Source organism: Streptomyces sp. NPDC059582 (assembly GCF_042735715.1).
GTDB lineage: Bacteria > Actinomycetota > Actinomycetes > Streptomycetales > Streptomycetaceae > Streptomyces.
In genome coordinates, this window is sequence record NZ_JBHWCC010000003.1 from 1 (window position 1) to 112,088 (window position 112,088).

General features: G+C 72.2%; 103 protein-coding genes and 5 pseudogenes (1 of these 108 running past the window's edge). 49 read left to right on the plus strand and 59 right to left on the minus strand.

All coding sequences use genetic code 11. From position 1 onward, the window contains the following. Positions 1-113: 113 nt before the first annotated feature. Positions 114-548, minus strand: coding sequence for a protease inhibitor (locus tag ACFV0T_RS03585; RefSeq protein ID WP_385773997.1), 435 nt, complete (start codon positions 546-548; stop codon positions 114-116). Positions 549-872: 324 nt separating this feature from the next. On the opposite strand from ACFV0T_RS03585, the gene ACFV0T_RS03590 reads away from it, so the two are divergent. Both ACFV0T_RS03590 and ACFV0T_RS03595 read left to right on the plus strand, forming a co-directional pair. Continuing rightward, entirely contained in the window at positions 873-1,445 is a 573-nt protein-coding gene (locus tag ACFV0T_RS03590) for a hypothetical protein (protein ID WP_385773999.1), read from the plus strand. Between the two features lie 306 nt (positions 1,446-1,751). Further along, positions 1,752-2,921: a lactate 2-monooxygenase gene (locus tag ACFV0T_RS03595; RefSeq protein WP_385774001.1), complete on the plus strand. Its 1,170-nt coding sequence runs from the start codon at positions 1,752-1,754 to the stop codon at positions 2,919-2,921. A gap of 129 nt (positions 2,922-3,050) precedes the next feature. On the opposite strand, the gene ACFV0T_RS03600 is transcribed toward ACFV0T_RS03595, so the two are convergent. Further along, positions 3,051-3,962: a DUF3152 domain-containing protein gene (locus tag ACFV0T_RS03600; protein ID WP_385774003.1), complete on the minus strand. Its 912-nt coding sequence runs from the start codon at positions 3,960-3,962 to the stop codon at positions 3,051-3,053. Between the two features lie 187 nt (positions 3,963-4,149). Between ACFV0T_RS03600 and ACFV0T_RS03605 the strand changes: the two genes are divergently transcribed. The 3 genes from ACFV0T_RS03605 to ACFV0T_RS03615 all read left to right on the plus strand — a co-directional run bounded on the left by ACFV0T_RS03605 (position 4,150) and on the right by ACFV0T_RS03615 (position 7,072). Continuing rightward, positions 4,150-4,839 (plus strand): response regulator, encoded by a 690-nt coding sequence (locus tag ACFV0T_RS03605; RefSeq protein ID WP_385774005.1) that lies wholly within the window; start codon positions 4,150-4,152, stop codon positions 4,837-4,839. Further along, positions 4,836-6,431: a sensor histidine kinase gene (locus ACFV0T_RS03610; RefSeq protein ID WP_385774007.1), complete on the plus strand. Its 1,596-nt coding sequence runs from the start codon at positions 4,836-4,838 to the stop codon at positions 6,429-6,431. Before ACFV0T_RS03605 ends, ACFV0T_RS03610 begins: the two co-directional genes overlap by 4 nt. A 74-nt stretch (positions 6,432-6,505) precedes the next feature. Continuing rightward, a complete protein-coding gene (locus tag ACFV0T_RS03615; RefSeq protein ID WP_385774009.1) occupies positions 6,506-7,072 on the plus strand; it encodes a hypothetical protein in 567 nt (188 codons plus the stop codon). Positions 7,073-7,198: 126 nt separating this feature from the next. Here ACFV0T_RS03615 and ACFV0T_RS03620 read toward each other — a convergent pair whose 3' ends face one another. The 5 genes from ACFV0T_RS03620 to ACFV0T_RS03640 form a co-directional block, all read right to left on the minus strand. Next, positions 7,199-8,857, minus strand: a complete 1,659-nt coding sequence (locus tag ACFV0T_RS03620) for a ricin-type beta-trefoil lectin domain protein (RefSeq protein ID WP_385774011.1) — start codon at positions 8,855-8,857, stop codon at positions 7,199-7,201. 361 nt (positions 8,858-9,218) lie between these two features. After that, positions 9,219-9,596, minus strand: coding sequence for a toxin Doc (locus ACFV0T_RS03625; protein WP_385774013.1), 378 nt, complete (start codon positions 9,594-9,596; stop codon positions 9,219-9,221). A 3-nt stretch (positions 9,597-9,599) separates the two neighbouring features. After that, on the minus strand, positions 9,600-9,845 hold the full coding sequence (locus ACFV0T_RS03630; RefSeq protein ID WP_385774015.1) for a hypothetical protein: 246 nt from the start codon (positions 9,843-9,845) through the stop codon (positions 9,600-9,602). A gap of 125 nt (positions 9,846-9,970) precedes the next feature. Next, on the minus strand, positions 9,971-12,214 hold the full coding sequence (locus ACFV0T_RS03635) for a glycoside hydrolase family 9 protein (RefSeq protein ID WP_385774017.1): 2,244 nt from the start codon (positions 12,212-12,214) through the stop codon (positions 9,971-9,973). Positions 12,215-12,381: 167 nt separating this feature from the next. Further along, positions 12,382-15,471, minus strand: a complete 3,090-nt coding sequence (locus ACFV0T_RS03640; protein ID WP_385774019.1) for a glycoside hydrolase family 2 TIM barrel-domain containing protein — start codon at positions 15,469-15,471, stop codon at positions 12,382-12,384. A 332-nt stretch (positions 15,472-15,803) separates the two neighbouring features. Between ACFV0T_RS03640 and ACFV0T_RS03645 the strand changes: the two genes are divergently transcribed. Next, complete coding sequence (locus ACFV0T_RS03645) at positions 15,804-18,209, plus strand: SpoIIE family protein phosphatase (RefSeq protein ID WP_385774021.1); 2,406 nt, start codon at positions 15,804-15,806, stop codon at positions 18,207-18,209. 143 nt (positions 18,210-18,352) lie between these two features. Then, a complete protein-coding gene (locus ACFV0T_RS03650) occupies positions 18,353-19,000 on the plus strand; it encodes a DUF4232 domain-containing protein (protein ID WP_385774023.1) in 648 nt (215 codons plus the stop codon). 17 nt (positions 19,001-19,017) lie between these two features. Here the strand turns inward: ACFV0T_RS03650 and ACFV0T_RS03655 are convergent, their stop codons facing one another. After that, positions 19,018-20,967, minus strand: a complete 1,950-nt coding sequence (locus ACFV0T_RS03655) for a ricin-type beta-trefoil lectin domain protein (RefSeq protein WP_385774025.1) — start codon at positions 20,965-20,967, stop codon at positions 19,018-19,020. A 312-nt stretch (positions 20,968-21,279) separates the two neighbouring features. After that, positions 21,280-22,224: a helix-turn-helix domain-containing protein gene (locus ACFV0T_RS03660; protein ID WP_385774027.1), complete on the minus strand. Its 945-nt coding sequence runs from the start codon at positions 22,222-22,224 to the stop codon at positions 21,280-21,282. A gap of 129 nt (positions 22,225-22,353) precedes the next feature. Between ACFV0T_RS03660 and ACFV0T_RS03665 the strand changes: the two genes are divergently transcribed. Next, positions 22,354-23,148: a phytanoyl-CoA dioxygenase family protein gene (locus ACFV0T_RS03665; protein ID WP_385774521.1), complete on the plus strand. Its 795-nt coding sequence runs from the start codon at positions 22,354-22,356 to the stop codon at positions 23,146-23,148. Between the two features lie 23 nt (positions 23,149-23,171). On the opposite strand, the gene ACFV0T_RS03670 is transcribed toward ACFV0T_RS03665, so the two are convergent. Beyond that, positions 23,172-24,140 (minus strand): aldo/keto reductase, encoded by a 969-nt coding sequence (locus ACFV0T_RS03670; RefSeq protein ID WP_385774029.1) that lies wholly within the window; start codon positions 24,138-24,140, stop codon positions 23,172-23,174. 81 nt (positions 24,141-24,221) lie between these two features. Continuing rightward, the gene (locus tag ACFV0T_RS03675; RefSeq protein WP_385774031.1) at positions 24,222-25,064 is read right to left on the minus strand and encodes a methyltransferase domain-containing protein; all 843 of its coding nucleotides are present in this window, start codon (positions 25,062-25,064) and stop codon (positions 24,222-24,224) included. A gap of 19 nt (positions 25,065-25,083) precedes the next feature. Here ACFV0T_RS03675 and ACFV0T_RS03680 point away from each other — a divergent pair, with 19 nt between their 5' ends. After that, positions 25,084-25,473: a MerR family transcriptional regulator gene (locus ACFV0T_RS03680; RefSeq protein WP_385774033.1), complete on the plus strand. Its 390-nt coding sequence runs from the start codon at positions 25,084-25,086 to the stop codon at positions 25,471-25,473. Here ACFV0T_RS03680 and ACFV0T_RS03685 read toward each other — a convergent pair. The 3 genes from ACFV0T_RS03685 to ACFV0T_RS03695 all read right to left on the minus strand — a co-directional run bounded on the left by ACFV0T_RS03685 (position 25,470) and on the right by ACFV0T_RS03695 (position 27,800). After that, on the minus strand, positions 25,470-26,009 hold the full coding sequence (locus tag ACFV0T_RS03685) for a flavoprotein (protein ID WP_385774035.1): 540 nt from the start codon (positions 26,007-26,009) through the stop codon (positions 25,470-25,472). The genes ACFV0T_RS03680 and ACFV0T_RS03685 overlap by 4 nt on opposite strands. A gap of 378 nt (positions 26,010-26,387) precedes the next feature. Then, entirely contained in the window at positions 26,388-26,588 is a 201-nt protein-coding gene (locus ACFV0T_RS03690) for a ferredoxin (RefSeq protein ID WP_385774037.1), read from the minus strand. Between the two features lie 12 nt (positions 26,589-26,600). Next, positions 26,601-27,800, minus strand: a complete 1,200-nt coding sequence (locus tag ACFV0T_RS03695) for a cytochrome P450 (protein ID WP_385774039.1) — start codon at positions 27,798-27,800, stop codon at positions 26,601-26,603. 313 nt (positions 27,801-28,113) lie between these two features. Here ACFV0T_RS03695 and ACFV0T_RS03700 point away from each other — a divergent pair, with 313 nt between their 5' ends. Continuing rightward, entirely contained in the window at positions 28,114-28,746 is a 633-nt protein-coding gene (locus ACFV0T_RS03700) for a LysE/ArgO family amino acid transporter (RefSeq protein ID WP_385774041.1), read from the plus strand. A 105-nt stretch (positions 28,747-28,851) separates the two neighbouring features. Continuing rightward, entirely contained in the window at positions 28,852-29,301 is a 450-nt protein-coding gene (locus tag ACFV0T_RS03705; RefSeq protein WP_385774043.1) for a nitroreductase family deazaflavin-dependent oxidoreductase, read from the plus strand. Between the two features lie 56 nt (positions 29,302-29,357). Here ACFV0T_RS03705 and ACFV0T_RS03710 read toward each other — a convergent pair whose 3' ends face one another. Then, entirely contained in the window at positions 29,358-30,323 is a 966-nt protein-coding gene (locus ACFV0T_RS03710; RefSeq protein WP_385774045.1) for a cation diffusion facilitator family transporter, read from the minus strand. A 175-nt stretch (positions 30,324-30,498) separates the two neighbouring features. Between ACFV0T_RS03710 and ACFV0T_RS03715 the strand changes: the two genes are divergently transcribed. Next, positions 30,499-30,801 carry a DUF4235 domain-containing protein gene (locus ACFV0T_RS03715; RefSeq protein WP_385774047.1) on the plus strand — a complete coding sequence of 101 codons (303 nt, stop codon included), beginning with the start codon at positions 30,499-30,501 and terminating at the stop codon, positions 30,799-30,801. Positions 30,802-30,859: 58 nt separating this feature from the next. Here the strand turns inward: ACFV0T_RS03715 and ACFV0T_RS03720 are convergent, their stop codons facing one another. The 3 genes from ACFV0T_RS03720 to ACFV0T_RS03730 form a co-directional block, all read right to left on the minus strand. Beyond that, positions 30,860-31,252, minus strand: a complete 393-nt coding sequence (locus tag ACFV0T_RS03720) for a VOC family protein (protein WP_385774049.1) — start codon at positions 31,250-31,252, stop codon at positions 30,860-30,862. 78 nt (positions 31,253-31,330) lie between these two features. Beyond that, complete coding sequence (locus ACFV0T_RS03725; protein WP_385774051.1) at positions 31,331-31,795, minus strand: pyridoxamine 5'-phosphate oxidase family protein; 465 nt, start codon at positions 31,793-31,795, stop codon at positions 31,331-31,333. 63 nt (positions 31,796-31,858) lie between these two features. After that, a complete protein-coding gene (locus tag ACFV0T_RS03730; protein WP_385774053.1) occupies positions 31,859-32,578 on the minus strand; it encodes a TetR/AcrR family transcriptional regulator in 720 nt (239 codons plus the stop codon). 223 nt (positions 32,579-32,801) lie between these two features. Between ACFV0T_RS03730 and ACFV0T_RS03735 the strand changes: the two are divergent. The 3 genes and pseudogenes from ACFV0T_RS03735 to ACFV0T_RS03745 form a co-directional block, all read left to right on the plus strand. Then, positions 32,802-33,437 (plus strand): annotated as a pseudogene (locus tag ACFV0T_RS03735) (amino acid permease); the annotation flags it as partial. Positions 33,438-33,658: 221 nt separating this feature from the next. Beyond that, positions 33,659-34,021: a DUF1304 domain-containing protein gene (locus tag ACFV0T_RS03740; protein WP_385774055.1), complete on the plus strand. Its 363-nt coding sequence runs from the start codon at positions 33,659-33,661 to the stop codon at positions 34,019-34,021. Then, complete coding sequence (locus ACFV0T_RS03745) at positions 34,018-34,581, plus strand: TetR/AcrR family transcriptional regulator (protein WP_385774057.1); 564 nt, start codon at positions 34,018-34,020, stop codon at positions 34,579-34,581. The genes ACFV0T_RS03740 and ACFV0T_RS03745 overlap by 4 nt, the downstream gene beginning before the upstream one ends. Positions 34,582-34,585: 4 nt before the next feature. Here ACFV0T_RS03745 and ACFV0T_RS03750 read toward each other — a convergent pair whose 3' ends face one another. Further along, complete coding sequence (locus ACFV0T_RS03750; protein WP_385774059.1) at positions 34,586-35,440, minus strand: hypothetical protein; 855 nt, start codon at positions 35,438-35,440, stop codon at positions 34,586-34,588. Positions 35,441-35,509: 69 nt separating this feature from the next. Next, a complete protein-coding gene (locus ACFV0T_RS03755; RefSeq protein WP_385774061.1) occupies positions 35,510-36,457 on the minus strand; it encodes a GlxA family transcriptional regulator in 948 nt (315 codons plus the stop codon). 71 nt (positions 36,458-36,528) lie between these two features. Between ACFV0T_RS03755 and ACFV0T_RS03760 the strand changes: the two genes are divergently transcribed. Together ACFV0T_RS03760 and ACFV0T_RS03765 are read left to right on the plus strand one after the other, a co-directional pair. Then, on the plus strand, positions 36,529-37,479 hold the full coding sequence (locus ACFV0T_RS03760; RefSeq protein WP_385774063.1) for an NADP-dependent oxidoreductase: 951 nt from the start codon (positions 36,529-36,531) through the stop codon (positions 37,477-37,479). Between the two features lie 268 nt (positions 37,480-37,747). Next, positions 37,748-38,125: an anti-sigma factor antagonist gene (locus ACFV0T_RS03765; protein WP_385774065.1), complete on the plus strand. Its 378-nt coding sequence runs from the start codon at positions 37,748-37,750 to the stop codon at positions 38,123-38,125. Positions 38,126-38,176: 51 nt separating this feature from the next. On the opposite strand, the gene tuf is transcribed toward ACFV0T_RS03765, so the two are convergent. Both tuf and ACFV0T_RS03775 read right to left on the minus strand, forming a co-directional pair. Further along, complete coding sequence (gene tuf / locus ACFV0T_RS03770) at positions 38,177-39,370, minus strand: elongation factor Tu (RefSeq protein ID WP_385774067.1); 1,194 nt, start codon at positions 39,368-39,370, stop codon at positions 38,177-38,179. Positions 39,371-39,403: 33 nt separating this feature from the next. After that, a complete protein-coding gene (locus ACFV0T_RS03775; protein WP_385774069.1) occupies positions 39,404-40,357 on the minus strand; it encodes a ribose-phosphate diphosphokinase in 954 nt (317 codons plus the stop codon). A 173-nt stretch (positions 40,358-40,530) separates the two neighbouring features. Here ACFV0T_RS03775 and ACFV0T_RS03780 point away from each other — a divergent pair, with 173 nt between their 5' ends. From ACFV0T_RS03780 to ACFV0T_RS03790, 3 genes are all read left to right on the plus strand, one after another. Next, the gene (locus tag ACFV0T_RS03780; protein WP_385774071.1) at positions 40,531-41,193 is read left to right on the plus strand and encodes a DUF4230 domain-containing protein; all 663 of its coding nucleotides are present in this window, start codon (positions 40,531-40,533) and stop codon (positions 41,191-41,193) included. Between the two features lie 102 nt (positions 41,194-41,295). Then, positions 41,296-42,009, plus strand: a complete 714-nt coding sequence (locus tag ACFV0T_RS03785) for a VanZ family protein (RefSeq protein WP_385774073.1) — start codon at positions 41,296-41,298, stop codon at positions 42,007-42,009. A gap of 198 nt (positions 42,010-42,207) precedes the next feature. Beyond that, complete coding sequence (locus tag ACFV0T_RS03790) at positions 42,208-43,443, plus strand: ricin-type beta-trefoil lectin domain protein (protein ID WP_385774075.1); 1,236 nt, start codon at positions 42,208-42,210, stop codon at positions 43,441-43,443. Positions 43,444-43,455: 12 nt separating this feature from the next. Here the strand turns inward: ACFV0T_RS03790 and ACFV0T_RS03795 are convergent, their stop codons facing one another. Then, complete coding sequence (locus tag ACFV0T_RS03795) at positions 43,456-43,704, minus strand: hypothetical protein (RefSeq protein WP_385774077.1); 249 nt, start codon at positions 43,702-43,704, stop codon at positions 43,456-43,458. A gap of 172 nt (positions 43,705-43,876) precedes the next feature. Between ACFV0T_RS03795 and ACFV0T_RS03800 the strand changes: the two genes are divergently transcribed. Both ACFV0T_RS03800 and ACFV0T_RS03805 read left to right on the plus strand, forming a co-directional pair. Then, positions 43,877-44,935, plus strand: coding sequence for a PHP domain-containing protein (locus ACFV0T_RS03800; protein WP_385774079.1), 1,059 nt, complete (start codon positions 43,877-43,879; stop codon positions 44,933-44,935). A gap of 284 nt (positions 44,936-45,219) precedes the next feature. Further along, entirely contained in the window at positions 45,220-46,182 is a 963-nt protein-coding gene (locus tag ACFV0T_RS03805; RefSeq protein ID WP_385774081.1) for an SDR family NAD(P)-dependent oxidoreductase, read from the plus strand. Here the strand turns inward: ACFV0T_RS03805 and ACFV0T_RS03810 are convergent. Continuing rightward, positions 46,154-46,518 (minus strand): annotated as a pseudogene (locus ACFV0T_RS03810) (M15 family metallopeptidase); the annotation flags it as partial. The gene ACFV0T_RS03805 and the pseudogene ACFV0T_RS03810 overlap by 29 nt on opposite strands. Before the next feature lie 342 nt (positions 46,519-46,860). Here ACFV0T_RS03810 and ACFV0T_RS03815 point away from each other — a divergent pair. Further along, positions 46,861-47,913 (plus strand): NAD-dependent epimerase/dehydratase family protein, encoded by a 1,053-nt coding sequence (locus ACFV0T_RS03815; RefSeq protein ID WP_385774083.1) that lies wholly within the window; start codon positions 46,861-46,863, stop codon positions 47,911-47,913. A 357-nt stretch (positions 47,914-48,270) separates the two neighbouring features. Here ACFV0T_RS03815 and ACFV0T_RS03820 read toward each other — a convergent pair whose 3' ends face one another. From ACFV0T_RS03820 to ACFV0T_RS03830, 3 genes are all read right to left on the minus strand, one after another. Further along, entirely contained in the window at positions 48,271-49,563 is a 1,293-nt protein-coding gene (locus ACFV0T_RS03820; RefSeq protein WP_385774085.1) for an ROK family protein, read from the minus strand. A gap of 192 nt (positions 49,564-49,755) precedes the next feature. Then, positions 49,756-50,730, minus strand: coding sequence for a phosphotransferase family protein (locus ACFV0T_RS03825; protein WP_385774087.1), 975 nt, complete (start codon positions 50,728-50,730; stop codon positions 49,756-49,758). A 25-nt stretch (positions 50,731-50,755) separates the two neighbouring features. Next, complete coding sequence (locus ACFV0T_RS03830; RefSeq protein ID WP_385774552.1) at positions 50,756-50,908, minus strand: hypothetical protein; 153 nt, start codon at positions 50,906-50,908, stop codon at positions 50,756-50,758. On the opposite strand from ACFV0T_RS03830, the pseudogene ACFV0T_RS03835 reads away from it, so the two are divergent. Next, a pseudogene (locus tag ACFV0T_RS03835) lies at positions 50,865-51,050 on the plus strand (diguanylate cyclase); the annotation flags it as partial. The gene ACFV0T_RS03830 and the pseudogene ACFV0T_RS03835 sit on opposite strands and share 44 nt — an antisense overlap. Here ACFV0T_RS03835 and ACFV0T_RS03840 read toward each other — a convergent pair. Next, positions 50,990-51,904, minus strand: coding sequence for a DUF3626 domain-containing protein (locus tag ACFV0T_RS03840; RefSeq protein ID WP_385774089.1), 915 nt, complete (start codon positions 51,902-51,904; stop codon positions 50,990-50,992). The pseudogene ACFV0T_RS03835 and the gene ACFV0T_RS03840 overlap by 61 nt on opposite strands. 104 nt (positions 51,905-52,008) lie before the next feature. Between ACFV0T_RS03840 and ACFV0T_RS03845 the strand changes: the two genes are divergently transcribed. The 3 genes from ACFV0T_RS03845 to ACFV0T_RS03855 all read left to right on the plus strand — a co-directional run bounded on the left by ACFV0T_RS03845 (position 52,009) and on the right by ACFV0T_RS03855 (position 55,421). Next, on the plus strand, positions 52,009-52,503 hold the full coding sequence (locus ACFV0T_RS03845; protein ID WP_385774091.1) for an FBP domain-containing protein: 495 nt from the start codon (positions 52,009-52,011) through the stop codon (positions 52,501-52,503). A 194-nt stretch (positions 52,504-52,697) separates the two neighbouring features. Continuing rightward, positions 52,698-53,954: an aromatic acid exporter family protein gene (locus ACFV0T_RS03850; protein ID WP_385774093.1), complete on the plus strand. Its 1,257-nt coding sequence runs from the start codon at positions 52,698-52,700 to the stop codon at positions 53,952-53,954. A 210-nt stretch (positions 53,955-54,164) separates the two neighbouring features. After that, on the plus strand, positions 54,165-55,421 hold the full coding sequence (locus ACFV0T_RS03855; protein WP_385774095.1) for a lactonase family protein: 1,257 nt from the start codon (positions 54,165-54,167) through the stop codon (positions 55,419-55,421). Here ACFV0T_RS03855 and ACFV0T_RS03860 read toward each other — a convergent pair. Next, positions 55,389-56,114 (minus strand): DUF2470 domain-containing protein, encoded by a 726-nt coding sequence (locus tag ACFV0T_RS03860; protein WP_385774097.1) that lies wholly within the window; start codon positions 56,112-56,114, stop codon positions 55,389-55,391. The genes ACFV0T_RS03855 and ACFV0T_RS03860 overlap by 33 nt on opposite strands. An 87-nt stretch (positions 56,115-56,201) precedes the next feature. After that, positions 56,202-56,807, minus strand: a complete 606-nt coding sequence (locus ACFV0T_RS03865) for a TetR/AcrR family transcriptional regulator (RefSeq protein WP_385774099.1) — start codon at positions 56,805-56,807, stop codon at positions 56,202-56,204. Between the two features lie 116 nt (positions 56,808-56,923). Between ACFV0T_RS03865 and ACFV0T_RS03870 the strand changes: the two genes are divergently transcribed. Beyond that, positions 56,924-58,492 (plus strand): cytochrome P450, encoded by a 1,569-nt coding sequence (locus ACFV0T_RS03870; RefSeq protein ID WP_385774523.1) that lies wholly within the window; start codon positions 56,924-56,926, stop codon positions 58,490-58,492. Here ACFV0T_RS03870 and ACFV0T_RS03875 read toward each other — a convergent pair. Then, entirely contained in the window at positions 58,454-59,332 is an 879-nt protein-coding gene (locus ACFV0T_RS03875; RefSeq protein ID WP_385774101.1) for a pentapeptide repeat-containing protein, read from the minus strand. The two genes, ACFV0T_RS03870 and ACFV0T_RS03875, sit on opposite strands and share 39 nt — an antisense overlap. A 172-nt stretch (positions 59,333-59,504) precedes the next feature. Here ACFV0T_RS03875 and ACFV0T_RS03880 point away from each other — a divergent pair, with 172 nt between their 5' ends. Next, the gene (locus ACFV0T_RS03880; RefSeq protein ID WP_385774103.1) at positions 59,505-59,705 is read left to right on the plus strand and encodes a DUF5999 family protein; all 201 of its coding nucleotides are present in this window, start codon (positions 59,505-59,507) and stop codon (positions 59,703-59,705) included. Between the two features lie 127 nt (positions 59,706-59,832). Here ACFV0T_RS03880 and ACFV0T_RS03885 read toward each other — a convergent pair whose 3' ends face one another. After that, positions 59,833-60,801, minus strand: coding sequence for a GlxA family transcriptional regulator (locus ACFV0T_RS03885; RefSeq protein WP_385774105.1), 969 nt, complete (start codon positions 60,799-60,801; stop codon positions 59,833-59,835). Positions 60,802-60,939: 138 nt separating this feature from the next. Here ACFV0T_RS03885 and ACFV0T_RS03890 point away from each other — a divergent pair, with 138 nt between their 5' ends. Beyond that, the gene (locus tag ACFV0T_RS03890; protein WP_385774107.1) at positions 60,940-61,578 is read left to right on the plus strand and encodes an HD domain-containing protein; all 639 of its coding nucleotides are present in this window, start codon (positions 60,940-60,942) and stop codon (positions 61,576-61,578) included. 122 nt (positions 61,579-61,700) lie between these two features. After that, the gene (locus tag ACFV0T_RS03895) at positions 61,701-62,621 is read left to right on the plus strand and encodes an NADP-dependent oxidoreductase (protein WP_385774109.1); all 921 of its coding nucleotides are present in this window, start codon (positions 61,701-61,703) and stop codon (positions 62,619-62,621) included. 96 nt (positions 62,622-62,717) lie between these two features. On the opposite strand, the gene ACFV0T_RS03900 is transcribed toward ACFV0T_RS03895, so the two are convergent. The 7 genes from ACFV0T_RS03900 to ACFV0T_RS03930 form a co-directional block, all read right to left on the minus strand. Continuing rightward, on the minus strand, positions 62,718-64,019 hold the full coding sequence (locus ACFV0T_RS03900) for an alpha/beta fold hydrolase (RefSeq protein WP_385774111.1): 1,302 nt from the start codon (positions 64,017-64,019) through the stop codon (positions 62,718-62,720). 97 nt (positions 64,020-64,116) lie between these two features. Next, the gene (locus tag ACFV0T_RS03905; protein ID WP_385774113.1) at positions 64,117-65,148 is read right to left on the minus strand and encodes a LacI family DNA-binding transcriptional regulator; all 1,032 of its coding nucleotides are present in this window, start codon (positions 65,146-65,148) and stop codon (positions 64,117-64,119) included. Positions 65,149-65,271: 123 nt separating this feature from the next. Beyond that, a complete protein-coding gene (locus ACFV0T_RS03910; protein WP_385774115.1) occupies positions 65,272-65,592 on the minus strand; it encodes an L-rhamnose mutarotase in 321 nt (106 codons plus the stop codon). 49 nt (positions 65,593-65,641) lie between these two features. After that, entirely contained in the window at positions 65,642-66,724 is a 1,083-nt protein-coding gene (rhaS, locus tag ACFV0T_RS03915; RefSeq protein WP_385774117.1) for a rhamnose ABC transporter substrate-binding protein, read from the minus strand. Positions 66,725-66,782: 58 nt separating this feature from the next. Further along, complete coding sequence (locus tag ACFV0T_RS03920; RefSeq protein ID WP_385774119.1) at positions 66,783-67,775, minus strand: ABC transporter permease; 993 nt, start codon at positions 67,773-67,775, stop codon at positions 66,783-66,785. Next, entirely contained in the window at positions 67,768-68,808 is a 1,041-nt protein-coding gene (locus ACFV0T_RS03925; RefSeq protein WP_385774121.1) for an ABC transporter permease, read from the minus strand. Before ACFV0T_RS03925 ends, ACFV0T_RS03920 begins: the two co-directional genes overlap by 8 nt. Beyond that, the gene (locus ACFV0T_RS03930) at positions 68,805-70,322 is read right to left on the minus strand and encodes a sugar ABC transporter ATP-binding protein (RefSeq protein WP_385774123.1); all 1,518 of its coding nucleotides are present in this window, start codon (positions 70,320-70,322) and stop codon (positions 68,805-68,807) included. Before ACFV0T_RS03930 ends, ACFV0T_RS03925 begins: the two co-directional genes overlap by 4 nt. A 261-nt stretch (positions 70,323-70,583) precedes the next feature. Between ACFV0T_RS03930 and rhaI the strand changes: the two genes are divergently transcribed. From rhaI to ACFV0T_RS03965, 7 genes are all read left to right on the plus strand, one after another. Next, positions 70,584-71,744 (plus strand): L-rhamnose isomerase, encoded by a 1,161-nt coding sequence (gene rhaI, locus ACFV0T_RS03935; protein WP_385774125.1) that lies wholly within the window; start codon positions 70,584-70,586, stop codon positions 71,742-71,744. A gap of 111 nt (positions 71,745-71,855) precedes the next feature. Continuing rightward, positions 71,856-73,895: a bifunctional aldolase/short-chain dehydrogenase gene (locus ACFV0T_RS03940; RefSeq protein WP_385774127.1), complete on the plus strand. Its 2,040-nt coding sequence runs from the start codon at positions 71,856-71,858 to the stop codon at positions 73,893-73,895. Then, entirely contained in the window at positions 73,892-75,379 is a 1,488-nt protein-coding gene (locus ACFV0T_RS03945; RefSeq protein ID WP_385774129.1) for a rhamnulokinase family protein, read from the plus strand. Before ACFV0T_RS03940 ends, ACFV0T_RS03945 begins: the two co-directional genes overlap by 4 nt. Positions 75,380-75,452: 73 nt before the next feature. Continuing rightward, entirely contained in the window at positions 75,453-76,208 is a 756-nt protein-coding gene (locus ACFV0T_RS03950) for a (Fe-S)-binding protein (RefSeq protein ID WP_385774131.1), read from the plus strand. Further along, a complete protein-coding gene (locus ACFV0T_RS03955) occupies positions 76,205-77,683 on the plus strand; it encodes a LutB/LldF family L-lactate oxidation iron-sulfur protein (protein ID WP_385774133.1) in 1,479 nt (492 codons plus the stop codon). The genes ACFV0T_RS03950 and ACFV0T_RS03955 overlap by 4 nt, the downstream gene beginning before the upstream one ends. After that, entirely contained in the window at positions 77,680-78,327 is a 648-nt protein-coding gene (locus ACFV0T_RS03960) for a lactate utilization protein C (RefSeq protein ID WP_385774135.1), read from the plus strand. Before ACFV0T_RS03955 ends, ACFV0T_RS03960 begins: the two co-directional genes overlap by 4 nt. A gap of 22 nt (positions 78,328-78,349) precedes the next feature. Further along, a complete protein-coding gene (locus ACFV0T_RS03965; protein ID WP_385774137.1) occupies positions 78,350-79,504 on the plus strand; it encodes a betaine/proline/choline family ABC transporter ATP-binding protein in 1,155 nt (384 codons plus the stop codon). Between the two features lie 235 nt (positions 79,505-79,739). Here the strand turns inward: ACFV0T_RS03965 and ACFV0T_RS03970 are convergent, their stop codons facing one another. The 8 genes from ACFV0T_RS03970 to ACFV0T_RS04005 form a co-directional block, all read right to left on the minus strand. Beyond that, entirely contained in the window at positions 79,740-81,881 is a 2,142-nt protein-coding gene (locus ACFV0T_RS03970; protein WP_385774139.1) for an MMPL family transporter, read from the minus strand. 290 nt (positions 81,882-82,171) lie between these two features. Then, positions 82,172-83,014: a DUF4097 domain-containing protein gene (locus ACFV0T_RS03975; protein WP_385774141.1), complete on the minus strand. Its 843-nt coding sequence runs from the start codon at positions 83,012-83,014 to the stop codon at positions 82,172-82,174. A 76-nt stretch (positions 83,015-83,090) separates the two neighbouring features. Further along, positions 83,091-83,606, minus strand: coding sequence for a toxin-antitoxin system HicB family antitoxin (locus tag ACFV0T_RS03980; protein ID WP_385774142.1), 516 nt, complete (start codon positions 83,604-83,606; stop codon positions 83,091-83,093). Between the two features lie 193 nt (positions 83,607-83,799). Then, on the minus strand, positions 83,800-84,390 hold the full coding sequence (locus tag ACFV0T_RS03985) for a hypothetical protein (protein WP_385774144.1): 591 nt from the start codon (positions 84,388-84,390) through the stop codon (positions 83,800-83,802). A 110-nt stretch (positions 84,391-84,500) separates the two neighbouring features. Then, positions 84,501-85,451, minus strand: a complete 951-nt coding sequence (locus ACFV0T_RS03990; RefSeq protein ID WP_385774146.1) for an ABC transporter substrate-binding protein — start codon at positions 85,449-85,451, stop codon at positions 84,501-84,503. Then, the gene (locus tag ACFV0T_RS03995; RefSeq protein ID WP_385774148.1) at positions 85,448-86,119 is read right to left on the minus strand and encodes an ABC transporter permease; all 672 of its coding nucleotides are present in this window, start codon (positions 86,117-86,119) and stop codon (positions 85,448-85,450) included. The genes ACFV0T_RS03990 and ACFV0T_RS03995 overlap by 4 nt, the downstream gene beginning before the upstream one ends. After that, the gene (locus ACFV0T_RS04000; RefSeq protein WP_385774150.1) at positions 86,116-86,796 is read right to left on the minus strand and encodes an ABC transporter permease; all 681 of its coding nucleotides are present in this window, start codon (positions 86,794-86,796) and stop codon (positions 86,116-86,118) included. The genes ACFV0T_RS03995 and ACFV0T_RS04000 overlap by 4 nt, the downstream gene beginning before the upstream one ends. Before the next feature lie 100 nt (positions 86,797-86,896). Further along, on the minus strand, positions 86,897-87,466 hold the full coding sequence (locus tag ACFV0T_RS04005) for a TetR/AcrR family transcriptional regulator (protein ID WP_385774152.1): 570 nt from the start codon (positions 87,464-87,466) through the stop codon (positions 86,897-86,899). A 265-nt stretch (positions 87,467-87,731) separates the two neighbouring features. Here ACFV0T_RS04005 and ACFV0T_RS04010 point away from each other — a divergent pair, with 265 nt between their 5' ends. After that, on the plus strand, positions 87,732-88,589 hold the full coding sequence (locus ACFV0T_RS04010) for an AAA family ATPase (protein WP_385774154.1): 858 nt from the start codon (positions 87,732-87,734) through the stop codon (positions 88,587-88,589). Beyond that, positions 88,586-89,941, plus strand: coding sequence for a VWA domain-containing protein (locus ACFV0T_RS04015; RefSeq protein WP_385774156.1), 1,356 nt, complete (start codon positions 88,586-88,588; stop codon positions 89,939-89,941). The genes ACFV0T_RS04010 and ACFV0T_RS04015 overlap by 4 nt, the downstream gene beginning before the upstream one ends. Positions 89,942-89,995: 54 nt before the next feature. On the opposite strand, the gene ACFV0T_RS04020 is transcribed toward ACFV0T_RS04015, so the two are convergent. The 4 genes and pseudogenes from ACFV0T_RS04020 to ACFV0T_RS04035 form a co-directional block, all read right to left on the minus strand. Then, positions 89,996-90,973, minus strand: a complete 978-nt coding sequence (locus ACFV0T_RS04020; protein WP_385774158.1) for a pyridoxal-phosphate dependent enzyme — start codon at positions 90,971-90,973, stop codon at positions 89,996-89,998. Next, positions 90,970-91,689: a transcriptional regulator gene (locus tag ACFV0T_RS04025; protein WP_385774160.1), complete on the minus strand. Its 720-nt coding sequence runs from the start codon at positions 91,687-91,689 to the stop codon at positions 90,970-90,972. Before ACFV0T_RS04025 ends, ACFV0T_RS04020 begins: the two co-directional genes overlap by 4 nt. 115 nt (positions 91,690-91,804) lie before the next feature. After that, complete coding sequence (locus ACFV0T_RS04030) at positions 91,805-92,491, minus strand: HdeD family acid-resistance protein (RefSeq protein WP_385774162.1); 687 nt, start codon at positions 92,489-92,491, stop codon at positions 91,805-91,807. A 272-nt stretch (positions 92,492-92,763) separates the two neighbouring features. After that, positions 92,764-93,300: pseudogene (locus tag ACFV0T_RS04035) on the minus strand (hypothetical protein); the annotation flags it as partial. A 339-nt stretch (positions 93,301-93,639) separates the two neighbouring features. Here ACFV0T_RS04035 and ACFV0T_RS04040 point away from each other — a divergent pair. The 3 genes and pseudogenes from ACFV0T_RS04040 to ACFV0T_RS04050 form a co-directional block, all read left to right on the plus strand. Then, entirely contained in the window at positions 93,640-94,209 is a 570-nt protein-coding gene (locus tag ACFV0T_RS04040) for a GNAT family N-acetyltransferase (protein ID WP_385774164.1), read from the plus strand. A 366-nt stretch (positions 94,210-94,575) separates the two neighbouring features. Then, positions 94,576-95,337, plus strand: coding sequence for a YqjF family protein (locus ACFV0T_RS04045; protein WP_385774525.1), 762 nt, complete (start codon positions 94,576-94,578; stop codon positions 95,335-95,337). A gap of 234 nt (positions 95,338-95,571) precedes the next feature. Next, positions 95,572-96,209 (plus strand): annotated as a pseudogene (locus tag ACFV0T_RS04050) (hypothetical protein); the annotation flags it as partial. Positions 96,210-96,311: 102 nt separating this feature from the next. Here the strand turns inward: ACFV0T_RS04050 and ACFV0T_RS04055 are convergent. After that, positions 96,312-96,875, minus strand: coding sequence for a hemerythrin domain-containing protein (locus ACFV0T_RS04055; RefSeq protein ID WP_385774166.1), 564 nt, complete (start codon positions 96,873-96,875; stop codon positions 96,312-96,314). Positions 96,876-97,120: 245 nt separating this feature from the next. Further along, positions 97,121-97,648: a YbhB/YbcL family Raf kinase inhibitor-like protein gene (locus ACFV0T_RS04060; protein WP_385774168.1), complete on the minus strand. Its 528-nt coding sequence runs from the start codon at positions 97,646-97,648 to the stop codon at positions 97,121-97,123. A gap of 491 nt (positions 97,649-98,139) precedes the next feature. On the opposite strand from ACFV0T_RS04060, the gene ACFV0T_RS04065 reads away from it, so the two are divergent. Further along, positions 98,140-99,150: an NAD(P)-dependent alcohol dehydrogenase gene (locus ACFV0T_RS04065; protein ID WP_385774169.1), complete on the plus strand. Its 1,011-nt coding sequence runs from the start codon at positions 98,140-98,142 to the stop codon at positions 99,148-99,150. Positions 99,151-99,213: 63 nt separating this feature from the next. Here the strand turns inward: ACFV0T_RS04065 and ACFV0T_RS04070 are convergent, their stop codons facing one another. Continuing rightward, on the minus strand, positions 99,214-100,146 hold the full coding sequence (locus ACFV0T_RS04070; RefSeq protein ID WP_385774170.1) for a pirin family protein: 933 nt from the start codon (positions 100,144-100,146) through the stop codon (positions 99,214-99,216). A gap of 131 nt (positions 100,147-100,277) precedes the next feature. Here ACFV0T_RS04070 and ACFV0T_RS04075 point away from each other — a divergent pair, with 131 nt between their 5' ends. Beyond that, the gene (locus ACFV0T_RS04075; protein WP_385774171.1) at positions 100,278-100,760 is read left to right on the plus strand and encodes a carboxymuconolactone decarboxylase family protein; all 483 of its coding nucleotides are present in this window, start codon (positions 100,278-100,280) and stop codon (positions 100,758-100,760) included. Here ACFV0T_RS04075 and ACFV0T_RS04080 read toward each other — a convergent pair. Beyond that, on the minus strand, positions 100,726-100,965 hold the full coding sequence (locus ACFV0T_RS04080; protein ID WP_385774173.1) for a hypothetical protein: 240 nt from the start codon (positions 100,963-100,965) through the stop codon (positions 100,726-100,728). The two genes, ACFV0T_RS04075 and ACFV0T_RS04080, sit on opposite strands and share 35 nt — an antisense overlap. Positions 100,966-101,040: 75 nt before the next feature. Here ACFV0T_RS04080 and ACFV0T_RS04085 point away from each other — a divergent pair, with 75 nt between their 5' ends. Further along, a complete protein-coding gene (locus ACFV0T_RS04085; protein WP_385774174.1) occupies positions 101,041-101,901 on the plus strand; it encodes a LysR family transcriptional regulator in 861 nt (286 codons plus the stop codon). Between the two features lie 49 nt (positions 101,902-101,950). On the opposite strand, the gene ACFV0T_RS04090 is transcribed toward ACFV0T_RS04085, so the two are convergent. Further along, positions 101,951-103,141 carry an MFS transporter gene (locus tag ACFV0T_RS04090; RefSeq protein ID WP_385774527.1) on the minus strand — a complete coding sequence of 397 codons (1,191 nt, stop codon included), beginning with the start codon at positions 103,139-103,141 and terminating at the stop codon, positions 101,951-101,953. A gap of 531 nt (positions 103,142-103,672) precedes the next feature. Between ACFV0T_RS04090 and ACFV0T_RS04095 the strand changes: the two genes are divergently transcribed. After that, entirely contained in the window at positions 103,673-105,763 is a 2,091-nt protein-coding gene (locus tag ACFV0T_RS04095) for a SpoIIE family protein phosphatase (RefSeq protein ID WP_385774176.1), read from the plus strand. 143 nt (positions 105,764-105,906) lie between these two features. Here the strand turns inward: ACFV0T_RS04095 and ACFV0T_RS04100 are convergent, their stop codons facing one another. The 3 genes from ACFV0T_RS04100 to ACFV0T_RS04110 all read right to left on the minus strand — a co-directional run bounded on the left by ACFV0T_RS04100 (position 105,907) and on the right by ACFV0T_RS04110 (position 110,661). Then, positions 105,907-107,874 (minus strand): N-acetylmuramoyl-L-alanine amidase, encoded by a 1,968-nt coding sequence (locus ACFV0T_RS04100; protein ID WP_385774529.1) that lies wholly within the window; start codon positions 107,872-107,874, stop codon positions 105,907-105,909. Positions 107,875-108,048: 174 nt separating this feature from the next. Further along, positions 108,049-109,599 (minus strand): M1 family metallopeptidase, encoded by a 1,551-nt coding sequence (locus ACFV0T_RS04105; RefSeq protein WP_385774178.1) that lies wholly within the window; start codon positions 109,597-109,599, stop codon positions 108,049-108,051. Positions 109,600-109,695: 96 nt separating this feature from the next. Further along, a complete protein-coding gene (locus ACFV0T_RS04110; RefSeq protein WP_385774180.1) occupies positions 109,696-110,661 on the minus strand; it encodes a pirin family protein in 966 nt (321 codons plus the stop codon). A 157-nt stretch (positions 110,662-110,818) separates the two neighbouring features. Between ACFV0T_RS04110 and ACFV0T_RS04115 the strand changes: the two genes are divergently transcribed. Both ACFV0T_RS04115 and ACFV0T_RS04120 read left to right on the plus strand, forming a co-directional pair. After that, complete coding sequence (locus tag ACFV0T_RS04115; protein ID WP_385774182.1) at positions 110,819-111,439, plus strand: TetR/AcrR family transcriptional regulator; 621 nt, start codon at positions 110,819-110,821, stop codon at positions 111,437-111,439. After that, positions 111,436-112,088: the 5' portion of a hypothetical protein gene (locus ACFV0T_RS04120; protein ID WP_385774184.1), read on the plus strand. 91 nt of this gene lie beyond the right edge of the window; 653 of the gene's 744 nt are visible here — the first part of the coding sequence; its start codon is at positions 111,436-111,438; its stop codon lies beyond the right edge, outside the window. Before ACFV0T_RS04115 ends, ACFV0T_RS04120 begins: the two co-directional genes overlap by 4 nt.

Below are 112,088 nucleotides of genomic sequence, written 5' to 3' on the forward strand. Positions count from 1 at the left end.
ACTCCGCCCGGCCGGCCCCCGGTGCGAGATCGCACGGCTCCCGCGACTGGGGCTCGCACTCCCCACCTGCGGGCCGCTCGTATCGCTCACGGGGCCGTACGATCCCGGTCCATTCAGAACTCGAACACGCTGGTCCCGTAGGAGTTCTTCACGCACTCGTTGGCGAAGGTGCGCTCGTAGGAGACGCGCTTGCCCTGCCAGACGCCGTCCACCGTGACGACGACGGGGTGGTACTGCTTGGTGCACTGCACGTCGTCTCTACTCACCAGGGCGTCGAAGTCGCCTCCGGTGGACCGTAGTTCCGCGCAGGCCAGGGCGGCCGTGGGATGGGTGCCCGACGCCGTCGGGGCGCAGGTCAGAGTGACCGCCCGCGCCGGGCTCGAGACGGCGGCGCTCTCGCCGTGACCCATGGTGAGCACCAGGGCGGACGGGGCGTAGAGCGAGGTCGGGGTGGCGTCCTGGGCGGCCACGGAGGCCCCGGTGAGGGGTCCGCAGACGGCGGCGGCGGTAAGACCGATGGTTGCTGCCAGACGCGCGGTGTTCCGCATTGTGTGCATCCTTCCGCTCGATTCGAGGAGGTGCCGGCCGCGACCCGGTGGGTGCCACGGCGGCGAGCGCGAGTCTGCCGAGTCCGCCGCCGAAACACACATCCAACCCACAGGTTTCAGTAACATTGCGTATTGAATCAGTGGCGTGAAGTCACGGAATTCGAACGCGCCGACCGCGCAATCGCACGGCTCCCGCTCCGTCGAACTGGCCAGATGGCCTGATTCCACCCGCTCGTTAATCGTCCTGAAACATTCCGCTTCCGCTCTCGGCGGACTCCTTCGCAGCCCCTTGCGTTCATCTTTGAACGGAGTAATCGTCATTACATGATTACGACAGAGCAGCGGGAGAAGCTTCGCGGCTGGTTCGCCGGCCGTCTGCCCGACGATCTCTTCGAGGAGCTGACCGAGGTGACGGTCGACCGCGAGGAGATCACCGTGATCGGCCGGATACCCGAACCGGGGTTGACCGAGGACGCCCCGCCCGTCGAGCGGGAGGCCGCGGTACGCAGCCGGATCCAGGAGTTCCGCGAACGCACCCGCGAGGTCCGCATGGCGGTGGCGGGCGAGGCCGAGCACCGGTTCGGCCGCAAGGTCTCCTGGGGTGTGCGGTGCGGGGCGGAGCGCGCCCTGTTCACGCATGTCGCCGCGCCCGTGATGACCCGGCTGCGGCAGCCCGAGCGCGCGGTCCTCGACACCCTGATCGCCGGCGGGGTCGCCCGCAGCCGCAGCGACGCCCTGGCCTGGTGCGTACGCCTGGTCGAGCGCCACACCGACGACTGGCTCGCCGAACTGCGGGACTCCCTCGAACACGTCCAGCGGGTACGGGCGCAGGGACCGGACACCGAGCACGACGAGCACGACGAACACCGGGAGGACCACCGGGCCGACGAGGAGTGAGCGCGGCGACGGCCGTACCCGTTGTCGGACCCCTCCGCGACGTCGGTCCTGGTCGGACACAGCTGCTCCGGCCTACCCGTCCGTCGGCCGAGCGGATCGGCGACCGGCCGCGCCGGGTGGTGCGCAGCCTCGCCAACTCGCCCGCGTCCTGTACGAGTCGGCCGACGGCTCCTGGAGCACGGTCCGGCTCCTGGAGCACGGTCCGGCCTCTGAACCACGGTCCGGCCCCTGGCCTGCGGACGGGTCCGTACTCGCGAGTATGGTCGGCGTGCAGCGCATGCTCGACGACGAGAGGCGGACGTACGGATGGCGAAGCACTGGGCGGACTTCCAGTACGAGATCTATCTCAACGGGATGACGGGTGCGGTCCCCCGGCTGCCCACCGATCTGACCCGGCTGGAGGAGCTGACCGAGCAGCGGCTCGGCCCCGGCCCGGTCGGCTATGTGGCGGGCAGCGCGGGCGACGGCAGTACGGCCCGCGCCAACCGGGCGGCCCTGGCACGCCGCCGGATCGTGCCGCGCATGCTGCGGGACGTGCACGAGCGCGATCTGTCGGTGGAGATTCTGGGCCGCTCGCTGCCCGCGCCCCTCGCCCTGGCGCCGGTCGGCGTGCTGTCGATCATGCATCCGGACGCCGAGCCCGCCGCCGCCCGGGCCGCCGCCGCACAGGGCGTGCCGTACATCCTGTCCTCGGCGTCCAGCACACCCATGGAACAGGTCGCGGAGGCGATGGGCGACGCCGAGCGCTGGTTCCAGCTGTACTGGGCCAAGGACCGCGAGGTCACCCGGAGCTTCTTGAACCGGGCGAAAGCGGCCGGGTACACGGCGCTGTTCGTCACGCTGGACACCCCGCTGCTGGCCTGGCGGCCGCGCGACCTCGACCAGGCGTACCTGCCGTTCCTGCACGGCGTGGGCACCGCCAACTACTTCTCCGACCCGGCCTTCCGGGCGGGCTTGGCCAAGCCGGTGCACGAGGATCCGAACGCGGCGGTGATGCACTTCGTCGGCATGTTCGCTGACCCCGGCAAGACCTGGCCGGACCTGGCGTTCCTGCGCGAGAACTGGGACGGCCCGATCGTGCTGAAGGGCGTCCTGCACCCGGACGACGCCCGGCTCGCCGCCGACGCCGGCATGGACGGAGTCGTGGTGTCGAACCACGGCGGCCGGCAGGTGGCCGGTTCGGTGGCCGCGGCCGACGCGCTGCCCCGCGTCGCCGAGGCGGTCGGCGACCGGCTCACCGTCCTGTTCGACAGCGGCATCCGCACCGGCGACGACATCGTGAAGGCGCTCGCCCTCGGCGCGCGGGCCGTCCTGGTCGGTCGCCCCTACGCCTACGGGCTCGGCCTCGACGGCCAGTCCGGCGTCGAGCACGTGATCCGCTGTCTGCTCGCCGAACTGGACCTCACCCTCGCCCTGTCGGGGCACTCGCGCCCCGCCGACGTCGGCGCCGCGGACCTCGTCGAGGACACCGTGTGACCGCGGGCGGCGGGGCCCGGTGAGTCCTGTCCGGCCGATCGTGCCGCGGACCTGATCGGCCGGACAGGCCCTGGCGCGCGGCCGATGTCCCGGCGGCGCGGAACGTCGACGCTCTGCCGTGACGCCGGTTCACGGCACATGCGGCCCGGCGACGAGCTCACCGCTCCTGTCGTAGGGCCAGGCGTTGGCGACGCAGCCGTGCAGGCCCTTGATCTGCTGCATCATCACGGGGGCCGGTCGCCCGGGGCCCGCGCAGGTCATGTGGGGGTAGCCCAGGAAATGCCCCATCTCGTGGTTGATGATCAGCGCCCGGTAGTCATGGATCGAACCGTCGAACGTCGGTGAACCCTCGGCCCAGCGCCTGAGGTTGACCACCACCCCGCCGGGGATCTCGCAGTTGTACTCACCCTTGGTGTCCTGATGGATGCCCGCCCAGCACAGGGCGTCCGCCGTTCCCGGTGTCGCGATCCTCACCTTGAGGTCGTAGGACTGCCCCTCGCGCACCAGCTGGAAGGAACGGGCCCGGTCGTGGGTCCAGCCCCGGGGAGCGGCGAGTATCCCGGCTATCTCGTTCGCCGCCTGGGCCGGCGAGACGTCGAGCCCGGTCTCGACCTCCACCACGTAGCGGAGCGGACGCGGACCATGCCCCACCTTCGCGCCGTCGGTGCGCGCGGCGACGAACGTGCCGCTGCCGGTCGAGGGGATCTCGATCTCCGTCGGAGTCGGAGTCGGCGTGGGCGTCGGGGTGGGAGTGGAGGCCGGGGTGGGCGTGGGCGTGGTGTGCACCCTGCTCCGCGGGTGCGCCGCACCGCTCGACTCCTCTTTCCGCCCGCCGTCCAGGACGAACATCGCGGAGCCGAGCAGGCCGGCGGCCACCAGTGTGCCGATCAGCAGGCTCCGGCCCCGGCGGCGCGGGCGGCCCCGGCGGTGGGAGGTCCGGCGCCGGCCCTGGCGGGAGGACCGTTGTCGACGGCCACCGCGGCGCGGGGACTCGTCGCTGCCGGCGGGCGATGCGGATTCCCGCTCTCGTACCGATTGCATGGCAGCTCAGGCTGGCCGGGCCAGATGATGGCCCCTGGTTCGAATGGTCTCGAATCGATAACGCGTACTTCCGCCCCGGCCGGGGCGCCACTCGCACGCCCGCCCCCTTATGACCCTTCTGTAACAGCTCCCGAGCGGAGCCTTCGCTCAGGACGGGCACCGAACACGATCTGCCTACACTGTCGACGTGCCCCGAGTCCTGATTGTCGAAGACGACCCAGATGTCCGTAAGGCCGTCCAGTTGGCGCTCCGACATCAGGGGCACGAGGTCCACGCCGCCGGAACGGGTGAAGAGGGATTGGAACAGCTCCGCCCCTTCCGCCCGGACGTCGTCGTGCTCGACCTCATGCTGCCCGGCATCTCCGGCCTCGACGTCTGCCGGCGGATCAGGGATCGCGAGCAGGTTCCGATCATCATGGTGACCGCCAAGGGGGACGACATCGACGTGGTCGTCGGGCTGGAGGCCGGCGCGGACGACTACGTCGTCAAGCCCGTGCAGGCCCGGGTGCTCGACGCGCGAATACGGGCCGTGCTGCGCAGGCAGGACGCCCCGGTCCCGGACTCCGTCCGGCCGCGGCCGCAGGTGCACGGCGAGCTGGTCGTCGACCGCGCCGGGCTCCAGGTGACCCACCGTGGTGAACCCGTCGCGCTCGCCCCTTCCGAGCTTCGGCTGCTGCTGACCCTGTCGGCCTCGCCCGGCCAGGTGTTCAGCCGCCAGCAGCTGCTCGAAGCCGTCTGGGAGCACAGTTACCACGGCGACATACGGCTCGTGGACGCCTGCGTGAAACGACTGCGCGGCAAGCTCGGTGAGCTGGGCGGGGATACCCGCCACATCCAGACCGTACGCGGCTTCGGTTACCGCTTCGGTACGCCGTGAGCGGCCGGAGATCCCTGCGGACCCGAGCCGCCGGACGCGACCGCGAGGCCGCCGCGACCGGGCGGGGCCCCGGATCGGCGCGGTCACCGCGGAGGGCCCTGGCGCGGGTCCCGCTTCCGCTGCGGGGGCTGCGCTTCCGCCTGGTGGTGGCCTTCGCCCTGGTGGCTGTGGCCAGCGCCCTGAGCACCGGAGCCCTCGCCTTCCGGGAGGCCCGCACGGGCGTGTTGCAGCAGAGCCAGGATTCCGTCATCCGGCAGTTCCGGGCCGGCGTCGACGACGTGGCGCTCTACACTCCCCTGCCGCCGAGCCGGTCGCAGTTGCAGGCGGCGGTGAACCAGGTGCTCCAGGCCAACCCGTCACAAGGGTGGCGGGTCCTGGCCACCTACGGCAGCCTCCGCGCCTACGCGCCGAGTGCCGACTTCGACAAGGTGAGCCCGCAACTGCGCCGGTCCGTGCAGACCCGACGCGCCGCGGTGTTCCAGCGGGTGAACGCCGACGGGCATCCCTGTCTCGTCGTCGGGATGCCGGTCACGTACCTCGACGGCGAGGGGGCGGAGGCCAAGCTCTCCGGGCTCGTGATGTACCTGGTGGTGCCGCAGGACACCGAAGAGGCCTACGTCAAGGCGATGGTCAGTGCCATCGAGCACGCCACCCTGGTGGCGCTGGGCCTCGCCGTCGTCCTGGCGTTGCTGGCCGCGAGCGGCGTACTGCGACCCGTGCGGGCGTTGCGCGGGGCGACGCGCCGGATGGCCGAGGGGCACCTCGACGTCCGGCTGGCCGTCGACGGCTCCGACGAACTGGCCGACCTCTCACAGTCCTTCAACGACACGGCGGCCGCGCTGGAGCGGTCGGTCGCGGAACTGCGCCGCCTGGAGGCCCAGGCGCGCCGCTTCGTCGCGGACGTCTCCCACGAACTGCGGACACCGCTGGCGGCGATGTCGGCGGTCACCGACGTGCTGGACGAGAAGGCACCGCACCTGGGCCAGGAGACCGGCGACGCGCTGCGGCTCATCAGCGAGGGAACCAGTCGGCTCGGCGGGCTGGTGGAGGACCTGATGGAGATCTCCCGCTTCGACGCGGGCGCGGCCGAACTCAACCTGGACGAGATCGACTTGGCCGAGTCCGTACAGCGCACCCTCGCCTCGCGGGGGTGGCGGGACCGGGTGGAGACCCGCCTGCCCCGGCCCGGTGTGCTCCGTACGCGCGTGGATCCGCGCCGACTCGACGTCGTGGTCGCCAATCTGGTCGGCAACGCGCTGCGGCACGGGGCGCCGCCGGTACGGCTGACCCTGGACGTGCGGCAGGAGGGAGCGGACGTGGCCTGGGCCGTCATCGAGGTGACCGACAGCGGACCGGGGATCGCCGAGGAAGCCGTGCCGCATGTCTTCGAACGCTTCTACAAGGCGAGCACCTCGCGGACCAGAAGCGAGAGCAGCGGGCTGGGTCTGGCCATCACGGCGGAGAACGTGCGCCTGCATGGAGGACGTGTCCGTGCGGCGAACCTGCCCGGCGGCGGCGCGGTGTTCACGGTCGAACTCCCCCTGCGCCGTGACTCCGCGGCCGCCGACGACACCGTGGCGGGTGCCCGGTGAGGGGCCCACGCAGGGCGGGCCCACGCACGGCGGGCTCGCGCAAGGGAGGCTCGCGCACGGCGGGCTCGCGCACAGTGGCGCTGCTGGTCGGACTCACGGCCGCGCTCACGGCGGCGTCGTGCGGAGTCCCTCCGTCCGACGTCATCGAGGCCGGCGCCCCGGCGAGCGGGCCGGCCTCCCCCGAGCCCTCGGCCCCGGCCGCCGTCCCGTTCTATTTCCTGCGCAACGGTGATCTGAAGCCGTATCCGCGCAAGGTCGGCGACCCTGGGAACTTCGGAGCCGTCGTGAGCCTGCTGTTCGACGGACCGACCAGGGGCGAGGCCGTGACCGCGACCACCCGACTGCCCCGCCTGACGAAGGCACCGGATGTGACGCTCGGCGGCGACAACACCTTCTCCGTCCGGCTCCTCGAGGACGTCCCGCCCCTGAGCCACCTGGCCATGCTGCAGTTGGCGTGCACGGTGGCCCAGCTGTCGTACAACCCGGTGCCCGCGAACGCGGACCCGACCGGTGCCGGTGACTCCGCGGCTCCTGCCGACCCCGCGCTGCACAGCGCCGCACCCACGAGCGTCCGCGTGCTCGGCAACGGATGGACGATGACACAGTCGAACGACTCGTGTCCCAAGCCCCTCCAGCCGTAGGAGCCGCCCGTACGCAGCCGTCGCCGCCGACGGCGGTGACGGCGGTGAAGCCGCACGGCACCCGGCGCCCGGCCCCGGCCGACACGGGGACCGCGAGGCCGCCCGGCGTGGTACCGGACAGCGGACCTAGGCCGTCCGTTCCGAGAGCTCGACGGGTCGCGCGGTCGGGCCGTCGCTGCCGGTGATCGACAGCGAACCCGGGGCGGCCGAGGCCACATCGGTCAGCCAGCGCTGGCCGGCGGACCTGTCACGGGCCTTGACGACGAGGTCGGCGCCCGGGTTCTCGCCGGCCGTGGCGAGCGCGAGGGTCTCGTCCCAGCGGGGCAGCAACTCGCCCTGCACGGTGAGGTCGTAGCGCACGTCGTCACCCCGGGCGTCCTTCTCCCGCGCGCAGACCCCGAGGACGACGACACCGGCGTCCGCGCGCGAGTCCAGACACAGTGCCGGATCGGCGACGCTGCGCACCAGCCCGTCATTCTCGTACGCCCACTGCTGGGTCCAGGCCGAGGAGCACTGCGCGAGTTCGACGGCCGTCCCCGGCTGGGCCGCGCCGGCGAAGTCCAGGCACAGGTCGGCGGCGATGTTGCGCAGTCTGGTCTGCCGCTGCGCGGTGGGCAGTTGGGCGCTGCCCGGTGGGGCGGTGGAGACGGCGGGCGGCAGCGAGGAGTCGGCGCCGGGGGCCGTGCCCCGGCCGCCGCTGACGCTGGTGGAGGCGGCCGGGTCGACGCCGCCGTCGTCGCCCGTCCAGAGGCCGACGACCAGCAGGCTCGTCAGAACTCCGGCCGAGGCCAGACCGACGCCGGTGCGCAGCGCCCGGGGCGAGCGTCCCTCGTCCGGCGCCGCCCGCCGGGCCGGCACAGGGATGCGGGCCAGAATGCTCCGGCCGCCCGCGCGGCGCGAGCCTCCGCCACCGTGCCGGGCGGAGCCTCGGGTGCGGGCACCGGGCTGGGCGGAGCGTCCCGGGCGCGAGTCGACGTAACGGCGGGCGCCCCAGCCGAGCACCGCCTCGGCGAGCAGGGTTCCCAGGCCGCCCTCGAAGTGGCCGAGTTGTTCGGCGGCGGAACGGCAGTAGCGGCACTCCGACAGATGTTGCTGGACATCCGGCAGCAGGCCGCCGCCACGGCGCATGGGAACGTCGAGAAGCCGGTTGTAGAAACGGCATTCGTCGGTCGGCGCCAGTTCCCGGTGGGCGCGTACGCAGCCCTGGCGGAATTTCTCCTGAGCCTGCTCCAGCACGGCCGACGCGGTGTCGAGGTCCAGACCCAGCAGGCCCGCAGGGACGAAGACGGGCTCCGCCTCTACCTCGGTGTGCCAGAGCAGGCACTGCGCGTCCGGGGGAAGGGACTGGAACGCCCGCTGGGCCAGTTCGCGGTTCTCGGCCGTCATGGACTTGGCGGCGCGCATACCGCGCCCGCCGGCGGGTTTCTGCAACTCCGGCAGAACTACGGCTGTTCGGTCCGCCTCCGCCCAGTGCCGGACGGTGTCCCGCACGGTCACCAGCAGCCGGGGGCGCAGCGCGGTGGCCGGTTCGCCCAGGTTGAGCCGGTCGAAGACCTGGTGGAACGCGGCCCCGGTGACCATCGCGGCGATCTGCGCCGAGGAGGCCAGACAGATCGCCGCGTAGGCGTGCACCGGCTGCCAGTGCCGCGCCATGAGCAGCGCGGTCGACTGGGCGACCTCGGCGTCCGGGCCGCCCCTCATCCGGAGAGCGAGGGTCTCGTCGGACTCTCCGGGATCCCCGCCGGGCGGGGTAAAGGGCGGACGAGGAGGGTGGGGGGTGGGCACTGAACGGATTCCTTCCCACGCGCGCGTGAGCACACAGAATTTCATGTCACCGAAAGGGCCGCGGGATTGGCACGTACCTTTCGGGGCGGGTGCGAGGGAGGCGAATTCGCCGGACGCGTACCGGCCCCGGATCACCGAAGGGGTAATGCGGCCCGGCCATTGCGCCCCGCACGAGTGGTTCAGCTTTACACAACTCACTCGCACACAACAAGCCGCGAGAGCAACATGCGCTTCTTAGAAATTGCGTCAAATACGCTGCCCGCGCAGGGTCCTTGTGCGGGCTTTCGGGATTCCCCGCGCCCCGCCTGAATCCCCCGCGCCCCGGAGCGGCGCACCCCGCTCCGGGGCGCGGGTGGCGGCGTCAGATCTGCCAGGAACGCAGCCGGTCGGCCGCGCCGTAGACGTCCGCCTTACCGCTCATCAGGTCACGGGTGAGGTCGACGAGGGCGCCGTACGGCGGGTCGATGCCGACGCCGCTGACGAACATGTACGCCACCGCCGTCGCACAGGCGAAACGCGCGTTGGCCGTGGGCAGGGGCTTCAGCAGGGCGAGGGTGTGCAGCAGTGCGGCGGCGCGCCAGGCTGGATCGGAGTCGATCCCGAGGCGGGGCGGGTCGACACGATGCCGGGCGACGGCGGCCACCAGTGCGGAGAAGTCGTTGACGGTGGGCTGGTCGGGCAGGACTTCCTCATGGCGCTGGAGCAGCCAGGGCACATCGATATGGATGACGGGTGCCATCGCTCAGGCGGCCCGCCCCTCGCCCTTGACGGGCGGTTCGTCGTCCGGGAAGGCGGCCGCGAATTCCTCGGCGTGGGCCGAGAAGAACCGGCGGAACGCGTCCGCCCCCTCTTGCAGCGCCCGGTGCCGGGCTATGTCGGCCGCGGCGGCCTCGCGTACGAGCGCCTTCATCGACGTACCGCGCTCCTTGGCGATCTGCCGCAGATCCTCTAGCTCGCGGTCGCTGAACTCCACGTTGAGAGCTGGCATGCCACTCACGGTACCGCGCGGGTACTTTCTCGTAAATATGCGCAGGTCAGTGACGGTATCGAAGGGTACCGACAGGGTGCCGCGGGCGGCCCCGGTCCGGTGCCGGAGCGGGGCCGTCCGCGCGCTCATCCCTGATCGGCCACGAAGGACGCCATCCGGGCCAGTGCCGCGTTCCAGTTGATCGCGGTCTCGTTCGTCGACCAGGACTGGATGTCGTCGATGTAGCAGAACTGGCCGACGCACCCCTGGAGCCTGCTCTGCGCGTAGGGGTCCTGGATCCCGGAGTTGGGGCCCCCGGCGAGCGTGCCGGCGGGCGGATCCGGCAGGCTCGGGTCGAGTTCGTGGGCGTACCAGCGGCTGTGCTGCCGGTGGGAGCTGACCTCGCCGTAGCCGGTGACGTAGGAGATGTTCAGAGCGTTGCGGCCGAGCACGTAATCCATGCTCTGGACGGCGCCGTCGCGGTACCGGGCGGCGCCCGTGATGTCGTACGCGGCCGAGATCACCACGGCGTTGTTGAGGACCTGGTGACTGGAGCCCCAGTCGTAGACGTTGTCGGCGGGGGCGTAGGGCATGCCGTACGGCTGGGACGTCAGGGTGGCCAGATAGCGGTCCGCGCCCGTGACCACGGAGCGGCGCACCCGGTCGCGGCCCGGGAGCCGGCTCGGGACGGCCGCGAGGTCGAGGCGGCCCGCCGCCGCCGTGCGGCCCCAGTCGAAGCCGAGGCTGCCGAAGATGTCGGCGGTGTGCACCGGGGAGTTCAGGACGTACGTCTCGAACTGCCTTTCTCCGGTGGTGAGATACAGCTCGGCGGCGGCCCAGTAGAACTCGTCGCTCGCGTCGGAGTCGGGGTAGGCGCCGCCGCCGGTACCGTCGTTCGGGTCCGCGTAGCGGTCGGGGTGGGCCAGAGCCGCCGTCCAGGCCTTGCGGGCCGCGCCGAGGGCCTTCGCCGCGAACGCCCGGTCGTAGGGGCGGTACAGACGGGCCGCCTGTGCGGCCGTCGCCGCCAGGTTCAGGGTCGCCTGGGTGGACGGCGGATGCAGTTCACGCGGCTGCGGGTCGTCGCTCGGCAGCAGCGGCAGGCCCGTCCACTGCTGGTCGTGGATCTTGTGGTGGGCCATGCCGGCCAGCGGCTGCCCGTCCGGCACCTGCATGCGCAGCAGGAACTCCAGCTCCCAGCGGGCCTCGTCGAGGATGTCCGGCACATGGTTGCCGCTCTCGGGAACGGCGAGGGTGCCGTCCCCGAGCTTCGAGGGCCGGCCGGTGCGGGCGAGCAGGGAGCGTTCGTAGGTGCTCAGCAGCTCCCAGGTGGCGATGCCGCCGTTGACCACGTACTTGCCGTGGTCGCCGGCGTCGTACCAGCCGCCGGTGACGTCGCGCGTGTAGTCGCACACTCCGGGCTGACAGGGGACGTTCGCGTCACCCTGGTTGGGGGCGGCGTCCAGATGGCCGGCCGGTCGGCCGTAGCCCGGGCGGAGTCCGTCGCTGATCGCGATGCCGCTGCGCTGGGTGTAGTAGTACTTCACCGCGTCCAGCCGCAGTCGCTCGTAGGCGGCGGTGCCGATGTCGAAGGGACGGCTGGTCTCGCCGTCGGCGACCAGCGTGAAGCCGGTGCCCGGCCTGCGGTAGGCGCCGAAGTCGAGGGAGTGGACGTGCTGCCCGGAGGAGACGTCGGTGCCGCGCGGCGCGCTCCAGCCGTGGGCGACCGTGGTGCCCCCGGCGTTCTTCAGCTGCCAGGGCACTTTCGCGGTGGCGTCGGTGACCAGGGTGGCGTTCTTGGGTCCGGCGGGCAGATAGGCGACCTGGTTGACGCGGACGCGCGGTCCGGTGTCGGGCTCGTACACCTCCGGCGGGACGCCGCCCAGCAGGGACACGTCGTCCAGGCAGAACCGCCAGGCGTCCGCGCCGCCGCCGACCTGGAAGGCGACCTGGGCCCGGTCGGTGTCGACGGGCGAGGTGAAGGTGTAGCTGTAGGAGTCCCCCGAGGCGCTCGGCTGCGGGGTCGCTTCGTACCAGGTGTCGTAGGGCGCGTCCTGGAGTCCCACGATCGCCCGGGCGGCATGGCCCTCGGGTGCGGCGGACGCGGTGAAGGAGAAGCGGTACGACTCCCCCTTCACCAGGGTGACGTCGTTCTGGCCGACGGCGGTGTCCCAGGGGTCGGCGGTGCCACCCGGCACGTCCGCGCACAGCCGGCCGTCCAGGAGCGCCGGGGTGACGTCGGCGGTCGTCCACCAGGGGTCGGTGGTGGTGTCGAAGGCGCCGTTCCTGAGCTGCTCGACCTCGTCGGCCCCGGCCTGCTGGACGGGCAGCCCGGTGAGCGCCGCGCCCAGCAGCGCGGCCAGGGACAACAGGGCGGTTCTGCGTCGTTTCACGTCTGGGCTCCTCGGGGAGGTGCGGGCCGCGCTCCGGTGGGAGCGCTCCCAGATGCGGACGCACGCCATGTTTGTTGCAGACATGACACCCCGTCAACGGTCCGGACGGGAACCGGTCCGGACGACGGCCGGACGGGAACCGCTTCCCGTCCGGACCGCGGGCCCGGCTACGCCTCCAACTCGCTGATCCGCACGGCCCCTCGGACCTCGCCCGGGTGACCGCTCGTCAGCACCAACCGCAGCCGGGAGCCCCTCACCGCGTCGAAGGCGATCACCGTCGGGGTGTCCGAAGCGGTGGCCCAGTCGACGGACACCCCGGTGACCGGCGCGTAGCGGCGGCCGTTCCAGACCGTGACCTCGACCGACACGGGCAGGCTGTGCGTGCCGTCCACGGTGAAGGACACCGCCACCCGGTCGAAGCTCCTCGGCCGCCCCCAGTCCACCGTCACCCAGTCCCGCGCCCGCGCGCCGACGAAGGCGGGCAGCAGGGCGGTCGCCGCCTTCGCGAAGGCGTTGGACCAGCCAGTGGCGGGGTCGCCGTCCAGCATGGCGGCGGGAAGCGTGTCGGGACGGCCGGAGTAACCGGCGTCCGCGTGCGGCCAGGCAGGCGGAGCCGGTTGGTCGGGCGGGAACCGGGCGGCCGGGGTGGTCGTCGCCGACCGCGACGCGGTGGTCCGCACGGTCGCGGTGTCCGTGCGCAGGCCCCGCGCGCGTGCCGTCACCTGCAGCGCGCCCGCGCGGGTGCCGGAGCGCACGATGGCCAGGGCCTTGCCGTGGAAGGCGGTCCGGGTGGCGGACTGGTAGCGCTCGGCGCTCTCCTGGCGGCCGTTGTCGAGTCCGGCGAGCGAGCCGCCCTTCACCTCGAAGGCGATCAGGTCCTCGGCGTCGGGCACCACCACCCCGTGCGCGTCGACGATCTCCGCGGTCACGAAGACCAGCGAACGCCCGTCGGCGGACAGGGACTTGCGGTCCGCGGTGAGCCGTACCGCGTGCGGGGCGCCGGCCGTGCGCAGGACGTCGGTGGCGACCGTCCGGCCGCCGCCGTGCCGGGCCACCGCCTTCAGCTCGCCCGGCTCGTACGTCACCTTCCAGGTCAGATGGAGCTTGCCCGCGCTGCCGTTGGGGCTCGTGTAACTCCCCGGGTAGGGGCCGCCGGTGAAGGTCTTGTCGTCGCCGGTCGCCTCGGTGGTCTCCAGATAGCCACGTCCGTCGACGGTCGTCTTGGTGTCGAACGTCCGCGTGCCCAGGGACTTTCCGTTGAGGAACAGCTCGACGGTGTCGACGTTCGCGTAGGCCCACACCTCGACCGTGTCGCCCGGCTCGTGGTTCCACGTCGTCGGCAGCAGGTGCACCATCGGCTCGTCGGCCCACTGGCTGCGGAAGAGGTGGTACATGTCCTTCGGGAAGCCCGCCGTGTCGACCGCGCCGAAGAAGGACGCCTTCACCGGGAAGACGTCGTACGGGGTGGGTTCTCCGATGTAGTCGATGCCCGACCACAGGAACTGACCCGCGAACCACTTCCGGTCCCGGTCCTTCTTGTGCCCGTACTCGCCGCTCATCGTCCAGGAGGCGAGGTTGTTGTCGTAGGAGGAGGTCGCCCGCTGGCCGGGGGTGTGGTTCTCGCCGGTGTTGAGGTGCTCCGGCTCCTGGTAGGTGCCGCGCGTGGAGGTCTCGGACGACGACTCGGACTCGAAGAGGAAGAGATGCGGGTAGGCCGCGTGCAGGGCGTCCACGGACTGTGCGGTGTTGTAGTTGAGGCCGAGTCCGTCCAGCTTGGCCAGCATGAGGTCGGCGGCGGAGCCCTTCGCCGGCAGCCGCCGGTACTTGTCGGAGCCGATGACGAGCGGGCGGGTGTCGTCGGCGGCCCTGATCGCGCCGATGACGCGGTCAGCCATCGCGAGCCCGGCGGTGGAGGTGGAGTCGGGCACCTCGTTGCCGATGGACCACAGCACCACTGCGGGCGAGTTGCGGGCCGCGAGGACCATCTCGGTGGCGTCCCGTTCGCACCACTCGTCGAAGAAGCGGCCGTAGTCGTAGCGCGTCTTGCCGGTGCGCCAGCAGTCGAACGCCTCCACCATCATCACGATGCCCAGTTCCTCGCAGACCTGGATCATCTGCGGCGAGGGCGGGTTGTGGGAGGTACGGAAGGCGTTGACACCCATCGACTTCATGAGCGTCATCTGCCGGCGTACCGCGTCCACGCTGATCGCGGCGCCCAGCGCGCCGAGGTCGTGGTGCAGGTCGACACCCTTGATCTTGGCGTGGGTGCCGTTGAGGTGGAAGCCCTCGTCGGGATCGAAGCGGAAGGCGCGGATGCCGAAGGGGGTGCGGTAGGTGTCGGCCGGCTCGCCGCCGACGCGCAGTTCGGTCTCCAGCGTGTAGCGGCGGGGGGTGTCGAAGTCCCACGTCTTCGGGTCGGGGACGGTGAGTTCGTGGGTCTCGGTGGCCTCGTCGGTGACGGTGACCGTGCTGGACGCGCGGGCGACGGTGCGGCCGCCGGGAGCGACGATCCGCGAGACCACCTCGACGTCGGCCGCGGCGCCGGAGGCGTTGACCACGGAGGTCCGCACCCGTACGACGGCCCGCTCGGCGGTGACCTCGGGCGTGGTGACGTACGTGCCCCAGCGCGCCACGTGCACCGGTTCGGTGACGACCAGGCGGGCCTCGCGGTAGATGCCGCTGCCCGAGTACCAGCGGCTGCTGGGCAACTGGTTCTGGACCTTGACCGCGAGGACGTTCTCGGTCCTGCCGTCGGTGTGCACCAGGCCGGTCAGGTCGAGGGCGAAGCCCGTGTAGCCGTAGGGGTGGCGGCCGACCTCGGTGCCGTTGCAGTAGACGTGGGAGTCCATGTAGACGCCGTCGAACTCCACCGAGATCCGCCGGCCGGCGAGGGCCGGGGGCAGGGTGAAGGCGAGGCGGTACCAGCCGAGTCCGCCGGGGAAGAAGCCGGTGCCGCTGGTGGTGCCGTGCTCGGTGGTGGGGGTCTGCTCGATGCTCCAGTCATGGGGAACGGCTACCTCGCGCCACCCCGAGTCGTCGTGGCGGGGGTCGGCCGCGTCGGCGTACGCGCCGGTCGGGTCGGTGATCCCGTCCGCACTGACCAGCGCGAAGCGCCAGCCGTCGCGCAGGGCGAAGGTGCGGCGGCCGGAACCGGTCCCGGCCGCCTCGGCGGCCCGTGCCACCGAGGTGTCCAGCAGCGCTCCGGCGACCGGTGTGGCGGCCGAGGCCAGCAGTACGGATCTGCGAGTGACCGTCATGACGACTCTCCCTCATAGGGCCCAGAAGTACTCACAACTGATCGCGGACAAACAGAATCTGACGACGTGCCACACGGGCCCGTCAAGGGTCCGGAAGCGCTCTTCTGCACCGGGCGTCACGTGCGGGACGACGGACGGAATCACCTACGGGGTGCCGGCGGAGGGTGCCTACGGGGTGGCGGCCGGCCGCGTGCGCGGGACGACGGCCGGGCGTCCTCGCGACCGTCTCGCCGTCCGAGCGAGGTCACCGTCCACGCGGGACCCGGACGCACTACGCTGAGGGCTCAAGTGACCCGCTTGTCACTGTGAGTGTGCGCGATGGAGTGGCGAGGATGAGCCCGGACTACCCGTTCGACGATGCCGCGACGGCGCGGGCTGTCATCGCGGACGACGGCACGCTGTCCGATTGGAACGCGGGGGCCCGACGGCTGCTGGGCTGGGAGGCGGCCGAGGTCGTCGGACGGCCGGCCGCACGGCTGCTCGCCGACGGGGTCGCCGCCGCGGTGCCCGCCCAGGCCGAGAACCGTCGGCACGGCACGGTCGCGCTGCGCCACCGCGACGGCCGTACGGTCTCCGTCTGGCTGCTCGCCCACCACCGGCGACCACACGACGGCGGCCCCGACCACTGGCTCGTCGTCACCCCGCTGGAAGGCGGCGAACCCCCGGCGACGGACGATCCGCTGACCGCGGCGGCGCTGCTCCAGTCCCCGTGCGCCCTCTCGGTCTACGACGAGCGGCTGCGGCTGCGCCACCTCAACGACGCCATGGCCCGGGTGATCGGTCTGCCCGAGGAGCGCGTCCGGGGACTGCGGGTCGCCGAGATCGGTGGCCGGACCCAGAGCGCGGACCTGGAGGAGCACCTGCTGAAGGTGCTCGTCTCCGGGCGGCCGCTGGACGTCCAGACCTACACCCGCACCGGGGGCGAGGACCGGGCGCACGCCTGGCTGGCCCGGATCACCCCGGTCACCGACGGCGAGGGGCGGGTGCGGGGGGTGTGCCTGGCCGCCCACGACTTCACCGAGAACCACCTCGCCCGGGAACGGCTGCAACTCGTCAACGAGGCGAGCGTGCGCATCGGCACCACCCTCGACGTCACCCGGACCGCCCAGGAGTTGGCGGACGTCTGCGTCCCCGCCCTCGCCGACTTCGTCAGCGTCGACCTGCTGGACTCACCCGATCCCGGCGGTGAGCCGCCGGGTCCGCCGACCGCCCCGGTAGAGCTGCGCCGGGCCGCCCACCGGTCGGCGCACCCGGGCGACCCCGAGGCCGTGGTCGAGCCGGGGGACACCCAGTCCTACCCGGCCGGATCGCCCCAGGCCGACTGCCTGGTGGCCGGCCGCCCGATCGTCGCCTCGGTCCCGGACGGCGACCTGGACCAGTGGCTGACGTGGGACGCGGCGCGCCACAGACGGGTCGGGGAGTACGGCATCCACTCCACGATGTCCGTGCCGATCCAGGCCCGCGGCACGACCCTCGGCGTCGCGGTCCTCACCCGCTTCCTGCGCCCCGACCCCTTCACGCCCGACGACGTGCTGCTGGCCGAGGAGGTGACCGCACGGGCCGCCGTCTGTATCGACAACGCCCGCCGGTTCTCCCGCGAACGCGAGACGGCCCTCGCGCTGCAACGCAGCCTGCTCCCCCGGACCCTGCCGCGGACCGCGGCCGTGACAGCGGCCTCGCGCTATCTGCCGGCCACCCGGGCCGGGGTGGGCGGCGACTGGTTCGACGTGATCCCGCTGTCCGGGATGCGGGTCGCCATGGTCGTGGGTGACGTCATCGGCCACGGCATCCAGGCCTCGGCCACCATGGGCCGGCTGCGCACCGCCGTACGCACCCTCGCGGACATCGACCTGGCGCCCGACGAACTGCTCACCCACCTCGACGACCTGGTGGTACGGCTGTCCGCGGAGGCCGGTGGCGAGGGCAGCCCCGGTGAGGTCGGCGCCACCTGCCTGTACGCGGTGTACGACCCGGTCTCGCGGCGCTGCACGCTCGCCCGCGCCGGGCATCCCGCGCCGGTGGCGGTGCCGCCGGGCGGCCCGCCCCGGCAGGTCGACCTGCCCGAGGGTCCGCCGCTGGGCCTGGGCGGGCTGCCCTTCGAGTCGGCCGAGCTGTGCCTGGCCGAAGGCACCGTGCTGGCCTTCTACACGGACGGGCTGACCGAGTCCCGCGAGCGGGACACGGCGGCCGGCCGGCGACTGCTGGCCGCTGCCCTGGCGGCCCCCTCGGACTCCCTGGACGAGACCTGCGACCGCATCCTGCGCACGATGCTCCCGGCCGGCGGGGCCGCCGACGACGTGGCCCTGCTGCTGGCCCGCACCCAGGTGCTGCCCTCCTCCCAGGTCGCGTCCTGGGACGTCCCGGGCGACCCGGCGCTGGTCGCCGAGATCCGTAAACAGGCCGTCGAGCAGCTCGCCGCCTGGGAGTTGAGCGAGGCCGCGTTCACGACCGAGCTGGTGGTGAGCGAGCTGGTCACCAACGCCATCCGGTACGGCGCCCGTCCCATCCGACTGCGGCTGATCCATGACGCGACCACACTGATCTGCGAGGTCTCCGACACCAGTCACACGGCCCCGCACCTGCGGCGCGCGAAGACCTGGGACGAGGGCGGCCGGGGACTGCTGCTGGTCGCCCAGCTCACCCAGCGCTGGGGCAGCCGGCACACCTCCGACGGCAAGACGATCTGGGCGGAGCTGGCGCTGCACGACGGGGTGAGCTCCGGGGGCGACGGGCGGTGAACTCCAGGGGACGACGAGGAGTGAGATCCTGGTTGCGGCGAGCAATGAGGCGCCGGTTCGCGGCGAGGAGTTCGTTCGGGCCGATCCGGACGCATTCCTCCCGCCTGCCGCATCGGACGCGCACAAGAGGGAACTCGATGTACATGTCACAGTCGAAGAGCCCCTCCACCGCACTGCTGTGCGCGGTCGCGCTGCTGGGCCTGGCGACCGCCTGCGCCGACGGTGACGGCACGGCGGCCGCGGGGTCCACCCGGCCGACGACCGCCACGGCGAGCACCGCGCACCAGCAGACGACAACCACACGGAGCATGCCGCAGAGCACGCCGCAGGGCGCGACCGGCGGCCCCACGACCGCCGCCGCCGGCCGCGGCACCCGCTGTCACACCTCGGAACTGCGCGCCTCGGTCGGCCGCAACAACCCGGGAGCCGGGCAGGAGAACTTCCCGATCGTCCTCACGAACACCTCCTCGCGCACCTGCACGCTGTACGGCTTCCCCGGCGCCGCTTTCGTCGACGGCGCCGGACGGCAGGTCGGACCGGACCCGAAGCGCGAGTCCGGCTCCAGTCCCACGACCGTCACACTGGCGCCGGGCCGCAGCGCCTGGGCCGGGCTGACGTTCGCCAACCCGGAGGTCAGCGAGGCGAGCACGGCCACTCCGTCGTCGCTCATCGTCACTCCGCCGGACGAGCGGGACCAGCTCACCGTGCGCTGGACGGGCGGCAAGGTCCCGGTCGCGGGCACCGCGTCGTCGGTGTACCTGACGACGTTCAGCCCCGGCAGCGGCGCCTGACGGCTCCGCCCCGGCGGTCAGCGACGGCCGCCGCCGCTCCCGTTCCCATCGCCGTAGCCGCCGCCGTAGCCGCCGTAGTCGTACCCGCCGTATCCATAGCCGCCGTTGCCGTGTCCGCCGTTGCCGTATCCCTCGCCGTACCGGCCGTTCCCCGAGCAGGCGTACGGGTACAGCGCGCACGGGTCGGCGGTCGTGGCCGAACTCGTCGGCGCCGGCGTCGCGCGGGTCGCGGACGGCGCGGGCGCGGGGGTCTGGGCCTTCCTCGGGGTCGGCGTCGGCGAGGCGGCCCGCGGGGTGTCTGCGTCCCAGTTGACGGCCTCCATCTGCGGGTCGGGCTCGGAGGTGTCGATCACCCAGCGCTCGGCGGTGGTGTCGCCGCGGTTCTTCAGGACCAGGGCGCCGGAGCCGTCGGTGGCGGCGGGACTGAGGGCCAGGTTCTGGTTGGAGCGGGGCACCAGGGTGCCCTGGAGGGTGAAGTCGTAGCGGACGTTCCTGCCCCCCGGCTCGGACTCACCCGCGCACGGGGCGAGCCGCACCGAGTAGCCGAGGCGGGAGTCCAGGCACAGGCCGGGGGCCGCGACGCTGCGCAGCAGACCGTCGGACTCGTACGTCCACTGCTGGCCGGGCGCGGAGGAGCAGGTGGCGAGCTCGGCCTCGGCGCCCTCGACGGTCTTCCGGCCGGCGACGGCGATACAGAGCCCGGACTCTTCGTTGTGCAGCCGGCCGTGCAGGGGGTCCTGGGTCTCCTCCGCCGCGCCCACCCATGACGGGTCAGCGGTCGACGAACCGCTCGCGCCGGTGCCCTCGGCCCGGGCGGCACCGCCGGTGGCCTTGGTGTTCCCGTCCCCGGAGCCGAGCGCGGACCACAGGACCAGCGGGACGACGATCAGGCCGCTGACGGTGAGGACGGCGGCGGTGAGGTTGCGGCGGCGGGCGGCCCTGGCCCGCTGGGCCGACCGGCGGGAACCCCGACGCGGACCGGTACTGGTGCCTGCGCCCGTGTCTGTCCCGGCTCCCGTACTGGCACCGGTATGGGTGCCGGTGCCGGACCGCGGGGCCGTGAAGGGCTCCCCCGGGACGGCCGGGGTCCCGGGCGGGACGGCGGGGACGTCGGTGTCCTCGGTCGCCTCGGCGCCGGCCATCCGTGACTCGACGTAGGCACGGGCGCCCCAGCCGAGCACACCCTCGGCGAGGGCGAGGCCGAGTCCCACGTTGAACGTGGTCAGCTGGTCGGCCGTGTCGCGGCAGTGCCTGCACCGGTCCAGGTGGCGGCGCAGATCGGGGTCCACGTCGGCGCCGCCGCCGCGTCGGCAGGTCACGTCCAGCAGCCGGAGGTACTGCCGGCACTCCTGCTCGGGCGCGAGTTCCTGGTGGAGCTGGAGGCACTCCTCGCGCAACCGCTCGCGTCCCCGGCGCAGCGCGACGCTCGCGCCGTCCTCGTCCAGACCGAGCAGCGCGGCCGGTGCGGCCAGCGGCTCGGCCTCGACCTCGACGTGCCACAGCAGGCACCGGCCCGACTGGGGCAACCGCTGGAACGCCCGGGACAGCAGGCGTCGGCCGGCCGGCGGCAGCAGCCGGGCGGAGGCGCGGTCGCCGTCGTCGGACCCGGAGCGCAGGGCGGGGTGGAGCAGGTCGCGTCTGCCGTCGGTGTCCCACTCGGCGGCGATGCGGCGCACGGTGACGAGCAGGCGGGGCCGCCAAGCGGCGGTCGGCCCGTCGTGCCGCAGGGATTCGCCGAACAGCCTGGTGAATGCGGCGGTGGTGAGCATCCCCGCGGCCCGGACGCCGCTGGTGCACAGGCGGGCATATGCGAAGGCCGCTTCCCAGTGCCGGTCGAGCAGTTCACCGACGGGATGCGGCGCGGGTGACGCCCCCGTCCACCGCTTGAGCTCCGCGCTCAACTGCGCGTCCGTCGCATCGAACGGATGCGCGGGCCCCGGAGAATTCATCGGGCCTGCCTCGTTCACGGCTGCATTCCTCCCGGGGACACGCGGCATTAAGTCCGTACCAAGGGCTGGGGACTTCGCCGACAGAACGGCGGAGCCCTGCGGGGACAGCGTTCGGCACCTCGGACGTCCGCCGGTGGCAGCTCTTTCGGAGCGTGGGGGGTGGACGGGAGTGGCCTTGTGCGCACAGCTGAGCGAAATTCTTTGTCTGCACGCCAACAACGCACACCTTTGCACAGGCCGGGGAGACGGAACAAGTGATCCCGCGTTTTTGTGCATTGCGCATGCTCGGGCAGTAATTGACGAAATGTCAATCACGGCCGCTTAGCGGATTCACGCCCTCTGCACGTCCTCTTTCGGAGCGGAATTCGCGGCGCGCATTCCCGTCCGGTAGGCGCCGGGCGGGATGCCGTGACGTTCCCGGAACACCCGGTTGAAGTGGAAGGGACTGGCGAAGCCCGAGGCCATGGCCACGCGTTCCACGGACAGGTCGGTGCTCTCCAGCAGCCGGGCTGCATGACTCAGCCGCGCCTCGCGCAGTGCCCGCATGGGCGGCTGACCGAGTTGCCGGGTGAAAAGGTGCGCGAATCTCGACGGCGAGAGGGCCGCACCGCGCGCGAGCGAGCGCACCGTGTGCGGGTGTCCCGGGTCCGCGGCCATCGACTCCTGGGCCCGGGCCACGCGTTCGTCCACACCGGACGCGACTGCGGGGATACGCGCCGCACTGGTGGTGAGCAGGACGGTCTCCTCCAGCGAGCACAGGGCCAGTTCCCTGGCGGCGCCGCCGTACGCCACGGCGACCCGGTCGTCCGCCGACGCGGTGCCGGGCGGGGCGCCCGAGCCGGTCCAGCGGGCGTCGGCCAGCATGCGGGCGAACGCCGCCTCGACCCGGCCGTGCAGGACACCGGGGACGGGAGATACGACGTACATGCCGCCGGTGCCGTACGGGCGCAGCCACGGTGTCCAGGACGGCCGTGTCCGGCAGTGCGCCCACCAGAACCGCCAGTGCCCGGCGCCGGGCGCGACGCCGTAGCCGTGCCCGACCCCCGGCGCCAGCACCACCAGGTCCCCCGCTCCCGCCCGCGCCTCCGCCCCGCCCTGGCGCAGCCGGCCGTGGCCGCCCGTCGTCCAGGTGAACAGCCAGCTGTCGCAGCCGCTCGGCCGCTGGACCGCGTAGCCCGCGGGCTGGTCGAAGTGCCCGACCACCACCAGGCCGGGCGGCGGGTACGGATCGCCGGGCGCAGCGGTCCCGGACAAGGTGTCGGCGTTCACGGGCATCCTCCGTCGGGTCGCGTCCCCCTAGCGTGACGGCCAGGGAAGCCGACGAGCCGAGGAGACTCTGTGACAGCCACCGGAGAAGACGCCGTTCCAGCCGCCGGCGGCGGCCGGGCCCAGGCCGTTCCCCTCCTGACGGAGGCGGAGTTCGGCCGCTACCGAAAGGAGGGGTTCACCGTCCTGCGGGGGCTGTTCGGACACGCCGAGATCGACCGGCTGCGCGAGCGGTTCACGGCGCTGCACGCGGCCGGCCCGGTGCCGGGCCACTTCGAGCCCCGTCCTGCCGCGCCCGGCGGGGCGGCCGATCCGCTGCACGCCTACCCGCGGGTGATGCAGCCGCACGAGATCGACGCGACGTCGCTCGGCGTCCTCTTGGACACACGGCTGCGCACCGTGCTGGAGACGCTGCTGGGCGAGGAGGTGCTCGCCGCGCAGAGCATGTTCTACTTCAAGCCGCCGGGGGCTCGGGGGCAGGCTCTGCACCAGGACAACTTCTATCTGCGGGTGGAGCCGGGCACCTGTGTGGCGGCGTGGATCGCCTGCGACGCGATCGACCGGGACAACGGCGGTCTGGAGGTCGTGCCGGGCACGCACCGGATGGATCTGTTCTGCCCCGAGGAGGCGGACCGACGGGTGTCGTTCGCGCGGGAGTTCGTGCCGCCGCCGCCCGGACTGGCGGCCGTGCCGGTGGACATGGCGCCGGGCGACGTCCTGTTCTTCAACGGCAGCCTGGTGCACGGCTCGGGGCCCAACCACACCGCCGACCGGTTCCGCCGGTCGTTCATCGGGCACTACGTCGGCCGCTCGGCCGAGCGCGTCGGGAGCTACTACCGGACGCTGTCCATGTCCGGAGCACGGGTCCCGCTGCCGGAGAGCGAGGGCGCGGGTCCGTGCGGCACCGAGTTCGCGCCGCACGGACCGCACTGACCTCGCCCCGCCGGCGGCGGACGTCAGTGACCGGCGACGCGGTGCGGGGCGTAGGGCTCCTGGAGCGCCTCGATCTCCTTGTCGCTCAGCGCGAGTTCGACGGCGGCCACGGCGTCCTCGAGATGCCGCGGCTCGGCGGCACCGACGATGGGCGCGGCCACGGTGTCCTGGTGCAGCAGCCAGGCGAGGGCCACCTGGGCGCGCGGGACACCGCGTTCGGCGGCGATGCGGGTGACGGCCTCGACGACACCTCGGTCGCTCTCCAGGTACAGGGTGTCGCCGAAGCCGTCGGTCGCGCTGCGCCCGGTGACGGTGCCCCAGTCCCGGGTGAGGCGGCCACGGGCGAGCGGGCTCCAGGGCAGCACGCCGACGCCCTGGTCCGCGCAGAGGGGCAGCATCTCGCGCTCCTCCTCGCGGTAGAGGAGGTTGTAGTGGTTCTGCATGGAGACGAACTTGGTCCAGCCGTGCTTCTCGGCGGTGTACTGGGCCTTGGAGAACTGCCAGGCGTACATCGAACTCGCGCCGATGTAGCGGACCTTGCCCGCCTTCACCAGGTCGTGCAGGGCCTCCATCGTCTCCTCGACGGGAGTTTCCGGGTCCCAGCGGTGGATCTGGTAGAGGTCGACGTAGTCGGTGCCGAGACGGCCGAGGCTGTGGTCGATCTCGGTCATGATCGCCTTGCGGGACAGTCCGCCGCCGTTGGGCCCGGGGCGCATCCGGCCGTGCACCTTCGTCGCGAGCACGATGTCGTCGCGGCGGGCGAAGTCGCGCAGCGCCTTGCCGACGATCTCCTCGCTGGTGCCGTCGGAGTAGACGTTGGCGGTGTCGAAGAAGTTGATGCCGGCGTCCAGCGCCTGCCGGATGAGCGGGCGCGAGGCCTCCTCGTCGAGCGTCCACTCGTGTGTGCCGCGGTCGGGCAGCCCGTAGGTCATGCAGCCCAGACAGATCCGCGACACGTCCAGACCCGTCGAACCGAGCTTCACGTACTGCATTGCTGCTGCTCCTGCCTCCGTCGGGGGTACCGGAGGCGAGCCTACGTCGTCGGTGGCACGGCCCGGCGAGGGCTCGGCCGCTCACCCGGCCGGCGCGGTAGCGGCGGCCAGGAACATCGGCAGCGCCAGGAACAGCCGGTCGGCCTCCGCCCGCTCGCGCTGCCCGGCGATCCAGCGGTCCCGCTGCGCACCTGTGACGGCGCCGGCCGAGCGGGCCGCCCGCGCCAGTCCGGCGAGCAGGGGCAGGGCCGACGGTCCGGTGAACACCCCGGTGCGCACCTCGACCATGACCTCCCCGAAGCCTGCGTCCGGGAGCAGGTTGCGGTACCGGCGGGCGGTGCGCGGGCCGGTGACCAGGTCCGCGCGGGCGTGCACGAGGGTGCGGGTGAGGGCGGGTTCGTCGGAGTCGATGACGAGGGTGTCCCAGTCCTGGCCGAGGAGCACGATCCGGCCCCCCGGCGTGAGCACCCTGCGCGCCTCGGCCAACGCCCGCTCCGGGTGGGCCAGTTCGTGGAAGACTTTGTCGGCCCGGTACCCGTCCGTCCGGGCGTCCGGCAGCGGCAGTGCGTACGCCCCCGCGATCCGGAAGTCCGCCTCGGGCCACCGGCCACGGGCGACGGCGATGACCGCCTCGTTCGGGTCCACGCCCAGGGCCCGCACACCCCGGTCGGCGAGCTCCGCCACCGCCCGTCCGGAACCACAGCCCACGTCGACGACGGTCGCGCCCGCTGCGGAGCGCATCAAGTCGTAGGAGAGGGTGCGCAGTTCGGCGGCGCCGGGCATGCGATCGGCGGCATCGAGGCGGGCGACGAGGTCGTCCGCCGGGGAGGGGTGCCGGGTGGAGTCCGGCAAGCGGGAAGGGGGAAGGGGGAGGTGTTCGGTGCCCTTGGCCATGGACTCCAGGGTGGGACTTAATGTGGACATGAGGTCAAGCGAGCACCTGATGACCATCGGAACCCTCGCCGCGCGCTTCGGGCTTGCCCCGCACGTCCTGCGCCACTGGGAGACCTCGGGCCTGCTGACGCCCGCCCGCGACGCGGCCGGCCGCCGCCGCTACTCGGACTCCGACGCGACCCGGGTCGCCGTCATCCTGCGGGCCAAGGACGCGGGCCTCTCCCTGGACACCATCCGGTCCCTGACCGCCGCCGCCGATCCCGCCGAGCGCGGGGACATCCTGCGCGCCCAGGCCGAGGAGCTGCGCTCCCGGATCGCGGCCGCGCAGGAGTCCCTGGCGCTGCTCGAATGCGCTCTCGCCTGCGGTCACGACGACGTCACCCGGTGCGGCCACTTCCGGCGGGCGGTGGCGGAACGGATCCGTACGGCCGTCGGCTAAGGCGTGTCCCGGAGCAGGTCCAGCGCCCGCGTCCAGCCGAACTCCGCCCGCTCGCCGTCCGCCCCCGTCCCGCCGGCGTACGGGTCTCCGAAACGGACGCCCATCGCGCGCAGACGTATGAGGCTGTCCCCGTAGGCGGGATGGGCGACGAGGGCGTCGGACACGCTGGGCAGGACGGCGATCGGGACGCCCAGGCCGGTGGCCTCGCACAGGGTGGCCAGGGCGAGGGTGTCGGCGACACCGGCCGCCCACTTGTTGATGGTGTTGAAAGTCGCGGGCGCGACGATGACGGCGTCCGGGGGCGGCAGGGGCCGCGTTTCGCCGGGCCTGCGCCAGGCGGAGCGGATGGGCCGGCCCGTCCGGGTCTCGACGGCATCGGTGTCGAAGAAGCCGTTGCCGGCCGCCGTCGGCGTGGCGAACACGCCGACCGCCCAGTTCCGTTCCTGCGCGGCGGTGATCAGTTCGCCGACGTCGGTGGCGATCCCGGCGGCACAGACGACGACGTAGAGAAAGGGATTCCCGTCGAGTTCGGTCATCCGCGCAGATTACTGAACCGGGAAGGACAGCCCCCGTTCGGCTTCGGGGCGCGGTCCGAGGACGCGCCGGTCCTGTTCCCGGATCCGCACGTCGTCGATGCTCGCCTCGGGTCGGGTCATCAACCCGTGGCCGTCAACTGCGACGCGGACGCCGGGAGAAGGGCGCCATCTCTCCCCCCGGCGGCGGGTCAGGTCCGCGCCCACCAGCAGCCGTTCCACGGCTGCCTCGCCGGCCTCGTGGCCGACGCCGGTCCGGCCGCCTCGCCGACCGGACCGCTGCGCCCGCCGGCCGAGGGCGCGATGGTCACGGCGGGCATCACCGGCAGGCCGAACCCACCGCCGAGACCCGCGCGGCGGCCGGGCCGCTTCCGGCGGCGGTCAGTCCGCCGGGTCCGACAGGGTGATGGCGCCGACCGGGCAGGACTTGGCCGCCACCGTGACCATCGGGTCACCCCCGCCGTCCTCCCGGCCGGGAAGCAGCATGCTGTATCCGTCGTCGTCCTGGGTGAAGACGCCGGGAGCGGCCAGAGCGCACTGGCCCGCTCCGATACAGGCGTCCTTGTCGATGTCGATGTGCATGACCACAGCCTCTTACCAGGTCACGGGGAGTTCCAGCATCCCCTGGATCGTGTCGCCGGGTTTGAAGGGAATGTCCTCCGCCGGTGCGGCCAGGCGCAGGTCCGGCAGCCGTTCGAAGAGGGTGCGCAGAGCGATCTCCAGTTCGGCGCGGGCCAGGTTCTGGCCGAGGCACTGGTGGATGCCGAAGCCGAAGGCGACGTGGTGCCGGGCGGACCGCTCGAAGTCCAGCGTGTCGGGCTCGGGGTAGGCGCTCTCGTCGCGGTTGATGACGGAGGTGGAGAAGAGCACGCCGTCGCCGGCCCGGATCGTCGTGCCGTCCACGTCGATGTCCTCGACGGCCTGACGCTGCAGCCCGTCGGCGATGGACAGCATGCGCATCAGTTCCTCGACGGCGGTGGGCAGCAGCGCGGGGTCGGCGCGCAGCTCGGCCAGCCGTTCGGGGTGCCGCAGCAGGGTGAACGTACCGAGCGAGATCATGTTGGCGGTGGTCTCGTGTCCGGCGACCAGCAGGATGATCCCGAGGGAGATCAGTTCGTCGCGGTCCACCGAGCCGTCGCTCAGCTGCTGGTGGACCAGGTCGTCGAGCACACCGGGGCCGGGCGTCTCCTTCTGTTTGCGGTCGATCAGATCACCGAGGTACGACTCGAGCCGGCCGCGGGCGTCCAGCACGTCGGCGACCTCCGGGCCGCGCAGCAGCCGGCGCGACTGCGACTCGAAGAACTCGTGGTCGGCGTAGGGGACGCCGAGCAGCGCGCAGATCACCATCGACGGTACGGGCAGCGCGAAGGCGCCGACCAGTTCGGCAGGCGGCCCCTGCGCGATCATCGCGTCGAGCCGTTCGTCGACGATCCGCTGGATGTCGGGCCGCAGGGCGGCGGCGCGTTTGAGCGTGAAGCTGGGCACCAGCATCCGCCGCTGGGTGTGGTGCTCGGGGTCGTCGAGGCCGAGCAGGGCGGTCCTGCGGTCCCGGACGGCCGCGAAGCGCGGGTTGGTCATGGGGAAGCCGGGCCGGGTGCGGTCGGTCGACAGGCGCGGGTCGGCCAGCAGCGTGCGGGCCAGGCGGTGGCCGGTGACCAGCCAGACCTGGCGGCCGTCGTACAGGGTGACGCGGGCCAGTGGCCGGTCCGTGCGCAGCGGATCGTAGGCGGCCGGCGGGTGATAGGGGCAGCTCCGGTCCTGGGGGAAGGCGACGGGTGCCGAGAGTTCCGTCATGGGAGACCTCACAGACGAAGGGTGCGTCGTGCCGATCTTCATTAGATGCCCCAGGCATCTAAGGGACGACACCATGTTCGGCCAGATCGACGAATGGGGCAATCTGGCCGGAATGCACCGCTCCGTTCGATCGCTTCGGGGTCCGTGGCCACGGCCACCTCGAAATTCGGTTGCCGCGGGGGACTCACCACCCCCATTATCCCGCCATGCCTACGATCGCCGCCGCAGTGCCGCTCCCGACGCCCGCCGCCGTCCTTCCGGCGCGCGTCCAGCAGCAGCCCGGCGGCCCCCGGAGGCCCGACGCCGCCACGTCGTGACGGCCGCGCTCGTCGCGGGCCTGGTCGCGGGCTACGGCATCGCCGTACCCGTCGGCGCGGTCGCGACCTACCTCGTCTCCCTCACCGCCCGCACCTCGCTGCGCACCGGCGCCTGCGCCGCCCTCGGCGTGGCCAGCGCCGACGGGATCTACGCCCTGCTGGCCACGCTCGGCGGCGAGGCCCTGGCCGCCGCGCTGCGGCCGGCTCTGGTGCCCCTGCGCTGGGCCTCCGCGCTGGTGCTGGTCACCCTGGCGCTGCGGGGCGCGGCCACGGCCGTACGCCGCTACCGGGGCCATCGGCTCGCCACCCGCTCCGACCCGCCGCCCCCGGGTCCCGCCCGGGCCTATCTGGGGCTGCTCGGCATCACGCTGCTCAACCCCACCACCGTGATCTACTTCGCCGCGCTCGTCCTGGGCACCGGTACCGCGGGCACCGCGCGCCCACTGGAACAGGGTGTGTTCGTCCTGGCGGCCTTCGCCGCGTCCGCGAGCTGGCAGCTGCTGATCGCCGGGGGCGGCGCGCTGCTGGGCCGGGCGCTGACCGGACACCGGGGGCGGCTGGTGACGGCCCTCGCGTCCAGCGGGGTGATGACGGCACTGGCCGTACGGATGCTGATGTCACCGGGGTAGGGCTGATCTGCGCCGTCCACCGTGACCCAGGATGAATCCCGGGCGTTGCTGTGTTGAAGGACGGTGCGATCAGCCGTACGACACGACGACGATGGGACGAATGCCATGCCGCTCGAGGGCGAGTACGAACCCAGCCCGACGCAGTGGGTACGTGAACAGGTGGAACTGTACGAGAGCTCCAACGGCACCAAGGGGACCACTCTGCTGGACACGGGCCTGCCCGTGATCCTGCTGACGACCCGGGGTGCCAAGAGCGGCAAGATCCGCAAGACGCCGCTGATGCGCGTCGAGCACGACGGACGGTACGCCGCGGTCGCGTCGCTGGGCGGGGCGCCCAAGCACCCGGTCTGGTACTTCAACGTGCAGTCCGACCCCCATGTGGAGCTCCAGGACGGCCCGCTCAAGCAGGACATGACGGCCCGTGAGGTGACCGGCGCGGAGAAGGCCGAGTGGTGGAAGCGCGCCGTCGACGCCTTCCCCCAGTACGCCGACTACCAGCGGAAGACGGACCGGGAGATCCCGGTGTTCGTCCTCGAACCGGCCGGCGGGAACTGAGCGGATTCTCTTCCGGCCCGGGAGGCATGGACCGGCGTCCGCCGGGCACCCGAGCCTCAGGCCCCGCCGCGCTCCCCCGTCGCGGCGGGGCTTTCCCATGCCTCCTGCGCGTGCCGGTCGGTCACGTCGAGGAAGACCTCCCGCGCCTCCGGGAAGGTACGGCCGACGGACCGCTTGATGCGTACCGCGACCTCCTCGACCTCCTCGCTGTCCAGGCCAGGCGCCAGGTCGATGCGTGCGGCCACCAGGGTCGAGTCCAGGCCCGTCTTCATCGTGAACAGCGCCTCCACGCTGTCGATCTCGGGCTGTGCCGCCAGCAGCGCCCGGATCCTGCCGCGCAGTTCCGGGTCGGCGGCCTCCCCGATCAGTTGGTCGCGGGCCTCGCGGCCGAGCCCGAAGGCGATGACGACCAGCAGGACACCGATCGCGATCGAGGCGCCCGCCTCCCACGCCACCTGCCCGGTGACCATGTGCAGCGCCATGCCGATCATGGCCAGGGACACACCCAGCACGGCCGTGCCGTCCTCGGCGACGACCGTGCGCAGGGCCGGGTCGCGCAGCCCGGCCGAGCCGCCCTGGGCGCGCACCTGGTGCAGCGCCCGCAGCAGCGAGACACCTTCGGCGACGAAGGCCACACCGAGCACGACCAGGCCCGCCACATAGCCGCTGAACTTCTCCTCGGCCCCGTTCCTGAGCGCCTCGAAGCCCTGGAAGAAGGAGAAGCAGCCGCCCATCACGAAGATGCCGACGGCCGCGAGGAGCGACCAGAAGTACCGCTCCTTGCCGTATCCGAAGGGGTGCTGCCGGTCGGCGGGGCGGCGGCTGCGGCGCAGCGCGGCCAGGAGGAAGACCTCGTTCAGGCTGTCGGCCACCGAGTGCGCGGCCTCCGAAAGCAGCGCGGGCGAGCCCGCGAAGAGGCCGCCGACGGCCTTGGCGACCGCGATGACGAGGTTGGCGGTGAGCGCCACCAGCACGGTGACGCGCGTCTTTCGGTCTGTTTTCTGGGTCGTTGTCCCACTCACTCTCGCCGACTGCCCCGCCCGGTACGACTCATGCCGTGCCGTGGGCGGAAATCGGGGAAGACAGAAGGCGTTGCAAGCACAGGCGGTGCAAGCACAAGCAGGCAGGCAGTGCAGGCGGTGCGGGCCGCACAGGTGGCAGAGGCGGTCCCGGGCACACGGACGAAAAGGAGTTCCAGTGGCCAAGCAGAAAAAGAAGAAGCTGTCCCTCGTCTACCAGCCCCTCGGGCTGGTGTTGAGCTGGGCGGGCGGTGCGCTGGCGGCGGCCGCCTTCCGTCGGACCTGGCAGGCGGTGCGGCACGAGGACGACGCCCCGGACGCGTTGGACCGGGACCGCGGCTGGGGCGAGATACTGCTGGCCGCCGCGGTCCAGGGCGCCATCTTCGCGGTGGTCCGCAGCGCCGTGGACCGTACGGGGGCCAAGGCCATCGAACGCTCGACCGGTGTCTGGCCGGCGAAGGGGCACGGCGGCCGCGACTGACGAGGGCCGGCCCGCCCGCCCCCGTACGGCCGCGACCGACGGGGCCGGGCCGCCCCCGTCAGCCCTGCTTCGGTGCCATCGACGGCAGGATGCGCAGGGTGAAGGAGTGGCCGGCCGGATCGGCGTAGCCGCGCTCCTCGTACTCGGTCGGCGCGCTCTTCGTCTCCAGCGGGCGTCCGCCGAGTCCGACGACCCGGCGTTCCGCCTCGTCCAGGTCCTCGACCAGGAAGTCCAGGTGGACCTGGAGGGAGTTCTCGGGACGCGGCCAGCTCGGCGGGGTGGCGTTCGCGTCGCGGCGGAAGGCCAGCCGGATGCCGTCGGCCCCCCTGATCTCCACCAGGTTGGCGGTGACGTCGGTCTCCTCGGCCTCCAGCAGTTCCTTGTAGAACACCGCGAGCTTCTCGGGCTCGGCGCAGTCGAGCACCACGACGGCCGCGTTGACCAGTGCCATGTCTCCTCCACAGGGATCCCGGGCGTGGGACGTACGGCCCCGCGCCCTGTACCTTGCGGATATCCAGGCCCGGCGGATTCAGTCGGCCACCAGCCACTCCCCGTCGCGCATGAGGTCCCGCCCGTCGATCTCGTCCGCCGCCCGCCAGGCCTGTACGCGCTCCGGGCGGACCCGGAAGTACAGGTAGGGCGTGGCGATCCGGCGCGGGTCGAAGCCGGTCTTGCCCGCGAAGATCTCGGCGTCCTCCTCGGGCAGTTCCGCGGGCGGCACGGTGAGGACGGCGCCCTCGACGATCACCACGTCACGGGTGGGTCCGATGCCGAGCCGCGCCCGGCCCGTGGCCCGCAGGTTACGGCCGGTGGGGCTGGCCTCCGGGGTGGCCAGCAACAGGGTCGCGCCGTCCCAGAAGAAGGACAGCGGGACCAGGTACGGGACCCCGCCGGCCGCGTCGGCCGTGGCGACCCAGGCGTCCTCGTCGTGTTCCAGACGGTGCAGGGTGTCGAGTTTGCGCTGCTCGGCGGAGCGTGCGAGTGGTGGGGTCATCGTCGATGGCCTCCCGACGGGATGTCGTGCTTCGCTGACGGTCACACGTCTCCAGTGTGAGCGTCAGCCGCCCGGCCGCGAGGTGATCTCCGCGAGGCGCGCCGCCGCCGCGCGCAGCAGCAGGTCGAGGGCGGCCGGGTAGGAGCTGTGCCGCATGGTGGCCACCAGATGGCGGGCGGTGGCGGCGATGTGCGGGTGAGTGTCCGCGGGCAGCCGGGCGTACGTCGCCGCCCACACGGCCGTCTCCGCCTCGCGCGCGGCCTGCGGCAGCGCCCTGTTCGCGGAGTCGAGGGCGCCGAAGGCCAGGGTCTGGTCGACGAAGGCGTGGTAGATCCGTACCGCCTCCTCGTCGGGGAAGCCGGCCCCGCGCAGCACGCCGAGGACCGCCTCCACGGCCTGGATCTCGTGGACGCGCCCGGTCACCCGGTACGAACTCAGCACCGCCGCGCGCGGATGGGCGAGCGCCCCGGCGTGCATCCTCAGGCCCAGGTCACGCAGGTCCGCCCGCCAGTCGCCGGTGGGGCGCCAGGTGCGCAGGGTACGGCCGATGAGTTCGTCGGCGATGGCGAGCATCAGGTCGTCGGTGTGCCGGAAGTAGCGGTACAGGGAACTGGGGTCGGCGCCCAGGGCCCGGCCCAGGCGGCGCACCGAGAGGGCGTCGGCGCCGTGTTCCTCGATCAGCCTGAGGGCGGTCGCGACGATCAGCTCGGTGGACAGGACGACACCCTGTTTGGTGGGGCGGGTGCGGCGGCGGGCGTCAGGCGGGACGACACGGTCGGTCATGCGGGCCCTTCCTGGTCTGTGCGGGCGTCGCCGAGGACGCGTGGGCGTTCGTTGTTGGCGCGGGCACCTCTGGTCTGTGCGGGCGTCGCCGGGGACGCGTGGGCGTCCGTGGTGCGTCTGCGGGCACCTTATGACAACACCGTTGACCTGTTAAGTCCCCGGCCACTTTCATGTGCGTTCACCGGGGCCGACCAGGCCCCCCGGTGCGAGCGGAGTCCTGGCCATGAACGACAAGCCCTACGGTGCCGCCCCTCCCGCGCGGCCCGCGCTGCGCAAGTCCCTCGGTGTGCTGGACGGCGTCGCCATCGCCGCGTCCAGTACGGCGGCGACCACCAGCATCGGTATCGGCCTCGGCGTCACGGCCGGGGTGGTCGGCCTGCATCTGCCGGCGGTCATGCTGCTGGCGTTCGTACCGATCCTGGGCATCGCCGGGGCATACGCGCGGCTGAACCGGGTCGAGCCGAACGCGGGCAACGGCTATGTGTGGGTGGGGCGTTCACTGAACCCGTGGCTGGGCTTCCTGGTCGGCTGGGTGAACATCGTGGCCACGGTGGCGTTCCTCGGCTACACCACGGCGGTCACCGGGTCGGCGGTCCTCCGGTTGGTCGGGGAAGCCGGGGTGCACCGGGTGGGCGGGCTGACACTGGATCCGGGCTCGACGGCGCAGACCACCGCGGTCGGGATCGTGGTGCTGGCCGCGGTGACCGTGACCGCCGTCACCGGCGTCCGCACGGCGGCCCGGCTCCAGAGCGGGCTGCTGGTGTTCGAGTACGTGGTGCTGATCGGGTTCTGCGGCTACGGCATCGTCAACGGTCCGCACCCCTTCAGCCTGAGCTGGTTCGATCCCTTCGCCGGCCCGCCGGAGGCGATCGCGGAGACACGCGTGGCCCTGACGTACGTGGGGGGTGAGCTGGTGTACGCGGCGGACTAGAGCTCCCCGTGGAGGCCGCCACGCGGGCGCGTCGAACGGTCGCTTCCGGAGCGGGCACGCACCACGAGCCGGCGAGTGCCACTGCCACCCGGGGCATTTCCTGGACAGGTGTCCATGTACAGTGGACACCTGTCCAAGAAGGAGAAGGTATGGAAACCGTCGCGCAGGTGCTGGTCGGTCTCGTGGCCGTGCTGCACGCGTACATCCTCGTGTTGGAGATGTTCCTGTGGCAGAAGAAGCCCGGCCGGGGGCTGCACGGCTTCGACCCGGAGATGGCGCGCGCGACCGCGCCACTGGCCGCCAACCAGGGGCTCTACAACGGGTTCCTCGCGGCCGGCCTGGTGTGGGGTCTGGTCGCCGCGGATCCGACCGGCTACCGGGCCCAGGTCTTCTTCCTGTGCTGTGTCGTGGTCGCGGGCGTGTACGGCGCCGCGACGGCCAACCGCCGCATCCTGTTCGCACAGGCGCTGCCCGGTGCGCTCGCCCTGGCCGCGGTGTTGATCGCCCGGTGAACCGCACCGCACCCGAGGACCCGCGGGCCGCGCGCACCCGGGCGCGGCTGCGGGAGGCGCTGCTCGCGGAGTGCGCCCGGCGGCCGCTCGCGGAGGTCGGCGTGGCGGCGCTGGTGCGCCGGGCCGGGGTCGGCCGGGCCACCTTCTATGTGCACTACGCCGACCTGGAGGCACTCGCGGTCGACGCCTGCGCGGACGTCGTACGCGAGGCCGTGGAGGCGCTGCACGCCTGGCGGGGCCGGCCCGACCCGGTGCACGCGCCGCCCGCGCTGGCCGAGTTCTTCGCCTCGCTCACCCCGCACGCCGACCTCTACCGCGCTCTGTTGAGCCCGGGTGGCGGCGGCCCGCTCGGCCGGGTGCTCCACCGGGACCTGCGGGCCTACAGCCTCCGCGAGCGCGCCCTCGCGGGCGCGGCCGACGCGCCCCTGGTCGCCTCCGCCGTCGCGGCCACCTTCGCCGGGGTGCTGGGCGACTGGCTGCACGGGCTCCTCGAAGCCTCGGCCGCCGACATCGCCGACCAGGTCTGGCAGTTGCTGGTGGCCCTGCACGCGAGCCGGTGACCCGTCACCGGCAGCCCATGTCCGGCCGCACCAGGCGCCAGGCCTCCACGCCGTCGGAGGTGCGGACGTACGCCGTGGACGGGTCGTCGGTCAGCCACAACCGCCGGTCCTCGAAGCGGTATCCGGTGTCGTGCGCGTCGCGCGGGAGCCGGACGTCACCGTCGTACGCGGCGGTGAGCATGCCGGGTTCGAGCACCCCGTCGGGGTCGCGGGCGTAGAGCCGGCGCTCCTCGTCCCGGTTCAGTTCCAGGAAATGCGCCCGCTGCCAGTCGCAGTGTTCTTCCCCGGCGGAACTGCTCACCCGCGAGGTGGGCACCCGGTGACCGTCGCGGTCGGTCCAGATCTCGTACCCGTGGGAGTCGGTCCAGCTCGCCGGGAACTCGGCCGGGTCGCAGAACGCGGTGGTCTCCGGGCCCCAACCGGGCCGGTCCGCGCCGTCCTTCGCGACCACGACCGCGACCTTGGTCCGGCCGTCGACGTCGTACGAGAACAGCACGCGCCCCGCCTCCTCGCGCTCGACGCGGTACCCCGCACTCGGCACGCCGGGCTGCTCCATGCCGAAGTACGCCGCGAGCCCCTCCTCGGGCGTGTCCCCGCCGTCGCCCTCGCTCCAGGTCTCGCCCTGGCCACCGGCCGCGATCTCCCCGTCGCACTCCAGGGCGCGGCCCGCCGCCCCCGACTCGGCGAGCGCGGCGCGTGCGCCGGACTCCTCCGACGCCCGAGCGGGCACATGGAGCGGCCCGCCGTAGGGCGTGGCCGGGGGTGTGCCCTCGACGACCACGTTCTCACCGGTGCCACAGCCCACCGCCGTCAGCGCCGCCAGTACCGTCACCCACACCATCCCCGGCCCACCGCGCATGTCCGCTCCCGTTCCGCAGGTCCTCGCTCACGGTCCTCCGACGCGGCGACGGCCGGAAACGTTCGCCCGTCAGCGCACCGCCTGGAACGTACGCCGGTAGGCCTGCGGCGAGACACCGATCGCCGCGTGCAGGTGCTGGCGCAGGGACGCGCCGGTCGCGAAGCCGACCCGGCCCGCGATCTGGTCCACGGACAGGTCGCTGGACTCCAGCAGATGCCGGGCCCGGGCGACGCGCTGCTGGATCAGCCAGCGGCCCGGGCTCAGGCCCACCTCGTCGTGGAAGCGGCGGGCGAAGGTGCGCAGGCTCATCCGGGCGTGCGAGGCGAGGTCGGTGAGGGTGAGGGGGTCGTCGAGACGTTCGAGGGCCCAGGCGCGGGTGGCGGCCGTACCGGTGGAACCGGGCGACGGCACGGGCTGCTCGATGTACTGGGCCTGGCCGCCGTCCCGGAACGGCGGGACGACACAGCGCCGGGCGACGGTGTTGGCCAGTTCGCTGCCGTGGTCGCTGCGCACGAGGTGCAGGCAGATGTCGACGCCGGAGGCGGCTCCGGCCGAGGTCAGGATGCGGCCGTCCTCGACGAAGAGCACGTCGGGGTCCAGGCTCACGTGCGGGAACAGGCGCCGGAACGCGTCGGCCAGCTCCCAGTGCGTGGTCGCCTTCCGGCCGTCCAGGAGTCCGGCCGCGGCAAGCACGAAGGCGCCGGTGCAGATGGAGACGATGCGGGCGTCCGCACGGACGTACGCGAGGGCCGCGCCGATCTCGTCCGGGAGTTCGGCGGAGACCCAGGCGGGCGAGACGGGGGCGATCACCACCGTGTCGGCCGTGGCGAGCACCTCCGGCCCGTGCTCCACCGTGATCGTGAAGTCGGCGTCGGTGCGCACCGGACGTCCGTCGACGGTGCAGGTCAGCACCTCGTACCGGCCGTCCGCCGCGCCGAGGATCCGGCTGGGGATGCCCAGTTCGAAGGGATAGACGCCGTCGAGGGCCAGGATCACGACCCGTTCCACATGCTGCATGGCACGATCGTATCGAAGGTTGGCAATCGTGCCATGTTCTCGCCGGGCCTCCCCCGGCACGCTGGGACACCATGAACACTGTGAAGAACACGATGCGCGCTGTCGGCCAGGACGTCCTGGGCGGTCCCGAGGTCCTGAAGACCGTGGAGCTGGAGCGGCCCGAGCCGCGGCCCAACGAGATATTGGTGAGGGTCCGTGCCGCCGGGCTCAACCCGACCGACTGGAAGCACCGCGCCAACGGCGGCTTCCTCGGCAAGCCGCCGTTCGTCCTCGGCTGGGACGTCTCGGGCGTGGTGGAGGCCGTGGGGATCGGCGTCGCCCGGTTCGCACCCGGCGACGAGGTCTTCGGCATGCTGCCGTACCCGTTCGGCCACGGCTCGCACGCCGAGTACGTCGCCGCCCCGGCCCGCGCCTTCGCCCGCAAGCCCGCCGGGGTCGACCACACGCAGGCCGGCGCGCTGCCGCTGGTGTCGCTGACCGCCTGGCAGGCCCTGGTGGAGACGGCGGAGCTGCGGCCCGGACAGCGGGTCCTCGTCCACGCGGCGGCCGGCGGGGTCGGGCACGTGGCGGTGCAGATCGCCAAGGCGAAGGGCGCCCACGTCATCGGCACGGCCAGTGCCGGCAAGCACGCGTTCCTGCGGGAGCTCGGCGCCGACGAGGTGATCGACTACCGGGAGACCGACTTCACCGAGGCGGCGAAGGACGTCGACGTCGTGCTGGACACGATCGGCGGCGACCACTCCGTCCGGTCGCTGCGGGTGCTGCGCCCCGGCGGCATCGTGGTGTCGATCCTGCCCGTGGGCTCGCAGGACTTCTACGAGGAGGCCGAGCGGCTCGGCGTCCGGGCGGTGCGCATGCTCGTGGACGCGGACCGCACCGGACTCCAGGCGATCGCGGCGCTGGTCGAGGAGGGCAAGCTGCGCGCCACGATCGCCGGGACGTTCCCGCTGGCCGAGGCCGCGCAGGCGCACGCCCTCGGTGACACCGGGCGCACCACGGGGAAGCTCGTGCTGACCATGTGAGCGCGCGAGGGGTACGGAGCGAGGGGCCGGTGTCCGCGACCGGCCCCTCGCGCCGCTCGCAGCCCCGCGCCTCAGCCGTTCCTCAGCCGACTCTCAGCCGCTTCTCAGCCAATCGGTCCAGTTGGCTCAGATCTTGAAAGAAGTCGGCCGCAATTCGCAGACATATGTCAATCGAACATGCTCAAATTCACTCGTCCGAGGGTAACTTGCAGAGCGGGGAAGCGTTTTGGGGTCCCCGTCCCCGAAGCGGGTTGGAGGCGATGTCGTCGTGCGGAATCCGGCGCCACTCACCCGGCATCTGCGCGTTCACCGGGATCGGGGCCATACGGTCCTGGAGTTCCGCGGCGAGATCGACATCGCCGCCGCCGCGGAGATCGTCCCGCACCTCGACCACGCCACGTCCGGCCCCGAGCCGCGGATCGTGATCGACCTGCGGCGGGTCGAGTTCTTCGACTGCTCGGGCCTGCGCCTGCTCTACCGGGCCCGGCGCCGGGTCCTGGACCGCGACGGGCAGCTGCACCTGGTGTGCGCCCATCCGCTGACCCTGCGCGTCCTGCGGCTGACCGGACTGTCCCGGCTGCTGCCCCCGCGGCCCACGCTGGACGCGGCCCTGGGACAGCCCGAGGCCACGTCCGGCTCGTTATGACCTTCCCGCCCCTCCCGCCCCCCGACTTCCCCGCCGTTCCCGCCTTCCCCGCTACCTCAAGATCCTGGTGACCTGACCGGCCCCCACCGTCCGACCGCCCTCCCGGATGGCGAACTTCAGCCCCTCCTCCATGGCGATCGGCTGGATCAGCTCGACGTGCATCGTCGTGTTGTCGCCCGGCATGACCATCTCGGTGCCCGGCGGGAGGGTCACCACTCCTGTCACGTCGGTCGTGCGGAAGTAGAACTGCGGGCGGTAGTTCTGGAAGAACGGCGTGTGCCGTCCGCCCTCGTCCTTGGACAGGATGTACGCGCGCGCCTCGAACTCGGTGTGCGGGGTGACCGACCCCGGCCGGATCACGACCTGGCCGCGCTCGACCTCGTCCCGCTTCACCCCCCGCAGCAGCAGCCCGACGTTCTCCCCGGCCCGGCCCTCGTCCAGGAGCTTGCGGAACATCTCGACGCCGGTGACCGTCGTCCTCGTCTTCTGCTGGTGGATGCCGATGATCTCGACCTCGCTGTGCACCCGCAGCACGCCGCGCTCGATCCGGCCGGTGACGACCGTGCCGCGCCCGGTGATGGTGAAGACGTCCTCGATCGGCATCAGGAACGGCCGGTCGACGTCCCGTACCGGCTCGGGCACGAACTCGTCCACGGCGTCGAGGAGTTCGAGTACCGAAGCGGCCCACTGCGGGTCGCCCTCCAGGGCTCGGAGCGCCGACACCCGGACCACGGGGACGTCGTCGCCCGGGAACTCGTACTCGGTGAGCAGCTCGCGCACCTCCAGCTCGACGAGCTCCAGGATCTCCTCGTCGTCGACCATGTCCGTCTTGTTCAGGGCGACGACGACGTACGGCACCCCCACCTGCCGCGCCAGCAGCACATGCTCCTTGGTCTGCGGCATCGGCCCGTCCGTGGCGGCGACGACCAGGATCGCGCCGTCCATCTGTGCGGCACCGGTGATCATGTTCTTGATGTAGTCCGCGTGCCCCGGGCAGTCGACGTGCGCGTAGTGCCGACGGCCGGTCTGGTACTCGACATGCGCGATCGAGATCGTGATGCCGCGCTGGCGTTCCTCGGGCGCCTTGTCGATCTGGTCGAACGGCGTGTACGGGTTCAGGTCCGGGAACTTGTCGTGGAGCACCTTCGTGATCGCCGCCGTGAGTGTGGTCTTGCCGTGGTCGATGTGACCGATGGTGCCGATGTTCACGTGCGGTTTGGTCCGCTCGAACTTCGCCTTCGCCACCGCGTCCCCTCCCTCGGATCCGTCCCTTCCTGTCTATTCGGTTCGCGGCGCGTCGAACAGGGCGCTGACGGACTCACCGTTGTGAATACGGCGTACGGCCTCGGCGAGCGCCGGGGCGATGGAGAGGACCCGCAGCTTGTCGGTGTGCTCCTCGACGGGCACCGGCACGGTGTTCGTGCACACGATCTCCAGCACGTCGGGCTGCTCGCTGAGCCGTTTCAGCGCCCCGGCCGCGAACAGCCCGTGGGTGCAGGCGACCCGGATGGATCGTGGTCCCGCCTCCCGCAGCCGGTCCAGGAGTTCCAGCACCGTACTGCCCTTGGCGATCTCGTCGTCGAGGACGATGACGTCCCGCCCGGCGACCTCGCCGATCACCGCGCTGATGCTGACCCGGTCGTCCGCGAAACGCTGCTTGGCCCCCGCGGCCACCTGGGCGCCGAGCAGCCGCGCGAACGCGGCGGCCTCCTTGGCGTTGCCGAGGTCCGGGGAGACGACGGTGGTGCGCGTGTGGTCGTACCGCCGGAAGTGCGCCGCCAGTTCACGGCGGGCGTGCAGATGATCGACCGGGACCGAGAAGAAGCCGTGCACCTGCGGCGCGTGCAGGGTCATGGCGAGGACCCGGCCGGCGCCCGCGGCCACGAGCAGATCCGCGACGAGACGACCGCCGAGCGAGATCCGCGGCGCGTCCTTCTTGTCGGAGCGGGCGTAGGAGTAGTGGGGCATGACGACGGTGATCCGGCCGGCCGAGGCACCGCGGGCCGCGTCGCACATCAGCAGCAGCTCGACGAGGTGCTCCTGTACCGGCCGGACCAGCGGCTGGATCAGGAAGACGTCCCGTTCCCGGCAATTGGCCTGGAGCTGCACCTCCAGACAGTCGTTCGCGAACCGGCTGACCCTGGTGGGTCTGAGGGGTACGCCGAGCTGCGCGCAGACCTCCGCGGCCAGCTCGGGGTGGGCACTCCCGCTGAAGACGGCGATGTCTCGCACGATCCGCTCCTCGTCCGACCTGTCGGGCCCGCTCTCCCATGCTCCATCAGCGGTGACCTCGCCGCGAGCCGGACCACGGACGGGCCGCTGGACGGTCGAAATTGATCAATCAACCAGGCGGTCTGGCGCGGGCATTGAGGGGAATGCGCCTAGCAGAAAGGAGGACCGTCGACATGAAGACTTCCATCAGGCGCATTCCCAGGCGCATGCCCGGCTGGGCGAAGGTACTGACCGCGCTCGGGCTGGTGCTCGTGGTGCTGTTCGCCGGGATCCGGCTGGCCGTGCTGCCGGGGCTGAAGGACCTGTTCGGTACCGAGACCCAGGACCGCTCGGGTCCCGCACTGCTCAAGTCCATCCAGGACATGAGCCGTTACGACGCCGCCTCCGGCAACTTCCAGGTCGTCGTGGACCTGGAGAAGGACGCCAAGTACCTGCCCGACGCGCTCCACGGCACCCGCACCCTGTACGTCGGGGCGGGCACCGTGGAGGCGTACGTCGACCTCGGCAAGATGGGCGAGAACGACGTGACGGTCGACAAGGACCGTACGTCCGCCACGCTCCGGCTGCCCCACGCGCAACTCGGCAAGCCGGCCCTGGACCCCGACCGCTCCTACGCCGTCTCCAAGCAGCGCGGTCTCCTCGACCGGCTCGGCGACCTCTTCTCGGACAACCCGAACGGCGAACAGGCCGTGCAGAAGCTCGCGGTCCGGCACATCGGCGACGCGGCCAAGGACAGCGGGCTGACCACACGGGCCGAGACCAACACCACGGACATGCTCGAAGGGCTGCTGGGTTCCCTCGGCTTCAAGGAGGTGCACGTCTCCTACGGGACCTGAACGGCCGCCGATCACAGCGGGGGCCGAGCGGGCGCGGCATCGGCGGCCTGATCGCGGGTAAGCGCCCTACAACCGCCGGGACATTGAAGACTGGAGCACCGAATGGCCCGTACAGCCTCGAGATCCCGTACCGCCGCCTTCCTCTCCCGCACCGTGAGGCTCAGGCCGGCCCCCGCCGGACCGCAGCCTGCCGCCGCGCGCCGCGGTCCGTTCCGCCTCCGTGGCGGCGGTGCGAAGGACGGGTCCAAGGGCCCGGCGAAGACCGGGGCCAAGGCCAGGAGGACCGGGACCAAGACCAAGGCCAAGGCCAAGGGCAGCACCAGGCCCGCTTCGCAACCGGCTCGCGCCGAGCGCCGTCCGCTCCCCCTGCCGCTGCGGGTGCTGGCGATGCTGTGCGCCTTCGTGTTCATGGTGGCCTTCGCCGTGGTGCTGGCCAAGCTCACCCTCGAGCCCTCGCCCGCGTCGGTGGCGCTGACGCACACGAACCTGCATCCGGGCCGTTCCCTCAAGGCCTACCTGGACCAGCCCGCGCTGCGCGACGCCGTCAAACAGGTCGGCGGGAACGTGCTGCTCGGCGTCCCGTTCGGCGTCCTGGTGCCGGTCCTGGCCCCCCGGGCCCGAGGGCTGCTGCGGGTACTCCTGCTGACCGCGACCGTGATGCTGCTGGTGGAGTTCGCGCAGGGCGCGCTGATCACCGGGCGTGCCTTCGACATCGACGATGTCATCCTCAACACCGGCGGGGCGCTGGTGGGGTACCTGCTGTTGGGCAGGCGGCTGGGCCGGGCGGTGCACGCCCGCAAGCGGCGGCAGGAGTAGCCGCTCCCGGCGGCTCCGGATCGTCGTCGGCCGGCGGCTTGGGACAGCCGTCGGCCGGCGGCTCACCTCTCGACTACTGGTCCGTACCAAAGTATTGACGCTCCCTTAACTTACTTCTTAAATCAAGAGGCGACGCATCCACCCCCCACCTCAGTCGGCACGCCCGCCCCCCGGGTACGCCGTACGGAAGGGAGAGCCGTGGCCTCCCCACGCCTGCTCCGCAGCTGTCTCCTCGCCGCCCTGTCCGCCGTGCTCGCCGCGTCCGCCGCGATCGGTCCCGCGCAGGCGGACGCCCCGTCCGCCGCGAAGGCGGCGGCGGCCGTGACGTTCTCCGACTCCTTCGACGGGCCCGCCGGTGCGGCCGTCGACTCCTCGAAGTGGCAGATCGAGACCGGGGACAACGTCAACAACCACGAACGGCAGTACTACACCTCGGGCAACAAGAACGCGGCGCTGGACGGCCAGGGCCACCTGGTGATCACCGCCCGTCGCGAGAATCCGTCCAACTACCAGTGCTGGTACGGCACTTGCCAGTACACCTCGGCCCGGCTGAACACCTCCGGGAAGTTCACCGCGCAGTACGGTCACGTTGAGGCCCGGATGAAGATCCCGCGCGGGCAGGGCATGTGGCCGGCGTTCTGGATGCTGGGCACCCCGGTGAACTGGCCGGACTCGGGCGAGATCGACATCATGGAGAACGTCGGCTTCGAGCCGTCGACCGTCCACGGCACCATCCACGGTCCCGGCTACTCGGGCTCCGGCGGCATAGGCGCGGGCTACTCCCTGCCGAACGGGCAGGCCTTCGCCGACGCCTTCCACACCTTCGCCGTCGACTGGGCACCCGACTCGATCACCTGGACCGTGGACGGCAATGTCTACCAGCGGCGCACCCCCGCCGACCTGGGCGGCCGGACCTGGGTGTTCAACAAGCCGTTCTTCCTGATCCTCAACCTGGCGGTCGGCGGCTACTGGCCCGGCGACCCGGACGGCTCCACGGCGTTCCCGCAGCAGCTCGTCGTGGACTCGGTCTCGGTGACGACGGGCGACACGGCGACCGGCTCGGCGATCAGGGGGCTGGCCGGCAAGTGCGTGGACGTGGCCGCGGCGAACTCCGCCAACGGCACCCCCGTACAGCTCTACGACTGCAACGGCACCGCGGCCCAGCAGTGGACTGTCGGCTCCGACGGCACACTGCGGGCGCTCGGGAAGTGCCTGGACGTCACCGGCAACGGCACGGCGGACGGCACGGCGGTGCAGTTGTGGGACTGCACGGGCGGACCGAACCAGAAGTGGGCGGTCTCCGCGGCACACGACATCGTGAACCCACAGGCGAACAAGTGTCTGGACGTCACCGGCAACAACTCGGCCAACGGCACCCGGCTCCAGCTCTGGACCTGCACCGGCGGCGCCAACCAGAAGTGGACGGTCGGCTGACCCTGAGCCGCGCTAGTGGCGGCCCCAGTGGGGAGTCCAGGTGAACTTGTCCCCGCCGACCCAGCGGACCACCTCCGGATCGTCCAGGTCGTGGACGACGATGCCGAACGCGGCCGCAGCCGTGAGGACGTCGGTGATGGCCTTCGCCTCACCGACCACCTGGCCGTCGATCTCCACGATGCGGAACGGCGGCGTGCCCGGCTGGACCCCGAGCACCATGATCCGCGGATTGGACATATGTGGACATGAGACTTCGGTCATGTCTTAGAGCGTAGAACGCAACCGGCGGCCGCGAGTGGCGCGCGTCACCCACTGGGCCCATCGGGGCCGCCGGCTCCACCGCCCCGGACGGGCGGACACCCGGGGAACACCGGGTGTCCGCCCGTCGTGCGTCCCGGCTCCGGCTGGGCAACCCTGGATACAGGAGGTGGCGATGGATCCCGTGGCGGCACTGGACCGGATCGCCTTCCTGCTGGAGCGGTCCCAGGCGCCGACGTACCGCGTCCGCGCCTTCCGCACCGCCGCGCACGTGCTGGGGCGGCTGCCGGAGGCGGAGCTGCGCGAGCGGGCGGCGGCCGGGACGCTGGAGCGGCTCAAAGGCGTGGGGCCGAAGACCGCCCAGGTGGCGCGCGAGGCCCTGGACGGGCAGGTGCCCGGCTATCTGCGCACGGTGGAGGCCGAGGCCTCGGGCCCGCTCGCCGAGGGCGGTGAGCGGCTGCGGGCGCTGCTGCGCGGGGACTGCCATCTGCACTCGGACTGGTCGGACGGCGGCAGCCCGATCGAGGAGATGGGCCGGACGGCGGCCGCGCTCGGGCACGAGTGGGCGGTGCTGACCGACCACTCCCCCCGGCTGACGGTGGCGCGCGGGCTGTCGGCCGAGCGGCTGCGCGAGCAGTTGGCGGTGGTGGCCGAGCTCAACGAGACCTGGGCGCCGTTCCGGCTGCTGACGGGCATCGAGTGCGACATCCTCGACGACGGCACCCTCGACCAGGAGCCGGAGCTGCTGGAGCGGCTCGACGTGGTCGTCGTGTCCGTCCACTCCAAGCTGCGCATGGACGCCCGTTCGATGACCCGGCGCATGGTGGCCGCCGTCCGCGACCCGCACGCCGACATCCTCGGGCACTGCACGGGCCGGCTGCTCACCGGGCGGGGCCGGCCTGAGTCGGAGTTCGACGCGGACGAGGTCTTCGCCGCGTGTGCCGAGTCCGGCACGGCCGTGGAGATCAACAGCCGGCCGGAGCGACTCGACCCGCCCCGCCGCCTGCTGCGCCGCGCCGTGGCGGCGGGCGTGCTGTTCTCGATCGACACCGACGCCCACGCGCCCGGACAGCTGGACTGGCAGGTCCTCGGCTGCGCTCGGGCGGAGGAGTGCGGGGTGCCCGCCGGGCGCGTGGTCACCACCTGGTCCCTGGACGAGCTGCCGGCCTGGACGCGGCAGGGGCGTACGCCGTCCCGGGCGGCGCCCGTCCGACCCGGCTCCCGGGCGGGGTGACGCGGATCACCGCGCACGGCGGCCGGGCGGGGAACACCGCAGGGGGGCCGCCCGTTGAACAGGGCGTGGGTGTGGATGGGACAGTGTCCCCGGGCCTCACCTTTCGCCCACAGGGACGATCGTTCGGCTGAAGCCCTGTGGAGCCTTTCGCCGAGAGGCGACCGCCATCCGCGCCCACCGTTTGGCCGCCCCGACCGTGATTCCCCCGTCCGGTCGGGGCTTTCCTCTGTCGCCACCCCGTTTCCGCTTGACTTCGAGAGCACTCGAATTCGTAGCGTTCCGGCATGAGCACTGCACAGCACAAGATCGGTTCGGGCTTCGGCGCCGAGAGCACCGCCGACGACGTCCTCCAGGGCATCGACCTGAGCGGAAAGCTGGCCATCGTCACCGGCGGCTACTCGGGTCTCGGCCTGGAGACCACCCGCGCCCTGACGAAGGCGGGCGCCCAGGTGGTCGTCCCGGCCCGCCGTCCGGACACGGCCGGGCAGGCGCTGGCCGGGATCGACGGCGTCGAGCTGGACGAACTGGACCTCGGCGACCTGGAGAGCGTGCGCGGCTTCGCCGAGCGGTTCCTCGCCTCCGGCCGGACCGTGGACTTCGTCATCGACAGCGCCGGGATCATGGCCTGCCCGGAGACCCGGGTCGGGCCCGGCTGGGAGGCCCAGTTCGCGACCAACCACCTGGGGCACTTCGCGCTGGTGAACCGGCTGTGGCCGGCGATCGCCCCCGGCGGCGCCCGCGTCGTCTCCGTCTCCTCGCGCGGCCACCACTTCTCCGGCATCCGCTGGGACGACGTCCAGTGGCGCCAGGGCTACGACAAGTGGGAGGCGTACGGCCAGGCCAAGACGGCGAACGCGCTGTTCGCCGTGCACCTGGACAAGCTCGGCCGGGACGTCGGGGTACGGGCCTTCTCGCTCCACCCGGGCGGCATCATCACACCGCTCCAGCGCCACCTCCCCCGGCAGGAGATGGTGGAGCGCGGCTGGATCGACGAGGACGGCAACGTACTCAACCCCGAGGGCTTCAAGACCCCCGAGCAAGGCGCGGCCACCCAGGTGTGGGCCGCGACCTCGCCCCAGCTGAACGGCCTGGGCGGTCTGTATCTGGAGGACTGCGACGTCGCCGAGCCCGCCCCGGCGGACGGCGAGCGGATCGGGGTGAAGGAGTGGGCGACCGATCCCGAACTGGCCGCCCGCCTGTGGGAGTTCTCGGCCGAGCTCACCGGCGTGAACGCGTTCGCCGGCTAGGTACGGCCTTCTGGAGCTCGTCGGGTTGCCGCGGCCCGTACAGGGCGGCGGGCACCGTCGTCTCCAGGGCCCAGCAGCGGTCGCCGTACGACCAGTGCCACCACTCGGTGGGGTAGTTGACGAGGCCGGCCGCTCCCGGTGCCGTGCCAAGGACGGCTCGGTGGGCGCGGGCCCCGTCGGTGATGTGGCCGGCGCCGGTGCCGCAGGCGCCCGCGCTCTGCTCGGGGCCGGCGTCCATCTCCGTGCCCGGTCGAGTTCGCGGCCGTCGGCGTCGGCAAGCGTCCGGTCGGCGGCCGCGCCCGCGGTGTGCGGGGCGATCTCGGGCGCCGAGACATGAACTCCCACAGGTCCGCGTCGGGTTGCTCGGCGTGGGTGGCGAGGAGACCGTGGCCCGCGGTCGCGTGCAGCCTGAGCGCGCCGTTCGGCACCAGCTGCGCGGTACGGCGGCCGGGGGCCGGCGCGGCTGTTGAAATCGAACCCGCCCCACACGTCGTCCGACCGCCCGTGCCCGCGCCGGCCGAAGCCGACAGAGCGGGGCGTTCGGTGTGCCCTCCAGGTCTCCGGGCGGCGCGTGGCGCGTCGATCGCCCCGGACGTCATGCGGCCGCCCCCGTCGTGTGCGGGGCCGCGAGGGCCGGGTACTCGGTGATTCCCGCCCGCGCACAGGGAGGAGACCGAGGTGAGCAGCGAACCGGGCCGGAGAGTCGTCGTCACCGGCGCCACCGGCGATATCGGTACGAGCGTGGTACGTCTGCTGTCCGAGGATCCGCAGGTGGACTCGGTGCTGGGGCTGGCCCGCCGGATCCCGCGATGGTCGCCGCCGGGGGCGGACTGGGCCGCCGTGGACCTGGCGGTCGAGCGGCCCCGCCCGGTGAAGGAGTTCGAGGGGGCGGCCGCCGTGGTCCATCTGGCCTGGGCGTTCCGGCCGGCCCGCGATCCGGCGGTGACCTGGCGTACGAACGTGCTCGGCGGCATCCGGGTGTTCGAGGCGGTGGCCGCGGCCGGGGTGCCGGTGCTGGTGCACGCGTCGTCCGTGGGTGCGTACTCCCCGGGGCCGAAGGGACACGCGGTGGACGAGTCGTGGCCGACGCACGGCTGGCCGGACGCCGCGTACTGCCGGGAGAAGGCCTATCTGGAGCGGGTGCTGGACACCTTCGAGCGGGACCACCCCGAGGTACGGGTGGTCCGGATGCGGCCCGCGTTCCTCTTCCGCCGGGAGCCGGCGAGCACGCAGCGCCGCGTCCTCGGCGGCCGGTTCTTCCCCGGCCCCTCGGCCCGGCCCGATCTGCTGCCGTTCCTGCCCGCCGTGCCGGGGCTGCGGGTGCAGACCCTGCACCCGGACGACGCGGCCGAGGCGTACCGGCTGGCGGTGTCCCGCGAGGTCCGGGGGGCGTTCAACCTGGCGGCCGAACCGCCGGTCGACGCGGAACTCCTGGGCGAGATGTTCGGCGCCCGCCCGGTACGGCTGCCCCGCGGCGCGGCCCGCTCGGCGCTCGCCGCCGCCTGGGGGCTGCGGCTGCTGCCCGCCTCGCCCCATCTCTTCGACGCGGTCCTGCGCCTGCCCCTGCTGGACTGCACACGGGCCCACACCGAACTGGGCTGGCACCCGCGGCACACGTCGACCGAGATTCTGGAGGACTTCCTGCTCGGCCTGCGGCGCGACGAGGACGGCGGTCGGGGCGGGGACGAGGTCTGGCAGACGGAGCCGTTGCGGGGGCGCGCGGTGGGCTGACGGTGGAGTCACCGGGCTGCTGGGACGGACCGTCGACCAGCGGCTTCGACCCGGGACCCGGGACCCGGGACCCGGGGCCCTCCTCGCGGGCTTGAGTCGTAGGTCCGGGTCGCGAACTCTTCCGCGGGTCCGGATCCGGGTCCTGGATGCGGGTCGCGGGTCCGGCTCCGGGATACGGGCCGTAGGTCCGGTCCCGGATACGGGCCGTAGGTCCGGTCCCGGATACGGGCCGCAGGTCCGGGGCTTCGACTCGGGGCCCTCCTCGCCGATCCGGGGCCAGGTCCGAGTCGCGAACCTCCTCGCCGATCCGGGTCGCCGGTCCGACTTGCGCGTCCGGCTCGCGGGTCCGAGGGCGCGTCAGTGGGGAGCGCGTTCCTCCAGGGCCGTGCGCCAGGCCGGGGGCGGTCCCTCGGGTGTGGGCTCCGGGCGTCGGCCGCCGCGGGCGAAGAAGTCGGCGAGCGGCAGGATCGCGGCGCCGACGGTGACCGCGTCCGGGCCGAGCCGGCCCAGCTCCACGGTGACCTTCTCGGCGGGGTGGCGCAGGGCGTACGCGCCGGCGTGACGGCGTACGGCGGGCAGGAAGCGGGCGCCGAGCTGGAGACCGGCCCAGCCGCCGATGAGGATGCGCTCGGGCTGGAAGAGGTTGATCAGGTCGGACAGACCGGCGCCCAGGTACTCGGCGGTCTCCTCCAGGACGGCGAGGGCGACGGGATCGGCCGCGGCACCGCCCTCGGGCGGATAGGCGGCGGCCAGCATCGCGGTCAGCGCGGTCTCCTCGTCCACGTCCTGCGGGGGCTGTCCGCCCGCGTCGCTCCAGCGCTGGAGCAGCGACTCGGCACCCGCGTACGCCTCCAGGCAGCCGAGTGCCCCGCAGCGGCAGCGCCGCCCCCTGACCCGGACGGTGAGGTGGCCCCACTCCACGGCCCGGCCGTGTTCCACGTCGGCGGTGACGAGGCAGGCGCCGACGCCGGAGCCGAAGAGGACGACCACGGCGTTGTGGGCGCCGCGCCCGCCGCCGAACCACATCTCGGCCTGGCCGAGGGTCTTGGCCCCGTTGTCGATGAAGTACGGCACGGTGTCCGGGAGGAAGGTGCCGGCCCGCAGCAGCGCCTCCAGCGGGACCGCGTCCCAGCCGATGGTCTGCCCGTGCACGACGGCCCCGCGGTCCGGGGTGTGCTCGATGATGCCGGGGACGCCGATACCCACGCCGAGGAGCCGCTCGGGTGCGATGTCGGCGGCGGCGAGCACCTCGGCGATGCCGTCGCGGATGTGCCCGACGATCACCTCGACCTCGTATCGCTGATGCGCCAACGGGCGCTCCGCGCGGGCGAGTTCGGTGAGCGTCAGGTCGAACAGCTCGATACGTACCCGGGTCTCGCCGACGTCGACGCCGATCATGTGGCCGCTGTTGGGGGCGACGCGCAGCAGGGTGCGCGGGCGGCCGCCGTCGGAGTCGACGCTGCCGGCCTCCTCCAGCAGGCCGTCCGCGACCAGGTCGGCGACGACGTTGCTGACCGAGCCGGAGCTCAGTCCGGTGGCCGGGCCGAGCTCGAAGCGGCTGAGGGGCCCGTCGAAGTACAGCCGTTGCAGCACGACCGTGCGGTTGGCCCGCCTGAGGTCGCGCACCGTGCGCCCGTTCCGCCCCGCCATGTGGCTCCTTCCGAACCCTGCCCGGACCGTGTCCGGCACCCTGCCCGACCTGCAACATACCTCCGTGGGCGCACCGGGCGCACTTCTCCTGACCCTTAATTCACGTGACGAGCTAAGCAACGGACCTGGTGATCGCCTCAAGCTGGGGTCGGTTCCGCGTCACGTCAGGGTCAGGCCAGGGGCGGTTCCCGGTCACGTCCGGGTCAGATCCGTGATCTCCGCCAGGGCCCGGACGAGCTCGGGGGCGACCTCCTCCCGGACCCAGCGCTCGTGGCCCCCTTCGGCCGCCCGCGGGACCGTCTCGGTGATCATGATCAGGTAGAGGTAGGCACGGTAGAGGGCGAGGCGGAGGCGGGCCGGGGTGTCGAAGTCGGCCCGGCCGCCGGCTTCCCGGTAGCCCGCGAGGAACGGCTCGTCGTCCTCGATGTCCCCGAGCAGTGCCAGGGAGACGAAGTCGGCCAGGGGGTCGCCCCAGAACATGCGCTCCCCGTCCACGAGTCCGCCGATGCGCGGCACCCCGGCCGAGCGGTCCACGAGGATGTTGCCCCGCCACAGGTCGAAGTGGACGAGGCTCGGCACGGTGACCTCGGCCAGCGCCTCTCCCGCCGCCCGCGCGGTACGGGCCACCTCGTCGGCGGGGCGGGGCAGCCAGGACCGGTAGCGGCGGGCGTCGTCGAGGACCGCGTCGAACATCGCCGTGAACGCGCTCCGCCAGTCGGGGGCGAGCGGACCGAGGGCGCCGGACGGGTAACCGAAGCCGGGCCCGGTCACCCGGTGCAGGCGGGCCACCTGCCGCCCCAACTCCGCTCGCAGTGACCCCTGTTCGACGGGCGTCAGCGAGTCGTCCCAGGGGTCGCCCGGACAAGACGTCATCAGCAGATGACGTACGGCCGCGTCGCCACCGACCGCCAGCACGCGGGGCGCCGGCACCCGGGCCCGTGCGGCGGCACGGCAGAACTCCCCTTCAGAGAGCAGGAGTTCGCGTTCGTAGCGCAGGCCGGGGACGGTCGGCGCGACCTTCAGTACCAGGCGGTCGCCATCGGTGAGGCGGAGCTCCTCGACGGTGTTGTAGGTGCCGCCGCCGAGGGGGCGGAGGTGGGCGAGGCGGTCGGGCGGGACACCCGCCGACTCCAGTACGCGCCGGGCCCGTTCCCAGGAGTCCGCCACCGTGCGCCCGCCTCTCCCCCCGCGGTCAGCCTGCCGCGTACACGTCCTCGACGTACCGTCCGGCGGCGACCAGCCCGTCCAGCCACTGTACGGCGGCGGCCTCGCCGGCGCGCGGTCCCGGTACGGGGTACGGCGGGGGCGCGACCACGGCCCGGGCCGCCCGGGAGACCGGGCTCACCCCGGACGGCCTGACCTATCACCTGCGGCGCCTGTCGTCGCGCCGGGAGGCGGCGAACCGTACGGAACTGGTGGCCCGCGCCTATGCGCTGGGGGTGCTCGCGACCGGGGTGTGGCCGCCGGAGCCCGCCGCCGGGGAGTAGGCGGTGCCCGCTCCCTCGGGTGCGCCGAAGCGGGCGAGGGTGTGCCACACCTTCTTCAGGTCCTGGAGTTCGTGGCGGCCGGTGCGGGCGGCGTCGCCGATGACGCGCGGGTCGAGGCGGCGCCGCCCGGCGATACGGGCGCCCAGATCGGCGTACCGCTGTCCGCGGTAGTCGGCGTGGCGGTGCAGTTCGGGCACGGTGAGCCGGTAGCCGGGGTGCCACTCCAGCGGGCAGGGCAGCAGGCGGGCGGCGGCCTCGACGGGGGTGCCGCGGTAGCTCGCGTCCAGGACCAGTGCCTCGGTGTCCCGGGCGAGGTCGACGCCTCCGTGCACCTGCGCCTCGATGTAGTCGTCGAGGGCGTCCCGCCGGTCGGCCGCGGCGAGGGCGATCAGGGACATGCCGGCGGCGACCCCGAAGTCGGTCGGTTCGGCCGCGCTGTCGGGGTAGCAGAACGTGGTGCGGGCGAGCGTCGCCGCGGTCAGCCGGAAGTGCGCGGAGCCGAACCGCGGGGCGGCGCCGACCGTCTGGTCGCGGAAGTTCAGCGCGCCGTACACGGGCCGGTCGTGCGCGTCGGCATCGTCGTACGCGCCACCGAAGATACGACTCTCCCAGCGCCAGCGGTCGCCACCGGGATGCGCGGTCAGGCCGCCGTTGCCGGTGCCGGTGACGAACTGCGAGACGTAGGCTCCGTCCTCGGCCAGGGCCCGCAGGATGGGCCGACCACGGACGACGCGGTCCGGGTGGAAGTTCAGCGTGACGCGCGGGTGCGGTCCTACGGCCGGTCCGGCGGATCGGGCCGCGACATGGCGCAGCGCCGCTCGCGCCCGCGGTGACGCGAGGCCCTCGAATTCCACTGGCGTCCCTCCTTCGAAGCTGTTTACCCTAGGCTAAAACCTAGTACCCCTAGGTTCATGCGTCGGGACACCGTCGACGTCCCGCCACACCAGGAGGTCCCTCCATGAGATCACTCACCGAGCCGGAGATCCGCGACTCCTTCGTCAACTGTTCGAAAGGCGAGGCGAAGCGGCTGGCCGTGCCCCGGGATCTCGACCAACACCCGTGGGCCGACCTGGACTTCCTGGGCTGGCGAGATCCCGGCGCACCCGACCGCAGCTATCTGGTCACCGAACGGGAGGGTCGGCTGGTCGGGGTGACCCTGCGGTTTCCGTCCTCGCAGCGCGACATCCTGCATCGCAGCATGTGCTCGCTCTGCCTGACGACCCACCGGGGCGGCGGCGTCTCGCTGATGACGGCCCGCAAGGCGGGCGCGGCGGGCCGCGAGGGGAACTCGGTGGGCCTGTACATGTGCACCGACCTCGCGTGCTCCCTCTACGTACGCGGAAAGAAGTCCCTGGACTCCGGCTCCCGTTTCGAGGAGAGCCTGACGGAGGTGGAGCAGATCAGCCGCACGACGGGCAACCTGTCCGCGTTCCTCGACAAGCTGTACGTCTGAGCCCGGTCCGCGGCACACCGATATCCCCGATATCCCGGATGCCCTGGATGCCCTGGACGCCATGGATGCCGACCATGTCCGTGCCGCGTCCGGTCGCCTTCCGGCTGGTGAGGACAATCTGGGCACACCTGCGGACACCTTCGGTCCTCAAGAGGGACGTTCGAGCAGTCCAGGGACGGGGAACAGGCCAAGAGATGCAAGATGCTCGTGAGTGGACACAGCCCCTCGGACGGTGGGTCAAACGCCACCGGAACCCCGTGGTCGTCCAGGCGCTGCGATCGGCGGCCGCCGCGACGATCGCCTACGTCATCGCGCTCCGTCTCAGTCCGGAGGCCGCGCCGCTGACCGCCCCGCTGACCGCGCTGCTGGTCGTCCAGGTCACCCTGTACTCCACGCTCACCACCGGCATCCGCCGGGTGAACTCCGTGGTGGCGGGTGTCCTGGTAGCCATCGCGTTCAGCCTGCTGGTGGGACTGACCTGGTGGAGTCTGGCGCTACTCATCGTGGCCTCGCTGGCCGTCGGGCATCTGGTGCGGGTCGACGAGTTCGTGCCCGAGGTGGCGATCAGCGCGATGCTGGTGCTCGGCGTCACCAGCGTCGGTGACACCGCGTGGGCGCGGATCGTGGAGACACTGATCGGCGCCGTCGTCGGCCTCGGCTGCAACCTGCTGCTCGCACCACCCGTGTGGGTGGACCGGGCGGGCGACTCGATCGAAGGGCTGGCGCGCCGGGTGCGGCAGCTGATGCTGCGCATCGGCGAGGAGGCCGCCGGCCGCACGCCCGTGGAACAGGCGGCCGCGCGGCTGCACGAGGCCCGCCGGCTCGACCACGACATCGTCGAGGTGGACGCGGCCCTGCGGCAGGCCGAGGACAGTCTGCGGCTCAATCCGCGCGTGCGGGAAGGGCTGCTGTACCGGGTGGTGCTGCGGACGGGCCTGGACACGCTGGAGATCTGCACGGTCGTGCTGCGGGTGATCGCCCGTACCCTCACCGACCTCGCCAAGCAGCGCGAGCCCGAGCCGCTGTTCCCGCCCGAGACGGGTGCCGTCGTGGAGCGGCTGCTGTCGGAGATCTCCGACGCGGTGGTCAGTTTCGCGGTGCTGGTCACCACCCATGTCAGCGTCAGCGCCGAGTCGGCGGAGGCCCGGCTCACCGCCGAGCTGCGGCAGGCCGCCGCCACCCGCGACAAGCTGGGTCAGCTCCTGCTGGAGGAGGTCCAGCGTGACGTTCGGCACTGGCAGCTGTTCGGTGCGGTGCTGACCGAAGCCGACCGCATCATCGACGAGCTCGACACCGAGCACCGCTCGCGCCGGCTGCTGGAGGAGCTGGACCGCTGCGCGCGGGAGCAGCGAGAGCGCATGCCGCGCATCACTCGGCTGCGGGAGCTGTCGGGCGGCCGGGTGCCGTCCCGGCTGCGGCGGAGCCGCGCTACCGGCCGCCGCTCCCCGTGAAGACGACGATCCCTGTGCAGACGACGCTCTCCGTGCAGACGACGCTCTCCGAAAGCGACGCCTCACCATGAAAGCGACGCTGTGCGTGAGGGCGACACAAGGGCGTGAGTTGCGTCCTGCGCAACACCTGTTGTCTTTTTTGCGCTTCCCCGGTGCCCCACGTCAAGGTGGGTGTGACGAACAGGGCAACCGACGACCTGAGGTGCGCATATGAGCGGTGAGGCAGAAGCGTCGCGCGGTGGCTGGAGCAGGCGTCGCTTCGTCGGCACGCTCGGCGGAGCGGCCGCGGCGACGGCTCTGGGTGCCTGCGGGACGACGTCGGAGGCCACGAAGGCACCGGGAACGGTCGGGGCCGAGGCGCCGCAGCCGCAACCGGACAGCGCGCGGCAGCCGCAACCGGACAGCGCGCGGGAGACGTCACGCAAGCGCGCGGACTCCGGCCCACGCCCCCTCTACATCGGCACCTACACGTCCGCCGAGGGCGGCGGCAAGGGCATCGGCCTCGCCACCTACGACACCGGAACGGGCCGTATCACCGGCACCGGCACCCTCACCGGCGTCCCCGACCCGTCGTACCTCGCGGTGCATCCGGACGGCCGGACGCTGTACGCGGTCGACGAGCGCGAGCAGGGTGCCGTGACCGCGGTACGGCTGTCCGACCGCCGGATCCTGGGCAGCCGTGCCACGGGCGGCGCGCAGCCCTGCCAGCTGTCGGTCCATCCGGGCGGCCGCTGGCTGCTCAGCGCCGACTACGGCTCGGGCAGCGTGGCCGTGCACCGGATCGACGCCTCCGGGGCGCTGGGCGAGCGCACCGACCGGGTGGTCCACTCCTCCCCCGCGCCCGGACCGGGCCAACAGGGCCCGCACGCCCACCAGGTCGTCACCAGCCCCGACGGCGGTCACGTTCTCGCCGTCGACCTCGGCACGGACACGGTCTACACCTACCGCCTGGACGACCGGGCCGGCACGCTCACGGAGGTCGCGCAGGCGCACACCCGGCCGGGCGCCGGTCCGCGGCAGCTGACCTTCCACCCGGGCGGGCGGTACGCCTACCTCGCCAACGAGGTCGACGACACGATGGCGGTCTGCGCGTACGACCCGGCCACCGGACGCCTGAGCATCGGCGCGCCGCAGTCCACCGGCGGCGGCAAGGGCACGAACTACCCGGCGCAGTTCCTGGTGACGGCGAACGGCTCGTACGCGTTCCTCGCCAACCGGGGCCACAACAACCTGGCGCGGTACGCGGTGGAGGCGGACGGCGCGCGGCTGAGGCCGCTCGGCACGGTGCCCGTGGCCGGCGACTTCCCGCGGCAGATCGCGTTCTCGCCGGACGGCGGGCTGCTGTTCGCGGCGAACCAGCGGTCGAGCACGGTCAGCGTCTTCGACGTGGACGCGAAGAACGGTGAACTGCGCCTCGCGGGCGAGCCGTTCGCCTCACCCGTCGCGGTCTGTGCGCTGCCGCTGTAGCGCGCGGGGGCAGGACGCGGTGCTCGCCTGGGTGAGCAGGACGTGCATGCGCTCGGTGAGCTGCGCGACATCGTCGGCGGGCGCGTGAAAGGGCAACCGCACCTCGCCTTGGGCGCGGGCCTGCTCGATGCGCAGGGTCAGCCCGTGCCGGTCGACCGCGAGCGGCAGCACGCGGACGGCGCCGTGCAGGCTTTCGGGCCGCACGAGCCGGGTGAGCCGCTCGACCGCGTCGGGGTGGGCGTCGGCGAGATGGTTCAGCAGATGGGCCTCGGCCGTGGCGAGCGGGTCGGGCTCGGCGGCGGCGAACTCGTCGAGGCCGACGACCACGGCACCGGACGGCCGGCGCAGCACCACCCGCGTGGCCTGGAAGACGAGGTGACCGTCCACCGGCAGGAACCACCCGGCCAGCCAGAGCCGGCCGCGGATCCGGTCGCGCACGGCGACGGGCGCCACGTCGGCGAACTCCAGAACGGCGGACGGCTCCCCGCGGGGCGCGCAGATCGCGGCCGTGAGCAGGGCGCTGTCGTCGGGCACGTGCAGGAGCACCCGGCCGTCGTCGTCCACGGCATGCGCGCCGACGTACTCCTCGCGTCCGCCTTCCGCGGTCACCGCGCACGACCACGCGGCGGCGAGCACCGAACGCGCCCGCTCCGCGGCGGACGGCGCGGCCGTCCAGGTCTGGCTGTCACCCATCCCGAATCCTCCTTAGGTAAGCCTTGCCTAACCTATCGAAGATCGGGGCGCACGCCAACCACGCACCACCTCAGGACGCCTGTGCGATTACGAGATGAGCCCCATCAGCGCCCGCGCGCACAGGTCCCGCACCTGCTCCCGGGACATCTCCTCGCCGCGCAGCCACTCCAGACAGACCGCCGTGGTGAACGCGAGCCAGCCGCGCACGGCCAGCCGCACATCGGGCCGCCCCTCGAAGGCCGGGCCGAACTCGGGGTCGGCGGCCAGCGCCGCCAGGATCTGCCGCTCCTGCGCGGCCAGCGCCCGCCGGTAGACCCGGCGTACGGCCTGGTCGCCCGCCGCGTCCGCGCGATGGAAGGCGCGATAGCCGTGCGCGTGGGAACGGACGTACTCCAGATACGCGTCGAGCCCCACGGTGAGCTGCTCGCGCACCGGGACCCCGGGCACGGCGGCCGTCATGCGCAGCATCCGCTCGCTCTCGCGCTCCACGACCGCCGCGAAGAAGTCCCGCTTGGTCGGGAAGTAGTGGTACAGCAGGCCCCGGGAGACACCCGCTATCTCGGCGACCTGCTCGATCCACACGTCGTCGTACGGACTCTCCGAGAAGAGCCGCGCCCCGACCGACAGGAGCTGCTCGCGACGCTCCCCGGTACTGAGCCGGCGGCGCGTGCGGTCCCCCTGGTTCGCGGCCATGGCCGCACTTTACTTGACGTCGGTTCAACTGCCGGACCAGACTGGACCCGTTATTGAACCCACGTACAACACGCTCAACGTGCCGCTGGATCAAGGGAGATCGCGTCATGGCGGAGATGGCGGAGACGGCGACGCCCGCGACAGGGACTGCGGCGGAGACGGAGACGGCGGGCAACGGGCTGCCGAGAGGGTTCCGCAGTGCCGAGCAGGGCTGGCCCGAACTGCACCGCGTTCCGCATCCGCCGCACCGGCTGCCCGTGCTCGGCGACATCCTCGGCGCGAGCCGCCGCACCCCCGTCCAGGACTCGCTGCGGTTCGCCCGGCAGCTGGGGCCGATCTTCCGGCGGAAGGTGTTCGGACGGGAGTTCGTCTTCGTGTGCGGGGCCGCACTCGCGGCCGACATGGCGGACGAGGCCCGTTTCGCCAAGCATGTCGGGCTCGGGATCGCCAATCTGCGGCCGGTCGTCGGGGACGCCCTGTTCACGGCGTACAACCACGAGCCCAACTGGCAGCTGGCGCACGACGTCCTGGCCCCGGGTTTCAGCCGGGAGGCGATGGCGGCCTACCACCCGATGATGCTGGACGTGGCCGGGCGGCTCACCGACCACTGGGACGGGGCGCTCGCGGCGGGCCGGTCCGTGGACGTGCCCGGCGACATGACCCGGCTGACCCTGGAGACGATCGCGCGCACCGGCTTCGGACACGACTTCGGATCCTTCGAGCGGAACCGCCCGCACCCCTTCGTCTCCGCCATGGTGGGCACGCTCAGCCACGCCCAGCGGCTCAACACCGTGCCCGCGCCGCTGATCCCGCTGCTGCTGAGGCGAGCGGGGCGGCGCAACACCGCCGACATCGCCTACCTCAACCGCACGGTCGACGACCTCGTACGGGCCCGGCGCGCGGCGGGCGAGGAGGGCGACGGCGGCGCGGATCTGCTCGACCGGATGCTGCGCACCGCCCACCCGGAGACCGGGGAACGGCTGTCCGCGCAGAACGTGCGCCGCCAGGTCATCACGTTCCTGGTCGCGGGCCACGAGACGACCTCGGGCGCGCTCTCCTTCGCCCTGCACTACCTCTCCCGGCACCCCGAAGTCGCGGCCCGCGCCCGCGCCGAGGTGGACCGGGTGTGGGGCGACACGGCGGTGCCCGGGTACGAGCAGGTGGCCAGACTGCGGTACGTGCGCCGGGTGCTGGACGAGGCGCTGCGGCTGTGGCCGACGGCGCCCGCCTTCGCCCGGGAGGCGCGGCAGGACACGGTGCTGGGCGGGGAGCATCCGATGCGGCGGGGGGCCTGGGCGCTGGTACTAACGGCGATGCTGCACCGTGATCCCGAGGTGTGGGGTGAGGACGCCGAACGGTTCGACCCGGACCGCTTCGACGCCCAGGCCGTACGGGCCCGTGCCGCGCACACCTTCAAGCCGTTCGGGACCGGAGCGCGGGCCTGTATCGGACGTCAGTTCGCACTGCACGAGGCCACACTCGTGCTCGGGCTGCTGCTGCGCCGCTACGAGCTGCGGCCCGACCCGGGCTACCGGCTCCGGGTGGCCGAGCGCCTGACGCTGATCCCGGAGGGGCTGCGGCTGCACCTGGAGCGGCGCACCGCCGGCCCGGCGGAGGTCGGCCCGGCGGCGCGGGAGGAGGCTCCGTCAGAGCCGCGCTGTCCAGTGCGCGGGGCGGGTGAGTGACTCCGGCAGCCGGGTGCCGGCGCTGCCGCGGGCCGCGTTGAGCTGCGGTTGCGTCAGGAAGAACGCGCCGGTCAGATCGGCGTCCGAGAGGTCGGTGTCGCGCAGGTCGGCGCCGATCAGGTCGGTACCCCGCAGGTCGGCGCCGGTGAGGTCGGCGGCGATCAGACAGGCGCCGCGCAGACTCGCGCCGCGCAGGTCTGCGCCCTTGAGCCGGGCGCCCATCAGGTCCGCGCCCCGCCGGTCCTTCCCGCGACCGCGGGTGCCCGCCCGGACGAGTTCGCTGGTCCTGAGCAGGAGGACGTTGACCTTCTGCCGGTGAGCGCCGACGTCCAGCGCGGCCAGCTCACCAGGGGTCCGCAGGGTCAGCCGCTCCGTCTCGGCCAGGATCCGGCGCACGTCCGCGTGGACGGGGCGGGCCGCGGGCAGGGTGAGCGCCTCGGTGAGGTACCAGAGCAGCTCGTGCAGGTGCCGGACGACCGGGAAGACGTCGGCCATGAGGCGGGCCCGCTCCGGGGCCCCGCCGTGCCGGTCGGTTCCGCCGAAAGTGATCTGCGAGACCTTCTGCCCGGCGCCGAAGCAGTCGTAGACCGTGCAGCCGTTGAAGCCCTTCTCACGCAGCCGCGCGTGGATGCCGCAGCGGTGGTCGCCCCGAAGGTTCGGGCAGGGCGTCCCGGCGTCCTTGTCGATGGCGAAGTCGGCCGAGGCGGCGAAGGGCAGGGCCACACAGCACAGCCCGAAACACCGCCCGCAGTCACCGCGCAGGTCGCCCCGGTCGATCGTCCCGACGGATATCTCGACCGGTATCCCGGCGGAACTCTCGACCGGTATCTCATGTGGCATGACGCCCACCCTACTGATCGGGCGCCGCGCCTCCCCGCCTCGGTCGGACAGCAGAACTCACCGTCGAGTTCGCTGCTTCGTGGGGGTCTCCTCATCCAACGGAAAACTGTCCCGGGTATCAAGAGGACAGGAGCCGGCCGAGGCAGGAGCCAGCGGATCGAGGAGAGACGTCATGTGCAGTCACCAGCCCCCGTGTCCCCACGCGGAAAGCCCGCACCACCACGCCGCCGTGATCGTGTCGGCCCACCCGGAGCAGGGCTGGAGCCTGCTGTGCAACGGCACCATCCGTTTCGACGACACCGGTGAGCTGCTGCCCGACGGACGGGTCGTGGGGCCGTGCCGCACCCTCGGCCCGCTCGCCGTCGCCGCCTGAACCGCAGGTCAGCCCACCAGGACGGCCAGACCGAGGCGGGCGAGGGGCTCGAGGTCGGCCGGCGCCGACACAGCCGACCCCGCTGCGTTCCCGCCCGAGCTGCCGCCGCGGTGGACGGCTGCCGGCGCTACCGGGTGCGGCGGGCGGTGCTGAAGCGGCGCTGGTACGCGGCGGGACTGATGGACAACTCCCGCGCGAAGACCCGCCGGAGACTCTCGTAACTCGGGAACCCGGCCGAAGACGCCGCCTGTGTCGCGGTATGCCCCTGGTCGAGCAGAGCCTTCGCGATGTCGAACCGGATCGACTCGACGTAGCGGGCCGGTGTGGTGGACAGCTCCTCTCGGAACAGCCGCGTGAGATGGCGGGAACTGACGTTGAGGTGCTTGGCGAGTTCACCGAGGGAGTGGTTCCCCGCGGGGTCGGCCATCACGAGGTCCACGACGGTGCGCAGGGCCGGGGACCGGGGCGGTGGGCCCTGCAGGGGCGCGGAGAACTGTGACTGGCCGCCCGCGCGTTGCAGGTAGACCACCAGGGCGCGGGCGACGTCCCGGCTCAGGTCGGGGCCGTGGTCTTCCTCGACGAGAGCCAGCGCCAGGTCGATGCCGGCGGTGACGCCCGCCGACGTGTACGTGGTGCCGTCGCGCACGTAGATGGCATCGGGTTCGACGCGGATCTTCGGGTGCCGCCCGGCGAGTTCGTGCGCGATCTTCCAGTGGGTGGTCGCCCGCTTGCCGTCCAGAAGGCCGGCGGCGGCGAGGACGAACGCTCCGGAGCAGACGGACGCGACCCGGCCGGATCGGGCCGCCAGCTCCCGAGCGGCCTCGCTCAGCTCCCGGGTGACGGGCGTTCTGGGATACACGGCCCCGCCCGGCATCACGAACGTGTCGGGGTCCGGCTCGCAGGCGGGGCCGCCGTCGACGGCGATCCGTACGCCGATCGACGAGGCGATGTCGGCGCCGGACGTCGACAGCAGGGTGATCCGGTAGTCGGCACCGAGTCGATTCGCTTCCCCGAACACCTCCGCGGGGCCGGCGACGTCCAGCAGCGTGACCCCGTCGTAGACGAGGATCGCGACCCGATGCGTTGCGGAGCTCACAGTCCGTTTCCTCAGATGTCTGGATTCAAGTGCTTACTGGCCCGACCGAGGCGGCAGCGACGCCGAACAGTCGGCATCGTAGAGAACAGAGAACAGGCGCTGCTTGCTCCTTACTGTCTCACCGAAGGCGTGAACATCATGACCGACATCATCGCAGCAGTGGAAATACCCGAGACCGCGGCAGTGGCGGAGGCCACCGCTTTTCTTCACGAAACGGCCAGCCCGCTCATCTTCCATCACTCCCGGCGCGTTTTCCTCTTCGGTTCCCTGCACGCGCGCGATCTCGGCCTCCAGCCTGATCCGGAGCTTCTCTACATATCCGCGATGTTCCACGACACAGGGCTTTCGACCCCGTTCTCGGAAAGGGAGCAGCGCTTCGAGCTCGACGGCGCCGACCACGCGCGCAAGTTCCTGCTCGACCGCGGGTTCTCGAAGAGTGCCGCCGACGTCGTCTGGACGGCGATCGCGCTGCACACGACGCCCGGGATTCCAGGCCGTATGGACCCGGTGACGGCTGCCACGAACTACGGCGTGCTGACCGACGTGGTCGGCTGGGGGCTGGACCGGCTGGACGGCGACCCGGTGGACGAGATCATTGCCGCCCATCCGCGCGGACAATTCAAGGAGGGATTCCTGCAGGAATTCGTCGACGGGCTCAAGAATCGTCCGGACACCACCTACGGGACCGTCAATTCGGACGTACTGGAACACTTCATTCCAGGTTTCCACCGCACGAGCATGGTCGAGCGCGTCATTGACGCGCCCTGGCCGAATTGATTCCGAAGAGCCCGAGGAATTCCGATGACGCGATGCCTACGAGAGGCAACGACACGACTCCGCTGACGTAATCGACACAGGCAGATACAGGCACTTTTCGGAACCGGACGAAGGAACCAGTCATGCAAGCCATCACCACCTCGGACCGCGACGCCGGCGTCAGCGGGCTGACCCTGACCGACCTGCCCTGTCCCCATGCCGCCGAGAACGACGTCATCGTGCGGGTGCATGCCGCCGGATTCACCCGTGGAGAGCTCGACTGGCCCGCGACGTGGTCCGACCGCGCCGGCCGCGACCGCACGCCGAGCGTGCCCGGGCACGAGGTCTCGGGTGTCGTGGCGGAGCTCGGATACGGAACCACCGGCCTCACCGTCGGCCAGCGGGTCTTCGGACTGACCGACTGGGCCCGCGACGGCTCGCTGGCCGAGTACGTCGCCGTGGAGGCCCGCAACCTCGCCCCGCTTCCCGCGGATGTCGACCACACGGTGGCGGCCGCGCTGCCGATCTCCGGACTGACCGCCTGGCAGGGCCTGTTCGACCACGCGCGGCTCACGACCGGCCAGACCGTCCTGATCCACGGCGCCGCTGGTGGCGTCGGTTCGGTCGCGGTGCAGCTCGCGCTGGAGGCGGGAGCCCGCGTGATCGGCACCGGTCGGTCCGCCGACCGGGACACCGTCCTCACGCTGGGCGCGCACACGTTCCTGGACCTCGAGGGCGACCCGCTGGAGGACGCCGGCGAGGTCGACGTGGTGTTCGACGTGATCGGCGGTGACATCCTCGACCGCTCGGCCGCGCTCGTACGCGCCGGCGGCACGCTCGTCACGATCGCCCAGCCGCCCACCGTTCGGCCCAAGGACGGGAGGGCGCTGTTCTTCGTCGTCGAACCCGACCGCGCGCGCCTCGCGGACCTGGCGCAGCGGCTCCGGGACGGACGGCTCGACGTGCGGATCGGCGCGGTCCGCCCGCTGACCGAGGCACCCGCCGCCTTCGCCCCCGGACAGCGCGTCAACGGCAGGACGATCATCCGAGTGACCGAGGACTGAAAACGAGAGCGCCGTCCGCCGATCCACCGGACCGGCCCGGCGCACCCCACTCCGCCCTCGGCTGCGCCGGTCCGGCGCAGCCCGTACCTACCGGCCTCAGACCTCGTCTCGGGTCAGTGCCAGGAGCCGGTCCAGGACCCGGGGGCCGCCCGCGCGGACGCCGTCGTGCTCGAACTCGTCCGTGACCCAGGTGCGCAGGCCCCGGACGGCGTGCGCGGTCTCCAGGGAGTGGGCCGCGTCGACGTACATGTCGTCGTGGTACACCGCCGCCGCGACCGGCACCTCGTTGGCGGCCAGGCGCGCGGGGTCGTAGAGGGGCTGCCAGTCGGTGCGGGCGGCGAGCAGTTCCGCGGTCTCGCGCAGGGGGCGCAGTGCCGGGTCGCAGTCGAACATCCAGGGGTGGACGGACTCTCCGGTGAACAGCACCGGCCCGTCGCCCGCGAGGGTCTTCGCCGCGTCGAACTGGGGGAACTCCGCGCGGACGCGTTCGGCCGACCAGTCGGTGGGCCGGCCGTCCTGGCCGTAGATCGCCTCGTGGACGAGGGCGTAGAGCGGGTGTCCGGCGTAGGACAGCAGGCTCTGGGCCTCCTCCTGGAAGGCGTCGGAGAGTTCCGGGCCGCCCGGGGTGCGCACGAAGGCGTCCTCCAGGAGGAAGTGCAGACGGTGGCTGCCGTCGCCGCCGCCGAGGAGGATGCCCAGCGACTGGAAGGCCTCGGCGGTCAGCCGGTAGCCGTTGGGCAGGACCACGTCGTGCTGGAGGAGGTGGTCGGCGATGCGGCGGGCGCGTTCGACGTCCTGCGGGTAGCGGGCGTAGTGCGCGGCGGTCTTGCGTTCGATGCGCGGGTAGGCGGCCCGGTAGACGTCGTCGGCGTGGGCGTGCAGGGAGGGCAGGCCGCCGGTCAGCACGGCCGCGGCCAGGCCTTCGGGGGCCGAGGACAGGTACGTCACCGTGCAGAAGCCGCCGAAGCTCTGGCCGAGGACGGTCCAGGGGTCGCCGCCGGTGACCTGCGGGCGGATCGCCTCGCAGTCCCGGACGATGGAGTCGGCGCGGAAGCGGGCGAGGTAGTCGGCCTGCTCGGCGGGGCCGCCGCGCAGGGGCAGCGTCTGGCGGTTGGCGGGCGTGGAGTGGCCGGTGCCGCGCTGGTCCAGGAGGAGGACGCGGTACTCCTTCAGGGCGCGGCCGAGCCAGGCCTGCCTGCCGACGAACCGGTTGGCGCCGAAGCCGGGGCCGCCCTGGAGGTAGACCAGCCACGGCAGGTCCTGGCGTGACTTGTCGCTCGCGACGACCTCCCGGCCGTACAGCCGGATCGTTTCTCCAGCCGGGTCGTCGTGGTCGAGAGGCACGGTGAACCGGCGGTCGGTGAGGACGACACCGGGCTGGCGGTAGCTGACGGTCAACAGAGCTCCCCGTACGGACGGACTGGGCCGTCCCAGTTCAGCACATCCGCCGCGGCCGGACCCGACCGGGGATCATGAACAGCTACTGAACGGCCACTCAGCGCCCGGGCAGGCTGGAGCGCCGGACGACCAGCTCGGGCTGGAGCACCACGCGCCGGTGCTCGTGCGGCTTGCGTCCAGCCTCCGCCTCCGTCTCGGTCTCCTCGAGCAGCAGTTCGGCGGCGAGCGCGCCCAGCGTGACGGCGGGCTGACGTACGGACGTGAGCGGGACGGCCGCGGCGGCCGCGAACTCGATGTCGTCGTAGCCGACGATCGCGAGCTCGTCGGGGACGGTGACGCCGGCCGCGTACACGGCCTGGAGGACACCGAGGGCGAGCAGGTCGTTGGCGCAGAAGACGGCGGTCGGCCGGTCGGCGAGGCCGAGCAGCCGGGCGCCCGCGTCGCGTCCCGCGGCGACGTCGAGCCGCTCGGTGGGCAGCTCGCGCAGCGCGTCGGGGCCGAGGCCCGCCTCGGCGAGCGCGTTCAGGGCGCCGGTGCGGCGGTCGCGGACCTGGTTCAGGCCGGGCGGCCCGCTGACGTAGGCGATGGAGCGGTGTCCGGCGTCGACGAGATGACGTACGGCCAGCGCGCCGCCCGCCACGTCGTCCACGGAGACCGAGCACTCGGTGGTGCCCTCCGCCACCCGGTCGACCAGGACGAAGGGGATGTTGTGCCGGCGGAAGCCCTCGATGTTGCGTCCGGTGGCGTCGGCCGGGGTGAGCAGCACGCCCCGCACCCGCTGCTCGGCGAAGAGCGACAGGTACTCGGCCTCCTCGCCGGGGTTCTGCGCACTGTTGCAGACCATCACGCCCAGGCCCGCCTCGCGCGCGGCCCGCTCGGCACCGCGTGCGACGTCCACGAAGAAGGGATTGCCCATGTCGAGGACGAGCAGCCCCATGATCCGGCTGCGGCCCGCGCGCAGCTGGCGCGCGGACTCGCTGCGGACGTAGCCGAGCCGGTCGATCGCGGACAGCACCCGGGCCCGGGTCTCGCCGGCGACCGTGTCCGGACGGTTGATGACGTTGGAGACCGTGCCGACCGAGACTCCGGCGGCGCGGGCGACGTCCTTGATACCCACCGACTGGACCATCGGGCGGGGACCTCCAAGGGGGAACGAGGAGCGGCGGGAAAGCCTTCACATTACCGTCATGACCGGCACGAACGTCTTTCGATCGGACGGTCGGCACGGCGTCTTCTCCTACGGAACCGCGGGTCAGGAGAGGTGGAAGACCTCTGTCAGGGGTCTCATGGCCTCGTCGGGTGCGGCGCCGTCCAGCGACTCGAAGAACGGCGCCATCTCCGCCTGCCAGCGGGCGTTGACCTCGGTCGCCTCCATGCCGGCGCGGGCGGCGTCGAAGTCCTCGGTCTCCAGATAGCCGACGAGCAGGCCGTCCTCGCGCAGGAAGAGCGAGTAGTTGCGCCAGCCGGTGGCGGAGAGCGCGTCGAGCATCTCCGGCCACACGACGGCGTGCCGTTCGCGGTACTCGTCGAGGCGGTCCGCCCGGACCTTCAGCAGGAAGCACACGCGCCGCATCGACAGCCTTCCGGTGCAGGGGTGTTCGGGTTCGGGACGGCCGGGCGGATCAGAAGTCGAACTGGTCGATGTTCTTCGCGTCGAACACGGTCGGCTTGCCCAGGCTGATCACGCCGTCCTTGCCGATGGTGTACGAGCCCATGGCACCGGCCGTGAAGGTCTCGCCCTCCTTGCCGGTGATCTGTCCGGAGGCCAGCGCCACGGCGGTGCGCGCGGCGAGCTCGCCCAGCTTCGCCGGGTCCCACAGCTCGAAGCCCTCGACGGTTCCGTTCTTGACGTACTTTCGCATGTCGTTGGGGGTGCCCAGGCCGGTCAGCTTGACCTTGCCCTTGTACTTGGAGCCGGAGAGGTACTGGGCGGCCGCCTTGATGCCGACGGTCGTCGGGGAGATGATCCCCTTCAGGTTCGGGTACTCCTGGAGCAGGCCCTGGGTCTGCTGGAAGGACTGCTGAGCGTCGTCGTTGCCGTAGGCGACCTTGACCAGCTTCATGTCCTTGTACTTGGGGTCCTTCAGCTCCTCCTTCATGAAGTCGATCCAGGTGTTCTGGTTCGTCGCGGTCTGCGCGGCGGACAGGATCGCGATCTCGCCCTTGTAGCCGACCTGTTCGGCGAGCAGTTGCACCTCGGTGCGGCCGAGGTCCTCCGCACTGGCCTGGGAGACGAAGGCGTTGCGGCAGTCGGCCTTGGTGTCGGAGTCGTAGGTGACGACCTTGATGCCGTTCTTCATGGCCTGCTTGAGCGCGGTGCACAGGGCGCCGGGGTCCTGCGCGGAGACGGCCATCGCGTCGACCTGCTGCTGGGTGAGGGTGTTGACGTAGGAGACCTGGCCGGCCGTGTCGGTGGCGCTGGACGGGCCGACCTCCTTGTAGCTGGAGCCCAGTTCCTTCAGAGCCGCTTCGCCGCCCTTGTCGGAGGAGGTGAAGTAGGGGTTGTTGACCTGCTTGGGCAGGAAGCCGACGGTCAGGCCCTTCTTGGTGGCCGCGTTCGGGTCGGCCGTACCGCCGGTGGCGGCCGAGCCGCTGTCACTGGCGACGTCCTTCTTGGTGGTGCCGCCGCAGGCGGTGACGGCCAGGGCGAGGGAGGTGACGGCGGCGAGGGCCGCACAGGTACGGCGGATCGACGACTTGCGCATGGCGACAGTCCTTTACGAGGGTCGGCGAAGCGGGTTGCGGAGCGATCGTGGGCAGGGGCTACGGCGCCGGGGTCGAGGTGGCCCGGCGGCCCGCTCGTGCCGCGGAGATCTGCCGTGCGACCCGGGGGCCGAGCACGGAGACGACCAGCAGGACGCCGGTGACGACGATCTGCGACTGGGCGGAGACGTTCAGCAGGCTCATCACGTTCTGGAGCGCGCCGAGCAGGAAGACTCCCGCGACCGCGCCGCCGAGCGTGCCCCTGCCGCCGTCGAAGTCGATGCCGCCGAGCAGGACGGCCGCGACGACGGAGAGTTCGAGGCCGGTGGCGTTGTCGTAGCGGGCGCTGGCGTAGTGCAGGGCCCAGAAGACGCCGGTGAGGGAGGCCATCAGGCCGGTGACCGTGAACAGGATCAGTTTCTGCCGCTTGACCCGGATGCCGGCGAAGCGGGCGGCCTCCTCGCTGGCGCCGATCGCGAACAGGGCGCGTCCGAACGGGGTGGCGTGCAGGGCCACGACGGCGATCGCGAGCAGCACCAGGAAGGGCAGGAAGGCCTGTGGGAGGAAGCTGTCCCCCATGCGTCCGGCCGCGAAGTCCAGGTACTGGGTGGGGAAGTCGGTCACCGCGTCGGAGCCGAGCACGATCTGCGCGACGCCCCGGTAGGCGGCGAGGGTGCCGATGGTGACGGCGAGCGAGGGCAGCCCGAGCCGGGTCACCAGCAGGCCGTTGACCAGTCCGCACACCACGCCGAGCAGCAGGCACAGCGGGATGATCGTCTCGATGGTCATGCCCTGGTTCCACAGGGCGCCCATCACGGCGCCGGACAGTCCGGCCGTGGACGCCACCGACAGGTCGATCTCCCCGGCGACCACGAGCAGGGTCATGGGCAGCGCGACCAGCGCGATCGGCAGGGTGTTGCCGATGAGGAACGACAGGTTGAGGGCGTTGCCGAAGCCGTCGACGAAACCGAAGGAGAACAGCAGGACCACGATGAGCAGGGCGCCGACGACCGTGTCCCAGCGGACGGCGCGCGCGAGAGCGGAGTCAGCCATGGCGGGCGTTCCTCTTCTTCAGGGCCAGGGCCACGCGCAGCGCGACGATCCGGTCGACCGCGATGGCGAGCAGGAGCAGGATGCCGTTGATGGCGAGCACCCAGACGGAGCTGACACCGAGGGCGGGCAGCACGCTGTTGACGGACGTGAGCAGCAGGGCGCCGAGCGCGGCGCCGTAGACGCTGCCGGAGCCGCCGGTGAAGACCACACCGCCGACCACGACCGCGCTGACGACGGTGAGTTCGTAGCCGTTGCCGGTGCCGGAGTCGACGTTGCCGAACCGGGCCAGGTACATCGCGCCCGCGAGGCCGGCCAGGCCGCCGCAGAAGGTGTAGGCGGCCAGGATCCGCTTGCGGACCGGGATGCCGGCGAGCCGCGCGGCCTCCGGGTTGGAGCCGAGCGCGTACAGTTCGCGCCCACTGCCGAAGTGCTTGAGGTAGTACGCCGTGGCCACCAGGACGACGAGCGCGATCATCGCGAGCCACGGCACCGCCGAGAGGCCGCCCGCGCCGAAGTCGACGAATCCGCCGGGCAGGTCGGCCGCGGTGATCTGCCGGGAGCCGACCCAGATGGAGTCGACGCCGCGGATGATGTACAGCGTGCCGAGGGTGACGACGAGGGCGGGCACCTGGCCGAGACTGACGAGCAGTCCGTTGAGCAGTCCGAAGCCGACGCCCAGCAGGATCGCCAGGGCGATGGCCACCACCGGGTTCCCGCCGCCCTGGAGGTAGACGCCGGCGGCGAAGGCGCTGATGCCGAGGGTCGAGCCGACCGAGAGGTCGACGTTGCGGGTGATGACCACCAGCGACTGGCCGGTGGCGACCAGCACGAGGATGGTCGCGTTCAGCAGCAGGTCCTTGATGCCCTGCTCGGAGAGGAACTCGCTGTTGCCCAGCTGGGTGACGACGATCATCACCAGGAAGACGACCAGGATGGCGAGTTCGCGCATCCGGAAGACGCGGTCGACCAGCCGGGTGCCGCTGGACTTGGACACCTCGCCGGCGGGGGCGGGGCTGGGCGCGGTCACCGTCATGCGGCGGCCCTCCCCGTGGCTGCGGCCATCACGGACTCCTCGGTGGCGTCGGAGCGGGGGATCTCGGCCGTGAGCCGGCCCTCGTGCATGACCAGCACGCGGTCGGCCATGCCGAGGATCTCGGGCAGGTCGGAGGAGATCATCAGGACGGCCACCCCGTCGGCGGCCAGCTGGGACAGCAGCCGGTGCACCTCGGCCTTGGTGCCGACGTCGATGCCGCGGGTGGGCTCGTCGACGATGAGCACCTTCGGGCCGGTGGCCAGCCACTTGGCCAGGACGACCTTCTGCTGGTTGCCACCGGAGAGGGTGGCGACGGTGTCGGCGATCCGGGCGTACTTCACCTGGAGTCTCACCGCCCAGTCGAGGGACCGGCTGCGCTCGGCGCCCCGGTCCATCAGCCCGGCCCGCACGGTCGTGCGCAGTCCGGTCAGGCCGATGTTGCGCTCGATGGACATGTCCATCATCAGGCCCTGGGCGCGCCGGTCCTCGGGGACCAGGGCGAGGCCGGCCGACATGGCGGCGGACGGGGCACCGTTGGTGAGCCTGCGGCCGCCGACCTCGACCTCGCCGGCGTCCCAGCGGTCGATGCCGAACACGGACCGCGCGACCTCCGTGCGGCCGGCCCCGACCAGTCCGGCCAGTCCGACGATCTCGCCGCACCGCACCTCGAAGGAGACGTCGGTGAAGACGCCCTCGCGCGTCAGCCGGCGCACGCTCAGCGCGACTTCGCCGGGTGGCACGTCCTGCTTGGGGTAGAGCTCGTCGAGATCGCGTCCGACCATCCGGCGTACCAGGTCGTCCTCGGTCATGCCGTCCAGCGGCTCGCTGGAGATCAGGGCGCCGTCGCGCAGGGTGGTCACCCGGCGGCAGATCCGGAAGATCTCCTCCAGCCGGTGCGAGATGAACAGGACGGCGGCGCCCTGGTCGCGCAGGGTGCGCACGACGCCGAAGAGGCGTGCCACCTCGCTGCCGGTGAGGGCCGCGGTCGGCTCGTCCATGATCAGGACCCGGGCGTCGAAGGAGAGCGCCTTGGCGATCTCGACGATCTGCTGGTCGGCGATGGACAGTCCGCGGGCCGGGCGGTCCGGGTCGAGGTCGACGCCCAGACGCTTCATCAGGGCGGCGGTCGCCGCGTGGGTGGCCCTGTGGTCGATCCGGCCGAGGGCGCGCCGGGGCTGGCGGCCCATGAAGATGTTCTCGGCGATCGACAGGTCGGGGAAGAGCGTGGGCTCCTGGTAGATCACGGCGATACCGGCGTCCCGCGCGTCGCCGGGGCCGTGGAAGACGACGGGCTCACCGTCGAGCAGCACCTGGCCGGCATCCGGTCGGTGGACCCCGGCCAGTGTCTTGATGAGGGTCGACTTGCCCGCGCCGTTCTCCCCGGCGAGGGCGTGCACCTCGCCGGGGAACAGCTCCAGGGAGACGTCCCGCAGGGCGCGTACGGCGCCGAAGGACTTGGCGATGTCCTTCAGCGCCAGCACCGGGGCCGGACCCGTGTCGGACGGGTGGGTCATTGGGGGCTCCTCGACGACGCCGGCGGGATGACCCTCACCGCGTCGTGAAAGGTTTCAACTGGGTTGCCGGGACGTTAGACACGTACGGCATGTCACGTCAATGGGTTCGTATCGAAAAACTTTCGATAGCCAGAGGTCACGTCCGGGTCACGAAGAAGCGTCCACGCCGGAGGGGTTGACACCCGTTCGGAGGGCTCATAACTTCGGCTCCTGAATCGTTTCATTCAACGCGTTCTCTTCCGACGTCGCAGGAGCCCTGAAGTGACCGATCTCGCCGCGGTGAAGGCCGCGCTCAAGACCCAGGCCGTCGAGACACCGTCGTGGGCGTACGGGAACTCAGGGACCCGCTTCAAGGTCTTCGCCCAGCAGGGCGTACCGCGCGATCCGCGCGAGAAACTGGACGACGCCTCCCGGGTGCACGCGTTCACCGGCGTCGCCCCGACCGTCGCGCTGCACATCCCCTGGGACCGGGTCGACGACTACACCGCCCTCGCCAAGCACGCGCAGGACCGCGGGGTGCGGCTGGGCACGATCAACTCCAACACCTTCCAGGACGACGACTACCGGCTGGGCAGCGTCTGCCACCCGGAGGCGGCGGTCCGGCGCAAGGCCGTCGACCATCTGCTGGAGTGCGTCGACATCATGGACGCCACCGGGTCGCGCGACCTGAAGCTGTGGTTCGCCGACGGCACGAACTACCCCGGGCAGGACGACATACGCGGGCGGCAGGACCGGCTGGCCGAGGGGCTCGCCGAGGTGTACGAACGGCTCGGCGACGGGCAGCGGATGCTGCTGGAGTACAAGCTCTTCGAACCCGCCTTCTACACCACCGACGTCCCGGACTGGGGGACGGCGTACGCCCACTGCCTCAAGCTCGGGCCGAAGGCGCAGGTCGTGGTGGACACGGGCCATCACGCACCGGGCACCAACATCGAGTTCATCGTCGCCACGCTGCTGCGGGAGGAGAAGCTCGGCGGCTTCGACTTCAACTCGCGCTTCTACGCGGACGACGACCTGATGGCCGGCGCCGCCGATCCCTTCCAGCTGTTCCGGATCATGTACGAGGTGGTGCGCGGCGGCGGCCTCGCCTCCGACATCGCCTTCATGCTCGACCAGTGCCACAACATCGAGGCGAAGATCCCGGCGATCATCCGGTCCGTGATGAACGTGCAGGAGGCCACGGCCAAGGCGCTGCTGGTCAACCGGGAGGCGCTGACCGCCGCGCAGCGGGCCGGGGACGTGCTCGGGGCCAACGCCGTGGTCATGGACGCCTACAACACCGACGTCCGGCCGCTGCTCGCCGAGGTGCGGGAGGAGATGGGGCTGGACGCGGATCCGATCGGGGCGTACGCCCGGTCCGGGTGGGCGGAACGGATCGTCGCGGAGCGGGTGGGAGGGGAGCAGGCCGGCTGGGGCGCGTGAGCGTCCGCCGCGTCCTGTCGTTCGCGGACCCCGGGCCGGATGTGCCGGTCCGCGGTCCCCGCGCCCCTCACGGCGCCCCCTTCACGTACGTCCCAGGAGTTAGGAACATCCATGGCACCCCACCCCGAAGCCGACGCGCTCCTCGCCCGGTCCCACCGACTCGGGTCCGACCCGCGCAACACCAACTACGCCGGCGGCAACGCCTCCGCCAAGGGGAGCGACACCGATCCCGTCACCGGTGGCGACGTCGAGCTGATGTGGGTCAAGGGGTCGGGCGGCGACCTCGGCACGCTCACCGAGGCCGGACTCGCCGTCCTGCGGCTGGACCGGCTGCGCGCTCTCACCGACGTCTACCCGGGTGTCGAGCGCGAGGACGAGATGGTCGCCGCGTTCGACTACTGCCTGCACGGCAAGGGCGGCGCCGCCCCCTCCATCGACACCGCGATGCACGGACTCGTCGACGCGGCCCACGTGGACCATCTGCACCCCGACTCCGGGATCGCGCTGGCGTGCGCCGCGGACGGGGAGAAGCTGACCGCCGAGTGCTTCGGCGACACGGTGGTGTGGGTGCCGTGGCGGCGGCCCGGCTTCCAGCTCGGGCTGGACATCGCCGCGGTCAAGGCAGCCCACCCGCGGGCCGTCGGCTGCGTCCTGGGCGGGCACGGCATCACCGCGTGGGGCGACACGTCCGAGGAGTGCGAGCGCAACTCGCTGCACATCATCCGCACCGCTGAGGCGTTCCTCGCCGAGCGGGGCCGGCCGCAGCCCTTCGGGCCGGTGATCGAGGGGTACGAGGCGCTGCCCGAGGGCGAGCGACGGGAGCGGGCCGCCGCCCTGGCGCCCCACGTCCGCGCCGTCGCGTCCCAGGACCGGCCGCAGGTCGGGCACTTCGACGCCTCCGACACCGTCCTGGACTTCCTGGCCCGGGCCGAGCACCCACGGCTGGCCGCGCTCGGCACCTCCTGCCCGGACCACTTCCTGCGGACCAAGGTGCGCCCGCTGGTCCTCGACCTGCCGCCGACCGCCCCGCTCGACGAGGTGATCGCGCGGCTGACCGAGCTGCACGCCGAGTACCGCGAGGAGTACGCCGCCTACTACCGGCGCCACGCCCTGCCGGACTCCCCCGCGATGCGCGGCGCCGACCCGGCGATCGTGCTCGTGCCGGGCGTCGGCATGTTCTCCTTCGGCAAGGACAAGCAGACCGCCCGGGTGGCCGGCGAGTTCTACCTCAACGCGATCAACGTGATGCGCGGCGCCGAGGCCGTGTCGTCGTACGCGCCGATCGAGGAGTCGGAGAAGTTCCGCATCGAGTACTGGGCGCTGGAGGAGGCCAAGCTCCGGCGGATGCCCCCGCCCCGGCCGCTCGCGACGCGGGTGGCGTTCGTGACCGGCGCCGGCAGCGGGATCGGCAGGGCCATCGCGCACCGGCTGGTCGCCGAGGGCGCCTGTGTAGTAGTCGCCGACCTCGACGCCGGTAACGCCGCCGCGGTCGCCGCGGAACTCGGCGGTGCGGACAAGGCGGTGGCGGTGACGGTCGACGTCACCTCGGAGGAGCAGATCGCGGACGCCTTCAAGGCGGCGGTGCTGGCCTTCGGCGGGGTCGACCTGGTGGTCAACAACGCCGGAATCTCCATCTCCAAGCCGCTGCTGGAGACGTCCGCCAAGGACTGGGACCTCCAGCACGACATCATGGCCCGCGGCTCCTTCCTGGTCTCGCGCGAGGCGGCGCGGGTGATGATCGCCCAGAAGCTCGGCGGCGACGTCGTCTACATCGCCTCCAAGAACGCCGTCTTCGCCGGTCCGAACAACATCGCCTACTCCGCGACCAAGGCCGACCAGGCCCACCAGGTACGGCTGCTGGCCGCCGAGCTGGGTGAGCACGGCATCCGTGTCAACGGCGTCAACCCGGACGGGGTCGTCCGCGGCTCCGGGATCTTCGCGGGTGGCTGGGGCGCCCAGCGGGCGGCCGTGTACGGCGTGCGGGAGGAGAAGCTGGGCGAGTTCTACGCGCAGCGGACCATCCTCAAGCGGGAGGTGCTCCCCGAGCATGTCGCGAACGCCGTCTTCGCGCTCACCGGCGGCGACCTGACCCACACCACCGGGCTGCACGTCCCCGTCGACGCGGGTGTGGCGGCCGCGTTCCTGCGATGAGCGGCCCGGCCCGTACCGCCACGACCGACACGACGAAGGTGTACGCCGCGGTCGACCTCGGCGCGTCCAGCGGGCGCGTCGTGGTCGGCCGGGTGGGCCCGGACTCCCTGGAGCTGGCCGAGGCGCACCGCTTCCCCAACCGGCCCGTGCGGGTTCCGGAGGGGCTGCGCTGGGACGTCCTCGGGCTGTACGCGGGGGTGCTGGACGGACTGCGGGCGGCCGGCGCGCACTGCGGTGGACGGCTCGACTCCGTCGGCATCGACAGCTGGGCCGTGGACTACGGCCTGCTCGACGCGGACGGCGCGCTGCTCGGCAACCCCGTGCACTACCGCGACGCCCGCACCGAGGGCGTCGCGGAGAAGGTGTGGTCGAGCGTGCCGCCCGCCGAGCTGTACGCGGCGACCGGCCTGCAGTACGCGCCCTTCAACACGCTGTACCAGCTGACGGCGGACCGGGCCTCGGCCCAGTTCGCCTCGGCGAAAAGGCTGTTGCTCATCCCGGACCTGCTGGCGTACTGGCTCACAGGTGAGCAGGGCACCGAGCTGACCAACGCCTCGACCACCCAGCTCGTCGACCCCCGAACGCGTGAGTGGTCGCACGGCCTCGCGGCCCGGCTCGGCGTCGACCTGAGCCTGTTCGCGCCGCTGCGGCAGCCCGGTGACCCGGCGGGTCTGCTGCGGCCGGAGGTGCTGGAGGAGGCCGGGCTGAGCGGGCCGGTGCCGGTCACGGCGGTCGGTTCGCACGACACGGCGTCGGCGGTTGCCGCGGTGCCCGCCACCGGCGAGCGGTTCGCGTACATCTGCACCGGCACCTGGTCGCTGGCCGGTCTCGAACTGGACGCGCCGGTCCTGACCGAGGAGAGCCGGGCCGCCAACTTCACCAACGAACTGGGGCTGGACGGCACGGTCCGCTATCTGCGCAACATCATGGGGCTGTGGCTGCTCCAGGAGTGCCTGCGGGCCTGGGGCGACCCGGACCTGGGCGAACTGCTGCGCGAGGCCGCCGGGGTGCCGGCGCTGCGCTCCGTGGTGGACGCGGGCGACGCGGTGTTCCTGGCGCCCGGCCGGATGCCGCAGCGGATCGTGACGGCGTGCCGGGACTCCGGCCAGCCGGTGCCGGCGAGCCGGGCCGAGATCACGCGCTGCATCCTCGACTCGCTCGCCCTCGCCCACCGCCGTGCCGTCGAGGACGCCCGGGACCTGGCCGACCACCCGGTCGACGTCGTGCACATCGTCGGCGGCGGCGCCCGCAACGCCCTGCTGTGCCAGTCGACCGCCGACGCCTGCGGGCTGCCGGTGGTGGTCGGCCCCACGGAGGCCGCCGCACTCGGCAACGTGCTGGTCCAGGCCCGCGGGCACGGACTCGTCGGCGACCTCGCCGACATGCGGCGCCTGCTGGTCCGTACGCAGCCGCTGACCCGCTACGAACCGCGGGGCGACCCGGCACGGTGGCGGGAGGCGGCGGCCCGGCTCGCCGCACGCTGAGCCGGGCTCTGCCCTCGGGCCCCACTCCGCCACTAGGCTTGACTCATCCGATGACCAATGACTAGGAGCCGCGATGCGTGTCGCTCTGTTCCTGACCTGTGTCAACGACACGCTCTATCCGGACACCGGCCGCGCGGTGGTGAAACTGCTGACCAGGCTGGGCGTCGACGTCGACTTCCCGATGGCCCAGACGTGCTGCGGGCAGGCACACTACAACACCGGGTACCGGCATCAGGCCGAGCCGCTCGCCCGGCATTTCTCCGATGTCTTCGGGGAGTACGAGGCGATCGTGACCCCGTCGGGGTCGTGCGGGGCGATGGTGCGGGAGCTGTATCCGCGCATGGGCGAACGGGCCCGGGCCGAGGGGCGCGGCGACACCCTGGCCGCCGCACTGGCGCCGGTGGTGCCGAAGACGTACGAGCTCACGGAGTTCCTGGTGGACGTGCTGGGGGTGACGGACGTCGGGGCGTACTACCCGCACACGGTGACCTACCACCCGACCTGCCACGGGCTGCGGAGCCTGGGGCTGGGCGACCGTCCCCGGCGGCTGCTCCAGGCCGTCGCGGGGCTGGATCTGGTCGAGCTGCCGGGCGCCGACGAGTGCTGCGGGTTCGGCGGCACCTTCGCGCTCAAGAACCCCGACGTCTCGGCGGCTATGGGCGCGGACAAGGTGCGCAACGCCGAGTCGACGGGCGCCGAGGTGCTGTGCGCGGCGGACAACTCCTGTCTGATGCACCTCGGCGGGACCATGACCCGGCTCGGCACCGGGATGCGGCCGGTGCACATCGCGGAGATCCTGGCGAGCACGGAGAAGGAGCCGGCGGCATGAGCGGGACGTTCGTGGGGATGCCGGCCTTCCCGAAGGCCGCGCACGAGGCGGTCGGCGACCAGACCCTGCGCGGCAATCTGCGGCACGCCACGCACACCATCCGCGCCAAGCGGGCCAAGGCCGTGGCCGAGGTGTCCGACTGGGCGGAGCTGCGCGAGGCGGGCAAGCGCATCAAGGACCACACGCTGCGTCATCTCGACCGCTATCTGGTCCGGTTGGAGGAGGCGGTGACGGCGGCGGGCGGCATCGTCCACTGGGCCGCCGACGCCGACGAGGCCAACCGGATCGTGGCCGGCCTGGTCAAGGAGACCGGCGAGTCGGAGGTCGTCAAGGTCAAGTCGATGGCCACGCAGGAGATCGGCCTCAACGAGGCCCTGGAGGCGGAGGGCATCCGCGCCTACGAGACCGATCTCGCCGAGCTCATCGTGCAGTTGGGCAAGGACCGGCCGTCGCACATCCTCGTCCCGGCCATCCACCGCAACCGGGGGGAGATCCGGGAGATCTTCGCCCGCGAGATGGGCGCGTGGGGACGGCCCGCCCCCGAGGGGCTGACCGACACGCCCGCCGAACTCGCCGAGGCGGCCCGGCTGCACCTGCGGGAGAAGTTCCTGCGCGCCAAGGTCGGGATCTCCGGCGCCAACTTCATGGTCGCCGAGACCGGCACGCTCGTGGTCGTGGAGTCGGAGGGCAACGGGCGGATGTGCCTGACCCTGCCGGAGACGCTGATCTCGGTGGTCGGAATCGAGAAGATCGTACCGACCTGGCGGGATCTGGAGGTATTCCTCCAGACGCTGCCCCGCTCCTCCACGGCCGAGCGCATGAACCCCTACACGTCGACGTGGACCGGCACCACGGACGGCGACGGGCCCCGGACCTTCCACCTGGTGCTGCTGGACAACGGCCGCACCGACACCCTCGCCGACGAGGTCGGTCGCCAGGCCCTGCGCTGTATCCGCTGCTCCGCGTGCCTGAACGTGTGCCCGGTGTACGAGCGGGCGGGCGGCCACGCCTACGGCTCGGTCTATCCGGGGCCGATCGGCGCGATCCTCAGCCCCCAACTCCGGGGCACCGGGAGCGAGATCGACGCCTCGCTGCCGTACGCGTCGACGCTGTGCGGTGCCTGCTACGAGGTCTGCCCGGTGGCCATCGACATCCCGGAGGTGCTGGTGCACCTGCGGGAACGGGTCGTCGAGGGCGGCCAGGTGACGCGGGCGGGCAACAAGGTCGTACTGAAGCCCGCGAAGGGGCACGCGGCCGAGCGGGCCGCCATGCGGGCGGCGCGCTGGGCGTTCGGCCGCCCGGCCGTCCTGCGGACAGGACAACGGCTCGCGTCGCACACCCGCGGACTCCATCCGCGGACGCTGCCGGGCCCCGGCAGGGCCTGGAGCGCGACCCGTGACCTTCCGCCGGTGCCGGCGGAGCCGTTCCGGGACTGGTGGCAGCGCACGGACGGCGGAAAGGACGGGGCCGAGTGAGCAGCAGGGAGCGGATCCTGGGCCGGGTGCGGCGCGCGCTCGCGGACGTGCCACAGGACGATCCGCCGTACGAGCGGGCGGTCGAGCGGGACTATCTGCGCGAGCACGGCGGCCTGGGCGTCGAGGCGACGGTGGAACTGCTGGCGGAGAACCTGGCGGACTACCGGGCGATCGTGCACCGCTGCGCGGCGGACGAACTGGCCGCGCTGATCGGGCGGCTGCTCGCCGAGCGCGGGTCCCGGCAGGTGCTCGTGCCCGCGGGACTCCCGCCCGAGTGGCTGTCGGCGGCCGGCTCCACCCGGGTCGCCGACCGTGCCGTGAGCACGCCCCATGAGCTGGACGCGGTGGAGAGCGTGGTGACCGGCTGCGCCCTCGCCGTCGCCGAGACCGGCACGATCGTCCTCGACGGCGGAGCGGACCAGGGCCGCCGCCGGATCACCCTCGTCCCCGACCACCACATCTGCGTCGTGCGGGTGCCCGACCAGGTGGTCGCGTCCGTCCCCCAGGCGCTCGGACGCCTGGACCCGACGCGCCCGCTGACCTGGATCTCCGGCCCCTCCGCCACCAGCGACATCGAACTGGACCGGGTGGAGGGGGTGCACGGCCCGCGCACCCTGGAGGTGGTGCTGGTGAGCGGAGAGTGACGGGCACGGTTAGCGTGAGGGAATGATCCGGTTCGATCAGGTCACCAAGCGCTATCCGGACGGGACGACGGCTGTGGACGACCTCTCCTTCGAGGTGTCCGAGGGCGAACTCGTCACGCTCGTGGGACCGTCCGGCTGCGGCAAGACGACGACCATGATGATGGTGAACCGGCTGATCGAACCGACGGCGGGCCGGATCTTCGTCGACGGTGAGGACATCGCCGGGGTGGACCCGGTGCGGCTGCGCCGCCGGATCGGCTACGTCATCCAGCAGGTGGGCCTCTTCCCGCACCGCACGGTGCTCGACAACACGGCCACCGTGCCGACGCTGGTGGGCTGGAAGCGGGGGAAGGCGCGGGCACGGGCGGCCGAACTGCTGGCGCTGGTGGGCCTGGATCCGAAGACGTACGGCCCGCGCTATCCGCACCAGTTGTCGGGCGGTCAGCGCCAACGGGTCGGCGTGGCGCGGGCCCTGGCCGCGGACCCGCCGGTGCTGCTGATGGACGAGCCGTTCGGCGCGGTCGACCCGGTGGTGCGGGAGCAGTTGCAGGACGAGTTCCTGCGGATGCAGGACACCGTGCGCAAGACGGTGCTGCTGGTCACGCACGACATCGAGGAAGCGGTACGGCTCGGCGACCGCATCGCCGTGTACGGGCAGGGGCGCATCGAGCAGTTCGACACGCCGGGCGCGGTGCTCGGCACGCCTGCCACGCCGTACGTCGCGGAGTTCGTGGGCGCCGACCGGGGGCTGAAACGCCTGTCGGTGACCGAGATCCAGCCGGACGACCTCCAGCAGCCGCCGGTCGCCCGCCCCGACGAGCCGGCCGAGCGGGCGGTGGAGCGGCTGCGCGCGCAGAACACCCGGTGGGCCGTCGTCCTGGACGCGCAGGGCGATCTGCACGGCTGGGTCGGCATCGACGATCTCGCGGCCGGCGGCTCGGTCGGCGACCACGCCCGCCGGATGAGCGCGTGGGTAGCGGTGGGCGCGCCGCTGAAGCAGGCCTTCGGGGTGATGCTCCAGCACGACGCGGGCTGGGTAGCGGTCCTGGACGGCTCCCGTCTCCTCGGCGTCCTCACCCCGGCGAAGCTGCACGAGGCGCTGCGCCGCTCGGTGGACGCCGACGCGCGGGGCGTGCCGCGGGGTCAGGTGTCGTTCGACTCGGTCGCCGACGCCTAAGGGCTGTCCCGTAATCCCCGGCGGGCGCACGACGACAGCTACGGCACCTCGCCGCGTTGTCGGATCGCCCGCATACGCCCAGTATGCGGACGACCCTCCGCCTTGCGATGCACCGCATCTGACGCCGCGCGCTGATCCACCCGGGATTACGGGACAGCCCTTAGGGCGGGTTTCGGGGCCGGCACGACACGAAGGGGCCGGGTGCGCGACGCGCACCCGGCCCCCGCCGTACCGGTCAGACCAGTTCGCGGGCATCCTCGCGGCCCGGGACGGACGGCTCCGCCGCGGTGGTCCGGTCACCGTGGCCCGGCCACCAGGCCGCGCGGCCGATCAGCGCGGTCAGGCTCGGCGTGAAGAACATCGCCATGACGAACGCGGCGACGACGATGCCGAAGGAGACGGCGAAGCCCATCTCGCTCAGGAGCGAGTTGCCCGCGAGCATCATCGTGGCGAAGGTCGCGGCCAGGATGAACCCGGCGGCGGCCACGGTCGGGCCCGCGTGCCGCAGGGCCTCGCCCGCCGCCTCGCGTGGCTCGCGGCCCTCGCGGGCCTCCTCGCGCAGTCGGGCGATCATCAGGATGTTGTAGTCGGTGCCGATGGCGATCACGAAGAGGTACATGATCACCGGCAGCAGGAACATCAGGCCGGAGTGCCCCTCGCCCTTCTGGAAGATCAGCACCGTGGCGCCGAGGGTGGCGCCGAAGCCGAGGCCGACCGAGGCCATCAGGTACCAGGGGGCGACCACGCTGCGCAGCAGCAGACCCAGGATGATCATGATCAGTACCGCGGCGACCGGGAAGACCGTCTTGTAGTCGTGTTCGACGGCGGTGTTGATGTCCTTGTAGATCGCGGAGGTGCCGCCGACCACCGCCCTGGTGCCGGACGGCGCGTTCGCGTGCGCGGTGTCCCTCACCTTGCCGACCGCGCTGATCGCCTCGTCCTTGGCCGCGTCGTACTTGAGGGTGACGGCGATGTTGGCGGTCTCGCCGTCCTTGCTGAGCGCGGCCAGCCGGGAGTCGGCGACGCCGTCGACCCCCTTGAGCTCGGCCACGAACGCGGGCAGCGCGCCCTCGTCCAGGGGCTTGCCGTCGCTGCTGGTGACATAGACCTGGGTCGGGTCGGCGGCACCGGCCGAGTACGCCGCCTGCATCCGGGTCTGGACGACCATCGACTCCTTGGTCTTGGGCATGGAGCCCGCGGCGAGGTCGAAGGTGGCCTTGAAGCCGAGCGCGCCCAGCGCCAGCGCGACCATCAGTACCCCGGACACCGCCGCGACCAGTGCGGGACGCCGCCGCACCAGGTGGCCGAGCGCCGCGAACCGGGCGTTCTCCGGTTCCTTCTGCCACGACTTGGACGGCCAGAAGACCTTCGGACCGATCAGCGAGACCACCGCCGGGATCAGCGTGAGGCCCGCGATCAGGGTGGCACCGACCGCGATGGCCAGCGCCGGCCCCATCTGCCTCAGGAAGCCGAGGGAGGACAGGACCAGGGCGAGGAACGCGATGATCACGGCGCCGGCGGCGGAGGCGATGGCCTCGCCGACCCGGCCGACCGCGTTGATCATCGCTTCCTTGGGCTCGTCCCCGGCGCGCAGCCGTTCCCGGTAGCGGAACATCAGGAACAGGAAGTAGTCCGTACCGACGCCGAACAGCACCACGATCAGCATCGCCGAGATCGAACTGTTGGCCTGGAGGCCGAAGAGCTTGGTCGCGTAGGCGATCAGCCCGTTGGCGACCGCGGAGACCAGGCCGATCAGCACCAGCGGCAGCACCGCCAGGATCGGCGCCCGGAAGATGATCAGCAGCGTGACCAGGATGATCACGAAGGTGCCGATACCGACCAGCGCGTTACCGCGCTCGGAGGATTCCTGCTGGTCCAGGGCCTGCGCGGCGGAGCCGCCGACCTTCACGTCCAGCCGGGTGCCGGCGGACAGTTCCTTGGCGTCCTCGCGCAGCGTCTTCGCCGCGTCGGCCTGCTTGGGCTGGCCGGCGTTCCGGCTGTCCATCTGGACCAGTGCCAGGTCGTACTTGCCGTCCTTCGACGGGGTTCCGGGGACGACCTTCTGCACCTCGTCGATGCCCTTGGCGCCCAGCCCGTCGGTGACGCGCTGCACGTCCTTCAGATCCGCGGGCGTCAGCTTCTGGCCGTCGGTACGGCTGTAGAGCACGATCGCGGACGGGGTGAAGGCACTGGGGAACGCCTTCGACTGGAGTTCCAGGGCCTGGATGGACTCGTAGCTCTTGGGCAGGAAGCTGCTCTGGTCGCTGTTGGAGGGAAGGCCCGGTGCCGTGGCGACGATCGCGAAGGCGGCGATGACCCACGCCACGATCGTCCAGATCGGATGGCGGACGACTGCACGTCCTATGCCGTGAAACATGCGGTGTTGTCTCTCTTCGCGGGGGGCTGGCGGGGAGATGTGGTGTGGCCGGGTGCCGGACCAGGGTGAGCAAAGAGCCCGGCGTGCGTCGAGCCCTCCACCGTGGCGCGTGTACGAGATCACCCGAGGTCGGGAGACGGGCTCTGAGCGCTGGTGGTGCTGTTGATCGGCGAGCGCGACCAACGTAGCCGATCGGGGGCGCTACCGGCGCGTCAATTGAGCGCGCTCCATTGGTCGTTGCCGATCCGGGAGCTGGAGAGGCGCAGGTCACGCGGTGTCTAGGCCGGTACTCAGACCTTGGCGCGGCGCACGTCGATGTTGCCCCAGCGGGTGCGGGCGCGGACCTCGACGGTGTCCTCCGTCCGCTCCGGGGGTGCGGTGTCGGCCAGTGTGTTGCGCACCTGCCCGCGCTCGGAGCTGACGTCGAGCCAGGCGGCGGTGCCCTCGCGGACACCGACCTCGATGGCGCCGTAGGACGTCTCCAACTGGACTGTTCCGCGGGCGACTTCGCCCACGCGCAGGGCACCGTGGGCGGTGGTGGCGGCCACCGAGCTCTCGGCGCGCGCGATGTCGATGTCGCCGTTGGCGCCGCTCACCCGCACCTCGCCGGTCGCGGCGCCGACGGTCGTGGCGCCGTGCGAGTTCTTCAGGACGGCCGCGCCGTCGACGGTTCCGACGCGCAGGCTGCCGGAGCTGGTGGTGATCTCGGCCGTGCCCACGACCCGGTCGACGGTGATCGAGCCGTGGGCGGCGGTCAGGCTCAGCGGCCCGGTCGTGTCCAGGCGGACATCGCCGGACGAGGTCTTCACCCGGACCTCGCCGAGCCGGCCCTCGCCGAGCACCTGGACCCAGGAGCCGGTCATGTCGACGCGCGAGCCCGTGGGCAGGTCGACCGTGACGTCGACGGCTCCGCCGGGTCCGACGAGATGGCGCTGCTTCGTCCTGACGGTCAGGACGCCACCCGCGTAGGTGACCTCGGTCTGCTCGGCGGCCCGCACGTCCTTGTCCCGCTCGGGGTCGCGGGGCCGCACCTCGACCACCGTGTCTAGGCGGTCGCCCGCGGTGAACTGGATGGAACCGGCGTCCACATGGGCCGTGGCCGAGATCGGTTCCGGGGTGTCGAAAGAAGGCATGGCTGTACCGTCCTCATGGGTCCTTGGGCCGTCCCCGCTGGTGGGACGTGGTGAGGGTGACGTGGGGCGGGCGCGGCTAGCGCACCCAGCCCGTGAAGCTCTGTCCTAGGGTGCGGGCCCTCTCCGCCGTACGCGGCGTGCCGCCGCCGTCGACCGCGGCCGACACGGCTCGCACCAGCCACGCGTTGACCGACAGGCCCTCGCGGCTCGCCGCCTCCTCGGCGCGGGCCTTGAGGTGGGCCGGCAGACGTAGGTTGACGCGGGCGGTGCCGCCCTCGTCGCCGTCGGCGGGTGCCTGCGCCTTGACCGGTTCGACGGGCGGGACGCCCGCTTCCACGAGACCGCCGGCGGGCGGCGGCGTCACCACGAAGTCGGGGTCGAGCCCGCGCAGCCGTACGTCGACCGAGCCGGGGGCGAGTTCGCGGGTGATCTCGTCCATCGCGGCGGAGAGCACGTTCAGCATGGTCAGACGGGTCGCCGACTCCAGAGGAGCGGTGAGCCGTTCGGCCAGCCTGCGGGCATCCTCACCGCCGGCTTCGGCGGCCACCGCGAGCTCACGGCGGAGGGTGTCGACATACGGGGCAAGGTCCATGACGCCATGGTGGCACCATTGTGGCGTCACACGCAAGTCATCAGGCGACAGAGGGTGGCGCAGTATGGCACCACGCAGTACCACCTGACGCCGCGCGGGCGCCGTCCGTGCGAAGTCGCGCGGGCGCCGTCCGCGCGACCGGCCGCACGCTGCGGACAAAGGGGCGGCGGCTCGGCGGGGGGGGCGGGCGATGTCAGGAGTAGACGAGCGGGCAGCCGCGGCGCAGGGAGTGCTGGGCGGCGCGCAGGTACAGCGCCACGTAGTAGGACGTGGCCAGGTCCTCGCTCCACGGGCCCGGTCGGGTGGTGGCCAGCTCCTTCGCCGGGCCGTCCAGGAACCAGAGGGTCAGTTCGAGGTTGTCGCACCTCTCCGGTATCGCGTCGACCGGCAGTTCGAGGGCCACCGCCAGCCGCTCCGCGAGGGCCAGGACCTGCGGGGCTCCGGCGACCAGCGTCTCGTCCGCGTAGGCGGAGCCGACGGACAGCCGGACGTCGTCCTCCAGCGAGAACGGCACCAGCACCGACCAGCCCGCCAGGGTCTCCCCCTCGTCCCGCGCCAGGTGCGCCTCGCACAGCGCGCCGAACCCGGCCATGGAGGGACTCAGTTTCTCCTCGAACCGAAGTCCGGCGCCCGGCACGAAGTCCGACTCCTCGGGGAGGGACGCGTACGGCGGCAGCCCGCGCCGTCTCAGCTCCTCGTTCAGCGCCGAGGCGGTCTCCCCGTACTCGCCCTCCTCCGCGCCGAACCACTCCTCGGCACCGACACTCACCAGGTAAAGGCCCATGACGGCAACGTACAGCGCGCCACTGACAGTCCCCCGGGGCACGCGACCGGGCAGACGGTCGGTCGCGAGGGAGCGAGGCCGGGCGAGCGTGCGGACGGGCGGTCCCGTGCTCACTTCAGCAACCCCTTGTCCTTCAGATAGGTGCGCGCCACGTCCGCGGGCAGCCTGCGCCAGCTGTCCACCTGCTCGTTCAGGGATGCCAGGTCCCGTGTGGTGAGGACGTCGTTGAGCCGGCCGAGCGCGCGCGTGACCTTGGCGTCGCCCGCCCGGGCGCGGTTGACCACGGGGACGACGTAGTCCGCGTTCTGGAGGTGCTTGTCGTCGGCGAGGAGCACCAGACCGAAGTCGTCGAGCGTGGCGTCGGTCGTCGTGGTCAGCAGCATCTGGTCCCGGCCGCTCTGCACGGCCAGCTTCGCCTGGGTCGTGCCGACGCCCTTGGGGTCGACGGCGACGACGTCGATGCCGTACGTCCTCTTCAGCCCGGGTGCGCAGTAGGGCCGTTGGACGCATTCGTCGCCCGCCGCGAGCCGGACCTGCAGACCGGAGGCGCCGAGGTCGCCGAGGGTCTTGAGGTGGTGCCGCCGCGCGTAGGCGGCGGTGACGGCGAACGCGTTCTGGTCGACGGCCTTCCCCGGGGCCAGGACGGTGAGCCCGCGGGGCGTGGCCAGCGCCCGCAGGGCCTTCATCGTGGCGCCGAGGTCGGGCGAGCCCACCGGGCGGGCGTCGGGGCCGTGGGTCTTGGCGTTGAGCCAGTCGGCGAAGGTCGCCGCGTACTCGGGTACGACGTCGATCTGGCCGGATTCCAGGGCGGGTTCGTACAGCTCGCGGTTGGCGACGGTGAGCATCGACGTCTTGTATCCGGCCTGGTCCAGCAGCAGGGCGTACATCTGGGCGAGCAGGTCGCTCTCGGTGAATCCCGCCGAGCCGATGGTCAGGTCGTGGCTGTCGCCGGGCGGTGCGGTGACCGCGCCGCGGTGCTCCAGGGACGGGCCGGTGGTGCAGCCCGCCGCCCCGAGCAGGAGCAGCAGCAGCGCGGCTGCCGGGGCCGTACGGTCTCTCACCGCGTGCCTCTGCTCCAGGCCGGCGCCATCCGTTCGGCGACCTCGAAGACCGCCTCGACGACCAGCGCGAACACGGCGACGAGCGCGGCGCCCGCGACCACCTGGGGGGTGCTGGCGAGGTTGAAGCCCGCCGTGATGATCCGGCCGAGCCCTCCGCCGCCGGCCAGCGCCGCGATGGTGGCGGTGGCGACCAGCTGGACGGCGGCGATGCGCACCCCGTTCATGATCATCGGGCGGGCGAGCGGCAGCTCCACCCGGAACAGCAGCTGCGGGCCCGTCATCCCCATCCCGCGGGCCGCCCCGACGACGCCCCGGTCCACCTCGCGCATCCCGACGTAGGCGTTGGTGAGCAGGGGCGGTACGGCGAACAGCACCAGCGCGACGACCGTGGGGCCCTCGCCCCAGGTACCGATCGGCGTGAGCAGCAGCAGGACGAGGACGGCGAAGGTGGGCACCGCGCGGCCGACGTTGGAGATGTTGACGGCGAGCGCGCCACCTTTGCCGAGGTGGCCGAGGACGAGGGCGACCGGCAGGGCGATCAGACAGCTGATCACCAGGCAGACGATGGTGAGGGCGAGGTGCTGGAGCAGCCGGTGCCAGATGCCGTCGGCGCCCGACCAGTGCGCGGGGTCGGTGAGCCAGTCCCAGACGTCGGTCAGGGTCGTCATCCGCGGGCCGTTCTGGTCCACGGGGTGATGAGCCACTGCGCGCCGAGCAGGAGCAGGTCGGCGAGGACCGCGATCACCACGCACAGCACGGACGCGGTCAGCACCTGTGCCTTGAAGTACGTGTTCATGCCGGCGTAGATGAGATTGCCGAGGCCGCCGTGGCCGACGATCGCGCCCACGGTCACCAGCGAGACCGCCGAGACGGTGGCGATGCGCAGCCCGGCCATCGAGGCGGGCAGGGCGAGCGGCAGTTCGACGGTGAGCAGGAGGCGGACAGGGCCGTAGCCCAGGCCTCGCGCGGCCTGCCGGGTCTCCTCGGGGACGGCCCGCAGCCCCGCGAGGATGTTGCGGACCAGCAGGGTGAGGGAGTACAGGACCAGTCCGGCGACGACGAGGGTCGCCGAGAGTCCGTAGAGGGGTAGCAGCAGCGAGAACATGGCCAGGGACGGGATCGTGTAGAGGACCGTCGTCACGCCCAGCACGGGTCCGGCGGCCCAGCCCCAGCGGCGGGCCAGGACAGCGAGCGGTACGGCGACGGCAAGCCCGATGACCACCGACACGGCGGTCAGCCGCAGGTGCTGGAGCACCGCGTCGAGGAGGATCTCGCCGCGGCTGGAGAGGTACGCGCCACAGATCCACTCGTTGCGCGCGAGGCAGTCGTCCGGGGGCGCGGTCACGCGTCCATTGCACCGGCCGGCGCACGGGGTCGGCTCGTTGTGGTGACCCGTACGGGCGGCGGTCGCCGCCTGGCCGAGGGGGTCCGGCGGGGCGCGTGCGCTACTTCACGCCCGCCGCGTCCAGCAGCGTCCCGACGGTCGCCGTCATGAGCCCGTCCAGGGTCTCGATGCCGGCGCCGGAGCGGGCGCTCGCGCCGTCGAAGAGCAGCATGAGCTGCCGGGCCAGCAGCTCCGGGTCGCGGGCGCCGCCCCGCTCGGCCTGCTCGCGGAAGGCGCCTTCGGCGCGCTCCTTCATGGCGCGGGCGACCGCGCTCGCCGGATGCGCCGGGTCCTTCAGCTCGACCAGCACGGCCAGATAGGGGCACCCCTGGTAGTCGGGTGCGACGGAGGCCAGCTCCAGGCGGCGGAACGCGTACAGGATGCGCTCGCGCGGGGTGGTGGCCTCTTCGGGGCCGGGCGCGAACAGCGCCTCGTACCGCGTGCTGCGGCGCTCCAGGCTGGCCGCCAGCACCTCTTCCTTGCTGTCGAAGAGCTGGTACATCGACCGCTTGGAGACCCCGGCCGTCCGGCACAGCGCCTCCACGCCGATGGAGACACCGTCGCGGTAGAAGAGATCGGCCGCCGCGTCGAGGAGCCGGTCCCTGGTGGAGGGCTTGTCGGTCGTGGTCATACGTCGAGGTTACCGCGCCGCCGGCACCGAGAAAACCGATCGGTATTCTGTCGACCGCACGCCGCGCCCGTGCCGCTCGGACGCCGGTGTCTGCGCCGCTCCGACGCCGTGCCTCCGCTGGTCGGACGCCGTGCGCCTGCCCGCCGGTCCGTGGCCCGCCGCCCGTCCGTCCGTCGTGGTGTGACCAAAGGACGGATGACAGCGGCACTGAACAAGCGCTTAGATAGTGACCCAGAGGCTCGCTCACGACCACCGGAGGCCCCCGTTGTTCACATCCGTCGACGATGTCTCCGCCCGCCTGGCCGAGACCGGCTACCTCGCCTCCCCCGCCGTGGCGACCACCGTCTTCCTCGCCGATCGCCTCGGCAAGCCGCTCCTGGTGGAGGGCCCCGCTGGTGTCGGCAAGACCGAGCTCGCCAAGGCCGTGGCCCAGGTGGCCGAGGCCCGCCTCGTACGCCTCCAGTGCTACGAGGGCGTCGACGAGTCGCGGGCGCTGTACGAGTGGAACCACGCCAAGCAGCTGCTGCGCATCAGCGCCGGGCGGGACGAGACGTGGGACGAGACGCGCACGGACGTCTTCAGCGAGGAGTTCCTGCTCCCGCGCCCACTGCTGACCGCCATCCGCGGCGACGAGCCGACGGTCCTGCTGATCGACGAGACCGACAAGGCCGACATCGAGGTGGAGGGCCTGCTGCTCGAGGTGCTCAGCGACTTCCAGATCACCGTCCCTGAGCTCGGGACCATCACGGCCACCCGCCGCCCGTTCGTCGTGCTCACCTCCAACGCCGGTCGCGAACTGTCCGAGGCGCTGCGCCGGCGCTGCCTGTTCCTGCACATCGACTTCCCCGACGAGGAGCTGGAGCGGCGGATCGTACGACTGAAGGTCCCCGAGCTCGGCGAGGCACTCACGGAGTCGGTGGTGCGGGTGGTCGGCGCGCTGCGCGCGATGGACCTGCGCAAGGTCCCGTCGGTCGCCGAGACCATCGACTGGGCGCGGACCCTGCTCGCGCTCGGCGCCGACACCCTCGACGAGAAGGTCGTACGCGACAGCCTGGGGGTGCTCCTCAAGCACCAGGACGACGTCCTCAAGGCGGCCGCCAAGCTCGACCTGGACGCCGTATGACCGACACCGCGGATGTGGTGACGCGGCTGACGGGGTTCGTCGCCGCGCTGCGCGCGCACGGTCTGCGCATCGGCACCGGTGAGACGGTGGACGCGGCACAGGCGGTCGCGGCACTGGGCCTGGCGGACCGGGAGCTGCTGCGGGAGGGGCTGGCCGCGACGCTGCTGCACGGCACGGGGCAACGGCGCGTGTTCGACCCGGTCTTCGACCTGTACTTCCCGAGGAGCGTCGGGGCGCCCGACACGGGCCCCGCGAACCGGGAGGACCTGCGCGACCGGCTCGCCGCGGCTCTCGCCGCCGACGACGTGACGCTGCTCGGACGGCTGGCGGCCGAGGCGGTCGACGGCTTCGGCGGCTACGGGAGTCCGGGGTCGGACGGCTGGTCGTCGTTCCAGGCCCTCGAGCGGCTCCGTCCGCAGACGCTGCTGGCGCGCGTCCGCGACAGCCTGCGCGCGCAGGACGGTGGTTCCGGGTTCGCCGACCGGCTGCTGGACGACGAGATCCGGCGGCGGATCGAGGCGTTCCGCGGGCAGGTGGCGGTGGAGGCGCGGCGCCGGGTCGCCGAGCGGCGCGGCCGGGACGAGATCGCCCGGCGGGCGGTGGCCCCGACCGCCGACCGCGTCGACTTCCTGTACGCCGGGAAGGACCGGGTGGCCGAACTGCGCCGGACCGTGCAGCCGCTGGCCCGCAAGCTGGCCACTCGGCTGGCCGCCCGTCGCCGCCGTGCCGCCCGCGGCACCATCGATCTGCGGCGCACACTGCGCGGTTCGCTGTCCACGGGCGGCGTGCCGATGCGGCCGGTGCTGCGCCGCCGTCGGCCGGTCCGCCCCGAACTGGTACTCCTGTGCGATGTGTCGGGCTCGGTGTCCGGCTTCTCGGACTTCACGATGCTGCTGGTGCAGGCGCTGCACGAGCAGTTCAGCAAGGTGCGGGTGTTCGCCTTCGTCAACCGGATCGACGAGGTGACCGGGCTGCTCGTGCGCGGCGCGGCCGACGCCGAGGGCCTGAGCTCGCGGATCCGCGCGGAGGCGACGCTGACCGGCTGGCACGGCAGCAGCGACTACGGCGTCGCGCTGGGTGAGTTCGCGGAGCGCTACGAGGCCGCGGTCGGCCCGCGCACGACCGTGTTCGTGCTCGGTGACGCCCGTACGAACATGAGCGACCCGAACCTGCCGGCCGTACGGCGGATCGCCGCACGGGCCCGCCGCCTCTACTGGCTCAACCCCGAGCCCCGGGGCCAGTGGGGCACCGGTGACTCGGCCGCGCCCTCCTACGCCGAGCTGGTCGAGATGCACGAGTGCCGCAACGTCCGGCAGTTGGGCGCGCTGGTGGGGCGGCTGCTGCCGGTCTGAGCCGGGGTGCGCCCCGGTGGCGTCGCGTCGGTGGGCGCACCCGGCCCGGGTTCGTCAGGCCGGGTTCCCGCACAGTGCGGCGAAGCGCTCGGCGTCGATGTTGCCGCCGGAGACGATCACGCCGACGCGGGGCGGCAGCGGGCCGGCGTGACCCGCGAGCAGGGCGGCCAGCGGGGTGGCGCCGCTCGGCTCGACGACGGTCTTGAGCCGCTCGAACGCGAACCGCATCGCGCCCTTGATCTCGTCGTCGGAGACCAGGACGATGTCGTCGACGAGCCGGCGGTTGACGGAGAACGTCAGCTCGCCGGGGGTGTGCAGGGCCTGGCCGTCGGCGATGGTGCGCGGCACCGGGACGGTGACCCGGTGGCCCGCCGCCAGCGAGCGCCTGGTGTCGTCGCCGGTCTCCGGTTCGACGCCGGTCACCCGGATGCCCGGGCGCAGCCCCTTGGCCGCGGTCGCACTGCCCGCGATCAGCCCGCCGCCGCCGACCGGCGCGATCAGGAGATCCAGCTCGCCCACCTCTTCGAGGAGTTCCAGGGCCGCGGTGCCCTGTCCCGCCATGACGTGCGGGTGCTCGTAGGGCGGGATGAGCGCGAGGCCCCGCTCGGCGGCCAGTGCCTCGGCGATGGCGACCCGGTCGCCGGTGTAACGGTCGTAGGTGACGATCTCGGCGCCGTAGGCGGCGGTGGCTTCGCGCTTGGAACGCGGGGCGTCCTCGGGCATGACGATGACGGCGGTGGTGCCCAGTTCCCGGGCGGCCAGGGCGACCGCCTGCGCGTGGTTGCCGGAGGAGTAGGCGGCGATGCCCCGGGCGAGCTGCTCGGGAGTGAGCCGGGAGGCCGCGTTGTAGGCACCGCGGAACTTGAAGGCGCCGACGCGCTGGAAGTTCTCGCACTTGAGGAACACCTCGGCGCCGACCCGGCCGTCGAGGGTCCGGGAGCGCAGCACCGGTGTGCGGTGGGCGACGCCCTTGAGCCGGGCTGCCGCGTCGAGGACGTCGTCGAGACTGATCGGCAGGGGTGGGGTGGTCACGGCTGTGCTCCCTCGTCGGTCCGGTCGGTGGCGGGCGCGGTCGTGCCGGCTCTCGCCTGGGAGAGGTAGGTGTAGGCGGAGGCCCGGGAGATGCCGAGCCGGGCGGCGACCTGCTCGACGGCGCGCCGCACCGCGAAGACACCGCGTTCGTCCAGGCTGCGGAACAGCTCCAGGCGCCGCGGGCGGTCCAGCGCGGCCCACGGCTGGTGCCGGCGGAGCTGGTGCGCGTCGAGGATGGCGTCGACGACCGAGTCGATGTCGTTGCCGTAGGTGGTGACGGGCGGTTCGACGGCGGCGTCCCCGAGGCCGGCCAGCGCGCCCAGCAGGGCGTGGGCCTGGCCGACGGCGGTCACGTCCACGTTGACGCAGAGCGCGCCGAACACCGTGCCCGTGGAGTCGCGCAGCACCATCGTGGACGCCTTGACGAGGTTGCCGGAGGCCGTGCGGGTCAGGTAGTTGAGCTCGTCCGTCGCGTCGTCGCCGCGGGCCAGGACCCGCATCCCGATCTCGCTCATGGCCCCGCCCACCGCGCGTCCGGTGACCGCGCCGGCGACGGCGACCACCGACTGCTCCGGGCGCCGGTAGTCGTGCAGCACCACCTCGCACACCGGCCCGAACGTCGCCACCATCCCGTCGAGGACGGGGGTCAGCGCCCCGAGGATCGCATCCCGCTCCCGCTCACGGTCCTGTTGCCGGTCCAGGGCCTGGTCGGCCACTTCGAACCCCTCCCCTGGAATCTCCGCGCCCTCTGGAATCTCCGTCCATACTCTGTACGAAAAATCTAACCAGAGGTCGTACGGAATCGGCAAGACGGACTTGCGGACCTCGTGGTCAGGAGGCGGGCCGGTCGCCCTTCTCGGTCCGGCGGATCGCGGAGCGCAGGGCGAGCGCCACCGCCAGCTCGACCAGGCCGAGCAGGACGAGCCACAGGCCGAGCAGCCGGGTCAGGGCGACCGCGGAAGCGGTGGGCAGGGCGAGCACCACGATGCCCGCGGCCACCCCGAGCGCGCCGGCGCCGGCCAGGACACCGCGGTGCGGCAGCGCCTTGACGGCGATCGCCGTGTAGAGGGTGAGCATGCCGGACACCAGCCAGGTCACGCCGACGATCAGGGAGAGCGCCGCGATCGTCTGCAACGGATGACGCAGACACAGCACACCGGCCAGTACGAACAGCACCGCGAGCAGGACCCGGGTGAGCCGATCGCCGTGACTCTCCCGGGCGAAGGCCGCCACGAACCGGAAGACGCCGGTGAGCAGCAGGTACAGGCCGATGATGACGGCCAGGACGTGCAGGGTCTCGTCGGGCCAGACCAGGATCAGGATGCCGGGCACCAGGGTGACGAGCGCCGACCCCAGCGCCCAGAGCCAGGACGAGCCCAGCGCGGCGAGCACCTGCGCGGGGTCGTCCCCAGGGTCCGGGACACGGTCCAGGCCCGGGCGCGCTCCTGCGGAGGTCTGCTCCGGGTCGGCCGGTGTGCCCGGTGCTCCCGGTGCGGTCGGACGAGGCGGTACGGTCATGGCTCCTCCTCGCAGGCCGGCCACCGGCCATCGGCCGACGACCACCTGTCGGGCGTACCCCCGACACGACGGTCCGGCAGACCACTCGCCCCTCCCCCGCACCACCACCCACCAGGATCACCCGAACCGGATGCCCCCGCCACACCGCCCGCGAGGAGCCGCGCGTGCCGGCACGTCGAGGCGTGAGTGCGGAGGGCGCGAAGGCGTGAGGGCGTCAGGGTGTGAGTGCGGAGGGCGCGAAGGCGTGAGGGCGTCAGGGCGTGAGTGCGCCAGTGCGTCAGTGCCACTTTCAGCGCGACGATCAGCAGCCCGATCACGAGGTTGACCGCGCCCGAGAGGGCGGCCATGCGCCAGGAAGCGCGGGCGTGCCGGGCGGCGGCCGTCGACCAGCCCACCAGCCCGGCCACCGCGACGGTCATGGCCAGCCAGAGCGTGCCTTCCAGACCCAGGCCGAACAGCGGGCTGACGACCACGGCGGCCGCGGGCGGCACCGCCGCCTTGACGATCGTCCACTCCTCGCGGCACACGTGCACGACGGTGCCCCGGTTCAGTGGCTGCCGGGCCAGCCGGGCGCCGAACAACTGTGCGTGCACATGCGTGATCCAGAAGACCACGCCGGTGCCCAGGAGCAGCAGCGTCAGTTCGAACCGCGGGAGCGGGCCGAGCGTGCCGACGCCCGCGACCACGGAGGCGGCGAGCAGTGATCCGTAGACGCCTCCCGTGTAGTCGGCCTGGGCCCGGCGCCGCGCTCGGCGTGCCCCGCGCGTCTCCGGGACCTCGGCCCCCGTGCCGGCCCTGGTCCTGACCATGGTGTCCCTCCGGATGCTCGGGAAGCCGGGCCGGTCCACGGGGTCGTCGCCCGGCCGGCCGGGCGACGCGCGGTCGCGAGGAAGCCGACAAGGGTGGCATGACCCGCCTGACGCCAGGATCGCCGTGTTCCGGCCGTTCCGCCGCACCACGGCGTACGACCCGGTGACGGCGTCGGGCGGGCCGCGCTCCGTCCGGCCCGGTGTACGAAATCCCGCACACCGGCCAGGACGCGGCCGAACCCCGTGACTCCGGGACCCGGCGGCGCCACTCGTGGCAGGCTTCGCAGACGGGGCGGGAGGGAGAGCGGGAGAGAGACGAGGGAGGCGACCGGTCAGGTCATGTCCGGATTTCGTGCGCGGCCATTGGACGACACCACCTGGGCGGACTTCGCCGCCCTGGTCGAGCGGCACAACGGCGTGTGGGGCGGCTGCTGGTGCATGTCGTTCCACGCCGAGGGGGTGGGGCGCGGCAGGACCGCCGCGCAGAACCGGTCGGACAAGGAACGCCGGGTCCAGGAGGGCCGGGCGCACGCCGCGCTCGTCTACGACGGGACGGACTGCGTGGGCTGGTGCCAGTTCGGGCCCACCGGCGAACTGCCCCGGATCAAGCACCGGCGTGCCTACCTGAAGGGGGTGCACGCCGTGCCGGACTGGCGGATCACCTGCTTCTTCGTCGCCCGCGGGCACCGGCGCGCCGGGGTCGCCGCCGTCGCCCTGGAGGGCGCGCTGGGCGAGATCGCGCGGCTCGGCGGCGGCACCGTGGAGAGCTATCCGGAGGACGTCGAGGGCCGTACCGTCTCCGCGTCGTTCCTGCACAACGGCACGGTGTCCCTGTTCGAGAGCCACGGGTTCCGGCGGACCCGACGCCTCGGCAAGCATCACTGGGTGGTCGTCAGAACCGTTTCCTGACCGGACGGACCCGCGCGAAAGCCGAAGCGAGAACCGTGCGAGAACCGTGCAAAGTCCGGCGGAGAAGCCGCACGGCAGCCGCGCGGCTTGCCCAACGAGGGTGCGTCCGTGCGGTTGCCTCGGTCGGGCAGCCACTCCCGGTGCCGCACGCTCCGGGAGCCGCTGCCCGCCTCGGGCCCCGGTCAGCTGGTCGCGCCCACCACTCCTGTCCTGGATCCGGTCGTCGCCCACGAAGCCGCCGCGTCGAGGCCGTCCCGGATGTCGGCGTCCACGTCGCGCATCAGGTCGGCGACCCGCTTCGGCTGCGAGACGGCGACGGGGCCGGCCGGACAGGGGCGGACGTCTGCGATCCTGACCCATGTGCCGATCGCCCCCGTGCCCGTCAGCCCCGACGCCCCCATCCCGGTCCACCCGCCACTGCTCACCCAGCAGTGGCTCGACCTCACCTTCGTCCACTGGGCCGTCGAACCGGGCGCCGTGGCGCGGCTGTTGCCCGCCGGCACCTTTCCCGACACGCACCACGGGACGACGTACGTCGGACTCGTCGCCTTCCGGATGCACCGGGTCGGCTGGTTCCGGCTGCCGGGCGTGCCGTACCTGGGAAGCTTTCCGGAGACCAATGTGCGCCTCTACTCGGTGGACGGGCACGGGCGGCGCGGTGTCGTCTTCCGGTCGATGGACGCCTCCCGGCTCATTCCGGTGGTGATGGGACGCGCCGCCTTCCGGCTGCCGTACGTGTGGTCCCGGATGACGGTCCGGGCCGAGGGGCGCACCGTCGCCTACACGAGTTCCCGCCGCTGGCCCGGGCCACGCGGCGCTCGCAGCCGGTTGACGGTGCGCGTCGGTGAACGCATCGAGGAACCGACCGAGTTGGAGCATTTCCTCACCGCCCGCTGGGGCATGCACAACGCGTTCCTGCGGGGTGAGGCCGAGTCGTCGGCCTATCTGCCCAACGACCACCCGCGCTGGCCCCTGCACCGCGCCGAGCTGCTCACGTGCGAGGAGAACCTCGTGGCGGCCGCCGGCCTCCCGGCGCCCAGCGACGCACCGGTCAGCGTCCTGTACTCCCCCGGCGTCCCGGTGCGCCTCGGCCGCCCGACCCGCCCGGCGGGCATTCCCACACCCTGACGGCGAACGCGCGAGGGAGAACCGGGCGCGGGTCATCCCGCCCGCGTCCGGCGGTCAGGACGGCGCGTCGTCGCAGCCGGGTGAGCCGGACCGCACTGCAGCCGGGCCCGCCCGGGTACGGCGGTCTCCCGGGCAGCGGGCGGCCACACCCGGACAGGTCTGCTCGGACAGCAGGGACGGCCGACGGCACGGCACACTGCCGGGCGAGCTCGACATGCGGCGGGAGCCATCGGCATGTGGCGGAGGCCACGGCGCCCTCGGGGCCGACGTGATGTCGCCGCCGGGGATCCGGGGCCAGCGTGTCCGGTCCACGCTTGTCGGCACGTCGTACAGCTCGGATGCCCTGAGCTCGCAGACCTCTCCCCGCTCATCGCGGCGACCACCCGATGGGTGACGTTCTCCTACCCCGCCGGCGGCGGGGCGCTGGACTCCGCGCTCTGTCAGGCCCAGGCCCGACAGGCGGTCACGGTCGCCGCCTGGCTGCGATATCCGACGCCGATGGACGCGGCGCCGGTCACGGTCGCGGGGCCCGGCGGGTCGGCGCGGCTCGACTGGGCAACGGGCGCCGACGCGGCGGCCCACGCGAGCGGGCCCGACGAGCCGGGCGCCTGGCGCACTTGGGTCGACGAGGTCGTCGCGAGCTGGGCGGCGTGCCTGCTCACCGATCGCGAGCTGGCCGACCGGGCGGTGGCCGCGCCGGCGGACGGCGTCCACACCACCGGGCCACCGGTCGACTTCCGGCGTCTGGTCGCACCCGAGTGCGCGACCTGCGCGGCCGCGCCGCGGCGCCACCCGGATCTCCTCGCCCCGGTCGCCGCGCTGCACGCTCCGGGCTTGCCGACCGCCTCGCCCCTGGACCGGCACAGGCCGCCAGATCCCGCGAGCCCCCGGCCGAACCGGCGAACCGGCGAACCGACGAACCGACGAACGGGCGAACGGGCGAACGGGCGAACGGGCGAACGGGCGAACGGACTTCAGTCCAGCTTTCCGCGGCCGGACAGCGCGTCACGCAACCGGTCGACGAGACCGGCTCCGGGCGCCAGCATCTTGTTGGCCGGCGGCTTGTCCGGCGCGGAGGGGTGCGGGCGGGTCGGCGCCACCTTCTTCGCCCGGCGGACCTTGTCGCCCAGATCGTCGAGTGTCTCCGGGGTGGCCGCCACACGCAGCATGGGGAAGAGGTTCTGCTCCTCGTCCGCGATGTGCGCACGGATCTCGGTCATCAGCATCCCGATGAGCCGGTCGAACTCCGGGTCCCCGGCCTCACAGCTCTCCAGGTCCTTCATGATCTGCTCGGCCCTGGAGTGGTCGTCGGTCTCCCGGTCCGCGATCGCGTTCCCGTTGGCCAGGTACTTGCGTACGGCCGGGTAGAGGTACTCCTCCTCGGCCACCGAGTGCCGTACCAGTTCCATCGTGACCTGATCTGCGTAGACCTTACGGTCCTTGTCCCCGAACGACAGCGCGCCGATCTTCCCGAAGAGTTCCTCGACCTCCCGGTGGTCCGTCATCAACTCGTTGATGACATTTCCTCCGTGTCCCATCTTCACTACCTCCGGTCGGCTCGGCCCGGACCTTCCCTGTACGGACCACGGTGGACCTTCGAGTGCCCTCGGCGGGGGTGGGCTAACACGCGCGCCGCCTCTCCGCCTGGCCGCGCGGCTGTGCGGAGTTCGGCCGTCGCGCGGCTTCACCTGTCGATATCTGACGGACCGACACCTGTACACACGTCAGAACGCGTCCTTCACTGGACTGTTCATGGAACAGGTCTGCCCGTCGTCAGGCGTGCTCACCGCTCGAAGGTGCCGTACATGGTGGCCCTGGCGATCGCATGAGTGAACAGGAGGAAGTCCATGTAGGCAGGGGTCGACGCCTCGGACACCTCCAGTTCCTCCACACCGACCGCGTGGACCACGAGGAAGTAGCGGTCCGGGCCGTTACCTGGAGGCGTCGCCGGACCGAGATACCGTCTGTAGCCGGCGTCGTTGGGCAGCGTCACCGCGCCGCCGGGCATGTCGCCGCCGTCTCCCGCCCCGGCCGGAAGGTCGGTCAGGGAGGCGGGAAGGTTGGCCACAGCCCAATGCCAGAAGCCCGAGGCGGTGGGCACGTCGGGGTCGAACATCGCCACCGTGAAACTACGCGTCTCCTCAGGAAACCCGGACCAGCTCAACTGCGGTGAGACGTCCGATCCGCCGGCTCCCAGGATGCCGCTCACCTGCTCGACGGCCAGTTGCTCACCGTCGGCCAGGGACTTTGAGGTCACCGAGAAGGTCCTGAGCGGCGGCATGAAGTCGTAGGGACCGTAGGGTTTGATCACGACGATCCTCCGCATCCGCGGCCAGTGAGCGCCTCCCCCTTACGGACGGCTGATCGTTGCGACAGCCATGAATTCAACGCTATGGCTGCTATTACCCGGCTGCAACCCGTTGGCCGGCCCACCCCCGCCCGACGCGACGCGACGGCACTGAACGGGCCGCGCGCCGCGGATTCGGTGCCACACGGCGGTAAGTCGTATCTGGATGCGGGCGACAGCGGTCGTTGACCGGAGGTCCGGCGGAATTCGGGCTGCCGCGCCCCGTACTTGCGCGCCAGGCTCCGGGTGCACGGCTACGGCGGGCGTAGGACCCTGGTGACATTCGAAGCGGCGGCCGCCGTGACCGGCGACGGAGCCCGAATTCCGTCAGTCAGTACGGTGCGCACCGCTGCTCGCCGGCGGAAGCGAGTTCGAAAGCGAGGCACTCCCCCATGCAGATGCGAGCTGCTCGGATGTACGGATACAACGAACCCCTTCGCGTCGAAGAGGTTCCCGTGCCCGAACCCGCGCCGGACGAGATACTGCTGAAGGTCGCCGCGTCAGGCATGTGCCGAAGCGACTACCAGCTCGTCGACGGCTACTTCAAGGGCCCGTTTCCCGTGGACTTCCCCTACATACCCGGCCACGAGGTCACCGGGCGAGTGGCCGGGCTGGGCAGCGCCGTACCGAGATCGGTGGGCTACTCAGAGGGCGACATGGTCGTGGTCAACCCCAGCTGGGGCGACGGCACGTGCCGTCAGTGCCGCGAAGGCAACGAACAGCTGTGCAGCGGCGACGGCAGATGGGTGGGCTTCGGCCCTCCCGGCGGCTTCGCCGAGTACATGGCCGTGGAATACCGCCATGCGATCCCGGTCTCGGAAGAGGCGGCCAAGGCCCCTGAGCTCCTCGCCCCGATGACCGATGCCGGCATGACCCCGTACCGAGGCATGAAAAAACTCCGCGACGCGGGGAAGCTAGGACCGGGCCGCACCGTCGCGGTGACGGGCATCGGCGGTCTGGGCAGCTACGGGGTCCAGTACGCGAAGCTGCTCGGCGGCGGAGCGACCGTGGTGGCCCTGGCCCGCAAGGACAGCAAGCTGGACGTGGCGAAGGAGAACGGCGCGGACCACGGGATCAACGTCAAGGACAAGTCCGCCGAGGCCATCCAGGACGAGCTGGAAAGGCTCACCGGCCGCAGGACGATCCACGCGATCCTGGACTGTGTCGGCAGTGAGGCATCGATCTCCATGGACTTCGACCTGCTGGGCCCCGAGGGCGCGGTGGTCGCCGTCGGTCTCATGGGTCACCGCGTCCAGCACAATCAGTTCCCGTTCGTGGGCACGGAGTTGTCCTACCTCGGTTCCTTCTGGGGCAACCATTTGGATCTCGTCGAGGTGCTCTCCCTCGCCGAAGCCGGCCTCGTCAAGCACAACGTCACCAAGGTCAAGCTCGAAGACATCAACGAAAACCTGGAGACCCTGGGCCGCGGCGACATCGTGGGACGCCAGGTCATCGTCTTCGAATGAGAATCGCCGCCACGGTCCCCGCCGTGGCGGACGCCGTGCTCGAACCACTCGCGAACCCACGGGTCAACGCGCCCGTGCCCGCGGCTTCAGCGGCACCGACGGCAGCTCCGGCGCGGGCAGGGGCGCCCCGTCGTAGCCCGGCACCTCGCCGAAGCGGGGGCCGCCGAGTTCCTTCATCCAGTCCTCCCGGGCGCGGGCGATGTCCTCGTGGTCGCGGCCGATGAAGTTCCACCACATGACGATCTCCTCCTCGAACGGCGTTCCGCCGAGCAGGATCGTCCGGGCCGTCACGTCCGACTCGTTGACGAGCGTCAGCGTGTCGGCGCCGGTGGGCACATACCCCAGCTCGGCCGGGTTCAGCGAGGTGTCGGCCACCCGGACCCGCCCCTGGTCGACGAGGACGCCGTGCTCGAAGCCGGCGTCCACGGCGAGGGTGAGCGTGGCGTGGGGTTCGAGGGTGATCTCGGCGCCGAGCAGGGGGGTGAAGGTCCGCACCGGTGAGCTGGTTCCGGCGAGGGTGCCCAGGAAGACCCGGATCTGCGACCCGTCGGTCCGTACCGGTTCGGGCACGTGGTGCTGGAAGTCCCGCTCGGCGTGGAGGTGCTCCCCGGGCAGCGCCACCCAGAGCTGGACGCCGTGCAGGACGGTGGTCCGCGCGGTCGAGACCTCGGAGTGGCTGATGCCGTGTCCGCCGGTCATGAGGTTCAGCTCGCCCGGCCGTACGTAGGCGTGGCTGCCGAGGCTGTCGCGGTGCTCGATCTCCCCGCTGAACAGCCAGCTCACCGTCTGCAGTCCGGTGTGCGGATGCGGGGGGACCTCCATGCCGCCGCTACGGGCGACGTCGTCGGGGCCGTAGTGGTCTGCGAAGCACCAGGCTCCGATCAGGGACCGGGTGCGCTGCGGCAGCGTGCGCCGCACGGTCATCGACCGCGGGCCGCCCAGCGGCACGTCACGCGGGGTGAGTACGTCGACGGGTGCTGCCTCGGAGTCGCTCATCGGGGCCACCTCGTCCAGACCTGGTAGTTTCGCATTCAACCAGTCTATTCTGATCACAGGACGATTGGCCGCACCACCACGTACGTGACGGAGCAAAGGAAGCCGGAACACGGCTTCTGGAGGAGTGCAGGTTGAGCAGCCCCACGCCGGGGTCCGCGGCCCAGCGGATCTTCATCGACAAGCAGAGCCCCGAGGCCTACCACGCGCTGGTGCAGACATCGGACACGGCCCGCGCCGTCGCCGCCGACGCCGGGCTCGACCGCACCCTGGTCGAGCTGGTCAACCTCCGGGTGTCGCAGCTCAACGGGTGCGCCTACTGCCTCGACGTGCACACCAGGGCCGCCCTGCGCGCGGGCGACACGACGCGGCGCCTGGGGGTGCTGGCAGCCTGGCGGGAGACCGAGCTGTTCACACCCGAGGAACGGGCCGCCCTCGCGCTCGCGGAGTCGACGACCTTCCCGGCCGACGCGGCCGCGCAGGAATCCGCCTGGGCCGCCGCCCGGGACACGCTCACCGACGACCAGATCTCCGCGGTGATCTGGGTGGCGATCACCATCAACGCCTTCAACCGCGTCTCGATCATGAGCAGGCACCCCGTACGGGCCGACCGGTGAGCCCGACGGCTCGACCGGTCGGCGGCGTGTCACCGTAGAGCCGCCGGAGCCCGTTGCGGAGCCCGGTGGATGCCGACCTCGGAGCGAACACCCGCCTGACCGCCATGCGGTCCGTGCGGTCCGTGCGGTCCATGCGGTCCATGCGGTCCATGCGGTCCATGCGGTCCATGCGGTCCATGCGGTCCATGCGGTCCATGCGGTCCATGCGGTGGGATGATCGAGGCGGGTGTCGGCGGGCGCCGAAACGGTCCGTCCGAGGCGTTCGTCGGGGAGAGTGAGCATGGACCTTCGGCAGATGGAGGTCGTCGTCGCGGTCGCCGAGGAGGGCGGGTTCACCGCGGCGGCGCGTCGGCTGCACGTGGTGCAGTCGGCGGTGTCCGGCACGGTGCGCGCGCTGGAGAAGGAGCTGGGGATCCAGCTGTTCGACCGCACCACGCACCGGGTGGCTCTGACCACGGCGGGCGAGGACTTCGTCCCGGCCGCGCGTGCCGCGCTGCGGGCCGCCGAACAGGCTCGGGAGGCGGCGGCCGCCGCCCGGGGCGAGCTGCGCGGACATGTCACGGTCGGCACGATGCAGGGAGTCTGGGCCGGGCTGCATCGCGCCCTCGCCACGCTGCGGGCCGAGCATCCCCGGGTCATGGTGCGGCTGCGGCAGGCGGCGGTCACCGACCTACGGCAGGCGCTGCGCGACGGCTCGGTCGACCTCGCCGTCGTGGCCCTCGACCGGCAGCAGCAGCGGGGCCTGGTCACCCGGCTGCTGGCGCGGGAGGAGATGGTGCTCGCCGCGTCGCCCGCCCGCGCCTTCGCCCGCGCCGACCAGGTGACGTTGGCGGAGACGGCCGACCTGCCGTTCGTCGACTTCACGCCCGGCTGGGCGATCCGGAACTCGGTGGACCGCGCCTACCGGGCCGGCGGGGTCGAACGCAGCCCCGCCTTCGAGGTCAACGACATCGTGGCCGCGTCCGAACTGGTCCGGCACGACCTCGGGGTGTGCGTCCTGCCCGAGTCGATCGCCACCCGCTTCCCCGACCTGACCCTGCGCCGCTTCACCCGGCACGCACCGCGCTGGAACGTGCTCGTGGTACGTCCCGGGGGCCCGGTCCTTCCGGCGGTCGCCGAGCTGATGCGCCACATCGGCTGAGGCGCTCACGTACCGCGTCGGCCGAGGCAGGAACGGCCTGAGCCTGCCCTCAACCCGCCGCACGGTCGGCCGTTCGTCCGGCCGCACGACGTGACGCGCGCCGCTCCGTCGTCCAGTAGAACAGGGCGAGCACCGGCAGGCCGGCGCCCAGGACGGTGACCGCGCTCCAGCCGGCCGCGTGGTAGGCGATCGAGCCGAGCTGCGATCCGAGCGCGCCGCCCACGAAGAAGGTCGCGATGAAGGCGCTGTTGAGGCGTGCCCGGGCCGAGGAATCCAGCCGGTAGATGGTGTGCTGGCCGAGGATCAGCGTGGTCTGCACGGCCATGTCGAGCAGTACGGCGGCCAGCGCTACGAGGACGATCTCGTGCTGCCCCGGACCGGCCAGCGCGAGTCCGGCGGCCGCGACGACGAAGGCGGCACCGGTCACCGGCCGCGCCAGACCGCGGTCGGCCCAGCGGCCCGCCAACGGTGCCACGGCCGCGCCCGCCGCGCCGACCAGGGCGAACAGCCCGACGCCGACCGCGCTGTAGTGGTACTCGGGCCCGGTGAGCAGGAACGAGACGGTGGTCCAGAAGGCGCTGAACGCGCCGAACATCGCGGCCTGGTAGAGCCCGCGGCGCAGCAACACCGGGTGGGTGCGCACCAGTCGGAGGGTGGAGCGCAGTACGTGGTGGTAGGGGATGTCGGTGGTGGGGGCGTGCCGCGGCAGGGCTCGGTGCAGGGCCACGGCCAGCAGCGCCATGAGGACGGCGGAGCCCAGGTACACCGCCCGCCAGCCGACGGCGTGGGAGACCAGGCTGCTGAGGGTGCGCGAGAGCAGGATGCCGGTGAGCAGACCGCTCATCACGCGGCCGACGATCCGGCCCCGGGCGTGATCGGGAGCCAGGCCGGCCGCGAAAGGGACCAGGATCTGGGCCACGACCGAGGTCGCCCCGCTGACCAGGGAGGCGATCAGGAGCATCGGGAAGCCGGTCGCCGTACCGGCCGCGACCAGGGCGAGGGTGGTGACCGCCAGCAGGACGGTCACGAGGCGGCGTTTCTCCAGGCGGTCGCCGAGGGGCACCAGGAAGATCATGCCGACGACGTAGCCGATCTGGGTGATCGTGATCAGCAGGCCGACGGTGGCGGTGCTGGTGTGGAAGACGTCCCGCAGAGTCGACAGCAGGGGCTGGGCGTAGTAGAGGTTCGCGACCGTCAGACCGGAGGCGACGGCCAGCAGCGCGACGAGCCTCCCCGGCACGGGGGACGCGGAGGACGCGGAGGACGTCTTCGCCGGCTGCGGGGTGTCGTGGGCCGCGGCGCTGTTCGTGGGGTGGGAACCGGTATCCGTGGACATGGAGCGCCCTTCTCGGACTCGGGCTTCAGCGGGGGCGAGCGGCGGCTTCGGCGCTCACACGGGTTGAAGCGCCCGGGGCCGGAGCATGCTTCCCCTTCCGCGGCGATGACCCGGGATGACGGTCATCTCATGTGGAGATGACTGGAGGGACACCGCGGGGAAGGCGCGGACGCCCATCGGGCTGTATCCCGGGCTGCGCCCGGTGCGGGCGACCGCGAGCAGACGTTCGCGGTCCGGCTCGCGCAGTCCCTGGCCGTCGGCGAGCGCGGCCACGGTCGGCAAGGGAATCCCCAGGAGAAGGCCGGGCGACACGGAGCGGCGCAGGGGTCACGGAAAGTAGCAGCGGCCCCGGTGCCCCCTGCCCCCGCGTGCGCCGGATCCGACCTCCCTGCACGCTGGAGGGATGGACGGCGGCACAGAGCCGGAGGAACTTCCGTGACGCGTGGCGATCGGTGCGGGCAGCTGGACGAGACGGCTGCGTCGATGCTGGAGGCCCTGTTCACCCGGTCCCCCGTCGGACTGCACCTGCTGGACACGGACCTGCGGGTCGTAAGGGTCAACACGGCGACGCCGGCCATGCGCGACATCGCCCTGGACGACGTGATCGGGCGACCGTTCCGCACCGTGTACGGCGTGATGCTGGACGACGACATCGAGGCGCTCATCCAGCGGGTGCTGGACACCGGGGAGCCCCTGCGGCAGCGCATCGTCCGGGCACGGCTCAAGCGGGATTCGTATCGGCAGCACCATTTCGAGATCACGGCGCTGCGTCTGGAGAACACGCACGGCAAGGTCCTCGGCGTGGCCGTCACCTCCGTCGACGTCACCGAACGGGAGCGGGCCCGGGGCCGCACCCGCGTGCTGGAAGCCGTCCGCCGGAATGTGGGAGGGACGCTGGACTCGGCGGTGTCCTGCACGGAGCTGGTCCGTGCCCTGGTGCCCGAGTTCGCCGACATCGCGATCGTGGAGGTGGTCGACGCCGTGATGCGCGGCGACGAGCCGCCGCTCGCCCCGCTGCCGCCGGACACGCCCCTGCTGCGCGCCGCTTTCCGCAGCATGGCCGCGCACCCTCCCGAGGCCCATCCGGTGGGTGACGTCCACCGGCTGCCGGGGCCCACACCCTTCACGCAGGCCATGGCCGATCTGATTCCGCGGGTGGTGGCCCTGAGCCAGGACGCCCCCTGGCTGGCCGTCGACCCGTCACGGGCCGCGGCCATCCGCACCTCGGGCTCCCACACGCTGCTCGCGGTTCCCCTGACCCTGCGTGACACGGTCCTCGGGCTCGTCAGCCTCTACCGCGCCGGCCGGTCGCCCGCCTTCGACGAGGCCGACCGGCAACTCGCGGTCGAACTCGCCGCCCACATGGCCCTGTCCATCGACAACGCGCGCCGCTTCACCCGGGAACACAGTGTGGCCGCCACGGTCCAGCGTCAGCTGCTGCCCCGGAGCCCGGAGACCCACAACTCCCTGGAGACCGCCTATCTGTGCGTCACGGGTGCCGACCCCGGCGCCTGGTACGACACCATCGCGCTGTCCAGTGCCCGCACCGCCCTCGTCGTCGGCAACGTGTCCGGGCAGGGGCTCAACGCGGCGGCCACCATGGGCCAGCTGCGCACCGTCGTGCGGTCCCTGTCCACGTTCGACCTCGCCCCCGACGAACTCCTGGCCCGGCTGCACGACACGGCCGCCCATCTGGCGGCCGAACGGGCGGACCTGCCCCAGGGGGATCCCCTGCGCCGCGAGGCGCTCACCGCCGACTGTGTGTACGCCGTCCACGACCCCTTGACCGGTCGCTGCACGATGGCGTGCGCCGGACGGCTGTCCCCCGTACTGGTCCGGCCCGACGGCACCGTCACCGCCCCGGACGCCCCGACGGGCCCCTGCCTGGGCTCCGAGGAGGACGCGCCGTTCGCCGCCGGTGAGTTCGCGGTGCAGGACGGCAGCGTCCTGGTGTTCGCCAGCGATCCGCTGCTGACCTCGTACCTCGCGGAGTCCTCCCGGCCGCTGCGGGCCCTGCCGGACTACGCCGACCGGCCCCTGCAGGATCTGTGCGACGACATCGTCTACGCCCTCCCACCCGGGCTGGGGGCGGGCGACGCGGCGGTGATCGTGGCGCGGGTCCGGTCCTTCCCGACCGACCGGATCGCCGTCTGGCGGCTCGACTCCGAGCCGTCCGCGGTGGCGCTCGCCCGGCGCTGGACGCGCGCGCAGCTCGCCGCGTGGGGGATGGACCAGGAGACGGGGTTCAACACCGAACTCATCGTCAGTGAGCTGGTCACCAACGCCATCCGCTACGGCAGCCCGCCGTTGGAGGTCCGTCTGGTCAACGACCGCACCCTGACGTGCGAGGTGCGTGACTCCGGCGCGGCCGCGCCCCATCTGCGCCACGCCCGTACGGTCGACGAGGGCGGCCGGGGGCTGTTCATCGCCGCGCAGCTGGCCCAGACCTGGGGCACCCGCTACACGGCCGGGGGCAAGACGATCTGGACCGAGCAGTCGTTTCCCGGCCGCACGGGCCCTGGCTGACGGACGTCCGCGCCACGCCTCCCGGGGGCCGGCGCGGCGGACCGGGGGCCGGCGGCAGGTCACCTTCGTGGTCCCCGACCTCGCCGACGGCCGTCCCGTCGTCCCGTCCGCCGGCCCTCACCCGGCGAGGGCGTCCGGCGTCCTCACTGCCCGGGCGCGGGGTCCGCCTGTCCGGGCGGGCCCGCCGCGGCCGGCGCGTCCACCACGTCCACGTCACTCGCCCGTACATAGGCGAGCCGGTGGCCGAACTGGATCTCGAAGTACTCCTCGTGACCCTTGACCACCGGATTCGGCGACTCGACGAAGTACGACCTGTCCACGTAGGAGCCGTCGAGGCGGGACTGGGTCACATACCGCTGGCCCGCGAGGAGCTCGTACGGCAGGGGCGACTCGTCCGGCTCCTCCATCCCCTCGGGGTAGGCGTCCTCCTCCGGGAGGGCCCGGCCGAACACCGGGATCTCGCTCAGGCCTTCTCTCGGCGTCACCATGCGGCCGCTCGCCCCGACGGCCGTCGGGTGCTTCTTCGGGTTCTTGAACCATGCCTTCTCGCCCTGGAACCAGATCGCCGTCCAGTCGCCGCTGCGGTCGGCGACCGCGAAGGTCTGGCCGGCGGAGACCCGCGATCCCAGGTCGTTGACGTCCTCGGTGGAGTCGTCGCCCTCCGGGCGCCGGCCCGGGTCCTGGATCAGCGCGGACTTCTCGGACGGCTCGGTGTACAGGCGGACGGCGCTGGAGCCGTGCGGCGCGCACGGCACACCGTCCCCGGCGCACCCCGTGAACCGCGGCTTGTGGGTGGCGAAGTCCGGCAGGACGGTCACCATGTCGCTCTGCTGCGGGCCGGTGGCACGCAGGGGGGCGCCGAGCAGGTCGAAGTAGTGCCGCCAGTCCCAGTAGGGACCGGGGTCGTCGTGCATGTCGGGAATGCTGTCGGCGGTCGGGGACGGCACGTTGTCATGGCCGAAGATGTGCTGCCGGTCCAGCGGGATGCTGTACTTCTTCGCCAGGTAGCGCACCAGGCGGGCCGACGATTGGTACATCTGTTCCGTGTACCAGGTGTTGGGATGCGTGAGGAAACCTTCATGCTCAATGCCGATCGAACGGGCGTTCACGAACTGGCTGCCGGAGTGCCAGGCCATGTCCTTGGTCCTGATGTGCTGGGTGATCTGACCGTCCTTGGAACGGATGGAGTAGTGCCAGGACGCCTCCGTCGGATCCTGCACGGTCGCGAACATGTTCGGCAGATACGCCTCGGTGTCGTGGATGACGATGTACTCGATCTTCTGGTCCCGGGGCCGGTCGGCCAGGTCGTGATTGCCGTACCCGGCGCCGTCGTCGAACTCGACGTACGGCGCGCTCAGCCAGGAGCAGTTCAGCTCCGGCGGGCACTCGACGTCCTTCTGGGCGCGCGGGGCCGCCGCGCGGTGCGGGCGCACGCGCGGGCTGGCGGCGAGGGTGACCTTCTGTCCCGCGTCGGTGGTGCGGTGCGCGCCGGTGCGGATCACCGCGAACACGTCGTTGGCGTACGTCGCCGCCGACACCTTGTCCTCCGTGCCCGGGAACCGCGCCACCGCCTCCCACCAGTCGTCGGTGTCGTCGCTGAGGGGCTTGCCGAGCTGTCGTTGCGTCTCCGCCAGGAGGGCCGCGCCGGCCCGCACGTTGGCGGCGGCGTCCGTCCTCAGCTGCTCCTCCGTGACGCCGATCAGCCGGGCGGCCCGCTGGAGGTCCGCGGGCTGCACGGTGCGGCCGCCGGGGGCGTTCGCCTCGGGTGAGGACTGCGGCCCCGCCGCCATCGCGCCCGGCCGGACGCTCTGGGGGCGCGCCGCCTTGGCGTCCACCAGGTGCATCGGCCCGTAGCCGCCGACGACGCTCGGGGCGCCGGGATGGGAGTCCCAGCGCGACTGGAGGTAGGCCACGCCCATCAGGACGTTGCGTGGCACGTGGTACTCATCCGCCGCGTCGATGAAGACGTCCTGCAGGCGCCGGTCGGCCGCCACGCCACCCAGCGGACCGGTCAGCAGGGGCACGACGAGCGCCGCCGACGCGGTCACACAGATCAACAGACGGCGTCGGCGTACGACGCTCGGGACTCGGGGGGCGGCAGGTCTTCTCATCATTGCTCAGGACTCCAACCATGCTCGTCGCAACCAGGACAAAGGAGTTGCCCTCTACGCCACCCCTCGTACGCTTCCGTGTCCGACGTGCCACGTCGCGCCAACTGTCACCGGCGTGGACCAGCCGCCCGGCACAGGCCACCCGGTCGGCGGCAGTACGGGCGTTGCGGCGGCTCAGTCCTGGACCGGGTCGACCGCCCAGTCGGGGTGCCCCGGCATGGGCGGGGTGGACGGCCCGTACAGCCACGGCGTCAGGAACGGGGCGAGGTCCTCACCGGCGACCGTCGAGGCGAGCGCGACGAAGTCCCGGGTGCCCGCGGCCCGGCCCTGATACTTCGTCACCCAGGCCCGCTCGATCCGGTCGAAGGCCTGCTCGCCGACCTTCTCCCGGAGGGCGTAGAGCACCAGCGCCGATCCGTCGTACCGCATCTGCCGGAAGAGCGTGGGCTCGGTGGGTTCGGCGGGCGCCCCGTCGTCGTGACGCCACTGGTCGTGCTCCTCGTACGCGGCCCGCATCGCGTCCTCCATGGCTGCGCCGCCGTGCGTGTCGGAGTAGAGCCGTTCGTAGAAACGGGCATGACCCTCACTCAGCCACAGGTCGGACCACCGTCTGATGGCGACGCTGTCCCCGGTCCAGTGGTGGGCCAGCTCGTGCACGAGGTTGCGCTCGGCGTCGACCCGGTCGCCGAGCAGGTCGGCCCTCGGCAGGACGGACAGCGACTGCGACTCCAGCGCCACCGGCAGGTCGGTGTCCCCGACCAGCACGCCGTATCGGCGGAAGGGGTAGGGGCCCAGGCGCTGTTCCAGCCAGTCCAGGTGCCCGGGGGTGAGCGAGCGGTACTCCTCGGTGTCGGTGACCAGCCCGTCCGGGACCACGTCGCGCACGGGCAGCCCGCGCGGGCCGGTGCTGTCGACGAAGGCGAACTTCCCGATCGCCAGCTGGATCAGCTGGGCCGCGACCGGCTGCTCGGAGTCGTACGTCCACCGGACCCGTCCGTCGGGACGGCTCGCGCGCTCGACGAGCCGTCCGTTGGCCACCGCGCTGAGCCCCGGTGGGGTGGTGACGCGGAAGGTGACGGGCGCCCGCAGACTCGGGTGGTCGTTCGCCGGGAAGATCATCTTGGCGCCGTCGGGCTGTGCGTACAGCACGGTTCCGTCGGGCGTGGGCACCCAGCCGTACTCCGCGATCGCGTCGCCGCGGTGGCGTCGCTGGGTCGGATCGGCGGTGTAGGCGACCCGCACGGTGAAGGCGCGGCCCTGCGGGATCGGCTTCGCGGGGGTGACGACGAGTTCGTCGCCGTCGCGTACGGCGTTCGCAGGTGCGCCGTCGACGGTGACCGTGTGCAGGGTGTTGCCCGCGAAGTCGAGGTCGAAGCGGGACAGGGCCTGGGTGGCGGTGGCGTCGACGGTGGCCTCGGCCGCGAAGGGGGTCCGTGGTGCCCGCCAGTCGAAGGCGAGCGTGTAATGGCGGACCGTGTAGCCGCCGTTGCCGTCGAGCGGCATGAGCGGGTCTCCGATGCCGGGGGCGCCGGGGGACGGGATCGCCGAGGGGCCGGGGCGGCCCGGGGAGCGGTGGCCGCCGTGGGGGACGCCCCCGACAAGCCCGACAAGCCCGACGAGCACGCCGACTCCGGTGATCCCGGCGGCACCGGCGAGGGCGGTGCGGCGGGTGACGAGACCGCGGCGGCGCCCACGGCGGCCCGGTTCTCCCGTGGTGATCTCCATGCCGGCACTATGTCAGCAAATATTTCTATAGCGACATATGTTCCTGTATCACCTCTCTGCCGCCCGCTCGCACGGACTACACCTGGGCCGCCCGGTTCAGCGCGCCCTCCCCCGCGGCTTCAGCGGCACCGACGGCAGTTCGGGGGCCGGCAGCGGGTCGCCCTCGTAGCCCTTCACCTCGCCGAACCGGGTGCCCTCCATCCAGTCCCGGCGAGCCCGCACGATCTCTTCCTCGGTCCGGCCGATCCAGTTCCAGAACATGATCAGCTCCTCCTCGAACGGCTCACCGCCCAGGAGCATCAGTGCCGCGTCCGACTCGGCGCGCAGCGGCAACTCGCGCCGGCCGCAGCCGAGGTAGAGCATCGAGCCGGGCAGCAACGGCACGCCGTCCACCCGGGCCTCGCCGGACATGGACAGCACGGCGTACTCGAAGTCCGGCTCCACGGGCAGACGCACGTCCGCGCCGGCGGCGAGGGCCAGGTCCGCGCCGACGATCGGGGTGTACGTCGTCCCGGGCGAGGTCACGCCGTCGAGGCCGCCGAGGATCAGCGTGGCCTTCAGTCCCGGCGCGGTGACGACGGGCAGCTCGGCGTGGTGTTCGAAGTGCGGGTCGGTGTGCCGGTCGCTGTCGGGCAGGGCCACCCACAGCTGCGCCCCGTGCAGGAAGCGGGCATGCGACCTGGGGCTCTCCTCCGAGTGACTGATGGCCCGGCCCGAGGTCATCAGCCCCAGTTCGCGGGGGCGGATCGTCTGGAGGCTGCCGGTGGAGTCGCGGTGGAGCACCTCGCCCTCGTGCAGCCAGCTCACCGTCTGAAGCCCCATGTGCGGGTGCGGGGGCACCTGCATGCCGGGCTCGTCTGCGATGTCGTCGGGGCCGTAGTGATCCACGAAGCACCAGGCGCCCACCATGCGCCGACCCAGGTTGGGCAGCAGCCGGCGGACCTCGGTGGACTCGCCGAGCCTGACGCGGCGAGGGCTGAGGAGTTCGCGTACCGGCTCCGCCACGACGAAACCACGGCCGCCGCAGACGGCGGGAACCGGCTCGCGATCAAGATTGCTCATACCGCCCAACCTAGCCCCGGCGGGCCCGCCCCGTCAGTCCGTCGTTCGGGCTCCGGACCCCGCCTACTCTGTGTCGTCCGAGCGCCGGACGACCATCCGCAGGAAAGTGGCAGCTATGACAATTGACAGAACCAGCGGAAAAAGTGAGGGTGGCGGCATGGCGACGAGAACCCCGGCCCCCGGACTGCGGGAGCGCAAGAAGGACGAGACCCGGCGCAACCTGCGCGAGGCCGCGAGCCGCCTGTTCCGCGACCACGGCTTCGCACAGACGACGGTCGCCGACATCGCGGCCGGGGCGAACGTGTCCGAGCGGACGTTCTTCCGCTACTTCGACAGCAAGGAAGCCCTGCTCCTGCCGGACGGTGCCGAGCTCTACGCCCGGATCGAGACCGCGTTCCTCGCCCGGCCGGAGAGCGAGAGCGCCCTCCAGGCGACCTGCGGCGCGCTGAGTGACGTGGCCGCCTACTTCGCCGGCAGCAGTCTGACCGCGCTGGGGCATCCGATCGACGAGGTGCGCGAGCACGCGCGGGTCGCCCTGGCCCATCAGTTCGCCGAGTTCGAGGAGCGGCTCACCGAACTCGTCGCCCAGCGCATGCCCGCGCACACGCCCGACGCCGACCTGCGGGCGGCCGTGATCGCCAACTCCGCCCTGTCCGCGGCACGGGCGGTCCTGCGCACCCTGCGCAACCGCCGCCAGGCCGGTCTGCCGGTGGAACCCGAACGCCTGCTGCCCGAAGCCTTCGCCATCCTGTCCTCGATCGGAGCCACCACACCGTGAAGAACCCCCGTCGCGTCATCCTCATCACCGGCTGCGCCGTCGCCGCCGTCGCGGCGGCCGGGGCGGCCGATCTCGTCGTGGAGCACAAGGTGGAGCGGCGCGTCGCCGAGACCGCCGCCTGCCGCCTCGACGCCAAGGACGTCTCCGTGGATCTCGCCGACACCCTCGCCGGCCTCAGGACCCTGACCGGCAGCGTGGGCACCGTCCACGTCAGCGCCGAGGGGGTACGGCGCCAGGGGACCGAGCTGAGCATCGACGCGTCCCTGCACGACGTGTCCACGGACGGCGGCTCGTCGGGCGGCACCGCGACGGCCACCGTCCCCTACGCCGGACTGGGCGGACGCCTGCCGGACGACGGCGGCGACCTGAAGCCCGGCACCGACGGCACCCATCTCACCCTCACCGGCACCGCGGGCGCCGCCGGGATACCCGTCACCGTGGTGACGGACCTCTCCACCACCTCGCACACCCTCACCGTCACGCCCGCGAGCGTCGACGTCTTCGGCCGCGACCTGTCCGTCCAGGCGCTGTCCGCGCTGCCCGGTGCCTCCCAGCTCGCCGACCGGCTCAAGCCCCGCACCGTGGACATCGGCTCGCTGCCCGCCGGCACCGTGCTCACCGGCGCCCACGCGGGGGACGCCGGGCTCGC

What these genes read in the sequence shown, in the direction of transcription:
- ACFV0T_RS03585 (WP_385773997.1), bottom strand. Translation starts at nt 548, where the DNA reads ATGCGGAACACCGCGCGTCTGGCAGCAACCATCGGTCTTACCGCCGCC.
- ACFV0T_RS03590 (WP_385773999.1), top strand. Translation starts at nt 873, where the DNA reads ATGATTACGACAGAGCAGCGGGAGAAGCTTCGCGGCTGGTTCGCCGGC.
- ACFV0T_RS03595 (WP_385774001.1), top strand. Translation starts at nt 1,752, where the DNA reads ATGGCGAAGCACTGGGCGGACTTCCAGTACGAGATCTATCTCAACGGG.
- ACFV0T_RS03600 (WP_385774003.1), bottom strand. Translation starts at nt 3,962, where the DNA reads ATGCAATCGGTACGAGAGCGGGAATCCGCATCGCCCGCCGGCAGCGAC.
- ACFV0T_RS03625 (WP_385774013.1), bottom strand. Translation starts at nt 9,596, where the DNA reads ATGGCACCCGTCATCCATATCGATGTGCCCTGGCTGCTCCAGCGCCAT.
- ACFV0T_RS03630 (WP_385774015.1), bottom strand. Translation starts at nt 9,845, where the DNA reads ATGCCAGCTCTCAACGTGGAGTTCAGCGACCGCGAGCTAGAGGATCTG.
- ACFV0T_RS03640 (WP_385774019.1), bottom strand. Translation starts at nt 15,471, where the DNA reads ATGACGGTCACTCGCAGATCCGTACTGCTGGCCTCGGCCGCCACACCG.
- ACFV0T_RS03645 (WP_385774021.1), top strand. Translation starts at nt 15,804, where the DNA reads ATGAGCCCGGACTACCCGTTCGACGATGCCGCGACGGCGCGGGCTGTC.
- ACFV0T_RS03650 (WP_385774023.1), top strand. Translation starts at nt 18,353, where the DNA reads ATGTCACAGTCGAAGAGCCCCTCCACCGCACTGCTGTGCGCGGTCGCG.
- ACFV0T_RS03660 (WP_385774027.1), bottom strand. Translation starts at nt 22,224, where the DNA reads ATGCCCGTGAACGCCGACACCTTGTCCGGGACCGCTGCGCCCGGCGAT.
- ACFV0T_RS03670 (WP_385774029.1), bottom strand. Translation starts at nt 24,140, where the DNA reads ATGCAGTACGTGAAGCTCGGTTCGACGGGTCTGGACGTGTCGCGGATC.
- ACFV0T_RS03675 (WP_385774031.1), bottom strand. Translation starts at nt 25,064, where the DNA reads ATGTCCACATTAAGTCCCACCCTGGAGTCCATGGCCAAGGGCACCGAA.
- ACFV0T_RS03680 (WP_385774033.1), top strand. Translation starts at nt 25,084, where the DNA reads ATGACCATCGGAACCCTCGCCGCGCGCTTCGGGCTTGCCCCGCACGTC.
- ACFV0T_RS03685 (WP_385774035.1), bottom strand. Translation starts at nt 26,009, where the DNA reads ATGACCGAACTCGACGGGAATCCCTTTCTCTACGTCGTCGTCTGTGCC.
- ACFV0T_RS03690 (WP_385774037.1), bottom strand. Translation starts at nt 26,588, where the DNA reads ATGCACATCGACATCGACAAGGACGCCTGTATCGGAGCGGGCCAGTGC.
- ACFV0T_RS03695 (WP_385774039.1), bottom strand. Translation starts at nt 27,800, where the DNA reads ATGACGGAACTCTCGGCACCCGTCGCCTTCCCCCAGGACCGGAGCTGC.
- ACFV0T_RS03705 (WP_385774043.1), top strand. Translation starts at nt 28,852, where the DNA reads ATGCCGCTCGAGGGCGAGTACGAACCCAGCCCGACGCAGTGGGTACGT.
- ACFV0T_RS03720 (WP_385774049.1), bottom strand. Translation starts at nt 31,252, where the DNA reads ATGGCACTGGTCAACGCGGCCGTCGTGGTGCTCGACTGCGCCGAGCCC.
- ACFV0T_RS03725 (WP_385774051.1), bottom strand. Translation starts at nt 31,795, where the DNA reads ATGACCCCACCACTCGCACGCTCCGCCGAGCAGCGCAAACTCGACACC.
- ACFV0T_RS03730 (WP_385774053.1), bottom strand. Translation starts at nt 32,578, where the DNA reads ATGACCGACCGTGTCGTCCCGCCTGACGCCCGCCGCCGCACCCGCCCC.
- ACFV0T_RS03740 (WP_385774055.1), top strand. Translation starts at nt 33,659, where the DNA reads ATGGAAACCGTCGCGCAGGTGCTGGTCGGTCTCGTGGCCGTGCTGCAC.
- ACFV0T_RS03750 (WP_385774059.1), bottom strand. Translation starts at nt 35,440, where the DNA reads ATGCGCGGTGGGCCGGGGATGGTGTGGGTGACGGTACTGGCGGCGCTG.
- ACFV0T_RS03755 (WP_385774061.1), bottom strand. Translation starts at nt 36,457, where the DNA reads ATGCAGCATGTGGAACGGGTCGTGATCCTGGCCCTCGACGGCGTCTAT.
- ACFV0T_RS03760 (WP_385774063.1), top strand. Translation starts at nt 36,529, where the DNA reads ATGAACACTGTGAAGAACACGATGCGCGCTGTCGGCCAGGACGTCCTG.
- ACFV0T_RS03780 (WP_385774071.1), top strand. Translation starts at nt 40,531, where the DNA reads ATGAAGACTTCCATCAGGCGCATTCCCAGGCGCATGCCCGGCTGGGCG.
- ACFV0T_RS03785 (WP_385774073.1), top strand. Translation starts at nt 41,296, where the DNA reads ATGGCCCGTACAGCCTCGAGATCCCGTACCGCCGCCTTCCTCTCCCGC.
- ACFV0T_RS03795 (WP_385774077.1), bottom strand. Translation starts at nt 43,704, where the DNA reads ATGACCGAAGTCTCATGTCCACATATGTCCAATCCGCGGATCATGGTG.
- ACFV0T_RS03800 (WP_385774079.1), top strand. Translation starts at nt 43,877, where the DNA reads ATGGATCCCGTGGCGGCACTGGACCGGATCGCCTTCCTGCTGGAGCGG.
- ACFV0T_RS03805 (WP_385774081.1), top strand. Translation starts at nt 45,220, where the DNA reads ATGAGCACTGCACAGCACAAGATCGGTTCGGGCTTCGGCGCCGAGAGC.
- ACFV0T_RS03820 (WP_385774085.1), bottom strand. Translation starts at nt 49,563, where the DNA reads ATGGCGGGGCGGAACGGGCGCACGGTGCGCGACCTCAGGCGGGCCAAC.
- ACFV0T_RS03845 (WP_385774091.1), top strand. Translation starts at nt 52,009, where the DNA reads ATGAGATCACTCACCGAGCCGGAGATCCGCGACTCCTTCGTCAACTGT.
- ACFV0T_RS03850 (WP_385774093.1), top strand. Translation starts at nt 52,698, where the DNA reads ATGCAAGATGCTCGTGAGTGGACACAGCCCCTCGGACGGTGGGTCAAA.
- ACFV0T_RS03855 (WP_385774095.1), top strand. Translation starts at nt 54,165, where the DNA reads ATGAGCGGTGAGGCAGAAGCGTCGCGCGGTGGCTGGAGCAGGCGTCGC.
- ACFV0T_RS03860 (WP_385774097.1), bottom strand. Translation starts at nt 56,114, where the DNA reads ATGGGTGACAGCCAGACCTGGACGGCCGCGCCGTCCGCCGCGGAGCGG.
- ACFV0T_RS03865 (WP_385774099.1), bottom strand. Translation starts at nt 56,807, where the DNA reads ATGGCCGCGAACCAGGGGGACCGCACGCGCCGCCGGCTCAGTACCGGG.
- ACFV0T_RS03870 (WP_385774523.1), top strand. Translation starts at nt 56,924, where the DNA reads ATGGCGGAGACGGCGACGCCCGCGACAGGGACTGCGGCGGAGACGGAG.
- ACFV0T_RS03875 (WP_385774101.1), bottom strand. Translation starts at nt 59,332, where the DNA reads ATGCCACATGAGATACCGGTCGAGAGTTCCGCCGGGATACCGGTCGAG.
- ACFV0T_RS03880 (WP_385774103.1), top strand. Translation starts at nt 59,505, where the DNA reads ATGTGCAGTCACCAGCCCCCGTGTCCCCACGCGGAAAGCCCGCACCAC.
- ACFV0T_RS03890 (WP_385774107.1), top strand. Translation starts at nt 60,940, where the DNA reads ATGACCGACATCATCGCAGCAGTGGAAATACCCGAGACCGCGGCAGTG.
- ACFV0T_RS03895 (WP_385774109.1), top strand. Translation starts at nt 61,701, where the DNA reads ATGCAAGCCATCACCACCTCGGACCGCGACGCCGGCGTCAGCGGGCTG.
- ACFV0T_RS03905 (WP_385774113.1), bottom strand. Translation starts at nt 65,148, where the DNA reads ATGGTCCAGTCGGTGGGTATCAAGGACGTCGCCCGCGCCGCCGGAGTC.
- ACFV0T_RS03910 (WP_385774115.1), bottom strand. Translation starts at nt 65,592, where the DNA reads ATGCGGCGCGTGTGCTTCCTGCTGAAGGTCCGGGCGGACCGCCTCGAC.
- rhaS (WP_385774117.1), bottom strand. Translation starts at nt 66,724, where the DNA reads ATGCGCAAGTCGTCGATCCGCCGTACCTGTGCGGCCCTCGCCGCCGTC.
- ACFV0T_RS03920 (WP_385774119.1), bottom strand. Translation starts at nt 67,775, where the DNA reads ATGGCTGACTCCGCTCTCGCGCGCGCCGTCCGCTGGGACACGGTCGTC.
- ACFV0T_RS03925 (WP_385774121.1), bottom strand. Translation starts at nt 68,808, where the DNA reads ATGACGGTGACCGCGCCCAGCCCCGCCCCCGCCGGCGAGGTGTCCAAG.
- ACFV0T_RS03930 (WP_385774123.1), bottom strand. Translation starts at nt 70,322, where the DNA reads ATGACCCACCCGTCCGACACGGGTCCGGCCCCGGTGCTGGCGCTGAAG.
- ACFV0T_RS03940 (WP_385774127.1), top strand. Translation starts at nt 71,856, where the DNA reads ATGGCACCCCACCCCGAAGCCGACGCGCTCCTCGCCCGGTCCCACCGA.
- ACFV0T_RS03945 (WP_385774129.1), top strand. Translation starts at nt 73,892, where the DNA reads ATGAGCGGCCCGGCCCGTACCGCCACGACCGACACGACGAAGGTGTAC.
- ACFV0T_RS03950 (WP_385774131.1), top strand. Translation starts at nt 75,453, where the DNA reads ATGCGTGTCGCTCTGTTCCTGACCTGTGTCAACGACACGCTCTATCCG.
- ACFV0T_RS03955 (WP_385774133.1), top strand. Translation starts at nt 76,205, where the DNA reads ATGAGCGGGACGTTCGTGGGGATGCCGGCCTTCCCGAAGGCCGCGCAC.
- ACFV0T_RS03965 (WP_385774137.1), top strand. Translation starts at nt 78,350, where the DNA reads ATGATCCGGTTCGATCAGGTCACCAAGCGCTATCCGGACGGGACGACG.
- ACFV0T_RS03970 (WP_385774139.1), bottom strand. Translation starts at nt 81,881, where the DNA reads ATGTTTCACGGCATAGGACGTGCAGTCGTCCGCCATCCGATCTGGACG.
- ACFV0T_RS03975 (WP_385774141.1), bottom strand. Translation starts at nt 83,014, where the DNA reads ATGCCTTCTTTCGACACCCCGGAACCGATCTCGGCCACGGCCCATGTG.
- ACFV0T_RS03980 (WP_385774142.1), bottom strand. Translation starts at nt 83,606, where the DNA reads ATGGACCTTGCCCCGTATGTCGACACCCTCCGCCGTGAGCTCGCGGTG.
- ACFV0T_RS03985 (WP_385774144.1), bottom strand. Translation starts at nt 84,390, where the DNA reads ATGGGCCTTTACCTGGTGAGTGTCGGTGCCGAGGAGTGGTTCGGCGCG.
- ACFV0T_RS03995 (WP_385774148.1), bottom strand. Translation starts at nt 86,119, where the DNA reads ATGACGACCCTGACCGACGTCTGGGACTGGCTCACCGACCCCGCGCAC.
- ACFV0T_RS04005 (WP_385774152.1), bottom strand. Translation starts at nt 87,466, where the DNA reads ATGACCACGACCGACAAGCCCTCCACCAGGGACCGGCTCCTCGACGCG.
- ACFV0T_RS04015 (WP_385774156.1), top strand. Translation starts at nt 88,586, where the DNA reads ATGACCGACACCGCGGATGTGGTGACGCGGCTGACGGGGTTCGTCGCC.
- ACFV0T_RS04030 (WP_385774162.1), bottom strand. Translation starts at nt 92,491, where the DNA reads ATGACCGTACCGCCTCGTCCGACCGCACCGGGAGCACCGGGCACACCG.
- ACFV0T_RS04040 (WP_385774164.1), top strand. Translation starts at nt 93,640, where the DNA reads ATGTCCGGATTTCGTGCGCGGCCATTGGACGACACCACCTGGGCGGAC.
- ACFV0T_RS04055 (WP_385774166.1), bottom strand. Translation starts at nt 96,875, where the DNA reads ATGGGACACGGAGGAAATGTCATCAACGAGTTGATGACGGACCACCGG.
- ACFV0T_RS04070 (WP_385774170.1), bottom strand. Translation starts at nt 100,146, where the DNA reads ATGAGCGACTCCGAGGCAGCACCCGTCGACGTACTCACCCCGCGTGAC.
- ACFV0T_RS04080 (WP_385774173.1), bottom strand. Translation starts at nt 100,965, where the DNA reads ATGGACCGCATGGACCGCATGGACCGCATGGACCGCATGGACCGCATG.
- ACFV0T_RS04085 (WP_385774174.1), top strand. Translation starts at nt 101,041, where the DNA reads ATGGACCTTCGGCAGATGGAGGTCGTCGTCGCGGTCGCCGAGGAGGGC.
- ACFV0T_RS04100 (WP_385774529.1), bottom strand. Translation starts at nt 107,874, where the DNA reads ATGAGAAGACCTGCCGCCCCCCGAGTCCCGAGCGTCGTACGCCGACGC.
- ACFV0T_RS04105 (WP_385774178.1), bottom strand. Translation starts at nt 109,599, where the DNA reads ATGGAGATCACCACGGGAGAACCGGGCCGCCGTGGGCGCCGCCGCGGT.
- ACFV0T_RS04110 (WP_385774180.1), bottom strand. Translation starts at nt 110,661, where the DNA reads ATGAGCAATCTTGATCGCGAGCCGGTTCCCGCCGTCTGCGGCGGCCGT.
- ACFV0T_RS04115 (WP_385774182.1), top strand. Translation starts at nt 110,819, where the DNA reads ATGGCGACGAGAACCCCGGCCCCCGGACTGCGGGAGCGCAAGAAGGAC.